The 115,343-nt window shown below is 36.9% G+C and carries 73 protein-coding genes and 1 pseudogene (2 of these 74 only partly in view); 54 read left to right on the forward strand and 20 right to left on the reverse strand.

Annotated features, from left to right (window positions below):
• Nucleotides 1-686 carry the 5' portion of a BT3233 family polysaccharide utilization protein gene (locus ABEB31_RS14810; RefSeq protein WP_347052408.1) on the reverse strand. It extends 484 nt beyond the left edge of the window, so only the first 686 of its 1,170 coding nucleotides appear in the window; its start codon is at nt 684-686; its stop codon lies beyond the left edge, outside the window.
• Nucleotides 687-852: 166 nt separating this feature from the next.
• On the opposite strand from ABEB31_RS14810, the gene ABEB31_RS14815 reads away from it, so the two are divergent.
• The 8 genes from ABEB31_RS14815 to ABEB31_RS14850 all read left to right on the forward strand — a co-directional run bounded on the left by ABEB31_RS14815 (nt 853) and on the right by ABEB31_RS14850 (nt 19,544).
• Nucleotides 853-1,317, forward strand: a complete 465-nt coding sequence (locus tag ABEB31_RS14815) for an NUDIX hydrolase (protein WP_347052409.1) — start codon at nt 853-855, stop codon at nt 1,315-1,317.
• Between the two features lie 88 nt (nt 1,318-1,405).
• A complete protein-coding gene (locus ABEB31_RS14820) occupies nt 1,406-2,041 on the forward strand; it encodes an HAD family hydrolase (RefSeq protein WP_347052410.1) in 636 nt (211 codons plus the stop codon).
• A 433-nt stretch (nt 2,042-2,474) separates the two neighbouring features.
• Complete coding sequence (locus tag ABEB31_RS14825) at nt 2,475-5,402, forward strand: triple tyrosine motif-containing protein (protein WP_347052411.1); 2,928 nt, start codon at nt 2,475-2,477, stop codon at nt 5,400-5,402.
• Between the two features lie 217 nt (nt 5,403-5,619).
• A complete protein-coding gene (locus ABEB31_RS14830) occupies nt 5,620-9,579 on the forward strand; it encodes a family 16 glycosylhydrolase (RefSeq protein WP_347052412.1) in 3,960 nt (1,319 codons plus the stop codon).
• A gap of 165 nt (nt 9,580-9,744) precedes the next feature.
• The gene (locus ABEB31_RS14835) at nt 9,745-12,399 is read left to right on the forward strand and encodes a beta-1,3-glucanase family protein (protein ID WP_347052413.1); all 2,655 of its coding nucleotides are present in this window, start codon (nt 9,745-9,747) and stop codon (nt 12,397-12,399) included.
• Between the two features lie 115 nt (nt 12,400-12,514).
• Nucleotides 12,515-14,137 carry a glycosyl hydrolase family 18 protein gene (locus tag ABEB31_RS14840; protein ID WP_347052414.1) on the forward strand — a complete coding sequence of 541 codons (1,623 nt, stop codon included), beginning with the start codon at nt 12,515-12,517 and terminating at the stop codon, nt 14,135-14,137.
• Nucleotides 14,138-14,387: 250 nt separating this feature from the next.
• Entirely contained in the window at nt 14,388-17,252 is a 2,865-nt protein-coding gene (locus ABEB31_RS14845; RefSeq protein ID WP_347052415.1) for an RICIN domain-containing protein, read from the forward strand.
• A 369-nt stretch (nt 17,253-17,621) separates the two neighbouring features.
• The gene (locus ABEB31_RS14850) at nt 17,622-19,544 is read left to right on the forward strand and encodes a metallophosphoesterase (RefSeq protein ID WP_347052416.1); all 1,923 of its coding nucleotides are present in this window, start codon (nt 17,622-17,624) and stop codon (nt 19,542-19,544) included.
• Between the two features lie 87 nt (nt 19,545-19,631).
• On the opposite strand, the gene ABEB31_RS14855 is transcribed toward ABEB31_RS14850, so the two are convergent.
• Nucleotides 19,632-20,693, reverse strand: coding sequence for a phosphatidylinositol-specific phospholipase C1-like protein (locus ABEB31_RS14855; protein WP_347052417.1), 1,062 nt, complete (start codon nt 20,691-20,693; stop codon nt 19,632-19,634).
• Nucleotides 20,694-20,905: 212 nt separating this feature from the next.
• Between ABEB31_RS14855 and ABEB31_RS14860 the strand changes: the two genes are divergently transcribed.
• From ABEB31_RS14860 to ABEB31_RS14880, 5 genes are all read left to right on the forward strand, one after another.
• The gene (locus tag ABEB31_RS14860; RefSeq protein WP_347052418.1) at nt 20,906-21,481 is read left to right on the forward strand and encodes an RNA polymerase sigma-70 factor; all 576 of its coding nucleotides are present in this window, start codon (nt 20,906-20,908) and stop codon (nt 21,479-21,481) included.
• Nucleotides 21,482-21,648: 167 nt separating this feature from the next.
• Nucleotides 21,649-22,572 (forward strand): FecR family protein, encoded by a 924-nt coding sequence (locus tag ABEB31_RS14865; RefSeq protein ID WP_347052419.1) that lies wholly within the window; start codon nt 21,649-21,651, stop codon nt 22,570-22,572.
• Nucleotides 22,573-22,644: 72 nt separating this feature from the next.
• On the forward strand, nt 22,645-25,929 hold the full coding sequence (locus ABEB31_RS14870) for a SusC/RagA family TonB-linked outer membrane protein (RefSeq protein WP_347052420.1): 3,285 nt from the start codon (nt 22,645-22,647) through the stop codon (nt 25,927-25,929).
• A gap of 5 nt (nt 25,930-25,934) precedes the next feature.
• Complete coding sequence (locus ABEB31_RS14875; protein WP_347052421.1) at nt 25,935-27,704, forward strand: RagB/SusD family nutrient uptake outer membrane protein; 1,770 nt, start codon at nt 25,935-25,937, stop codon at nt 27,702-27,704.
• A 359-nt stretch (nt 27,705-28,063) separates the two neighbouring features.
• Nucleotides 28,064-28,432: a SpoIIAA family protein gene (locus ABEB31_RS14880; protein WP_347052422.1), complete on the forward strand. Its 369-nt coding sequence runs from the start codon at nt 28,064-28,066 to the stop codon at nt 28,430-28,432.
• A 66-nt stretch (nt 28,433-28,498) separates the two neighbouring features.
• On the opposite strand, the gene ABEB31_RS14885 is transcribed toward ABEB31_RS14880, so the two are convergent.
• The 3 genes from ABEB31_RS14885 to ABEB31_RS14895 are packed head-to-tail and all read right to left on the reverse strand — an operon-like array spanning nt 28,499 to nt 29,712.
• A complete protein-coding gene (locus tag ABEB31_RS14885; protein WP_347052423.1) occupies nt 28,499-28,774 on the reverse strand; it encodes a PrgI family protein in 276 nt (91 codons plus the stop codon).
• A gap of 28 nt (nt 28,775-28,802) precedes the next feature.
• Complete coding sequence (locus ABEB31_RS14890; protein ID WP_347052424.1) at nt 28,803-29,201, reverse strand: hypothetical protein; 399 nt, start codon at nt 29,199-29,201, stop codon at nt 28,803-28,805.
• Nucleotides 29,202-29,229: 28 nt separating this feature from the next.
• Nucleotides 29,230-29,712, reverse strand: a complete 483-nt coding sequence (locus tag ABEB31_RS14895) for a hypothetical protein (protein ID WP_347052425.1) — start codon at nt 29,710-29,712, stop codon at nt 29,230-29,232.
• Between the two features lie 331 nt (nt 29,713-30,043).
• Here ABEB31_RS14895 and ABEB31_RS14900 point away from each other — a divergent pair, with 331 nt between their 5' ends.
• From ABEB31_RS14900 to ABEB31_RS14925, 6 genes are all read left to right on the forward strand, one after another.
• Nucleotides 30,044-30,526, forward strand: coding sequence for a CinA family protein (locus tag ABEB31_RS14900; RefSeq protein WP_347052426.1), 483 nt, complete (start codon nt 30,044-30,046; stop codon nt 30,524-30,526).
• Nucleotides 30,527-30,665: 139 nt separating this feature from the next.
• Nucleotides 30,666-31,385, forward strand: coding sequence for a DUF1963 domain-containing protein (locus ABEB31_RS14905; protein WP_347052427.1), 720 nt, complete (start codon nt 30,666-30,668; stop codon nt 31,383-31,385).
• Between the two features lie 9 nt (nt 31,386-31,394).
• Nucleotides 31,395-32,144: a DKNYY domain-containing protein gene (locus ABEB31_RS14910; RefSeq protein ID WP_347052428.1), complete on the forward strand. Its 750-nt coding sequence runs from the start codon at nt 31,395-31,397 to the stop codon at nt 32,142-32,144.
• 8 nt (nt 32,145-32,152) lie between these two features.
• Entirely contained in the window at nt 32,153-32,740 is a 588-nt protein-coding gene (locus ABEB31_RS14915) for a hypothetical protein (protein WP_347052429.1), read from the forward strand.
• 91 nt (nt 32,741-32,831) lie between these two features.
• The gene (locus tag ABEB31_RS14920) at nt 32,832-33,311 is read left to right on the forward strand and encodes a TlpA disulfide reductase family protein (RefSeq protein WP_347052430.1); all 480 of its coding nucleotides are present in this window, start codon (nt 32,832-32,834) and stop codon (nt 33,309-33,311) included.
• Nucleotides 33,312-33,320: 9 nt separating this feature from the next.
• A complete protein-coding gene (locus ABEB31_RS14925; RefSeq protein ID WP_347052431.1) occupies nt 33,321-33,932 on the forward strand; it encodes a thioredoxin family protein in 612 nt (203 codons plus the stop codon).
• A gap of 142 nt (nt 33,933-34,074) precedes the next feature.
• Here ABEB31_RS14925 and ABEB31_RS14930 read toward each other — a convergent pair whose 3' ends face one another.
• The 4 genes from ABEB31_RS14930 to ABEB31_RS14945 form a co-directional block, all read right to left on the reverse strand.
• A complete protein-coding gene (locus ABEB31_RS14930) occupies nt 34,075-35,301 on the reverse strand; it encodes a PQQ-dependent sugar dehydrogenase (protein ID WP_347052432.1) in 1,227 nt (408 codons plus the stop codon).
• 334 nt (nt 35,302-35,635) lie between these two features.
• Nucleotides 35,636-35,929 (reverse strand): DUF3861 domain-containing protein, encoded by a 294-nt coding sequence (locus ABEB31_RS14935; RefSeq protein ID WP_347052433.1) that lies wholly within the window; start codon nt 35,927-35,929, stop codon nt 35,636-35,638.
• Between the two features lie 15 nt (nt 35,930-35,944).
• Nucleotides 35,945-36,676, reverse strand: coding sequence for a LytR/AlgR family response regulator transcription factor (locus ABEB31_RS14940; RefSeq protein WP_347052434.1), 732 nt, complete (start codon nt 36,674-36,676; stop codon nt 35,945-35,947).
• On the reverse strand, nt 36,673-37,722 hold the full coding sequence (locus ABEB31_RS14945; RefSeq protein WP_347052435.1) for a sensor histidine kinase: 1,050 nt from the start codon (nt 37,720-37,722) through the stop codon (nt 36,673-36,675). The genes ABEB31_RS14940 and ABEB31_RS14945 overlap by 4 nt, the downstream gene beginning before the upstream one ends.
• Nucleotides 37,723-37,986: 264 nt before the next feature.
• Between ABEB31_RS14945 and ABEB31_RS14950 the strand changes: the two genes are divergently transcribed.
• The 4 genes from ABEB31_RS14950 (at nt 37,987) to ABEB31_RS14965 (ending at nt 44,411) form a co-directional block, all read left to right on the forward strand.
• A complete protein-coding gene (locus ABEB31_RS14950) occupies nt 37,987-39,147 on the forward strand; it encodes an efflux RND transporter periplasmic adaptor subunit (RefSeq protein WP_347052436.1) in 1,161 nt (386 codons plus the stop codon).
• 6 nt (nt 39,148-39,153) lie between these two features.
• Nucleotides 39,154-42,321, forward strand: a complete 3,168-nt coding sequence (locus ABEB31_RS14955) for an efflux RND transporter permease subunit (protein WP_347052437.1) — start codon at nt 39,154-39,156, stop codon at nt 42,319-42,321.
• A gap of 21 nt (nt 42,322-42,342) precedes the next feature.
• Nucleotides 42,343-43,749: an efflux transporter outer membrane subunit gene (locus ABEB31_RS14960; RefSeq protein WP_347052438.1), complete on the forward strand. Its 1,407-nt coding sequence runs from the start codon at nt 42,343-42,345 to the stop codon at nt 43,747-43,749.
• 182 nt (nt 43,750-43,931) lie between these two features.
• The gene (locus tag ABEB31_RS14965) at nt 43,932-44,411 is read left to right on the forward strand and encodes a hypothetical protein (protein ID WP_347052439.1); all 480 of its coding nucleotides are present in this window, start codon (nt 43,932-43,934) and stop codon (nt 44,409-44,411) included.
• Nucleotides 44,412-44,505: 94 nt separating this feature from the next.
• Here ABEB31_RS14965 and chrA read toward each other — a convergent pair.
• The 9 genes and pseudogenes from chrA to ABEB31_RS15010 form a co-directional block, all read right to left on the reverse strand.
• Nucleotides 44,506-45,638 (reverse strand): annotated as a pseudogene (chrA, locus tag ABEB31_RS14970) (chromate efflux transporter).
• Nucleotides 45,628-46,059, reverse strand: coding sequence for a DoxX family protein (locus ABEB31_RS14975; RefSeq protein WP_347052440.1), 432 nt, complete (start codon nt 46,057-46,059; stop codon nt 45,628-45,630). Before ABEB31_RS14975 ends, chrA begins: the two are co-directional and overlap by 11 nt.
• Before the next feature lie 456 nt (nt 46,060-46,515).
• A complete protein-coding gene (gene fucP / locus ABEB31_RS14980) occupies nt 46,516-47,820 on the reverse strand; it encodes an L-fucose:H+ symporter permease (RefSeq protein ID WP_347052441.1) in 1,305 nt (434 codons plus the stop codon).
• A 172-nt stretch (nt 47,821-47,992) separates the two neighbouring features.
• Nucleotides 47,993-48,436, reverse strand: coding sequence for a MaoC/PaaZ C-terminal domain-containing protein (locus ABEB31_RS14985; RefSeq protein WP_347052442.1), 444 nt, complete (start codon nt 48,434-48,436; stop codon nt 47,993-47,995).
• 110 nt (nt 48,437-48,546) lie between these two features.
• Entirely contained in the window at nt 48,547-49,620 is a 1,074-nt protein-coding gene (locus ABEB31_RS14990; RefSeq protein WP_347052443.1) for a Gfo/Idh/MocA family protein, read from the reverse strand.
• A 1-nt stretch (nt 49,621) separates the two neighbouring features.
• Entirely contained in the window at nt 49,622-50,845 is a 1,224-nt protein-coding gene (locus tag ABEB31_RS14995; RefSeq protein ID WP_347052444.1) for an ABC transporter substrate-binding protein, read from the reverse strand.
• Nucleotides 50,845-51,984 carry a CaiB/BaiF CoA transferase family protein gene (locus ABEB31_RS15000; RefSeq protein WP_347052445.1) on the reverse strand — a complete coding sequence of 380 codons (1,140 nt, stop codon included), beginning with the start codon at nt 51,982-51,984 and terminating at the stop codon, nt 50,845-50,847. The genes ABEB31_RS14995 and ABEB31_RS15000 overlap by 1 nt, the downstream gene beginning before the upstream one ends.
• Before the next feature lie 85 nt (nt 51,985-52,069).
• Nucleotides 52,070-53,212, reverse strand: a complete 1,143-nt coding sequence (locus tag ABEB31_RS15005; RefSeq protein ID WP_347052446.1) for a CaiB/BaiF CoA transferase family protein — start codon at nt 53,210-53,212, stop codon at nt 52,070-52,072.
• Entirely contained in the window at nt 53,209-54,357 is a 1,149-nt protein-coding gene (locus ABEB31_RS15010; RefSeq protein ID WP_347052447.1) for an ABC transporter substrate-binding protein, read from the reverse strand. Before ABEB31_RS15010 ends, ABEB31_RS15005 begins: the two co-directional genes overlap by 4 nt.
• 400 nt (nt 54,358-54,757) lie before the next feature.
• On the opposite strand from ABEB31_RS15010, the gene ABEB31_RS15015 reads away from it, so the two are divergent.
• From ABEB31_RS15015 to ABEB31_RS15030, 4 genes are all read left to right on the forward strand, one after another.
• Nucleotides 54,758-55,612: a fumarylacetoacetate hydrolase family protein gene (locus tag ABEB31_RS15015; RefSeq protein ID WP_347052448.1), complete on the forward strand. Its 855-nt coding sequence runs from the start codon at nt 54,758-54,760 to the stop codon at nt 55,610-55,612.
• Nucleotides 55,613-55,630: 18 nt separating this feature from the next.
• A complete protein-coding gene (locus ABEB31_RS15020) occupies nt 55,631-56,644 on the forward strand; it encodes a zinc-binding alcohol dehydrogenase family protein (protein WP_347052449.1) in 1,014 nt (337 codons plus the stop codon).
• A 215-nt stretch (nt 56,645-56,859) separates the two neighbouring features.
• Nucleotides 56,860-57,657, forward strand: a complete 798-nt coding sequence (locus ABEB31_RS15025; RefSeq protein WP_347052450.1) for an SDR family oxidoreductase — start codon at nt 56,860-56,862, stop codon at nt 57,655-57,657.
• A gap of 6 nt (nt 57,658-57,663) precedes the next feature.
• On the forward strand, nt 57,664-58,500 hold the full coding sequence (locus ABEB31_RS15030) for an amidohydrolase family protein (RefSeq protein WP_347052451.1): 837 nt from the start codon (nt 57,664-57,666) through the stop codon (nt 58,498-58,500).
• Between the two features lie 167 nt (nt 58,501-58,667).
• Here the strand turns inward: ABEB31_RS15030 and ABEB31_RS15035 are convergent, their stop codons facing one another.
• Entirely contained in the window at nt 58,668-60,353 is a 1,686-nt protein-coding gene (locus ABEB31_RS15035) for a glycoside hydrolase family 28 protein (RefSeq protein ID WP_347052452.1), read from the reverse strand.
• 396 nt (nt 60,354-60,749) lie between these two features.
• Between ABEB31_RS15035 and ABEB31_RS15040 the strand changes: the two genes are divergently transcribed.
• The 4 genes from ABEB31_RS15040 to ABEB31_RS15055 all read left to right on the forward strand — a co-directional run bounded on the left by ABEB31_RS15040 (nt 60,750) and on the right by ABEB31_RS15055 (nt 67,178).
• Nucleotides 60,750-63,260, forward strand: a complete 2,511-nt coding sequence (locus ABEB31_RS15040) for a right-handed parallel beta-helix repeat-containing protein (protein ID WP_347052453.1) — start codon at nt 60,750-60,752, stop codon at nt 63,258-63,260.
• 179 nt (nt 63,261-63,439) lie between these two features.
• On the forward strand, nt 63,440-64,504 hold the full coding sequence (locus ABEB31_RS15045; RefSeq protein ID WP_347052454.1) for a Gfo/Idh/MocA family protein: 1,065 nt from the start codon (nt 63,440-63,442) through the stop codon (nt 64,502-64,504).
• Nucleotides 64,501-66,081, forward strand: a complete 1,581-nt coding sequence (locus ABEB31_RS15050) for a sodium:solute symporter (protein ID WP_347052455.1) — start codon at nt 64,501-64,503, stop codon at nt 66,079-66,081. The genes ABEB31_RS15045 and ABEB31_RS15050 overlap by 4 nt, the downstream gene beginning before the upstream one ends.
• Nucleotides 66,082-66,263: 182 nt before the next feature.
• A complete protein-coding gene (locus ABEB31_RS15055) occupies nt 66,264-67,178 on the forward strand; it encodes a hypothetical protein (RefSeq protein WP_347052456.1) in 915 nt (304 codons plus the stop codon).
• A 234-nt stretch (nt 67,179-67,412) separates the two neighbouring features.
• Here ABEB31_RS15055 and ABEB31_RS15060 read toward each other — a convergent pair whose 3' ends face one another.
• Nucleotides 67,413-68,621 (reverse strand): MFS transporter, encoded by a 1,209-nt coding sequence (locus ABEB31_RS15060; protein WP_347052457.1) that lies wholly within the window; start codon nt 68,619-68,621, stop codon nt 67,413-67,415.
• A gap of 100 nt (nt 68,622-68,721) precedes the next feature.
• Here ABEB31_RS15060 and ABEB31_RS15065 point away from each other — a divergent pair, with 100 nt between their 5' ends.
• The 23 genes from ABEB31_RS15065 to ABEB31_RS15175 all read left to right on the forward strand — a co-directional run.
• Entirely contained in the window at nt 68,722-69,540 is an 819-nt protein-coding gene (locus tag ABEB31_RS15065) for a helix-turn-helix domain-containing protein (RefSeq protein ID WP_347052458.1), read from the forward strand.
• Between the two features lie 416 nt (nt 69,541-69,956).
• Nucleotides 69,957-72,143 (forward strand): alpha-L-rhamnosidase-related protein, encoded by a 2,187-nt coding sequence (locus ABEB31_RS15070; RefSeq protein ID WP_347052459.1) that lies wholly within the window; start codon nt 69,957-69,959, stop codon nt 72,141-72,143.
• A 184-nt stretch (nt 72,144-72,327) separates the two neighbouring features.
• Entirely contained in the window at nt 72,328-74,007 is a 1,680-nt protein-coding gene (locus ABEB31_RS15075; RefSeq protein WP_347052460.1) for a glycoside hydrolase family protein, read from the forward strand.
• 205 nt (nt 74,008-74,212) lie between these two features.
• A complete protein-coding gene (locus tag ABEB31_RS15080; protein WP_347052461.1) occupies nt 74,213-75,337 on the forward strand; it encodes a glycoside hydrolase family protein in 1,125 nt (374 codons plus the stop codon).
• A gap of 216 nt (nt 75,338-75,553) precedes the next feature.
• Entirely contained in the window at nt 75,554-78,883 is a 3,330-nt protein-coding gene (locus ABEB31_RS15085; RefSeq protein ID WP_347052462.1) for a glycoside hydrolase family 2 TIM barrel-domain containing protein, read from the forward strand.
• Between the two features lie 397 nt (nt 78,884-79,280).
• The gene (locus ABEB31_RS15090; RefSeq protein ID WP_347052463.1) at nt 79,281-82,679 is read left to right on the forward strand and encodes a glycosyl hydrolase; all 3,399 of its coding nucleotides are present in this window, start codon (nt 79,281-79,283) and stop codon (nt 82,677-82,679) included.
• A 168-nt stretch (nt 82,680-82,847) separates the two neighbouring features.
• Nucleotides 82,848-84,272: a sialate O-acetylesterase gene (locus tag ABEB31_RS15095; protein WP_347052464.1), complete on the forward strand. Its 1,425-nt coding sequence runs from the start codon at nt 82,848-82,850 to the stop codon at nt 84,270-84,272.
• A gap of 171 nt (nt 84,273-84,443) precedes the next feature.
• Nucleotides 84,444-86,771 (forward strand): DUF5703 domain-containing protein, encoded by a 2,328-nt coding sequence (locus ABEB31_RS15100; RefSeq protein WP_347052465.1) that lies wholly within the window; start codon nt 84,444-84,446, stop codon nt 86,769-86,771.
• Nucleotides 86,768-89,215 carry a pectate lyase family protein gene (locus tag ABEB31_RS15105; RefSeq protein WP_347052466.1) on the forward strand — a complete coding sequence of 816 codons (2,448 nt, stop codon included), beginning with the start codon at nt 86,768-86,770 and terminating at the stop codon, nt 89,213-89,215. Before ABEB31_RS15100 ends, ABEB31_RS15105 begins: the two co-directional genes overlap by 4 nt.
• An 89-nt stretch (nt 89,216-89,304) precedes the next feature.
• On the forward strand, nt 89,305-91,329 hold the full coding sequence (locus ABEB31_RS15110; protein ID WP_347052467.1) for an aceric acid hydrolase: 2,025 nt from the start codon (nt 89,305-89,307) through the stop codon (nt 91,327-91,329).
• Between the two features lie 225 nt (nt 91,330-91,554).
• Nucleotides 91,555-92,541 carry a pectinesterase family protein gene (locus ABEB31_RS15115; protein ID WP_347052468.1) on the forward strand — a complete coding sequence of 329 codons (987 nt, stop codon included), beginning with the start codon at nt 91,555-91,557 and terminating at the stop codon, nt 92,539-92,541.
• Nucleotides 92,542-92,552: 11 nt separating this feature from the next.
• On the forward strand, nt 92,553-93,335 hold the full coding sequence (locus ABEB31_RS15120) for a rhamnogalacturonan acetylesterase (protein WP_347052469.1): 783 nt from the start codon (nt 92,553-92,555) through the stop codon (nt 93,333-93,335).
• 689 nt (nt 93,336-94,024) lie between these two features.
• Nucleotides 94,025-97,423, forward strand: coding sequence for a SusC/RagA family TonB-linked outer membrane protein (locus ABEB31_RS15125; protein WP_347052470.1), 3,399 nt, complete (start codon nt 94,025-94,027; stop codon nt 97,421-97,423).
• 12 nt (nt 97,424-97,435) lie between these two features.
• The gene (locus ABEB31_RS15130) at nt 97,436-99,412 is read left to right on the forward strand and encodes a RagB/SusD family nutrient uptake outer membrane protein (RefSeq protein ID WP_347052471.1); all 1,977 of its coding nucleotides are present in this window, start codon (nt 97,436-97,438) and stop codon (nt 99,410-99,412) included.
• A gap of 101 nt (nt 99,413-99,513) precedes the next feature.
• Nucleotides 99,514-101,223, forward strand: a complete 1,710-nt coding sequence (locus ABEB31_RS15135) for a polysaccharide lyase (protein WP_347052472.1) — start codon at nt 99,514-99,516, stop codon at nt 101,221-101,223.
• A 66-nt stretch (nt 101,224-101,289) separates the two neighbouring features.
• A complete protein-coding gene (locus ABEB31_RS15140) occupies nt 101,290-101,958 on the forward strand; it encodes a DUF3826 domain-containing protein (RefSeq protein ID WP_347052473.1) in 669 nt (222 codons plus the stop codon).
• 108 nt (nt 101,959-102,066) lie between these two features.
• Entirely contained in the window at nt 102,067-103,773 is a 1,707-nt protein-coding gene (locus tag ABEB31_RS15145; protein WP_347052474.1) for a polysaccharide lyase, read from the forward strand.
• 306 nt (nt 103,774-104,079) lie between these two features.
• Nucleotides 104,080-107,160, forward strand: coding sequence for a DUF6298 domain-containing protein (locus ABEB31_RS15150; protein ID WP_347052475.1), 3,081 nt, complete (start codon nt 104,080-104,082; stop codon nt 107,158-107,160).
• Between the two features lie 267 nt (nt 107,161-107,427).
• Complete coding sequence (locus ABEB31_RS15155; RefSeq protein WP_347052476.1) at nt 107,428-108,825, forward strand: glycoside hydrolase family 140 protein; 1,398 nt, start codon at nt 107,428-107,430, stop codon at nt 108,823-108,825.
• A 287-nt stretch (nt 108,826-109,112) separates the two neighbouring features.
• The gene (locus ABEB31_RS15160; protein WP_347052477.1) at nt 109,113-110,681 is read left to right on the forward strand and encodes a glycoside hydrolase family 28 protein; all 1,569 of its coding nucleotides are present in this window, start codon (nt 109,113-109,115) and stop codon (nt 110,679-110,681) included.
• A 166-nt stretch (nt 110,682-110,847) separates the two neighbouring features.
• Nucleotides 110,848-111,765 carry a glycoside hydrolase family 43 protein gene (locus tag ABEB31_RS15165; RefSeq protein ID WP_347052478.1) on the forward strand — a complete coding sequence of 306 codons (918 nt, stop codon included), beginning with the start codon at nt 110,848-110,850 and terminating at the stop codon, nt 111,763-111,765.
• 249 nt (nt 111,766-112,014) lie between these two features.
• Entirely contained in the window at nt 112,015-113,880 is a 1,866-nt protein-coding gene (locus ABEB31_RS15170) for a six-hairpin glycosidase (protein WP_347052479.1), read from the forward strand.
• 179 nt (nt 113,881-114,059) lie between these two features.
• Nucleotides 114,060-115,343 carry the 5' portion of a glycoside hydrolase family 78 protein gene (locus tag ABEB31_RS15175; RefSeq protein ID WP_347052480.1) on the forward strand. The gene runs 1,491 nt beyond the window's last position, so the window shows 1,284 of its 2,775 coding nt (coding positions 1-1,284); the start codon lies at nt 114,060-114,062; the stop codon falls past the right edge of the window.

Below are 115,343 nucleotides of genomic sequence, written 5' to 3' on the forward strand. Positions count from 1 at the left end.
GTAGTAATAGTTTTCCAGCTAGTAAAATTTTTAGAAAAATAATATTTTCCGTCTCTGTTTACTGCAATTCCGCCCACGCCGCGGCTGTCACCTACATGAAAATTATCCAAACCTTCGCCTGTATCTTTGTGATAGGTTCCGGTACCGTTTGTGGCTTTTTCGTACCATTTGTTAATTATAGGATAATCTACTCTTTTAAGCCATGCATCTATTCCGCTGGTCAAAGTTCCGCCGGCAATTTTGTCTTCCACCATTTTTTGAGCGACAGGACCGTAAGTTCTAAAGGCTACTTTATTATTTTCCCAGGCATAATCGTCGGTCCGTTCAGGAACAAATCGGGAATAACAGGAAACAGCTTTGGCGGTAGAATGATTTTTTCCGGCTACAATTTCAAAATCTTTTTTAGAAGAAGCTTTTATTTTGGGCTGAAAAAGCAATACATCAGCAATTCCGTCGCCGTCATTGTCAACAGTTTGTATTTGGGGAAGTAAATTATTTCCAACCTCCTTTATATAATACTCTTCGAGTTTCACATTGTCCTTTAGGCCTAAAGCTTTTTTAGTGAGTTCGACGGTTTCAAATTCACGATCTACTTTTAAATTGTTTGTAACAGTAATAATTTTATTTTGAGACTGCGCTGTCAAACTACCGGAAAGAATTGCGAGGTATAGAATATGTTTTTTCAAAATGTACGATTTTAAATTTCGACTTTATTATTTTATAAAAATACAAATCGTTGTATACATGCGAATACATAAAAGGAGTAAAAATGTACAGCTTGTTGATATTGAGTTAGTTTTTATGGAAAGTGTTTTATTAATTTCTATCTTTAAGTATTAAAACCGTATAAACATGAAACAAAGTGCCGGAATATTAGCTTACAAATTCGTGGACAAAACTATTTTTTTTCTTTTGGTGCATCCTGGCGGACCATTTTGGAAAAACAAGGATTTAGAAAGCTGGTCGATTCCTAAAGGAGAATTTAATGAAGGTGAAGAACCTCTTGCCGCGGCTGTTCGCGAGTTTAAGGAGGAAACCGGTTTTGACGTCGATGGCGATTTTATAGAACTTGAATATGTCAAACTTAAATCAGGTAAAATTGTACATGCCTGGGCTGTAGAATTTGACTTTGATGCCTCTCAATTGGTCAGTAATAATTTTGAAATGGAATGGCCGCCGAAATCCGGAAAGCTGCAAAATTTTCCCGAAGTAGACCGCGCAGAATGGTTTCAGCCCGCCGAGGCGCTCAAAAAGATAAATCCTGCCCAGTCTGATTTTATTGTGCAAATGGTTTCTAAAATTTCATCTTCACTTTAAAATACTATGCTGTACGAGATATTTGTTGTATTTTACATTTGATTCTGATTTAAAATATATCAGACAATTAAAAAGAACAAATAGGATTATGGAAGTAAAGTGCATCATTTTCGATTGTGACGGAGTTTTGGTCGACACAGAAAAAATTGGCAACGGAATATTATTAGAAATGGCTCAGGAATATGGTTTTAAAATGGAACTGGAAGATGCATACCGTAATTTTAACGGCCGCAATTTGAAAGACTGTTTTAAACATATTGAAGAATCAATCGAGCAGAAGTTACCGGAAACTTTTGAAACCGAATACCGCGAAAAAAGTTTTGAAGCTTTTAAAACACAGGTAAAACCAATGGAAGGCGTTGTTGCCTTTATTAATGAGTTGAAAATTCCGTATTGTGTGGCTTCGAGCGGACCAATGGATAAGATTCGTCTGAATCTCGAAGTTGCTGGTTTGCTGGATAAATTTGAGGGCAGAATGTTTAGTTCGTATCAAATCAACAGCTGGAAACCGGAACCTGGAATATTTCTTCACGCTGCAAAAGAAATGGGATTTGAGGTGAAAGACTGCATTGTCGTCGAAGACAGCAAAGCCGGTGTAAAAGCCGGAATCAGCGGAGGCTTTAAAGTATACGGTTTTGCCAATGGCTTTAATAATGAAGATTTAAAAGCAGAAGGCGCAGAGCTTTTTACTTCTTACGAAGAATTGAGGGAATTGCTAAATTAGATTGTTAGATTTCTAGATCGTTTGATCATTAGAAAGTTAGATCATTAGAAAATTGGATAATTAGAAAAGTGGATTTCTAAATTCTCTAATTACTATATTATCGCATTATTAAATATCTAATTTCAGAATACCAAACTGCGAAATATCTCATTATCTAATTTTCTCATTATTTCATTATCACATTATCTCAATTCCCAACAACTAATTGTCATTTTGACTAATTCTTAAATTAAAATGTAATTTGTTGCATTAAAATTAAATTTCATATATTTGAGTTTATACATTCGTTTTTTTGATTGTGAATTGTTATTAATTCAGCAAGAGAAAAAAACAAATGAAAGAATGTTTTTTGCCCCTAAAATGATTTTTCCCAAAGGATTGTTTTTTGGTTGTGATTTCCCAAAGATCGCAAGTAACCTACATACAAAGACAAATGACGAAATTTATAATTAGAATTCTTATTCCGGTGATCTCTTTTTTTGCGCCCATTCTACAGGCCCAGATTAAAAAGATCGGTGTTCCTTTTATTACCAATTATAATCCGAAACTCTATAAAGCTGCATCTGAAAATTGGGATGTTTTGCAGGATTCAAAAGGAATGATGTTTTTTGCCAATCATTTCGGAATTATGCGTTTTGACGGTGTTCGCTGGGGAATTGTAACCCAGCCCGAAAACCGAAGCATGGTGCGTTCTATGGCAATTGATAAAAGCGATAAAATTTACGTAGGTGCACAAGGAGATTTCGGCTTTGTGGTTCAGCTTCCCAATGGACAATACCAATATACTTCATTAGTAAAACTGCTTCCAAAACCTGCTCGAAATTTTGGAGATGTGCTGCACACCATAATTCGCGGTAAAGAAGTACTTTTCTTTTCTTACGAAAGGATTTTTATATATAAGAACAATACAATCAAAGTATTAAATTCTAAAACCAGTTTTGATGATTGTTTTGAAGTTGGAAATGATATTTATGTTTCTGACAATGAAAAAGGACTTTTACAGCTTAAAAATGATGTGTTAACAAAAGTTGCAAATGGAGATAAGTTTGTGGGAATGCAGGTTAGAAAAATCTTTAAAACCCAGAACGGACTGTTATTACTCACTCAAAAAAACGGACTTTTTACTTTTAATGAAAAGCAGTTTGTGCCTTTTAAAACGGAAGTTGATCATTTGCTGAAACAAAATCAGATTTCGGCAGGAATTCAACTTTCAGATGGTTATATCGGAATCGGAACGCGGCAAACAGGACTGATAGTTATAGATAGTGCCGGTAATTTGATTCAGCATATTGACAAACAAATGGGACTTCAGAACGAATATGTCACCAATTTTAAAATCGATAAAGAAAGCAATTTATGGGTTACCTTAAAAGGCGGCATTTCGCAGCTTCAGATTTCTTCGCCTTTGTCCAGAATTGTTGACAGCTCCAATTCGGAAACCAAAATTTACTGTAGCAAGATTTATCAGAATAAATTATATATCGGAACGGATAACGGTTTGTTTGGACTCGATTGGAATGCTTATAAAAGTGGTAAAAGAGAAAATGTAAATTTTCAGCACATTCCCGGAATGTCTGAAAACGTTTGGAACGTTGCCGTTTTCGGAAATTCACTTTTGGCTTTTGAAAAAAACGGGATATTCGAAATCAGCGGCAATTCCGCGAAAGCGATAGCCAAAATCGACGGCGCGTGGAAAGGCGTTTTGGTTCCGAATCATCCCGATTTGTTGCTTGTGGGTGGTTATACAGGACTTTATCTTCTTAAAAAAATAAATAATTCCTGGGTTTTCCAGCATAAAATAAAAGGTTTTGAGGACAGCAGCAGAATTATAGAAACGGATAAAAACGGAAATATCTGGATTGCGCACGGTTACAAAGGGATATTCAAACTTAAATTCAACTCGACATTTGATGTTATTTCGGATATTCAATTTTATAATGACAAAAGCGGATTTCCATCGAGTTTGTTTTTAAATGTTTTCAAAATTCATGATGATATACTTTTTGGTACACCAAAAGGGGTTTATAAGCAGGATATATCTTCAAAAAAAATGATTCCTGATCTAATTTTTAAGAAATATCCTGGGCTGGAAAATCATATTCGACTTCTTAAAGCAGACAGTCAGGATAATATTTGGTATATTTCTGGTGAGAATACCGGAAAAATGATTCGAAAGAATAAAGGGAATTTTCACATAGAAGAATTGCCATTCAGGAAACTTCGCTATTTGTATGTTCCAGGTTTTGAGAACATAGAAACGACTCCGGACGGTGATGTATTTTTTGGAACTCAGGAGGGATTAATTCATTACAGCACAATTAAAACCAAGAAATATGAAACCAAATACCAAGCTGTAATTTCTGAAGTTAAAAGTATTTTTCCCAAAGATAGTCTGCTGTTTTCCAGCCGTTATGATGTACTTCCGAACAAAACGGGATCTCACGATCAATTACAAACCACGTTACCTCATTCTAATAATGCACTTCATTTTTCTTTTGCTTCACTTTCTTTTGATGCTGCCGACGCGACAGAATATCAGTATTGGCTCGAGGGTTTTGAACCAAAATGGTCCGATTACAGTCTTCAGACGGAGAAAGAATATACCAATCTTCCAGAAAACGACTATGTTTTTCATGTAAGGGCAAAAAATATTTATGGTGTAGTTAGTGAAGAAGCCGTTTTTAAATTTGAAGTTCTGCCGCCGTGGTACAGAACTATTTGGGCTTATATTCTGTATTTTGCTTTGTATAGTGTGGTCATTTATTTGATTATTAAATATCAGAAATCGGTGGCGTCGAGACAACGCCGCCAATTGATTGAAGATCAGGAAAAAGAATTACTTCGCAGTCGTGCCGAGTTAAACGAACAGAAACTCACCTTTGAGCAGGAAAACATGAACATAATGCGCGAAAATCTGGAATCGACGATTAATCTGAAAAATGCGAAAGTGGCCTCAAATACAGTCAATTTGATTCATTTAAATGAAATTTTACTTTCTATAAAAGAATTGATCGGACAGATGGATAAAAAAAATGATGCGAATGTGAATTTTGGTTTACTAACGAAGATCAATAAATTAATCGATCACGAATTGCAAGGCGACAAACATTGGAACGAATTTGAAGAAATATTCAATCAGTTACACGATAATTTCATGCAGCGTCTAAAATCCAGTTATCCCGAGCTGACTCCCAGGGACATGCGATTGTGTGCTTATTTGCGAATGAACTTTAATACCAAAGAAATTGCGCCACTTTTAGGTATTTCTGTTCGCGGCGTGGAAGATACACGTTATCGTATCCGCAAAAAATTACAGCTACCTTCAGACGCAAACATAACCGAATTTATTCTCAACTTCTAATTTTTATTATTCAGGGTTATCCTAAGTAGTTTTACGGTTTTTATGCGCTATTATTTACATTTTTTTACAAACACCGTAGTCAAACCGTACTCTTAAATGTAAGTCTTGCCTGATTTTTTTGGTAATATTGTGACTTCCATCTGGCAAATGATAAGCTATTATTTACAAACAGCTATTTGTATTGTCGAATGTACTTACTAACAAAAAAACTAAAAAAATGAACCAAAAAGACTCTTTTTTCGGCCGACCACCGAAAGACAATTTTTCTGTATTAAAAAAATTAGGTATTGCAGTGTTGTTTTTATTTCTGCCATTTCTAAAAGTTCAGGCGCAGTGTAACACGCTCGTTTGGGCAGATGAATTTAATAACAATACGGTAGATTTAAGCAAATGGCAAAGTATTTCCGGAAACGGATGCCCGTCACTTTGCGGATTCGGAAATGCGGAGGCACAACGCTACGATCCCAATCAGGCAACGATTGTTAAGGAAGGGACAAACAGTTACCTTAATATTGAGGCGAAATATCAGCCTAATGCTTCTTTTCCGGACCAGCCGTATAGCTCTGCAAAGTTAACCACAGATGGCAAATATTCTTTAAAATACGGAAGGGTAGAAGCCCGAATGAAATTATCAAACGGACAAGGGGCATGGCCTGCATTCTGGATGCTTCCGGCAAACGGGGTAGGAAACTGGCCGTTTACGGGAGAGATCGATATTATGGAAGCCAAACACAGAAACCCACAATCAGTAGATGGTACGATTCATTACGATGGCGGTGGTTATCATTTTACTGGCAGAAGTTATTCTTCGCCGGTAGATTTGTCTAGTGGTTTTCATGTTTACGCAGTAGAATGGGGTCCAAATATTATCAAATGGTTTGTAGACGATGTATTGTTTCATACCGCTACACCAAACACCACGGTAAACGGCGGATGGCCATTTAATGACAATAATTTTTATATTATCTTAAACCTGGCTGTGGGAAGTGCAGGAACACCTTATACAAGCGTAAATGGCGCTGGTGTTGCGCCTGTTCCGGGAGATTTTCCGGCGAAACTGCAGGTAGATTATGTACGTGTTTACGACGGTAGTTTTAAATATGCTGTAACCGGAGATAATAAAGTATATCAAAACGAAACCGGCAAAACCTATTCTGTCAATGCGATTGCGGGAGCAACTTACAACTGGACCGTTCCTGCCGGCGCAACAATTGTTTCCGGACAGGGAACAAATGCTGTTACGGTAAATTGGGGAACTTCAGGGGGAGATGTTTCGGTAGCTGCCACAGTTTCAGGATGTACTGTAAATACTTATAAATTGGCCGTTGCCACCGAAGCGGCATTACCGGTTGAGAAAATACACGAAGATTTTCAATCGAACAGAAATGTGCTTTATCCTGTAAAAACGGGAGTGCTGACAGAAGCTGTAGCAAATCCGTCAGCAACCGGAATCAATACTTCTGCTTTGGTCGGGAAATATGTTCGTAATGCTTCTGAATTGTATGATGTTTTGAACATCAGAAACGTTACTATCACAAACGCCAACGATTACGTATATGGAAGAAAAAGACTTTCTTTCGATATTTATACTTCTGCTCCGGTTGGAACGAAAATTTCGATGCAGCTCGAAAACAGCAATGTTACCACGGCAACCAATTATCCGTCCGGAAGACACAGCGGATTCAAAGCGAACACAACGGTTCAGAACAAATGGGAAACAATTGAGTTCGAATTCGAAAAAATAATTGACCCCAATACAAGTGCGTTAACTATCAATAATGTTGTTATTCTTTTTGAATCCAATTCCAATTCGGGAGCCACGTATTATTTTGATAATCTGCTCACTAAAGCCGCACCTGAAAAACCAATTATTGCAACAGATGTTTTGCAAAACTATGACGGAATCAATAAAATAATAAAAGGTACAACGACAGGAACTTATACTGTTGTTGCCAATCCTGGAACTAATTCGGTTAACGCTTCCGCGAATGTGGCGAAGTATGTTAGAAATGTTACAGAACAGTATGATGTATTGTTTTTCAACACACAAAGTACGATCGAGGATGCCGGTTTATTAAAAAATCAGACCAATAAAATTTTGATTGATTTGTACACGTCTGCACCGATCGGAACTGTGGTGAGTCTGAATCTGGAAAACAGTGCAACATCGCTTCCGGCTAATTTCCCGACAGGAAGAAACAGTAATTACGTAGCGATTACGACCAAACAAAACCAATGGGAAACGCTTACTTTTTATTACAATTCAAGTCCTGATCCGGGAACTTCAAACTTAGCAATAAACCAAATGGTTTTATTGTTCAATTCGGGTTCTTACACCAGTGACACTTATTATTTTGATAACATCAGAATTGGTTCTACTAAACTGCCGGATACTTTTACACCCGGAGTTGTTTATGAAGATTATCAAAATACGCACAATATTACGTTTAGAGATGCTATCGGAACCTATACGCCAAACGTGGCAAATCCAAGCGCGAGCGGAATTAACACTTCTTCAAACGTGGGAAAATATGTCCGCAAGTCAACAGAAATGTATGATAATTTTTCATTCAATACTACCTTAACCAATATCGGAGATTTCAAAAGCGGAACCAAAAAATTCGAAATGGACGTATATACTTCTGCACCGGTTGGCTCGATTATTTCTTGGCAGGCAGAAAGCAGTGCATCCATTCCGTCCAATTATCCGGCGGGAAGACACAGTATTTATCAGGGAGTGGTAAAACAGACAAACGCCTGGCATACTGTTACTTTTACATATGCAAGTTCGCCTGATGCCTCAACTTTAGACAGCGAAGTTAACCGTTTTGTTTTCTTGTTTGAGCCGGGAACGAATTCCGGAAATACCTACTATTTTGATAATATCAGAGCTGTAAATTTGGTTTCAACAGAAAACCCGCCAACAGGACTGCCTTCACCTTGGATTAGTACAGACTTAGGGGCAGTAACGCCGGCGGGAGAAGCCACACATTCTAGCGGAACGTATACCATTAAAGGTTCCGGAGCGGATATTTGGGAATCAAGCGATCAGTTTCAATATGTATATCAGCCTGTGACAGGCGATGCAGAAATTATTGCAAAAGTTACTTCGCTGACCAATACAAATACGTATGCAAAAGCCGGAGTAATGTTTCGCGAGACCTTAACACCGACTTCTAAACACGCTATGACTACGATTACGGCAGCAGCGGGAGTAGAGTTTTTATCGAGAGACGCCGTTGCTGTGCCAACCATTCAGCAGGGAGCAGCGGGAACATTCCCGAAATGGCTTCGTACCGTTCGATCAGGAAATACATTTACTTCGTATACATCAGACAATGGTACAACGTGGACTCAGATTGGTACAGCGCGAACTATTGCTATGGCCAATACGATTTATGTAGGAATGGCGGTTACCTCACACAATAACGGAACGTTGACAACCGGAGTTTTCAGCGATGTTGTGGTTCGCAATATTACTTCAAATCCGAATGTAAATTTAGCTTTGGCTAAAACTGCTACAGCTTCCACAGAAGAAAACACAACGCTTTCCGCCTCCAAAGCAACAGATGGAGACGGAACAACGACAAGATGGGCGAGTTCTTTTGCCAATGCAACAGATTGGATTTATGTGGACTTAGGAAGTAATTATACTTTAAATCGTGTTGTCTTAAAATGGGAAGCCGCTTTTGCCACACAATATAAAATTCAGCTTTCTGCAGATAATGTTTTTACAGAAAATGAAACCATCAATACACAAACTGCTTCTGATGGTGGCACCGATGATTTGGCGGTGACCGGAACAGGAAGATATCTTCGAATTTTATGTACCGCAAAAGCTTTGGCACCCTACGGATATTCATTGTATGAAATTGAAGCATACGGATCCTCTTCAACTGCTAAAATGGCTTTGAATGTTGAAGATGTACCAGTTGAAGAATTAAACATTTTTACGATGTATCCAAATCCGGCCGGTAATTATATTCAGGTTTCTGTTCCCGAAAATCTGGACAATAAAGTGGTTTCAATTTATGATAATTCCCGAACACTGGTTCTTCAGCATAAATCTCACGATAAAGAAAGCGTAATTGATATTAGCAGATTAAGAAAAGGAATTTACATTCTAAACTTCAAATCAGATCAAAAAAGCTGGACAAAAAAGCTGATTAAGAAATAATTAAAAATCCGTCGGGTGTCATTTTTTTAAAATAGCCCCCATCAAAATAAGCTGGAATTAAATTTAAAGGATAGCACCAAATTTCACCCGACGGTTCTTTAAGTCATTTATCAGGAAATGACTTTGTTTTATGCTCTATTTAAGTAACCCCAAAATGATTTAGATATGAAAAAAATTAGACTTCAAAAATTTTCTGTTTTGACTACACTTTTTCTGGTGTTTTCAAACCTAATGTACGGGCAGGGAGCAATTCCTTTTACTATTAGTAATACATCGCCATTTAACGATAATGAGTTATATGTCGCCATTGTCGGGATAGATTACACCACTGGTAATCATGTTTGGGTAAATGCCAAAACGAGTCAGGTTTTACCAATGAATGCCTCTTATAATACGGTTACAGGACCTACTTATGGAGGTAATACAGGTCCGGGACAAAACTCTAAATATGCGGCCTGTTTTACGAAGTTAAGTGAAATTCCGAATAAGACTTTCACTTTGCCTTTAATTGCAGGATGCCGTGTTTTTATTTCAAAAGGCTCACAATTGTATTTTTATTTCTTTGGTGCAAATGGCGCTCCGTCGGGTTATGCTTCTCCAAACCCGCAAAATGCGACAGATCCCAATCAGGGGATTTTATACGAAATGATCGAATTGACGAATAATCAATACGGTTTCTTTGGAAATCCAACACGTGTAGATTCATACAAATATCCAATGGGATTAGAATTATTCGGAGCAAACGGTTACCAAAAGAAAGTGGGAGATTTAAAGAAACACGCGGATATTGTGGCCGCTTTTAAAGCCAATGTTCCGGCAGAATTTCAAGGTTGTGTGAATGATGCAACAGGAGAAATTACAGCGCCTTCTAAAACGGCTGCTTACGCTCCGGGAACGGGACAATACGCCAACTACTTAAAATCGTATATCGATGCGATCTGGAACAAATACAAAAATGAAGATTTAATCTTTTACGCCGGAGATGCCGGAGTTTTTAAAGGAAGAGTTATTGGTGAACAACTGGAAATGGTGGGTCAGTCCGGAGGTTTTGTGGGAAGAACGGGACGCGTACAAAATCGCCCAACGACTCAGGAAGCTCTGGAAGGAAAAGGTGTTCTGGACAGAAGATTAGTTGACGGAGATCTGGATCTTGTAATTCAGGCGCAATTGACTGCTGCGATAAACAGACATGTGGTAAATACGACAACGGCAAATCCGGGTCAGCAAAACTGGTACGATGCCTCGAAATTTTATCAGGTAAATCCAACCAATCATTATTCTAAATTCTGGCATTTACCCGGAATTAATATCGATAATCTGGCTTACGGATTTGCTTATGATGATGTTGCCGACCAGTCACCATCACTTCATTCGCCTCAGCCGACAAAAGTTATTGCTGTTTTTGGAGGATATGCAGGAACAGTTCCTTCGGTTCCGGCTTCTACAGATGTAATCACGGTTTATAAAGACTGCAATTACACTGGATTCTCCGGCGGATTAACAATTGGAGATTACAATCTGGCGCGTTTAAACTCTCTGGGCGTTCTTAATGATGATATTTCTTCGCTGAAAATTACACAGGGTTACAAGGCAATTTTGTATCAGGATGATAATTTTACTGGAGCTTCAACCGTAATTACTTCTGATAATTCCTGTCTGAATAGCACCTGGAATGACAAAGTAACTTCTATAAAAATTCTTGCGAACGGAACAACCACGTTAGGAAATCAGACTTTCTTTCTTCAAAACAGAAATAGTAATTTGTATATGGATGTTTGGAATGCCAGTTTGTCCAACGGAGCAGGAATTAATCAGGGTGCTTTGACTTCAGGAAACAATCAGAAATTTACTTTGACGCATTTGGGTGACGGAATGTATAAAATTATTGCCAATCACAGCAGTATGTCAATGGATGTGAATAATTTTAGTAAAGCTAATGGTGCACGTGTGGAGCAATATCCATACAATGCCACAACCAATCAGCAGTTTATTTTGGTAGATGCAGGAAGCGGATTCTATAAAATTGTTGCCCGTCACAGCGGAAGAATTGTTGAGGTTGCCGGGGCAAGTACTGCTGCCGGAGCTATTGTGCAGCAATGGGATAATAATAACCAGACTTGTGGACAATGGAAACTGGTTCCCGCAACAAGTTCTCAGACTTCTGTTTTAATTCAGGCAGAAGATTACTCGGCAATGAACGGAATTCAGGTGGAAGCGACAACAGATACAGGCGGAGGTTCGAATGTTGGTTATACCGAAACAGGAGATTGGTTAGCTTACAACAGTATTAATTTCCCAACAACTGGTTCTTATTTAATCGAATACAGAGTAGCAAGCGGCGTAACTGGCGGCAGATTATCTGCGGATTTAAATGCAGGAACCATTCAGTTAGGAAATGTCGATGTACCCAACACAGGCGGCTGGCAAAACTGGCAGACTGTTTCGCAAACGGTAAATGTAAATGCAGGCACTTACAATTTTGGAGTGTATATTCAGAATACAGGAATGAATATAAACTGGATAAAAATTACAAAAGTTAGTGCGGGAGCAAGTGCGAAAATGGCATCGGTAGAAACTTTAGAAGAAGAACCTGAAACAGCAGAATTCAACATTTATCCAAGTCCGGCAGAAAGTACACTTTTTCTAACCACAAAAGTTAGTGGAGAGAAAGTAAGTATTCTGGATCAGATGGGAACGCAGGTTTCTCAACAAAAAATCAACAACAACAGCCTTGATGTTTCGCGATTAAGAACCGGAATTTACTTCGTCGTTTTTGATCAGAATGGTAAAAAAGTAATCAAACGTTTCATAAAAAAATAATTTAAGAATGCAGATTTTAGATTGAAGACTTAGAATTCAATCTAAAATCTAAAATCTAAAATCTGCAATCTAAAATCTAAATCCCCCTTTCTATTAATCATTAAAACAAATCATTATGAAAAACAATTACCAGAGAATACCGCTAAAATGGATGCTTATTTTGGTTTTGGGAGTTTTCAATTTGTCAATTGCCCAAAAAAAAGTCATCGCTTATATCCCCAACTGGGTTGATTTAAATGCTTTTTCAGGAACTATTCAATACAGTAAACTGACTCACATTAATATAGCATTTGAAAATCCCGATGCCAACGGTTATCTGAGTTTCAATTCAGGAAGCAACACCATTATCAATGCGGCACACGCCCAAAATGTCAAAGTGTTTGTTTCGCTTGGCGGAGGATCCGTTTCAGAAGGCGGTGCTATTCGTGATAACTATTTTAATTTGATAACGCCTGCCAACAGAACGGCATTCGTACAAAAAATTTATGATTATGTAGTAGCACACAATTTTGACGGTGTCGATGTAGATTTGGAAGGCCCGGCGATAAATGCCGATTATGGCGGTTTTGTAATTGCTTTGGCGAATAAACTGCATGCCAACGGAAAATTAATTTCGGCAGCACTTTCAGAAGGATATGGCGGTGCCAATGTACCGGCTTCTACATTCGCAGCTTACGACTGGATCAATATTATGGCATACGATGCCACTGGTCCATGGGCGCCAAATAATCCTGGACAGCATTCTCCTTACAGTATGGCGGTTAATCAGTTTAATTACTGGACAGGAAGAGGATTACCGGCAAGTAAAGCGGTCATCGGACTTCCGTTTTACGGTTACGGATTTGGAGCTTCTGCCAATCAGGGAATTTCTTTTGCCAATATCGTTGCACAATATCCGGGTGCCGAAAATGTGGATCAGGTTGGAAATACAATTTATTATAACGGAATTCCAACCATCAAGCAAAAAACAACTTTTGCGATTCAGAACGCAGCCGGAGTTATGATCTGGGAATTATCTCAGGATGCTACCGGAGCAAAATCCTTACTTACAGCTGTAGATCAGGTGGTAAAAGGAAGTAATCCGCCAGTGACAGGAACTTTAATTCAGGCAGAAAATTACAATACCATGAGCGGTGTTCAGACAGAAGCGACAACCGATACCGGTGGCGGTCTGAATGTTGGTTACGCAGATACTGGCGACTGGATGGCGTACTACAACATCAATTTCCCAACTTCCGGAAATTATGTAATTGAATACCGTGTTGCAAGTGCCGTTAACGGAGCCAGATTGTCATCTGATTTAAGTGCAGGAACCATTCAGCTTGGAGCGGTAAACGTTCCCAATACCGGAGGATGGCAAAACTGGCAAACCATTTCACAAACCGTAAACGTAAATGCAGGAACATACAATTTCGGCATCTATATTCAGGCTTCCGGTGTTAATTTAAACTGGTTCAGAATTACGAAAGCAGGTTCAGCTTTGACAGCAAAATCGGCTCCGGCTGATACCATCGAAAGTCTCAGTGTTTATCCAAATCCGACGGAAAGTGAACTTTTCTTTACCGCTGAGGTTTCCGGTGGAAGCGTAAAGATTATCGATACAGCAGGCGGTGCAACAGTTTCTTCTCAGACCGTAAACAATAATAGTATAGATGTTTCGACTTTAAAAAGCGGCATTTACCTGATTTCTGTAGAAAAGAACGGAATCAAAACGGTAAGACGTTTTATTAAGAAATAGTTTTTTTTAACCGCAAAGAGCGCAATCCCGATAGCTATCGGGAACGCAAAGTTCGCAAAGAGTTTTTCTATAGGAGAATCAGTAAATTGAAAAAGTTCACAAAGCTGGATTTACACACAGCTTTGCGAACTTAATATTTAGATATCGCTTGCGCTTCAAATTGAAAAAAAAACTTAGCGTGCTTTGCGTTAAAAAAACTCAGCGTTAAAATTTAGCAAATAGTATTTCAATCTTATAAACCCCAAATTATATGAAAAACAATTACAAATTAAGGTTAAGTATACTCATATTTATTGCCTTTACAAGTTTTGCCTTCGCTCAGACCTCATTAGGCTCAAGCACTTCCTTTATGAACAGTTTAAAGAAAGAAATTGCCACATCTGCAACAGCGAAGAGTACTGAAAGAATAGTTTTGCTTCCGGCGGAAAAAGCGACTTTTAACGGAAAAATAAATTACAAAGAATCTGGTGGGTCGAGTGAGTTTTTAATTGGAGAAATCAAGAACATAGCCGAATCCTCGTTTTACATTAAAGTTAAAGACAATAAGCTCGAAGGCCATATTCTTTTAAAGAAAACCAGGGAAGCCTATAAATATTTTTCTGATGCTAAAGGAAACGCATTTGTAGAAAAAGTCGACATTAATACTGTGGTGTGTATCGATTATAAAAATCTTCCCAATAATACCAATACAGCAAAAACAGCCGAGGCAGCAGCAATAGCACCTGCTTTATTAAACTTACAGAGTCTGCCGGGCGCTGCAGGTTGCGTTTTGTTAGATTTTGATGGCTATTATATGCCGGCAGGAAATCTCTGGAATAACGGAAACGCGATAAATGCAGCAGCATCTGGAATGAGTGATGCAGCTGTTCAACAACACTGGGAAGTGGTTTCAGAAGATTACCGTCCGTTTAATGTCAATATTACAACCAGTGAAGCCGTTTTTAACTCTTATCCGAGAAACAGAAGAATGCGAGTTGTGGTAACGCCAACCAATACTGCAGCGCCGGGAGCGGGTGGTGTTGCGTACATCGGTTCTTTTAACTGGGATAATGATGTGCCATGCTGGGTTTTTATCACTTCTGGTAAATCGGGTGGAGATGCTTCTTCGCACGAAATCGGTCATACTTTTGATCTTGGTCATGACGGAAGAACAAATCCCGCTGAAGATTATTTTGTAGGTCTCGACGGAACAGCCTGGGCGCCGATTATGGGAGCTGGATATTACAGACCAGTGGTGCAATGGAGTAAAGGCCAGTATAATTTTGCTAATAATCTTCAGGATGATGTTGCTATAATTGCCAGTGCAAAATTTGGTGTTGGGTACCGCGGAGACGATTATGGAAATACTACCGGTTCTGCTTCCACTTTAGATTACAACGCAAGCGGTCAGATTAATCAGAAAAACGGAATTATTTCAAGTGAGGCCGATTACGATTTCTTTACGTTTACAACAGGCGGCGGAAATGTCTCTATAAATGCCAATACGGTTTCGAGAGATGGAAACCTGCATCTTTTAATGCGATTGTATAATGCGTCTGGCGCAGAAATGGGAACGTATTGGAATTCTGATCCTTTTGCTTTAAATGCCTCTATGAATGTCAATCTTCCGGCTGGAAAATATTTCGTTGGTGTTGACGGAAGCGGAGCAGGCAACGCAGGTTCAGGCGGATATTCTGCTTACGGTTCCATTGGAAGTTATTCTATTACAGGAACAATTCCGCCAGGAGGAAATATTGCCGCTTCTACCGATGTAATTACGGTTTATAAAGATTGTAATTATACGGGATTCTCAGGCGGATTAACTATAGGAGATTACAATCTGGCACGTTTAAACTCTTTAGGCATTTTGAATGACGACATTTCCTCGCTTAGGATTACGCAGGGATTTCAGGCGATCTTGTATCAGGACGATAATTTTGCAGGGACTTCGACCACTATTAATTCTGATAATTCCTGTCTGAACACGACCTGGAACGATAAGGTAAGTTCCATTCGAATTATCGCCAATGGTGTTACGACCTTAGGAAATCAGACTTTCTTTCTGCAAAACCGAAACAGCGGTTTAAATATGGACGTTTGGAATGCCAGTACCTCAAATGGGGCAAATATTGCACAGGGCACGGCAAATAATGCTAACAATCAGAAATTTACGTTTACACACTTAGGCGACGGACTGTACAAGATTATTGCCAATCATAGCGGTCAGTCTATGGATGTCAATAATTTTAATAAAGCCAATGGCGCCAATGTGGAGCAATATCCGTATAACGGAACAACCAATCAACAGTTTATTCTGGTAGATGCAGGAAGCGGATTCTATAAAATTGTTGCCCGTCACAGCGGAAGAATTGTCGAGGTTTCCGGTGCAAGCACGGCCGTTGGCGGAAATGTACAGCAATGGGATGATAACGGCCAAACGTGCGGACAATGGAAACTGATTGCAACAACGACATCACAAACTTCTGCTTTAATTCAGGCAGAAGATTATTCTGCGATGAACGGAATTCAGACCGAAGCCACGACAGATACTGGCGGAGGATCTAATGTAGGATATGCCGAAACCGGGGACTGGCTGGCTTATAATAGCGTTAATTTTCCAACCACAGGTTCTTACTTAATAGAATACAGAGTCGCAAGCGGTGTAACGGGAGGCAGATTGTCATCTGATTTAAATGGCGGAACGATAATTTTAGGGAACGTTGATATCCCGAACACGGGAGGCTGGCAAAACTGGCAGACAGTAACCCAAACCGTAAACGTAAATGCGGGAACATACAATTTCGGGGTCTATATTCAGAATACGGGAATGAACATCAACTGGATCAGAATTACGAAGGTTGGGAATGCTGCGCCAATCGCTGCAGTTTCAGAAGATGAGAAAGAATCTGAAAATGTTACTTTAATTGTATATCCAAATCCTGTTTCAGAACTGCTGTCTTTTACAACCGATGTTACAGGTGGAAAAACCACTATTGTTGATAGTCAGGGTGCCATAGTTGCTTCCCAGCAAATAAATGAAAACAGTCTGAATGTCGCACATTTAAAACAAGGTATTTATTTCCTGATTCTCGAAAAAGAGGGAAAACAAACTATTAAACGCTTTATAAAAAAATAAAAATTAACCCATTTGCCATAATGGTTTTAATACATTAAATTTTAGGTTTTTAATGTGATGAAAAGGCTGTCAGAGACAGCCTTTTTTGTTTTTTTATTGATTCTATCGTAAAAGATCGCAAAGCCGCATTGTCTTCCTGAGCGAAGTCGAAGGATATACGCAAAATTATTTTCACGCAGATTTTACCAGATTAATAATGATTAAATCTAAATAATTTTCCAAAATCCATTTAATCTGCGGGAAAACAAAACATTATCATTCCATAACAATAGCATAAAATGCCTTCGGTATAAAATCAATAAAATTGCTGCTAATTAAAATATGAACTTCTAATAAGTTGCGTCCTCAATTTTATTAAAGTTAAAATTTATGAAATCAAAATTTACCTCATTATATCTGTTTTTATTTTTCGTTTTTCTGCACAATTTCGTTTCTGCCCAAAAGACCAGAAATTTAAACGGAACACAAATCGCGTTTTTATCAGATGTGCATTTACAGGATTTATTCGGAACGTTTTCTGACAATGAGTACAAAGGCGTTTTAAATCCGAAAACAGGTAAATATGTTTTGGTTAGAACCATGTCATCACAATTACATTCGACCCGGATATTCAACGAAAATTATTTTGCTTTTTTAGCGGCTTTAGACGATATCGTCAGTCGAAAGATAAAATACGTGGCGCTTCCTGGAGACTACACCGATGACGGACAGCCAATTCACGTTCGCGGATTAGCCCGAATTTTAGAAGAATATAATCAAAAATATGGAATAGAATTTTTTATTACCACAGGAAATCACGATCCGGTCGGACCTTTTGCACAGGAATCCGGTAAGGAAGATTTTCTGGGAAAAGATGGTAAAAGTCAGCCCATTTATAGCAAAGAAGGTCTTTATATGCCTAATTTAAAAACTGAACAGCCAGTAGTTGTCACCGCCGATATTGCTAAAATGGGTTATTTAGGCATCACTGATAATCTTAAAGATTTTGGTTTTCATCCGAATCAAAAATACAAATTCTGGGCAACGCCATTTTCAACGTATACAAGTGAAAATTATACTTTCGCTAAAGCGGAAGAAAGTGCCAAACTGCAAAATCGGGTTTATGAAGTGGCTTCGGGTTATGAAGTTCCCGATGTAAGTTACGTTGCAGAACCCATCGAAGGACTTTGGTTAATGGCGATTGACGGAAATGTTTACATTCCGAAGAAAAATGCTTCAACGGAAAAGGATTCTAAGAATTATGGCGAAGCTAGTACAGGTTATAACAATGTGCTTTCCAACAAAAAACATCTTATTAAATGGGTCGAAAATATTTCGGCAGAAGCCAAAAGGAAAGGGAAAACTTTGGTTGCTTTCAGTCATTTCCCGATGATTGATTTTAATGACGACGCTTCCGAGGAAATAAAAGAACTTTTAGGTCCAAATAAATGGCAGCTGAACCGCGTTCCTGTCGAAGAAGTGGCGCAGGTTTTTGCAGATGCAGGACTGAGGATTCATTTTGGAGGGCACATGCACATCAATGATACCGGCATCCGTAAAACGGCAAAAGGAAATACACTGGTCAACATTCAGACACCCTCTTTGGCTGCTTATATTCCGGCTTATAAATTGTTGACTTTAAAAAAAGATAATGTTGTAGATATTCAAACCATTATCATAGATGAGGTGCCGCGTTATAATGAACTTTTTGATTTGTATCAGACAGAATATCAGTTTTTAGAAAGTCAGAACACAAAGGATATCTGGAATAGTGCTATTTTAAAAACTAAAAATTACCATGATTTTACCGATTTTCATCTTAAAGAGCTGGTTCGTCTTCGTTTCTTAAAAGACGATTGGCCAGCTGATTTTGCTTCTTTTTTATTGAATATTTCTGCTGAAGATTTATTTCTTCTGGCGAATATAAATTCGGATAAAGATTTTAATGAAATGCTTAAAGATAAAAATAAGTATAAAAAAGAATGGTCGGATGCCGCTGCAAAACTGGAAAAGATTTTGAAAAAAAATGAAATCAAAATAGAAAGTCTAAACTGGAAAGGCCAGGATTTATTAATTGATTTTTATCGTTTTAGAAGTGCAGATGAACTTGCTTTGCAAGATGTAGGAACGGAGAGGGCAAAGGAATATAAAGTATTATCTCAGTTGTTTTTATCAAAATCTTCTCCGGAGACGGTTTTAGATAAACAGGTGAAATTATTTCTGACTATTCTGGGAAAGTTTATGCATGAAGTTCCCGCAGATCATTTTACAGTTGATTTGAAAACCGGAAAAATTAACCGCAAAGAGCACTAAGACACCGATAATTGTTTCAAGTTTCAGGTTTTGTTGGAACTTGAAACCTGAAACCTGAAACTTGAAACCTGAAACAAAAAAAATCAACTATTTCCCATTAACAGGATTAATTCTCTCATAACTTCCATCATCAAACTTAATCTGATAAGGAGAATTAAAGAAAGTACTTGGCAGATAATAATCGGTTGTGATGATTTGCGCACCAGAAGCTTTTGCCTCATTGAAATGAGTATAGTCATTTTTTCTGGCTTCTTTGGTATCGGCATCGGCTCTCGTTCTTATTAAATACCCTTTTTTAACTAAGACAGCTATTGAAGCGTCTTCGGGATTGTTTCGGAATAAAGCAGCTGCTTCCGGTTTTCCTGGTTCGGCGTTAATGAAAATAACACGTCCTTTGAGCGAAGGATGATTTAAAGCGTATAAATCTTTTTTGGCTCCGTTATTATCCAGCATAAATAAAAATTTGCCTCTCGCTTTTTTAAGTGTGGGCCAGTTACCGTTTAAAACTGCTTCTTCCAGCGTTTTGTATTTTCCGCGAATATTATCCGGAGTAATAATTTTATTTCCTAAACCTTTTCGGAGTTCGTTGTCTAAAGCTTCAAAAACTTCAGCCGTAAATTCTTCGGGTTTTGTTCCAAAGAAATTGCCTTCTCCGTCTTTTGGTTCCAAAGTAATAAATACCGGAACGTGATTAGGGTTGGCGTCAGACCACTTTTTCAATTCTGCCAGACAAAGCTGCAGCGTGTAGCAGGAAGTTCTAAAATCGATATCGGGCATGTGTAGCACTTTAAAACCTGGTTTTTTCATTTCGCCTTTCGGGTCGTACGCTGCTTCAGATTTTGCAATATCCAATCCTTTCGGATGCGCATATTTACCGCCTTTGACATCGGCCAGAACATCGATTTCCAGATTGCGAAGCCCTTTGTTTAATTGTTCGGTGAGACCAATATGGGTGTATTGAAGACCTTTGAGTGAGCGTGCAGTATCTTTTGCCTGAATGATGTTATACAATTCCGGCTCAATTGCCTGGCGATAACTGTTGTGAGAACCAATAACCTGAAGCTGATTGATTTTGATATTTTCGTCTTTTACCTGAGCGTTTAGATTTACTGCGCCGGCAAGAAATAAAGTAAACAGAATTTGTCTCATATTCTAAAAATGTAATTGTTACAATTGGATGTGGACGCATCAAAAGAAAATTCCATTTTGAGAACTGCTAATTTAAAAGCTGTCCCTGATTTGTATGTTAGTTAAAGAAAAAGAAATCGCAAAATGATTGTTTTTTCTTCTTCAAAATAGTAGTATTTATACAGCAAAAAAAATCATTTATTAATTCAAAAATAACATTTGCGCAAAAAGTTTTGGCTTTTGATTTTATTATTTTACGATACGAAACCGTCTGTAATAACCTTATGAATAATCCGGAAATTTTTGAGAAAACGTATAATGACTATTGGAAAAAACTCAACGCCTTTTCTTATACGATGACTCAGGATAAAGACCTGGCACAGAATATTGTTCAGGATGTTTTTGTTGATTTGTGGGAACGCAAGGAAGAACTTCATATTAATGCCATTGAACCCTATTTATTCCGTGCAGTAAAAAATCAGGTATTTAAACATTACCAGAACAACCGTTTTGATAAGACTGTTTTAGAAGAAAAATTTGAAGACTATATTATTGATAATTTTTCTGCTATAGATACTGAAGTTATGGATCTGCTTTATTCTTTATTAGACAAACTGCCGGAGAAAAGAAAAGAGGTTTTACTCATGTATAAATTTCAGGATATGACAATCGATCAGATTGCAGATGAACTTGGAATTTCAAAACAAACTGTAAAAAATCAAATTTCTTCTGCTGTCAAACAACTACGTGAAGGCTTGAAAGACTTGGCCTGGCTGGCTCCTTTTATCATTTGCAGTCAAAAATTTTAAGATAACTTTTGCTTGATGTTTTCATAATATCCGGCGATAGTACGATTTTACTTTTTAAGTACTTATTAGTATAAAACAGCAAACTGTGATTGCAATTTCTGTTTTGACATTTAGAATCAGAGCATTTTTTTAAAACTGATTCAAACGCTAAGAGTATAATAAGTATTATGATAAGAAGAATTAAACATAGTTTAGAATATTTACTGGATAAAAGTTCACGCAGCAAAACTTCTGCCGCAGAAGAAAATCTTTTGAATGATTTTGCTTTCGGCGAATATCAAAATGCAAAATGGAATGATGCTTTGATGGGAAATCCGGAGAAAGTGTCTCAAAATATATACGACGGAATTCAGCTTCGCATCGTGAAGAAGAAAACTTTTAGTCCGTTTTTAAAATATATGGCAGCTGCCAGTATTCTTTTTCTTGTTGGTTTAATGTTTCTGTACAAACCAAATGTTTTAAATGAAAAGCAATTGACATTTAGAACGTCATCGATTCCCAAATCTATCCAATTAAATGACGGCTCGAAAATTTATCTGGCAGCAAACTCATTATTTCAGTATCCTGAAAAATTTGAAGACGGCGAAAGAAAAGTTTCCTTATTAAAAGGAAATGCATTTTTTGAAATAACCAAAGACAAAGAACATCCTTTTGTTATTAGTTCTGGTGAAATTAAAACTAGGGTTGTAGGTACTTCATTTCACATTCAGCTTTCCAGACAAAACTGCAAAGTAATCGTGGTAACAGGAAAAGTGAATGTTACCGGAAAAGGGCAGAGCGTAGACCTTCTTCCAAATGAAGAAGCCTTATTCGAATCTCAAAAATTAAGTAAACAACTGGCTGATAAATCATTTTTAGTCAATTGGTATTCTACAGATGTCACACTCAACGAAACCACTTTAAAACAAGTAATCAGCATTTTACAATATAAATACGGAGTTTCATTTCAATATAAAAATGAAAAAGTATTAGCAACACCGTTAACGGTATTCATTAAGAAGGACGCAACATTAGAAAATGTTTTGGAGCAAATAAATTATATCACCAACCTAAAATTTAAAGTTTATGGCGAAATAGTAAAAGTAGATTAAACAGAAAAGCAGCTGCTGAGAACAACTGCCTTTAAATAAATTAAGTATCGTAAAAAACCAATAACTTAAATCATGTATTTTAAAATTTCCAATCTAAATCTAACGAGAATACTCTTTTTAGTTTCACTAACGCTGTGCTTTCAAAGCGGTTACAGTAAAACAGTTGATCTAAAAAAATCAAAAGTAGAAAATAAAACAGAAAAAGCAACTCTTGTTACTATTTTTTCGAAACTAAGCAAAGAAACAGATTATAAATTTAGTTACGGTCAGGCAATTATTGCTGATAACACTGTATATACAGTTAATTTTGACAGTAAATCAATCGCTGTTATCTTGAGCGATCTGTCTAAAAAAGCAGCTTTCAATTATAATATTAGTGGGAAACTGGTTTTAATTCAGAAATCGGACATTATTAAGACAGGTTCTGTAAAAGCGGCAGACAAAGTAAAGGTAAAAGGTAAAATTGTTGACGAAAACAATGTACCAATTCCGGGTGCTTCCATTGTTGAAACCGGAACTTCAAATTCTACCATATCTGATTTTGATGGTGTATTTGAACTTACCATTGGAGACGGAAAAACGATTAATGTTTCGTATGTGGGTTATAAAACCAAAACGGTTACAGTTCAGGCAGGGTCAATGACGATTCAGCTAGAGCCAAACACGGCAGAACTAAATGAAGTTTTGGTTGTGGGTTACGGGAAACAGGCTAAAAAAGATGTAACCGGAGCAGTTACGCAACTTCAGGCAGCGAACTTTAAACAAGGGGTAAATATTTCTGTAGATAATTTAATTCAGGGAAAAGTAGCGGGTGTGCGTGTTGTGAATACGAGCGGTGAGCCCGGAGCAGGAGTAAATGTTACGATTCGCGGAGTCGGATCTATCAGAAGCGGAAGTACGCCTTTGTTTGTTGTAGACGGTGTGCCATTGTCTAATGACGATGTAAGTCCGTCGGGAACCAATGTTGGTTTTGGGGCTTCGTCTGCAAAAAATCCTTTAAACTTTTTAAATACAAGTGATATCGAATCGATTACAGTATTAAAAGATGCTTCTGCAGCTGCGATTTACGGAGCAAGAGGTTCTAATGGTGTTGTTTTGGTTACGACAAAAAAAGGATCAAAAGGGGAGGGAACCTTAACTTTTGATTCGTATATGGGAGTTTCCACAGTGGCAAACAAACTAGATGTTTTGAGCGCTTCAGAATATAGAAAAGCCATTAAAGATCCTGCTTTTGATCACGGCGGAAATACAGACTGGCAGGATGTGATTTACAGATCGGCAATTACGACAAACAATTCGCTTTCTTTTTCGAAACAAACAGAAACCGGAAATTATTTTGCGTCTTTGGCTCAAATGAATCAGGAAGGTGTGGTGCGTAACAGTAACTTCAAACGTATTTCTGGTAGAATCAACGCTGCTGAATCATTTTTGGACAATAAACGTCTGAAGGTAAAGATGAACCTTACAGCAAGTGAAACAAAAGACAACGCTGTTCCTACAAGTGATGACGGAGGTTCTAACGGTCAGCTTATTGTGCATACCTTAATGGCAAATCCAACAAGATCGGTTTTTGACTCTAACGGAAAGTACACCAATTTTAATATGAATGCTCATTATAATCCTGCTTATTTATTAAGTATTTATGATGATGAAACGCGCACTTTAAGAGTGCTTGGAAACTTAGAAGCTTCATTAAGAATTATCGACGGATTAGAATATAAACTGAACATTGGTATCGATCGTTCTATGGCAGAAAGAAATACCACAATTTTTCCAAACCTGACCGATTTAAATCCGAAAGGAAAATATGTACAGAATAATTTAGAATCTAAAAATTCATTGGTTGAGCATTATCTGACTTATAATGTTTCTTTAGACAAAAATAAAATTGAAGCGCTGGGTGGATTTTCATATCAAAAATTTGAAAGATCGGGTACTGCTTTTAGTATCGACGGAATTTCAAATCAGGGGGTTGGTGTACCGCCATCTATAAATCCTGGTTTTGCAGGAACACAATCCGGAACTACTGGTTATGCTCAGGAAAATGAATTACAGTCGTATTTCGGAAGATTGAATTACAGTTTTGACAATAGATATTTATTTACAGCGTCTATGAGAGCAGACGGATCTACACGATTCGGAAAAAATAACAAATACGGTTATTTCCCATCATTTGCTTTAGGATGGAATATTGCTAACGAAAGTTTCTTAAAAGATACTAATGGTCTTGATAATTTAAAATTAAGAGCAAGTTGGGGACAGACAGGAAATCAGGAAGTTGAAAATAAAATTACACAGGCAAGTTATTCATTATCGGGTGCTGACGGTTATTATTTAAATAATGATTTAACTCTGGTAAACGGAATTACGGTAAACAGAACCCCAAATCCCGATTTAAAATGGGAAGTTGTGACACAATACAACGTAGGTTTAGATTTCAATTTATGGAATGATAAATTCTACGGAACGGTAGATTATTTCAACAAAACAACAACCGATGCCATTTTAAATGTACCGTCTCAGGCTTTAAGTCCTACCACGACGATCTGGACCAACATCGACGGGAAAATTGTAAACAAAGGTGTTGAGATTATGTTAGGATCTAAAATTGTGGACACTAAAAATTTCTCATGGAATATTGACGCCAACGGTGCGACTTTAAATAATAAAATCGAAAATCTTCCGGTTTCAGAAATCCTGACGGGAACTATTTCGGGACCGGGACAATCTGGTGTAAATGCTAATATTTATAAAAGTGGTTATGCTGCGGGATCTTTCTATTTGTTGGAACACACTGGTTTTGATGCCAACGGAGCTAATATTTTTAAAGATCAGAACGGCGATGGAAAAATTGATAACGGCGACAGAATTATTATCGAAGGCGCTTTACCAACTTTTTATTACGGATTTAATAGTGATATGAGATACAAAAACTTCTCTTTCTCCTTCTCAATCATCGGGCAGACTGGAGGTTACCTTTTGAATAACACAGGCTTAAATGCTTTGAATATTAATAACCTGGCATCAGACAGAAACGTTGCTACAGGATATTATGAGTCGGGAGCAAACGCTGCAAACTCTCCAATTTTATCTACTTTATTCTTAGAAAAATCAGATTTCATTAGATTAAATACAGCGCGTATTGGTTATAATTTTGATTTGAAAGGATTGAACTGGATCAACGGTTTAACGCTTTATGTAACGGGAAATAACCTGATTACGATTACCAATTATACCGGTTATGATCCGTTAATAAACAGTCCGAAATCAAACGGAGGAAACCAGTCAATAGGTATTGATTACGCAAGTTACCCAACATCCAGAACGTTCAGTTTTGGAGCAACTTTAAAACTATAATTATTATGAAGACAAATACAATTTTCAATATAAAAGCACTGACAATTTTTTCTTTCATCTGGCTTTTTGCAAGCTGTACCAATCTTGATGAGGTTGTTTTAGATGAGGTTTTAGGAGAAAATGCATCTAATCCTGCCGGCGCACTTGCGGCAGCTTACGACAGATTAGGAGATGGAACTTTTGTAGATCATGGCGGTGTTTTTTCTTTACAGGAATACACGACAGACGAAGCCATTTTGCCAACGCGTGGAAGCGACTGGGGAGATGGTGGAAAATGGAGAGACATGCACGAGTTTACCTGGAAATCTGATAATGCCATTGTGGTGGACAACTGGAACAAACTGACTAACGGAATTACACGTTCGTTAACTGCAATTCAGTCGGTGGAAGAAAGTTCGATTCCGGAAAAGAAATTATATTTAGCTGAAGCTAAAGGACTTTTGGCTTACTATTTATATACAACTTTAGATTTGTACGGACAAGCGCCTTTTCGTGATCCGATGAATCCGAATGCGCCTTTACAGATTTTAAAAGCAGATACGCAGATCGATCAGTTAATTAAAGATGTAGAAGCTTTAATTCCCGATCTGGCCAGTATGGGCGAGCAGTCTACACACCACGGAAGATTTACAAAAGAAGCAGCTTACGGTTTCCTGAGTACGATGTATTTAAATCGTGCTGTATTTAAAGATCGCTACAACGCCTCTTCGAATTTTAACTTTAACGAAGCTGCCGTTACTGGAGGAGGAACAGATATGGACCGTGTGATTTATTATACGTCATTACTGATCAATTCGGGGAAATATAGTTTGGAAAGCGATTATTTTAAAAACTTCGCAAGAGATAATGAAAAAGGAAAAGAACTAATTTTCGCTATTTCACAAAAAATCGATTACATCAGAAACGGTTCAAACAGTTTTGCTTATGTGTGTATGGAGCGTAACCAGAGAACTTCTGCTGCTAACAGAGGAACAAATGCGGCTTGCACAACGCCGGAGTTTTTTGCAACCTGGGACGGTAATCATGACGATCCAAGATTTCAGCAAAAATACCAATATGCCGACGGAACATGGTTTAAAAATGATGGAACAGATGTAAGTGTTCCTGCAACCGACATTATACCTAAAAGTGCCAATTTGCCGTGGTTTCATTTTAACAGAGGAATTGAATTTGGACCTCAATACGGACCAGTTTTATTAGCTTCGGGATCTTTGGAAATGGTAAACGGACGTATTAAAGTATCTCCGTTGGTTATGGAAAAAAGCACTACTACAAGAATGGATTTTACGCCTTCGTTAACTTTCAAAAATCCTGCACAAGCAGTTTTTGCACAGAATGAAATTAATCAGGGAGCCCGTATTTTTAAATATGAATTTGATCCTGAAGGCGGAAACGGTAACAGTAATGTTGATATTCCGTTATATCGTCTGGGCGGAATTTATACGATGAGAGCCGAGGCTTATTTCAGAAAAGGAAGTACAGGTCTTGCTCTTGAAGATTTAAACAAATTAAGAACAAGCAGAAAAAGAGAAGCCTTATTTGGAGGTGTTGCGGGAAAAGCTTTAACGTCAATAGATCAGACGATTTTATACAATGAAATTGGTTTCGAATTATATTGGGAACTGTACAGAAGACCACAAATGATCCGTTTCGGAAAATTTGATCTGCCGGGAACTGCAAAGTCTGCTTCTCAGCCTTTTAGAAGAATATTTCCAATTCCACAGTCTACAATTGATGTAACTAAAGAATTTATTCAGAATCAAGGATACAATTAAGTGTTTGTGTTAGTTTATTTTTATTTGTTTTCAAAAGCCTGTTTCGAAAGAAATGGGCTTTTTTTTACTAAGTTACTAAGTTACTAAGTTACTGAGTTACTGAGTTACTGAGTTACTGAGTTACTGAGTTACTGAGTTACTGAGTTACTGAGTTACTGAGTTACTGAGGTGCTGAGGTGCTGAGGTTATCGTAGTGTTTTGTAGAATCATACTGTCTGTGTGATGTTCAAAAAATATAAAAAACGGCTTCTAAAATATAAGAGATTACGCTCATTAAATGAGTATATTTGAGATAAGATATTGTGACTTAGTTTATTATGCTAAGTCATTTTGTATAAAATAATTTCAAAAAAAATACCATGATACATCAAATTGACACAACCGATAATATCGTAGCTTTTAGAGCATTGGCAGAAGTGACCAAAGATGATTTTTTAACTGCAGTTATCCCTGCCGTAGAGCATTTAGTAAAACAGACAAATGAGATTAATTTTCTTTTGGTTTTAGATACCGATATTAAAAATTTTACTGCAGGCGCGTGGCTTCAGGATGCGCTGTTAGGTCTTAAGCATTTAGGAAAGTGGAACCGTGCTGCAATTGTAACCGATACAGAAGAAATAATTTCTTTTACAAACGGATTTAGCTATGTCGTTCCGGGAGAATTCAGAGGTTATAAAAAACAGGAATTTAATAAAGCTTTAAATTGGGTTGAGGGAAATATAAATTAATTTTAAAAACTCATTCAAAAAAAAACAGCGCTCAAAAAGCGCTGTTTTTTTATTTGAAACTAAAGTTTAGTGGTTATATTCAATTCCACTGCTTGCCTGAGCATCATTTTTTTCTTTTGAAATCTCACAATATTTTTTATATCCTGCAGATGCCAGAATAGGAAGAGCCAATCCTCCAACTATTGCACCAGCTTTAGGATGACCTGCTTTTTTTAACACAGCAGAAGCGATTAGTGCACCCACTCCGGCGCAAACCATTTGTTTAACAGATAAATTTTTATTTTGCAAGGTTTCAGGAGTTATTCCGTGTAATAGAGGATCTATGAAATTTAAATTTTCCATGATGTAATTTATTTAATTATAGTTATTTTTAATTTTTATTGCTTTCACTTTCAGTTTCGCTCGTAATTTTTTCAATTTCGACCTTTTCTTTTTTAATTGCCTGACGCAGCAGCGCAAAGAGACTCATGTAAACATTTGCTGCAAAGACCAGCGAAAAGCCTGCCAAAATATAGCCTCGCCAGTCCATTAACAAAAGTTTATAATCACAGAGGATCAAAAATCCGATTGTGACATAATGGCTAAAACAGTATTCACACGTAAGAAGATAAAAGAACTTTCTGGACAAAAGGTATTTGCCGTTTTGGGAGCGTTTGACGCACCATTCATGTGGTTCTCTAAAAATTTCTTCGTGTGTCACAGTCCAGCTTATGCAAGCAATCGGAATTGCAAGTACAAAAAGCCAGACAATTTGAACTGCTATAGTCATATTTAAAATTTTAAACCCGTTTTAATTCTTATTCTCTGGTATGGGTATCAGGATAATGCTCTGCGTCGAAGTCGTCTAAATTCTCAGGTGCATCATTGTCTTTTTCAATGCTTCTTTCCTGATCAGATTCGGCATCAGATTCGTCGCTCAGATCATTTTCTGTATCGTCGTTGGTAATGGCATCATCTTCATTAACAACTCTTTCCTCATTCGGAATGTTTTCAGATCGAATATTGGTATTCGGTTCAAAATCGCCGAGAGGATGTTTCGGATCTTCAATAAACTCTTCCTGATATTGATACGGATCTTCATCTCTTGCATAATTGTCATTGTCTACAAGAGTATTTTGTTCGTAGTAATCGGGATCGCTTTCTCCAAATTCCGGATTTTCATGTTTCTTAGCATCTTGTTTATACTGGTCCTCATTAGAACGTGTACCATCTACAAGAGTATTTTGATCGATATAATCAGGGTCAAATTGACCATAATCATGGTTGTTTTGATTTTCCATAATACTTTATTTTTTAGATTACTATTTACCAAAGAATTGTTTACGTCTGTTGTAGAAACATCAAATTGTAAATCAGTTTTTCTACGGTTAGATTGTTATTTAAACTTTTACTTATGCCCCGTTATTACAGTAAATTATTTCTATGGCTTATATATTGAGAGCTTTTTCAAAGTTGCTTTTTACAAATTTATCGACTTGACATTCGTTACTCCTTACAGGAAAATAAATTTTAGTTGCATAATTAACAGTTACTTATAATATAAGCATTGTAGGAAATTATATAAGATTTCGTTTTAGTAACTTTTTACATTTGATAAAAAAATTAAATAATATGGCATCAGATAAAGTCACCAAATGTTGTAAAGTCTTAATTGAAAAAAACCTGACTATTTCATTTGCAGAAAGTGCTTCTGCAGGAAAATTGTCTTATGAATTTTCTACTGTAATTAATTCCGGACGAATTTTAATCGGCGGAATTGTTTGTTATCATATTTCCATGAAGGAGGATTTATTGCATATTCCCTGGGGTACGATCGAACAATATACAGCAGAATCTGCAGAAGTTACCAAATTAATGGCACAGAACTTTCATCGTTACATTAATTCTGATATATGTGTTGCCCTTACAGGATTAACTACGCCAGGCGGAAGTGAAAGTGAATCTAAACCCGTAGGCACCATCTTTCTACATATCGTTTTTGCAGATAAGGAAATTTCAAAACGTTTTGAATTTAAAGGTTCGCCCGAAAGTATCATTGATCAGGCAATTGATAAAGTGGCAGATTTGATTTTGGAGGAAGTTACTGCTTCATAATTATTTGTAGCATCTTACAGCACTCCTTTTAGTCCCAATATGATCTTTATAAAATAACCCTTTGAAGTAAAGTAGTTTCAATCTTACAATAATTACGTATTTTCACGTTGATAAATTAAACGCCTTTTAAAATAAATATATGAACGAAACTTTCGATATAATAGAACTTCGTCCCGGAACCAAACATTATTACGGAGATAGTTTAGAAATGCCCGATATTCTTTTGCAGGACGGACTCCTGGTAAAAGCCGGCACATTAGATATTCCGTTGGGGCATTCCCGTTATGGCGGCCCCATTGCCGATCTCCCAAAGGATTTTGAATATCCTGAAGAGCTTCGGTTTGCAGCACAATTAGATCTGAAACAAATTGCAGTTCACGACACTTCCGGACTATTACCGAAAACCGGTCATTTATTCTTTTTTGCAGATCTTATAGAAGAAAGAGGTTTGGTTGTTTATAAAGATATTGATAAGAGCGAATTAGTGCGAATTGTCAAAGACCACGAAGACCACTTTTTTGAAGGTGTTTTGATAAAAGAAGCTTTTAAAGCAAAAGAAAAACTTTCCAGCCGTTATCGTATTCCTCAGGATGATTATGAAGAAAAAGAGGCCAATGAAGAAGGTGTTCTATGGGACTATTTTGAAGGAGGTGAAACATCCAAAATCTTCGGAATCTTTACACATTGTCAGGCACACGAAGAAGAAATACTCGAAGTCGTACATTCTAATAAAGTTGTGCTGCTGCAAATTGGCGAAAATGGCTTTAACGACGAAGGTGTTTTTAGTGTTTTAATTGACAGGGATGATTTGAAAAATTTGAATTTTGATAATTGCAGTTTCTTTTGGGGACAGTCTTAAAATAAAAGAATGATAAATGAATTAGGTTACGGCTACAAAATCATTGATAATAGTTTTATTCTATTTTATGAAAGCGAGGTTTTCAAGAAATTCTACAAAACTATAGACTTTGAAACTTTCAAAATTGCAGCGACAAATGCAGAAACAGGGGAGGATTATGCTTCGACAATTTATTTCGAGGATAAAAATTATGTTTATCTTCAAAGTGCATTTTGTAATTTTTGTATTGTAGAAGATGCCCGTCCAAAGGATTTTAAGGTAATTGACATTCAGAAAGGCTATGCGTTCTCTAATGGAAATTATTACCGCCACAATGATAAAATGCCTTTTGATTTTAGTAAAGCAAAATATCTGAATGAGTATTACGCTGTCGCGGATGATAGACTGTATTTTGGCGACTCCGTTCTTATTGAAAATGTCGATATTGCATCATATAGAATTCCAAATCCGGACTTAATTGGAAATCTCGGAATGGATAAAAAGCATGTTTTTTTTAAAGGTAAAATAATTCCAAACGCTAATCCTGAGACATTTAAATTTTTAGAAAGCTGTCTTGACGGAACTTATTATCTCGAATGTGACAATGCTTTTTATGCCAAAGATGATACACAGGCTTACTTTGTGAGAACGATAAGCCAGGATGTAAAAATTATTAAAACCAAAAGCCTCAGTGATTTTCATTTTAAAGTCATAGACGAAAGAGGATATGCTTTTGATAAAGAATACAGTTATTATATGGGCAAGCGAACCAAATTATAAAAGAATTCATGGCAGTATATAAGTTTGAAGAAGTATTAAACGACCTGATGGATTATTTCATTTTGGGAGATGTTGATTATTTGATGCAGTATAAAATAGAAAATGATTTGCCAGATGATCTGCTCACAGAATTCACCACCAAAGAAACAGGCGATCAGGTAGTAGAAGAAGGTGTAATGATACCGATGATCGGAATTGAAAATTATCCTTATGCCGTTTATTTTAATCTTTCAGATGATATTCCTGAGTTACTAAAACCGGGAAACGATTTGCAGCATCAAAGGGATGGATATTGCCTGAAGGTTATGAACGGTAGAATTTATTTGTATACCATTCCGTATCTGAGAAACTTCACATTGGAAACGATTGGCGCATTAAAGAAATTTAAACAGGCAACAATTGAACTTCCAAACGGCTTTTACAGTGTCTCTGTTTTGGCTGGCTTAACCAGACAGGAAATTGAAATAAAAACGGAATCCGGAGAAATGACTTCGATAGAAGAAATGGAACCAACTTTTGAATTCCTGATTAAATCCGCTGTTGAAAAACCGGATTTCACGGCCGATTTTAATTATCAGTTTCAGGTACAAATTTAAGAACTGGCAAAACTCATTAAATTTTCATTAACAAAAATATATTTTACATTCGTTTATATTTGTAAGAAACAATTTAGACGTAAGAAACTATATGAAAAATATATTTTTAAAAACTACTTTTCTGCTTCTGCTGCTTTCTTCACTAAGCGGATTTAGTCAGAATGTGAAATTACTCAACATCAATCAGCTTCAGGAAAGAATCAAAAACGGAAAAGACAGTACCTATGTGGTCAATTTTTGGGCTACCTGGTGTGCGCCGTGCATCAAAGAATTACCTCATTTCGAAAAATTAGCCGCAGAACATAAGTTTGAAAAACTGGCTGTTTTACTAATAAGCCTTGATTTTAAATCAAAACTGGAATCGAATGTCATTCCTTTTGTTAAAAGAAAAAACTTAAAGAATGAGGTTTTTCTGCTGAACGAAAGCAATCCCCAGGAATTTATTGACCGCATAGATCCAAACTGGTCGGGCAGCATACCGGCAACACTTTTTATCAAAAACGAAAAAAGAAAATTTATAGAAACTGAATTTACTTACGAACAATTATTAACTGAATATAAAAAACTGTAAACCATTATTATGAAGAAAATAATCTTATTACTAGCATTGGCATTTTCTGCTTTTCTATCTCACGCACAAAATGCAACACTAAAAGCGGGTGACACGGCGCCGGATTTCAAACTAAAAAATATCGACAATAAAGAAGTTTCCTTTGGCACTTTTAAAGAGGCAAAAGGGTATATCGTCGTTTTTACCTGTAATACCTGTCCGTACGCAATTGGTTATGAGCAAAGAATTATTGATCTGGACAAAAAATTCAGACCACAAGGTTATCCGGTAATCGCTATTAATCCGAATGATCCGGAAGCTTCTACAGCTGATACTTTTAGCAAAATGCAGGATTTGGCTAAAGAAAAGAAATATCCTTTTCCCTATTTATTTGATGCAGGTCAAAAAACTACAGATGCTTACGGAGCAAAACGTACACCTCATATTTTTATCGTTTCTAAAACAGCAAAAGGAAATGTGGTAGAATATGTAGGAGCGATTGACAATGATCCGGAAGGAAATAATCCACAAAAAATAAAATATGCAGAAGATGTAATCGCATCTTTAAAAAGCGGACAAAAACCAGCTATTACACAGACCAAAGAAATTGGCTGTACGGTAAAAAGAAAAGCAAAAGCGTAAAGGTGTTTTTTTTGGTTTCAGGTTTCAAGTTTCAGGTCTATACTGTACGTCAAACTTGAAACCTGAAACCTGAAACCAAAAACTCTTAGAAATACGAAACGCCCCATATTGGGGCGTTTTTGGCTGATATAAGTGAACAAGTTTACTTTTTGTCTATTCGATAAAGTCTTCCTTGATCGGTAACGGCGTATAATGCTTCATCTTTTCCCTGAGTGATATCTCTAAATCTTTGTCCTTCTCCGGCTAATAATCTTTCTTCTCCGGCAACTTTATTATCTTTAAATGCTAAACGCACAATATGCGTGGCGCTTAACGAACCAATAAATAGATTGTTTTCCCATTCCGGGATGCGTTTTCCTTTATAGAATGTCATACCACTTGGCGAAACAACAGGATCCCAATAATACACAGGTTGTTCTAAACCTTCTTTTTGGGTAATTCCTTCTCCAATTTTCGGCCCGTCGTATTCAATGCCGTATGTAATGGTTGGCCAGCCATAATTTTTTCCCGGACTAAGTCTGTTAATTTCGTCTCCACCTCTTGGACCATGTTCACTTTGCCAGATTTCTCCCGTAGAAGGGTGAATTGCCAAGCCCTGCGGATTTCTGTGTCCAATTGAATAAAGTTCCGGTAGCGCGCCTGCACCTGTAAAAGTCGGATTTCCGGTAGCGGCCTGCCCATTTGTAGTAATGCGAACCACTTTTCCTAAACTGCTGTTTACGGCTTGTGCCAATGGACGCGTTTCTAAAACAGAGCGCTCTCCAATACTTACAATTAAGTTTCCTGATTTGTCAAACAAAACTCTTCCTCCATAGTGAAGAGTACTTGCGTTAGGCGTGTTAGAACGATAAATTACGGTTGCATTTTCTATAGCCGCGTCGTTACTTGCCAGTTTTCCTTTCGCTACAGCGGTAATATTTCCGCCAGAAACCGCTTCAGAAAATACCCAGTAAATCATTCGGTTGGTTTCAAAAGCAGGATCGAGGCAAAGACCTAATAATCCGCCCTGGTTTGCAGGATTTACGGCCGGGATTCCTGTAATAGCATTTCCGACAACTCCGGCCTGAGTGACAATTTTCATTGCGCCCCCTTTTTCAGTTACTAACAAACGTCCGTCAGGAAGATACGCCACTCCCCAGGGAGCGCTTAAACCGTTGGTGATAATTTTAGATTCGTATTCTGTGGTAGTCTGAATACTTCCTGCACGTGTTTGTCCGCTAAATGCCGGTGCATAAGTGGTGTTTGCCGGTTTGGTTTCTACAGGCGGTCCTGTAGGTCCGACATTGGTGTCGCCGTCTGAATCGTTATTAGAACAGCTGCTTAGAGCGATGATTCCGGCGAGTAAAAAAATACTTTTTTTGATGATCATAATGCCTTCATTTTTAATAGTTAGAAAATAGATTTGCATTATCGAAAGACCGAACCGAATATCTGGAGAAATAGTAAATGAAAGTTTAATGAAATTCTCCGTCTAATATTCAATGAAGATCGCCTAAGTGAATATCCGGATTACCTGAAAACAGAGAAAAACTCCTGTAGGTTAAATCGTTTTTGAAATGCACTTAGTGGGACATGCATTGTTTTGAACGGAAAATTGTTGTAAAATATTGCGGGTAAGAATTATATTATTATTTTATTAATAAAATTTTAACTTTTATACATTTTCTGCAACCCTGCGGGAAGTCCCGTTTTTAAAGCACTTCTTAAAGATTTTTTAGTTTTTTCATAAAAACAGGAAAAACTTCATTCAATTCATCAAAAAGTGGATTTTTACGATGTTTTAGTTTAATCTCACTGAACAATTTTAATCCTAAAGCAAACTGAACAGCTTCTGACGGATCATCAAAAATGTTCTTTTCTCTGATTCGCTCAATGATTCCAAAAATTTCATCATGATTATCGAATTCAATTCCCAGTTCTTTTGCCGGGTGTGTTTCTCCGTTTGCATATTCCTTAAGACTTAAAGTAAGGTAATATTTGTTTGATTTTTTTTGCATAATAATGGTTTTATTTTATCGCAGCCATTTATCAACCATGACTTTAAAAGCCTCTTTGTATTGTTCTCCAACAGTAATCTCTATTTTATCAATAAAAATGGAGTTCTTACTTATGGCACTAATTTTATCCAGTGAAACAATAAAAGAACGATGTACACGCATAAATTTTGACGAAGGCAGTTTTTCTTCCAGCGCTTTAAGCGAAATCAGCGAAAGCAGTGCTTTTTGGGAGTTCTCAAGATGTACTTTTACATAATCTTTCAAACTTTCGATATAGCAGATCTCCTTTAGTGAAATTCTGACCCACTGATATTCTACTTTCAAAAAGATAAACTCATCATCTGCCGCTACTGTCTGAAAAGAATTGGAAGCTTCTTCATATAATTGTAAAACTTTGTTAGAAGCCCTGAGGAATTCTTCGTAGCTAAAAGGTTTCAGAAGATAATCTACCGCGTTTACCCGATAACCTTCAATAGCATAATGATTGTAAGCTGTAGTAAATACGATTTTAGGAATTGGTCCCGGCTGATCCTGTAAAAGTCTTGCCAGTTCCATTCCGGTTAAATTCGGCATATTAATATCCAGAAAAACCACATCGGGCTGTTTTTCGCGAATAATGCTCATGGCATCAACTGCATTGTCGCAGGTACATGCCAACTCTAAAAATGGTGTTTGCTGTATAAAGGTTTCGACCAGTTTTAAGGCTAAAGGCTCATCATCGACTGCTATGCATTTTAATACGGTCATTTTTCGAGAGTTATTTTTAATTTAATTTTATATTTTCCGTCTTTAGTTACACCAAACTTCATAAAATGCCGATTAGGATAAATTAAATGAAGTCTTCGTTTGGTGTTTGTTAATCCGATTCCGCCTTCCTCTGAAACTGTTGTTTTTTCGAAAAAAGTATTTTCAACTTCAAACTCCAGATTCGTATCCTGCTGAGAAAGTTTAATAAAAATTTCACTTTTATCTGTAGCATGAACACCATGTTTAAAAGCATTTTCTACTAAAGGTAACAATAACATCGGCACAATGGGATGATTGTCTAATTTTTCCGGGATTTCTGTTATAATACTCAGTTTACTATTAGCACGAAGTTTCATTAAAGCAATAAAATCTCTTAGAAATTCGACCTCCTTTAATAATGTAGTTCGTTCGCCTTCTGTACTATACAAAAGATATCGCATCATGCGGCTCAAAGTATGCAGGGCATTTCTGGAATCTTCGATATTCGTATAAGTTAAGGAATAAATGCTGTTTAATGAATTAAAGAAAAAATGCGGATTGATCTGCGCTTTTAACATTGCCAGTTCGGCCATGGTTTTGTCCTGTTCCAGTTTCTGCTTGTGCTGTGCTGCCTTCTGCCAATGAGTTAACATGGCCCAGCTGGTACTTATTCCCAAAACCAGAAGGTTTAGTGTAAATACATAATTGTCAAAATACGGATTTCGGTATTTTGTAAAGCCAATTGCAATACTAATCTGATTGTGAAGATCGGTCTGAGAGGTATAAAAATAGGCGATCAGCTGCATCGTAAAAATCGTCAGGAAAGCCCAGAGGAGAAAAGGAGAGGTATTATCTTTAATGATTGTTTTGGGAACTATAATTTTTGCTGTGGAATAAAAAATGATAATAAGTAAAAACAGGATGATGCTTTGCCAAAGCCAAAAGGCCGGCGGAAGCACAACGTTCCAGGTTAAAGGAATGTAAAACAACATAATATAACCTAAAAGAAGCCACCCCAGAATATGTAATCCGGTAAATAAATAAGGTCTGAGGAAGTTGATAGTCATAATAATTTGAGTTATTCCGGACAATATTACATTTTATTTACATACAAAATTTGTGCAATCGCCAAAACCGAATTTAGAATCTCTAAACAGCATTTTACAGCCGACGAGGAAAAATTAAACACTTGTTTAATATTTTAAAAAATTCCATCGGTTCTCACCCCACCTTTATCGATTGTCTTTTGCTGTTCGTCTATTTGAAATTTTTCGTATCTTATATTTTATTTCTTTTGTTAGTATATAATCGATAATTACACATTTTTCACAATGAATAAGCCATCATTTTTAAGTATTCTCGCAGCATCAATTCTTATCGCTTCTTGCGGTAAAAAAGATGACAAAGCCGCTCAGGCCGGAGGAGCGCCACAAGTTAAAGAATATAAAACCCTGATTCTGCAGCCGGAATCTGCTACTTTATATACCGACTTTCCCGCTAGTATCCAGGGACAGCAAAATATTGAAATCCGACCAAGAGTAGAAGGATATATCGACAAAATATTTGTAGATGAAGGTGCTGTTGTAAAAGCCGGACAGCCTTTGTTTAAAATTAGCGCGCCAGAATATGAGCAGCAGGTTCGTACTGCGGCAGCGAGTATAAAAAGTGCACAAGCCGAAGTGAGTGCTGCAAAACTGGCTGTTAATAAGGTAAAACCATTGGTAGATAAAGGAATTATAAGTAGATACGATCTAGAATCTGCACAATATACTTATGAGTCAGCCGCTGCAAATTTAGCGCAGGCCAATGCAGCTTTGGTCAATGCAAAAGTAAATTTAGGTTATACAACTGTTACAAGTCCGGTTAACGGGGTTGTAGGTTCTATACCTTTCCGTTTAGGAAGTTTGGTAAGTTCTGCTACAGCAGAGCCGCTTACAACGGTTTCCAGTATCGGAAATGTATATGCTTATTTTGCATTGAATGAAAAAATGCTTTTAAACTTCACTCAGGAAAATGAGGGATCATCATTAGCACAAAAAATCAAAAAAATGCCGGAAGTTTCTCTGGTTCTTTCAGATGGAACAACGTATGGAGAAAAAGGAAGGATTGAAACCGTAAACGGACTAATTAATACAGAAACCGGTACTGTTAATATCAGAGCCCGTTTTCCAAATCCGAAAGGAATTATCAGAAGCGGAAGCAGCACTACAGTTCGAATTCCACAGCACGTAAATCAGGGATTGATTGTACCGCAAAGTGCAACCTTTGAACTTCAGGATAAGATTTTTGCCGTGACTGTCGGAAAGGATGGAAAAACTAAAAATGTTAATATTACAAAGCTCGAAAATACAGCAGGTAATTATTATGTTGTAACAAACGGTTTAAAAGCAGGAGATCAGATTGTGTTAGAAGGAGTAGCTTCTCTGAAGGATGGTTCTCAGATTAAAACAAATAATGTAAGTGCAGAAACTGTTTACGCCGATTTAAAATAAAAAGAAATGTTTAAAATATTCATACAAAGACCTGTACTTTCGACAGTAATATCTGTTATTATTGTCATTTTAGGAGTCTTAGGCCTTGTGGAGCTGCCTATTTCTCAATATCCGGATATCGCTCCTCCAACAGTAAACGTATCCGCAAGTTATACAGGGGCAAATGCTGATGTGGTACTAAAAAGTATTGTAATTCCGCTGGAAGAACAAATTAACGGTGTAGAAAACATGACCTACATGACTTCTACAGCAACTAATGACGGAAATGCCTCTATCAAAATTTTCTTTAAAGTTGGTACAAACCCGGATTTAGCAGCGGTAAACGTTCAGAACAGGGTTTCCAGAGCAACCAGTTTATTACCTGTAGAGGTAACTCAGGCAGGGGTAACGGTAACCAAGAGTCAGAGTAGTAACTTATTGATTTTCTCTTTATATAGTGACGATAAAACCTACGATCAGACTTTCCTTCAGAATTATGCCAAGATTAATCTTGTGCCTCAGATTCAGCGTGTTGTCGGAGTTGGAGATGTAACCGTTTTTGGTGCAAAAGATTACTCCATGAGAATCTGGTTAAAACCGGACATCATGCAACAATACAAATTAATGCCAAGCGACATTTCTGCTGCTTTGGCAGAACAAAATATTGAAGCAGCACCAGGTAAATTTGGTGAAAATGGTGATCAGGCTTTCCAATACGTAATTAAATACAAAGGCCGTTTAACAAGCGATAAAGAATTTGGTGAGATTATCATTAAATCGGTTGGTAACGGACAAATGCTTCGTCTAAAAGATGTTGCAAAAGTAGAATTAGGTTCTTTAAGTTATGCTTCGACCATTAAAACTAACGGTGTAGAATCTGCTGCGATGGCTATTAGTCAGACTCCCGGATCTAACGCACGTGACGTAATCATCAATTCTAAAAAATTAATTGAAGAAGCAGCAAAAAACTTTCCAAAAGGAGTTAAGTACACTGTACTTGTTGATGTTAATGAGAACTTAGATGCTTCTATCGAAAAAGTAATTCATACCTTAATAGAAGCTTTTATTCTTGTTTTTATTGTTGTATTTATATTTCTTCAGGATTTCAGATCTACTTTAATTCCGGCAATCGCGGTTCCGGTTGCTATTGTAGGAACGTTTTTCTTCCTGAATCTATTCGGATTTACGATCAATTTATTGACGCTTTTTGCAATGGTTTTGGCCATTGGTATTGTGGTCGATGATGCTATTGTCGTCGTCGAGGCCGTACACGCCAAATTGGACCATGGCTATAAATCGGCTAAAAAAGCAACGATTGATGCCATGGACGAAATTTCAGGTGCTATTATTTCGATCACACTGGTAATGGCTGCGGTATTTATTCCGGTAACTTTTATTACAGGTTCAACAGGGGTTTTTTACAAACAATTCGGTATCACATTAGCGGTAGCAATTATCCTTTCGGCAGTAAATGCGTTGACATTAAGTCCGGCTTTATGTGCTTTATTATTAAAACCTCACGCAGACGATCATAAGCACAAAAGCTTTCTACAGCGATTTTATACGTCTTTTAACGTTGCATTTGATAATGTAACGGGTAGATACAAACGTTCGGTTCAATTTCTTTCTGTAAAAAAATGGATTGTTTTAGCATCGATACTTATTGCTGGTTTAGGTTTGTTTTACATGATGAAAACTACTCCGTCAGCTTTCGTTCCGGCAGAAGATCAGGGAACTGTTTTTGCCAATATCAGTTTACCGCCGTCAGCTTCTATGGAACGTTCGGATGTAATCGCCAAGAAAGTTGACAGCATTGCCAAAACGATTCCCGGTGTCAAAAACACACTTCGAATTGTGGGGCAAAACTTTACGGCCGGTGCCGGTAGTGCTTATAGTATGGTAATTGTCAAACTGGAAACATGGGACAAACGTGATTTAAGTGTAAATGACGTAATTGGACAATTGTTTGCTAAAACAAGCGGTATCAGAGAAGCCAGTATTTTCTTTATTTCGCCTCCGACTATTCAGGGTTTTGGTCAGAGTGGCGGTTTCGAATTTCAGCTTCAGGATAAAGGAGGTCATACAACAGCCGACTTTTTCAAAGTTAACACCGACTTTTTGGATAAATTATCTAAACGTCCTGAAATTCAATATGCGACAACACCTTTTAATCCTGGTTTCCCACAATATATGATGGAAGTCAATTTAGCGAAAGCTAAAGATGCAGGTGTTACGGTAAATACCATATTATCTACCATGCAGGGGTATTATGGTGGTTTGTATGCCTCTAATTTTAATAAATTCGGTAAGCAGTACCGTGTTATGGTTCAGGCTTCTCCGGAGTTTAGAACAAATACACAAGGATTAAATAAAATTTTCGTTCGTAATAGCTCCGGAAACATGGCCCCAATTACAGAATTTGTAAAAATGACCCGTGTTTTTGGTCCGGAATCTATTTCGAGATTTAATTTATTTACGTCAATTTCTATAACAGGTGCACCAAATCCGGGTTACAGTTCAGGAGATGCAATTAAGGCAATTCAGGAAGTAGCGGCAGAAAATCTTCCGGCAGGTTATGGTTATGAGTTTTCTGGTTTAACGCGTGAAGAATTAGCTTCAGGAAGCGAGACCATCTTTATTTTTATACTTTGTCTGGTGTTCGTTTACTTCTTGCTAAGTGCACAATACGAAAGTTATATTTTGCCGTTTGCGGTATTATTCTCGATTCCGTTCGGATTGGCAGGAGCTTATTTGTTCTCCATAATTTTCAAACTGAACAGTAATATCTATCTGCAGATCTCGCTGATTATGTTGATCGGACTTTTGGCGAAGAATGGTATTTTGATTGTAGAATTTGCTTTAGACAGAAGAAGAAAAGGGCTTCCTATTGTTCAGGCAGCTGTCGAAGGAGCTGTAGCACGTTTACGACCTATTTTGATGACATCATTCGCCTTTATTTTAGGATTAGTGCCCTTAATGTTTGCATCCGGAGCAGGAGCAGTTGGAAATAAGTCGATCGGAACAGGAGCAGTAGGAGGTATGTTGATTGGTACTATTTTAGGGGTTTTTGTAATTCCTGTATTGTTTATCATCTTCCAGACCTTACAAGAGAAAGTGAGTGGTCCGGCAAAAGACGGTTACGATGATGAAGATGACGAAGAAGAAACACCATTATTAGAAGCTCATAAAGAGTAATAATTTAATTAAGAAAAAAAGATGACTCATAGTTCAAATAAATATATTTTAATGGTAATTGCGGCCGCGCTCCTAAGTGCGTGTTCGGTTACCAAAAAATACGAACGTCCCACAACTTTAAAAACAGATCAATTGTATCGCGATAAGAATTCCACAGATTCTACTACGATCGCAGATATGCCTTGGAATACAGTTTTTAAAGATGAAAAGCTCAATGCTTTAATTCAGAAAGGATTAGATCAGAATCTGAATCTTAAAAATGCGATTGAAAATATTGTACAGTCAAGAGCCTCTTTACATCAGAGTAAATTAGCTTATTATCCTAATTTACAGTTAGATGCCAACGCGACGCGCAATAAACAATCGGAAGCAGGCTTAAACTTTCCACCGGGAATTAACATTAATACCTTAACGACAACTTACAAGTTAGGCATAAGCACGGCTTGGGAAATTGATGTGTGGGGAAAACTGAGCAGTTCCAAAAGAGCAGCTTTGGCAAGTTACCTTGCATCTGATGCAGCCAAACAAGCGGTTCAGACGCAGTTGATCGCCGACATTGCAAATAACTATTTTTTATTGTTGTCGTATGATAAACAGTTAGAAATTACACAGAAAACGTTACAAAGCCGTATTGAAAATGTTGAAACCATCAAAGCGTTAAAAGAAGGAGCAATCGTTACCGGTGCAGCTGTAGTTCAGAGTGAAGCGAATCAGCATGCGGCAGAAGTATTGATTCCGGATTTAAAACAAAGCATCAGGGAAACAGAAAATGCGTTGAATATTTTATTGGGGCAGGCTCCCGGACCAATCGACAGAGGCGTTTTGGGTACACAGATTATTCCTGAAAAAATTTCAATAGGAATGCCTTCTCAATTACTTGAAAATCGTCCGGATGTCCGTCAGGCGGAATTTAATTTAAGAGTTGCTTTTGAAACAACTAATCTGGCTAAAACTTATTTCTACCCAAGTCTGACTCTTACAGCAAGTACAGGATTTTCAAACCTGGAACTGAATGATTTTTTTAGTCACTCGATTTTTTATTCGATAATCGGCGGATTAACGCAGCCATTATTCAATCAGGGACTTAATAAAATGAGATTGACAACAGCTCAGTCGCAACAATTACAAGCTTATAATAATTTTCAGCAAAGTCTTTTAGTGGCAGGTCAGGAAGTTTCTAATGCATTGTATGCGTATGAAATGGCAGTTGAAAAAGAAGATTCAAGAGCCAAACAAATTGCTGCTTTAGAAAAAGCAGTAGATTTTACACAGGAACTTTTAGAATACAGTTCGGCAACCAATTATACAGATGTTTTGACATCGCAACAAAATCTTTTGGCAGCACAGCTAAACGGAATAAATGATAATCTGCAAAAACTGCAGGCTGTTATCAATTTGTACAGAGCGTTAGGTGGTGGTTGGAAATAAAAATTGTTAATATTGATAAAACGTCTCAGATTCTGAGACGTTTTTTTTTGAATTGTTTGTCGGTTACGAGATACTATTCGTCGATTATTTTATTGATTTTGTATAATGAATAAGAGATTATTCATTATTTGGCATTACTTTAGATTAGTATTTAATGAAATTAATATTAAATAAAAAAAAACATGAAAAAGATATTATTTGCCTCCGTACTTTTTATGAGTGTATTTTTCGCTCAGGCCCAGGTTTCTGTGAATGTAAATATTGGAACTCCTCCAAATTGGGGACCACAAGGTTTTGATAACAGCCGTTACTATTATTTACCGGATATTGACGTGTATTACGATGTAAATCAAAGTGTATTTCTTTACGATAACAGCGGACAATGGATACGCGAGAGAAGGCTTCCGTCGAGATATAGAAATTATGATTTGTACAGTGGTTACAAAGTTGTTTTAAATGATTACAGAGGTGATGCACCTTATAAATATCATGCCAAGCACAGAAAAGCGTATCCAAAAGGGTATGTCGGAAAACCTCAAAAAAACAGAGGTGAAAAGCCAGGAAAAGGTAATAAATCCAATGGGCCTTCTAAATCCGGGAACAATGGAAACGGCAAAGATAAACATAATGGACACGACAATGGTAAGGGTAAACACCATTAATTAAAACATTAAACAACGAAAACGCCTCCATTTTGGAGGCGTTTTTTGATTTTGTACATATGTATACAAAGATAGTTAATACTTAATTATAAGATTATAATTGATATAAGAGATAGCCCAGGAGTGCGCCACCCAACACAATCAGTGCACTGTTGATTTTTTGGAATTTAAAAACGATAATTACACTAATAAGTGCTATACAGATTGTCTTCCAATCGGTAATGGTTTCTTTACCCATTGTAAAACAAACAGCCATAATAATGGCGACAGAGGCTATATTTACAGCATCCAGCGAAGCGGACAGTTCTTTAGAGTTTCGCATTTTTTTCATTAGTGGATTAAGTAATGCGACTAATACAAATGATGGGAGAAAAATAGCAATCGTTGAAATAACAGCTCCAGATAGTCCATTAATTTGATAACCAATAAATGTAACGGATGAAAAGACAGGCCCTGGCGTAAATTGGCCAACTGCTATAGCATCCATCAATTGCTGGCGGGTAAGTAAGCCGTTTGCTACCAATTCTGTATCTAAAAAGGCGAACAATAAGTAACCGCTCCCGTAAAGAATTGCGCCAATTTTTAAAAATATCCAAAACAATCTGATGTTTGTTTCTGATAGAAATTGATTGTTCGCAATTTGGAAAAAAAGAACTGGAATAAAACTTTGCAGCGAACTGTTTTTTTGATTTTGAATATAAAACATCCCCAATGCGACCAAGCCAGCGCCAAACAGTAAATAGATCTCACTGATTCCCATTAAAGACAAAACTAACACTGCGATGCCTATAAATAATAAAAAGAGTGACTTAGTCGCTTTTTGGGCTAATGGAAAAACTGCACCCATAATAATAGATATAATGGCAGGTTTAATACCATAAATAAAGGGCTGCATATGGGGTAAAGCTCCGTACTGCTTATACAGCCAGCCAAAAATACCGGTGATGAAAACTGCAGGTAAAATAAAGCACAAACCTGCAGCAAGTAAACCTTTCCAGCCACCTTTGTCGTATCCGATGTGTATCGCCATTTCAGTACTATTGGGTCCGGGAATAAGATTGACAGAGCACCCAATAAATCTAAGAAATGCTGTTCGCTCATCCACTTTCTTTTTACGACAACTTCCTGCTGCATCATTGCAATATGTGCTGCCGGACCTCCGAAACCGATAAATCCAAGTTTGAGAAAGAGTGTGGCAATTTCTTTGGTAGGAATATCACGCTCCATTTCTCATTAAAGTTTTATCAATAGACCAATTTCCACCTCCTGTAATTAAAAGAAATATGCTTCCTAAAAGCATTGCCCAATCTGTTCTGCTGCCATGAAGAAGTTCCCAGAAACCCTCATTTGCCAATACGTCGGCTTTGGTTGTAGCGAAAGCAACAAACATTATTATAATTAATGGGATACTGGCTAAGCGGGTTAACAGTCCCGTTAAAATTAGAATTCCGCCAAGGACTTCGAAAGAACCAACAAAACTTCCCCAAAACTCAGGTGATGTAAATCCGATTTTTTCAAAACGGCCAGCACCACGAATAGCTGGAAATAAAAATTTTTGAACCCCTTCAGACAAGAAAATTGCACCAACAATCAGGCGGATTATTATTGTAGTTTTTGAATTGTCGGTACTAATGATCTTTTTGAGCATTTGCTGTATATGGTTTTTATTATAAATGGGATTTTAAACTTACAATCAGTTCCAAGTGAAGCAATAGAAACACTGCATTTCTCATAAAACTATTAAAAAAAAATAAGATGGAAACTTTTTTTGTATAACTTTTTTCTAAACCAAAACACGAAGTTCAATGGAACTTGTTATTTAAAAAAAGACAGAAAGAATCTGTAGTATCACACAAAATCTTTTCGTGGGATTTATCCTCTTTACACTATTTATTCGACAATTAAAATTAGCGTAATTAATAATTCATATAAAAACTTAAGATAAGACGGCAAAGTGCGAATCTTAATTTATAAAAAAACCTCCGGCGAAAAGCGGAGGCAATTGATATTTTTAGATAGCATTAGTTGAGATAATTTGCGAAAATTAGTGTAATTGGCAGCAAAAAAATCTTCAATAATCTTTATATAATCTGCGTCAAAAAAACTACTCTGTAACATTTTTTACTTTGTGTCCAAATGTTCCAAACGAAAGAATAATCAGGAAGCAAACCAACGGGATAATATATCCGGACTGAATATCATCGTGGTTCATATCGATTAAAGTTCCCATTCCGTATGGAATAATAGCTCCTCCCACAATTGACATTACCAACCAGGATGAACCCGTTTCGGTATTTGATTTCAGATCTTTAATTCCCAAAGAAAAGATAGTTGGGAACATAATCGACATAAAAAATCCGATTCCGCCAAGTGCATAAATTACTACGATTCCAGATCCGTAGATCGCAACCAGACATAATAGAGCACTCATTACGCAATAGATAGAAAGTAAAACATAATCTTTTACAAAACGTAAAAAGAAGGTACCAATAAAGCGTCCTGCCATAAATAAGAAACCATAAATTCCTAAATAATATCCGGCAGTCTTTTCGTCTAATCCTCCTCCTTGCTGTGCTATACGAATAAAAAAACTGGTAATACAAACCTGTGCACCTACATAAAAGAACTGTGCTACAACGCCCCAGCTTAAATGTCTGAACTTTAAAACAGAGAAGAAACCAGGTTTGATTTCAGCTTCTGAATGCGTCGCTTTCATCGAAGGCAATTGTACAAAGTAAAATATTACAGCAACAAGTACCAAAATACTTCCAAGTACGATATAAGGCATTTTAACAGATGCGGCTTCTCCCAGTAAATAAGCCGATCTCTCAGCATCTGGCATTGCCGCCATTTGCTCCGGCGTATGATTGGTTCCTGAAAGTATAAACAAAGATCCAACGATAGGAGCTACCATGGCTGCTAATCCGTTGAAAGAAGCAGCTAAATTCAGTCTTTTAGAAGAAGATTCTGCCGGACCTAAAATCGCAGCGTATGGGTTTGCACTGGTTTCGAGAATTGTTAATCCGCAACCAATTACGAATAAGGCGAATAAAAATAATTCATAAGTTCTCGTGTTAGCCGCCGGAACGAACAAAAAAGCGCCCACTGCAAAAACTAATAAACCGGTGATTATACTGTTTTTGTATCCAAATCTCTTAATAAGCATTCCGGCAGGAATCGCCATGATAAAGTAAGCGAAAAATACCGAAGTATCGATTAAAGTAGATTGACGGTTGTTAAGTTCGCAAGCTTTTTTTAAGTGTGGAATTAAAACAGAATCCAGATTGTGGGCCATTCCCCAAAGGAAAAACAGGCATGTAACTAAAATAAACGGTAAAAGATATTGTTTTCCGTTTCCGCCTTCTGTTGGCACTTCGTGCTGATCGCCAGTTTGGTTTGTAATTTGCATTCTTTAGATAGTTTTTTTAGGTTGTTTTTGTTTTTAATGTTGTTTCTCGCAAAGTCGCAGAGTCGCAAAGTTTTTTAAAAATATTTTAATTTAAACTTTGCGCCTTCGCGACTTTGCGAGATTATTTTATTAAAGAAGCTAAAAAAACTTAGCATCTTAGCAGCTTAGAATCTCAGGATCTTTTGTTTACAAAAAGCAAATGATCACACACAAGCACGACCTCACCGCGTTGATTGATAATTTCAACGTGTTCAGTAACAGCGCCCATTTCTGGCTTTTTTGCATCTCCTTTTTCAGAGATTGTAATTTCAGAGTGAATAGTATCACCAATATGTACGGGTTTTACAAAGCGCATTTTATCATAGCCTCTTGAAAAAGCTTCCGGATTAATCTCAGAAGCAGTGAGTCCGATACCGATGCTGAAAACCATTGTACCGTGCGCTATTCTTTGTCCGAACGGCTGTGTTTTGCACCATTCTTCGTCCATATGATGCGGGAAAAAATCTCCGGTATGTCCGGCGTGAACCACAAAATCAGTCTCTGTGATGGTTCTGCCTATAGTTACTCGTTTATCGTTGATGGTATAATCTTCGAAAAAAGTCGATTTAAAATACATAGTTTAAGTACGTTTTGTTTAGGATCTTCTTTTAAATAAATGTCATAAATACGCTTGCTTAAAAGAAAGACTTAAAATTTGTTTTTTGTTGTTGAAATATAGTCTTTTAATTATAATTCTTCAAAAGAAATTCCGCCCTTTTTATTACTGATATAGCAGGCTTCAACAACCTTCATTGTTCCCAGAACATCTTGCACGCTGGCTAGTAATTTTTCGTCAGAACCCTCTTTAAAACGCATCAGATTCGACATCGCACCAATGAATGCTTCAGGAAACCATGAACCTTCGAGTTTAACTTCGGTCCATTCATATTCATTTTCGTTGTCTTTTTTAGGAAGTGCATATTCAAAAACGTCCGGAAGACCATCAGGATAATTCATCAACAAGCCCATTTTAGCTTTAACAGCGCCTTTTGTCCCTTCCCATTTAATATTACTTTCTTCATGTTTCGGACCAAAATGATGATCGTGATTTGTATTAATCACCACATGTTTGTCTTCTCCATAATCCAGGATAATTGTAGAGCGGCTCGAAGATAATTTTTTTAGCGGATGTTTGGCTGTTTTCGCATAGACGCCTTTTGGATTTCCTAAGAAAGACCGAATACAATCAATATAATGCACAGAGTGAAAAAGAATTTCCAATCTGGGATGTTCTTTAATTAAAGGAAACAATTCCCAGGGCGTATTTACCGTAACTTTAAATTCAAAATCGTATAAATCGCCAATAATTCCTTCTGTAATTAAATAACGTGCGGCACTTACAAATGAAGAAAAACGAAGCTGAAAGTTTATTGCGGCAACCAGATTTTTTCTTTCGCAAACAGCTACAATTTCACGTGCCTGCGCAAGATCATTTCCCATGGGTTTCTGAATCAAAACTGCTGCACCATCTGGCAATTGCTCTAAAATTTCAATGTATTGATCAGGCAAAACAGTGATATCATAAACAGCGTTTGTTGGTGCATTTTTTACAGCTTCGGCAACATTTTCAAAAACATGATCGATTTTGAATTGTTTTTGTAAATCGTGTGCTTTAGAAATAGTTCTGTTGGTAATACCAAAAACCTTAAAACCAGCCATTTCATAAGCCGGAAGATGCGCATCTTTCACAATACCGCTTGCTCCTATAATGATAATGGGCTGCTCTGTTTCAGGTAATAAAGGTTTATAGGGAATATTCATATTATTCTATTTTTTGAATATTGATTTGTGTTTCTTTTAATAATTGTTCGGATGGAATATCACTGTTGATTGCTTTCAACACCATGTGGTCTATAAATTCGCAAACCTTTGGCCAAATTGGTGTCTGTGGTAATGTCAGTGCATTTTCGTGCAACATTTCCAGTTTATGATAAAATGGAATTAATGTATTGATTTCCTTGTCTTTCCAGGTCGATTTTCTGCATCCGATTCCGCCTTCTGTCGTTAATAATTTATCACTTTCTGCAGTAGTTGCAAATCGTAAAAAATCATAAGCCAGTTTTTTATGTTTACTTCCCGAACCTATTGTGTAGAGCCAGTACACATTCAAAGAAGCAGTTTTATGGCCAGGATCGGAGGGAAGAGAAGTGATATCAATTTTTCCTTTTACTTTTGATTCTTCAATCACTTCAGCCATTGATGCAAATCCAAACCAGTTGATGGCCATTGCCGCCTGTCCTTCGGCGAAAGCCAAACCCGCTTCAACCGATCCAAATTCTTTTGATTTTGGATGTACTGCATCTTTATCATTGACAATTTTGCGATAAAAATCCAAAGCTTCAATTGCGGCTTTACTATTGATGGAAATTTGGTTTTTATTATTGATTAAAGAACCGCCGCGTGTCCATAATTGAAGGCAAAAATCAAAAACCATATTATGTCCGTCGGGATAATTGGCAAAGATGCAGCCGTACAAATTTTCTTCTGGACGATTAAAAAATGTCGCAATTTCTTCAAATTCTTTCCATGTTTTTGGCGTCGAAAGTTCGTAACCAAATTGCTTTTTGAAATTCGCTTTTTCTGCTTCGTTATCAAATAAATCTTTTCTGTAAATCAAACATTCCGGACCATCATGAAACGGAAGTCCGTAAGTTCCATTATCGATTTTCTGCAAATGCAAAAGCGATTTATGCCATCCGTTGGGATAATTTTCAGGCGGATTTTCTGCAATAAAAGAGTATAAATCCAAAACTGCTTTTTCATGTACCGCATCATAAATCCAATCGGTATTGAGGTGCGCAATATCCCATTTTCCTTTTTTTAATCCCTTTTTGGTAATTGTGGTTTCGTACAACTCATGAAGTTCCATGGGAATCATTTCGGCTTCAATTTCTATGTTGTTTTGAAGACAAAAGGAATCCCAAAGCTTTTGCAGTGTACTTTCGAAAGGATCGAATTTTCGGACAGCGATTCTAATTTTTTCCATCAGCAGTCTATAAATTCTTTAATAATTCGTTCGTTGTCCTGACCTAATTTTGGCGAACCTTTTCCGGAAGTCAGGTATTCTCCGTCGATTTTTATTGGGCAGCGAGTTGTTTTGTAACTATAACCATCCAGCATTTCAACTTGCTGAGTGAAATTCAGGACTTTAAAACCATCTTCTTCAAATAGCTGCTGATAGTTTAAAACTCCGGCACACCAAATATCTGCCGGTTCTAAAATATCAAGCCAAAATTGTGTTTCCTGTGTCTGCAAATGTTCCGCAAGGATATTTTTGATTTCGTCTCTAAGTGTAAATTTATTTTCGGGAAAAGCCAGTAAAGCATCACATTTTAAAAGAGAGGCCAAAACCGGAATAGATCCCATCGCCAACGCTAAATAATCGTTTCTGGTTTTGTAAATTCCGTAAGGGGCACCCAAATAAGCATGTGCATTATTGGTTTTGGTACGAACGGGAAGTTCTCCTCCGTCATTAAAAAATGTCGTAATCGTTTCAAACTGAAAATCAAAAGCAGATTCCAGCATACTAACCTGAACTTGTGCTCCAATATTGTGAGTTGCTTTTCGATATAAAGCCGCCAAAATCCCCTGCGCCAAATGAGCACCAGCAAGCATATCAACAATTGATAATCCCATTGGCACGGGACCATCTTCCTGATTACCGCTGAGCCATGTCAATGCTGTTAAGGATTGTAAAAGCAAATCCTGACCCGGTAAATCCTTCAAATCCGGATGTTCTCCAAAACCTGAAATGGAGGCATAAATAACCTTTGGATTTATTGTTTTTACATCCTCATAACTTAAACCAATTCGCTCCATAACACCCGGCCTGAAATTGTGCATCACAACATCGGCTTTGGCTAGTAATTTTTTTAGTTTTTGAAGTTCTTCCGGTTGTTTAAAATCAATTGCAAAAGACTCTTTGTTTCTGTTGATGGTATGAAAAACAGATGATTCTCCGTTCATTATCAAATCAGAAGTATATAAGGTTCTGCAGATATCACCTGTTCCCGGTTTTTCAATTTTTATCACGCGGGCACCCAAATCTGCCAGGCGCAAACTCGCTGACGGTCCCGAAAGAAACTGACTGAAATCGACAATTAAATAATCTTCTAATGGTTTCATTTTTTCTGTTTAACCGTTAATTGGTTTAATCGTGTAATCGTTTAATTGTTTAACCGTTTTGAATGCAATTAAACAATTAAACGATTTACCGAATAAACTTTTTATGTATCGCTAAATTATCCTGACCTACTTTTGGCGCTGCTTTTTCACTTAATAAAATTTCACCGTCAAGCTGAATCGGACTTCTGGTTGTAACCAAAGTTTCGCCGTCTGCATTTTTTACGGTTTGTTTTAATTGTAGTTCCTTTACAAAAGACTGCTTATGTAATTCCTGATAATTAAAAACCTTTCCACACCAAATGCCTTCTTTCTGCAGTTTTTCTATCCAGTAATCTGAAGTTTGGGTCTGAATTTTTTCGCTCAGAATCGTTCTGATTTCATCTCGTTTTTCAAACCACAAATGCTTGTCTGTGAATGTACTAAGATCTAATCCAAGCGTTTTTCCTATAAAGATTAAATCACCCATTGCCAGGGATAAATAGCCGTCCTGAGTTTGATATACACCATAAGGAGCACTCAAAAATGCATGTGCACTTCCTTTTACATCTCCGCGTTGAGGCAATTGTCCACCATCATTTAAGAAAGAAGTAATCGCTTCAAACTGGACATCTAAAATAGATTCCAGCAAACTTACTTCTACCAGAACTCCTTTTTTGTTTTTAGCTCTTTTAAGAAGCGCGGCCAGAATTCCCTGTACAAAATGGTTTCCGCACATCAAATCGGCAACTGCCAATCCGAAAGGAACTGGTCCCTGACTTTTGCGTCCGCTTAACCAGCTTAATCCCGAAAGGGATTGTAATAATAAATCCTGTCCCGGTTTTTTTGCCCACGGACCTTCATTTCCGTAACCTGTAATGGTTCCGTATATAATTTGCGGATTAATGGCTAAAGAATTTTCAAAATCCAGACCGATTTTTTCCATCACGCCGGGTCTGAAATTATGCGTCATTATATCTGCCTTTTCGATTAGCTTTTTAATTAAAACCAAATCGTCCGGATTTTTTAAGTCGGCAGCAAAAGATTCCTTATTTCTGTTTATCGTATGAAAAAGAAGGCTGCTGTCGTCGACAAATAAATCTTTGATGCTCAACTGTCTGCAAGCTTCTCCTTTTACCGGACGCTCAATTTTAATGACGCGTGCGCCCAAATCGGCCAGCTTTAAACCTGCCGAAGGTCCGGCCAGAAACTGACAGAATTCCAGGACAATTAACCCTTCTAAAGGTCTCATACGGTCTGAATTTTTAAAGATTCCGCGTAAAGCGAATTCATTTCTTCCAAAACTTTATCTTCTTCACCTCCATACATTAAATAGTTGCGTACCACATCTCCCGCATGATCCTGAAAATACATGTGTCCGTAATATCTCGGACGTAAAAAAGCTCTTTGTAGAGTAGGGAAAGTGTTTTTAAAATAATCATGCGTCAAGGCATTCAGTCTCTCACTTTTCCACGCTTCCAAATGACCGGGCTGACCGCCATTGTCGGTGTAAAGATTTTGCTGAACTTCAGAAGAACCAGTAAAATCAGCATAACGAATGGCTTCTGCAATATGTGTGCTAAAAGAAGAAACAGCTAAACCGGTTCCGCCCAGTGAAGAAATCATTGGTTCATCGTTCAAAGTTACCAAATCGAAAAAATGCAGAAGATTTTTACTGTATCCCACTCTCGAATAGTTCGAATATCCGTAGGCAAAAGGACAATAAGCAATTTCATCAGAATTAACCATCGCTTCATAAACCTGAATCGGGTTACGGTTAAAGTTCTTAGGATCAATTAACTTCGCTAATTCTCTAAACATTTGCAATGCTTTTTTTCCTGTAGTTTCAGAAATTACTTTCTCTTCAGAAAGAAAAGGAGCTTCTCCCAGACTGCAGCAAAACATATAAAAACTCATTAAAACATCAACCGGAATTCCGGCGAAAGCCACTAATCCTTTTTTGGCCAGCGCCAATAAATCTTCGTACGTTTTGGGAACTTCTAAATTATTTTTTTCTAAAATATCCAATCTTGCAGATGCCACCGGAGTTGCAGCATCTATAGGCAGTGCCCATAATTTACTATGAAAAACATAGCTTCCGTAAGATTTCCCTACGGTGTTACGTTCCTGATCTTTAATATATTCTGCTGATAAGTAATCTGATAAAGGTAAAATTGCTTTGGTCTGCGCTCCAAAACCAGTCCATGGATGATCAATTACCAACAAATCAAATCTTTTGGCAAGGTCTTCAATAGAAGCATCAGCAAATTCCTGTAAACTTCTTTTTTCCCATGTAATTTCAATTTCCGGATTGAGTTCTGTAAAACGTTGTGATGTGGCCACCATCGGAAGCAAACCTCTTGTATGGTTCCATGTTATGCCTTTTAATTTTATCATTATAATAGGATTTTGGGTAGTATTTGTTGGTCGGAAAATAATAAATGTAAAAAATACAATTACAAAAGTAGAAATAAGATTGAAATGCGCAAGAAATCCCGTATTTATTAACATTGCTTTTTTGCAGAAATCAATGTTTAGTCTAAATATTTTTACAAACCAAATAAAAAATGTTATAAATTTTTAAAGTTTGGACATTTTAATAACAGGAAAACAAAATATATCCTGAATATTAATTTAGAAAAAGTATTTTTGTAATTGTATTTTTTACATTTATTATTTATGTTTTTAACTTAAGACTATAAATAGCTATTTTATAATCTTTAAAATAATTATAAGGTAATAGAAATACTGTAATCCCTTAACCGACAAATAAACTAACAATTAAAAATATACGATTATGAAATTAATACGATTTGGAGAAATCGGAAAAGAGAAACCGGGCGTTATTATCGAAGGAAAAAGATATGATGTTTCTTCGCTTGTAAACGATTTTAACGAAAGCTTCTTCGAGGAAAACGGGTTGGAAAAGTTAGAAAAAGCTTTAGCATCAAATCCCGTTTTACCAGAAGTTGATGCTGCTGTGCGATTAGGATCGCCGGTTGGAAGGCCTTCAAAAATTATTTGCATTGGATTAAATTATGTAGATCATTGTAAAGAAACCAATGCACCGATTCCCACAGAACCCATTATCTTTTTTAAATCGACAACATCATTATGCGGTCCGGATGATGATTTGATTATTCCTAAAAACAGCGAAAAAACAGATTGGGAAGTAGAATTGGCTTTTGTTGTAGGTAAAAAAGCAAGTTATGTTGAAGAAGCTGATGCTTTAGACTATGTTGCCGGATATGCTTTACTGAATGATTACAGCGAAAGAGCGTTTCAATTGGAGCGTGGCGGGCAGTGGGCAAAAGGAAAAGGAAGTGATACTTTTGCGCCTCTTGGACCATTTTTGGCAACAAAAGATGAAGTTGCCGATGTAGATAATTTAAAAATGTGGCTTACTGTTAATGGCAAAAAATATCAGGACAGCAATACTTTAAATTTAGTTTTCAAAATTCCGTACCTGGTGCATTACCTGAGTCAGTTTATGACCTTGCTTCCGGGCGATATTATAAGTACAGGAACGCCTCCCGGAGTTGGGTTAGGAATAAAACCGGATCCGATTTATATTAAGGCCGGAGATGTTATAGAGCTGGGCATTGAAGGTTTGGGAGCCAGTAAACAAAAAGCGGTAGCGTATCAAAAATAAAAATAAAGAAAGTATAAAATGAAATATATTGTTTGCGAAAAACCGCAGGAATTTTTAATAAAAGAAACCAGTATTCCGGAACCAAAAGACGGAGAAGTATTGTTGAAAATTAAAAGAATCGGAATTTGTGGAACTGATATTCACGCTTTTGGCGGAACTCAGCCCTATTTTGAATATCCGAGAATATTAGGCCATGAGTTGGCAGCAGAATATGTAAAGGGAAATGCTGCAGGATTTAAACCCGGAGATAAAGTAACTTTTATTCCGTATTTTAACTGTGGAAAATGTGTTGCCTGCAGAAACGGATTGACAAATTGTTGTGTAAATATTAAGGTTTTTGGAGTTCATATTGACGGAGGAATGGCAGAATATGTTTCCATTCCCGAACAATATCTACTGCACGGACAAGGTTTAGATTATGATGAACTGGCGTTGGTTGAACCATTGGCAATTGCAGCACACGGTGTAAGAAGAGCGGCAGTAAAACCTACCGACACTGTTTTGGTAATGGGTGCAGGACCAATCGGAATAGGTTTGATTCAGTTTGCTAAAATTGCTGGTGCAAAAGTGATTGTTATGGACATTAACGATTACAGACTTAATTTTTGTAAAACAGAATTAAATGCAGATGAAACGATAAATCCGCTAAATGATGATGTCGCTGCAAAACTGGCAGAACTGACAAATGGCGATATGGCCAATGTAGTAATTGATGCCACAGGAAATCAAAAAGTAATGAACAGTGCTTTCAATTATATTTCGCATGGCGGAAGATTTGTTTTGGTTGGACTTCAAAAAGGCGAATTGAGTTTCAGTCATCCTGATTTTCACAAAAGAGAATCCACTTTGATGAGCAGCCGAAATGCAACCATCGAAGATTTTGAATATGTAATGACATGTCTGAAAGAAGGCAAAATTGATCCGAAAAAATACATTACGCACAGAACCAATTTTGAAGAAATGATTACAAATTTTAAAGAGCTGACTGATCCTAAAAATAATGTGATTAAGGCTTTGATTGAAATAGAATAAGAGTATATTAATTAAAAGATTTGAGCCACTAGTTTGTCATCCTGACGAAGGAAGGATCTCCGCAAGTGGCTCCGCAAAGTTTTACGCAGCAATCTTTGTCAAAGTTTAAAACTTTGACAAAGATTTGATTTAACTTGTCGAGTTTCTTGTGGAGATCCTTCCTTCGTCAGGATGACAAAAATGAAGATAAGTATAACTTTAAATAACCACAAAAAATGGATTTAAACTTAAAAAATAAAATAGTTGTCGTTTCCGGATCTGCCGGAAAAGAGGGCAGCATTGGGGAAACGATTATCACCCGTTTGGCAGATGAAGGTTCAATTCCAGTTTTGGTGGACAGAAATGCAAGAGGTTTTGAATATGTAGAAAGACTTCAGAACAGAGGTGTTAACTCTCTATTTGTGCAGACAGATGTAACTGATCCGGTTGCAATAGAAAATGCCGTAAAAGTAATTGTGGCCAAATATGGGAGAATTGATGCCATCATTAATAACGTGGGAGTTAATGACGGCGCTGGTCTGGATTCAAGTTACGAGGATTTTATGAATTCTCTGAAACTGAATGTAGTAAGTTATTTTTTGCTAGCTAAATATTCGCTTCCGTATTTAAAAGAATCAAAAGGAAATATCCTAAATATCGGTTCAAAAGTGGCTTTGACAGGGCAGGGTGGTACTTCGGGTTACGCTGCTGCGAAAGGCGGAGTTTTGGGTTTAACCAGAGAATGGGCGGTAGATTTGATTCAGTTTGGTATTCGTTCCAACGCAATTATTATTGCCGAAAGTTATACTCCGGCATACGAAGACTGGATAAAAACCATGGAAGATGGAGAAAGTGTTTTAAAGAAAATCAACAAAAGTATTCCTTTAGAAAGCCGCATGACGAAAACCGAAGAAATTGCCGATACGGCTTTATTTATAATCTCAGACCGATCTTCTCACACCACTGGGCAATTTGTTTTTGTGGATGGAGGTTATGTACATTTAGACCGTGCATTAATCAGCGACGTAAACTAAGAAAACATGAGCAAAAGAATAGATTCTCATCAGCATTTTTGGATTTTTGATCCCGTAAGAGACAGTTGGATTGATGATACCATGTCTGCAATTCAAAGAGATTTTCTGTCGAATGATCTTTTGACCGAGCTTCAAAATAATCATTTTGAAGGTTGTGTGGCGGTTCAGGCAAGTCAGTCAGAAGAAGAAACGAACTTTTTATTGGACTTAGCTTCTAAAAATGACTTTATAAAAGGCGTTGTCGGATGGATTGATTTGCGGGCAGAAAATGTAGCCGAGCGTTTGCGTTTTTATTCCAATTATAAAAGATTAAAAGGCTTCAGGCATGTTGTGCAAGGCGAGCCTGATGATTTTATGTATGGTGCAGCATTTAGACGCGGTATTGCAGCGTTAAAAGAATTCGATTATACTTATGATATATTAATTTTTCACCGCCAATTACCAGCAGCAATAAGTTTGGTTCAGGATTTTCCGGAACAGCGTTTTGTAATCGATCATATTGCCAAACCGGATATTAAATCGGGAGATATCGAATCGTGGAAGAAAGGAATTGAAGAAATCTCAAAATACGAAAACGTTTGGTGTAAAATCTCCGGAATGGTAACCGAAGCCGACTGGAAAAACTGGAAACCGGAAGATTTAAAACCTTATCTGGATGTTGTTTTTGAAAATTTCTCACCACATAAATTAATGTTCGGATCGGATTGGCCGGTTCTTAATGTGGCTTCTGATTACACAGAAGTTGTAAAAACTTTAGAAAATTATATTTCAAATTATTCTCAGGAAGATAAAAATAAAATTTGGTTTGAGAATGCTAAAGCGTTTTATAAACTAAACAGCTAATTTTTTATTAACCATATAAGTTATATAAGTTCATTCAATTGGAAAGCGAATAAAAATCTCGCAAAGACGCCAAGTCGCAAAGCTTATATTACTTTGCGACTTGGCGTCTTTGCGAGAAAATAGTTTAGTTAAGTTTGGCTAAAATGAACTTATATAACTTATATGGTTTAAAATTTAACCGCACCTTTAGCAACCGTTTTCCCAACAGTAGTATTCTTAGAAAAATCTGCAGTTTTAGAACCGCTCAAATCAATATTTGCAGAAGCTTCACCATCAATAGTAACCGCTTTTGATGAACTTGCATTAAACTCGATATTTTTAAAAGACATGTTTTTTACATTGTAAATTTCGAATGCATTCTTGTCTTCAATATCCAAACTAGCATTCGTAATTTTGATTTTATTCGCATCAATAATAGAGAAGCCTTTTTGCGCTTTTGCAATTAAATTCGTGATTTCGATATTCTCTAAATTCATCTCCGGAAGACCTTGCAAAAATACCGCTTGCTGCGCACCTTTTATGGTAATATTTTTGATTGAAATATTTTTAAACTGAGGGGTTTCTTCATTAACCGAAACCAATTTTGTACTTACTGTGTTACCACCTTCCGCAAGAGTTTCTGCGATCGATTTTCCTCCGTAATACAAATCAAAAGAAATCGCCTGAGACGGAATATCGGTCATAAATATATCAGAGATAAAGATGTTTTCTACCACACCGCCACGTCCGCGTGTGCTTTTAAAACGAAGACCAACATCAGTTCCCATAAAAGTACAATTGGAGACATGCAGGTTTTTTACACCGCCAGACATTTCGCTGCCTACAGTAACACCGCCGTGACCGTGGTAGACAATATTGTTTTTTACAATAATATTTTCGCAGGCAACACCTCTGTCCCGGCCGTCTTTGTCTTTTCCTGATTTAATACAGATCGCATCATCACCAACATCAAAACTGGAATTTTCAATAATCACATTCTTGCAGGATTCTACATCCAAACCGTCGCCATTTTGTGAAAACCACGGATTACGAACGGTTATGTTTCGAATGATCAGATCTTCAATTAGTAAAGGATGGATGTTCCATGCCGGTGAATTCTGAAAAACCGGCCCATCAAAAAGTACTCTTTTACTATTCTGAATGCTCACTAAAACCGGACGAAGAAAATCATGAATCGCCTCAAAATCTTCTTTTGTTTTTAAATCATGTCTAATGTTCTGATCGGCCCCTTTCGCACCTTTTAAATATTGTTCAGACGGATACCAACTGTCTTTTTTTTCATTTAAAACTCCACCCGAAGACACAAATTTTTTCCATTGTTCGTCTGTCAGTTTACTTTTTTTAACCTGTCTCCAAGCTTCACCGGAACCATCCCAAACGCCATTTCCGGTAAAAGCAACATTTTCTAAATTTTTCCCATAAATAGGAGAGATACAGCGCCAGGTATTTAAACCTTCAAAACTGGTTTCAATAATTGGATATAAAGTTTTATCAGTAGAAAATTTAATCAAAGCACCAGTTTGGGCATGCAGCTCAATATTGCTTTTTAAAATAATCGGACCCGTGAGCCAGATTCCGGGAGGAATAATAACTTTTCCACCGCCTTTTTTGGAAACAGCATCAATAGCATCTGCGAAAGCTTTTGTATTCAAAACATCCCCACCGTTTACCGCGCCAAAATCTTTGATGTTCACGCTATAATTGGGAATGACAGGTTCGTTGACTTTTGCCATTTTAAATTCAATACCTTTATAAGTATCATAAGAATCCGAATTTTGAGCAATTAGACTTGAACAACTTGCGAGCAAAAAAGATGCGGCAAGAAAAAGTTGATGAAGCGGTTTAGTTTTCATGTTAGTAGTTTTTTGTTGATTTTTTTATTGATGCAGAAATTAATATTCAACATTAATAAGAAAATTCAATTGTAATCGATTACACAAATCTATTAAAAAAGTTTAAAAGATAGCCACGAATTCACGAATTTTCTTTTTGATACTTTATCTAAAAATATTATTCAAATTTAATTCGGATATATAATTGCAAAGATTTTAAAAATAAAATTCGTGAATTCGTGGCGAAAAGAAAACAAGTCAAACAGGAGGGTACAGGATGCCCATAATTTTATATTCTTTTAAATTGTCCCAATTATTTGGTAAAAGTGTTAAAAATACATTTATTTGTAAAGTTAATACCATTTAAATTAAATGCCTGATAATTTTAGTCCAAGAAAAAAATCAAAAACCTAAATAATGCGCCTGAATACTTTTACAAAAATACTAATCGTCTTTTTCATCGTATGTACTTCATTTGCTGTAAATGCGGCTGAAATTTGGGTTTCCCCGAAAGGGAATGATAAAAATTCCGGAACCAAAGAAAGTCCGCTGGCGACGGTACACATGGCAATGCGAAAAGCCAGGGAATTACGCCGGTTAAAAGACGCTTCTGTAAAAGATGGTATCCGTATTATTGTAATGGACGGAACGTATCATTTAAACGAACCTTTGTTTGTAAGACCGGAAGATTCAGGAACAGCTGAAAGTCCGACAACAATTGTAGCTGATGTCAATGCAAAACCAATCATCAGCGGCGGAATCGAAATCAAAAACTGGATAAAATCTACAACCATAATAAACGGATTGAAAAAAGGTGCTGTCTGGGTTGCCGATGCTCCAAAAAAGGCAGGAACTCTAATTGATTACAGACAATTATGGGTAAATGGAAAAAAGGCCGTTCGTGCCAAAAATACTGCCGGAACTACAATGGAACGTATTTTATCGTGGGATCATGAGGGGGAAACCTGCTGGATTCCGTTTAAAGATAAATCGGTTAAGTTTGAACCGGGAATGGAAATGTTTATCGTGCAATGGTGGTCGAATGCGAATCTTCGAATTAAAAATATTGAAATTGTTAAAGACAGCGCCAGACTTTCTTTTGAACAGCCTGAAAGCCGTATTCAGAGCGAACATCCGTGGCCGGCACCGTGGATTTCTAAAAATAACGGAAATTCGGCTTACTTCTTAAATAATGCTTTTTCGCTTTTAAACGAACCTGGAGAATGGTATTTAGACAAGAAAAATGCTAAAATCTACTACATTCCGAGGGCCGGAGAAGAAATCAATTCAGTAAAAGTTACAGCTCCGGTTTTAGAAAGTCTGGTTGAAGTAAAAGGAACGATCGATTCTCCTGTTCATCATATTAATTTTAAAGGGATTTCGTTTCAGTACAGCAACTGGCTCCGTCCTTCGCAACAAGGGCACGTGCCTTTGCAGGCGGGATTATATCTTTTGGATGCTTACAAATTGAAACAGCCGGGAACGCCAAATCAGGCGAATTTAGAAAATCAGGGTTGGGTGGGAAGACCTCGCTCTGCGGTTGAGATCAATTATTCGAACAATATTCAGTTTGAATCCTGCCGCTTTGAGCATTTGTCTTCGACTGGTTTAGATTTAAATAAGGGAACGAATCACAATACGATAAAAGGAAATTTATTCAAAGATATTGGCGGAAGTGCCATCAATGTTGGGATTTTTTCTGAAGAACCTTTTGAAGCGCATTTGCCTTTAATTATAAAAGATGAAAGAGAAATGTGTTCGGATGAAGTGATTTCGAACAATTTGATTACCAACGTAACCAATGAAGATTGGGGGACTCTTGGAATTGCTGCCGGTTTTGTTCGAAACATTACAATTGAACACAATGAGATTTCTGATGTGTCGTATTCCGGAATTTCGATGGGCTGGGGCTGGACGCATACGCCAAACGTAATGCAGAATAATAAAATCCTGGCGAATAAAATTCATCATTATGCCAAACATCTTCATGATGTAGCGGGAATCTACACGCTTTCGGCTCAGCCAAACAGCCGAATTGAAGAAAATTATATTGACAAAGTTTACAATAGTCCGTATGCACACGATCCGTTTTTATGGTTGTATTTGTATACCGATGAAGGTTCAGAAGGTTTTACGATTAAAAATAACTGGATTGCCGAAAAGAAAATCCTGAAAAACCATAACGGCCCAAAAGGAAATATCTGGGAACATAACGATCCTTACGTAAGCTCGAAAATTAAAGAGAATGCAGGAATCAGAGCGCCGTACAAAGATTTGGAAAAAGAAGTAGTTATCGACGAAAAATGGGGATTGCAGGAAATGCCAAAACCGTATGCGATTGAATTAATTGGAAATGATTTTGACATCGAAAAAATCAAATCGACTTTAGTCGGATTCAGAATTGTAGGTCAGGAATTGTACCAATGGAAAAATCATCTGGTGATTTACGGAAAAATGAATCAGCCGGAAAGAACAAAACGAAAACTGGCAGGCGCTTTTCCGTCTTTACAAATAAAAATCTATGAAGATCTGGTGTATGATTTCCAAAACTTCGAAAGATGTAAAGATTCAAAACCGGCATCGGACTGGGAAAATATTGTACTGACAGCGAATCTTCCTGCGGATGAAAAACTTCAGAAAGAATATATAGATCATCATAAAACGCAATTCGAGAAATGGCCGGAAGTAGCCAAAGGTTTCTGTAATGCCGATTTCCAACAGTTACAAGTCTTTAAAAACGACAGGCAATTGATTTTGGTAATCAGTATTCCGAAAGGCGAAAATTTGGATAAACTAAATCCGAAAACAACACAAAACAATCCACGTGTAGACGACTGGAACGCTCTGATGAAAAAATACCAATCCGGAATCGAAGGTACTAAAGCAGACGAAACCTGGATTTTCTTAAACAAAGTAGAAACGAAATAAGAGAGAGATAGCCACGACCCGAGCGATAGCGAACAGGCGAAGCAATTCACGAATTTTCTTTTAAAATCTTTGCGATTATTTTTTCGAATTAATTCGAATAATATTAGATAAAGTATTTCAAAAAAATAATTCGTGAATTCGTGGCGAAAAAAACTATCAAAAAACCTAAAATAAAACCAATGTTAAAAATAGCCATTCTGGGACTTGGAGAAGGACGAAGCACAATGTCGGCCGCTTTGGAAAGTTCAAAATTAGAACTTGTAAAAGTATGCGACCGAAACGAAGAAATCTGCAGGCAGAGAGCAAAAGAATTTGATTTTCATTCCTATACGACAAATTACGATGATTTATTAAAAGATGAATCTATCGATATTATCGCGATTTATACGCCCGATCATTTGCATGCACAACACGTAAAACAAGCTTTATTGCACGGAAAACATGTGGTTTGTACAAAACCATTTATTGATGATCTTTCGGATGCTAAGGAATTATTAGAACTAAGTAAATCAACAGGCAAAAAAGTTTTTATTGGTCAAAGTTCACGATTCTTCGAACCAGCCAAAAGACAAAGAGCCGATTACGAGGCAGGATTAATTGGTGATTTAATTACAATCGAAGCCCAATACCACGCCGATCATAGATGGTTTTTAAAGAAAGAATGGTCTTTGTTACAGTCTTTCAAATGGTTATACGGCGGATTAAGTCATCCTGTAGATTTTATCAGATGGTATTTGCCGAACATTCAGGAAGTAATGGGTTACGGAATGATTAGCGCTAACGGACAATCAGCCGGATTGAAAAATGAAGATACGATGCACTTTATTTTCAAAGCAACCGACGGCAGAATTGCACGTGTGAGTGGTGTATATACTTCGCCAACTCAACCTGCACAACGAGACAGCGGAATGAGTACGATTTTGAGAGCTACAGAAGGCGCAAGTCAGGCCGATTATCACGAATTGCGTTATGCGGTTACCGATAAAACGGGCGAAGAAAAAGTAATTACATGGGGTGACAGCACTTTAAAATATTATTTCCGTTTTGAAGGGCAAAGCCATCACGGCGGAGAATATCAAAACTATTTGGAATATTTCGCAGATAGTATTGAGCAAGGTTTTGAAGCCTATCCAAACATGGAAGAAGGAATTGGAACTGTGGCTTTATTACAAGCAATGGACAAATCACTGCAAACTGGAATGCCGGTTAAAATTGCCGATATTCTTAACGAATACGGACTATGAACAGTATCTACAATAAATTAACGACGCTCGATTTTGTAATCGTTGCCGTGTATCTGGTGGCTTTATTGGTCATTGGTTATGTGGTAAGTATGAAGCAGAGAAAGAAAAACGAAACGCTTTTTCTGGCCGGAAATTCCTTAAACTGGTACAGTATCGGGTTTAATATGTGGGGAACCAATGTTGGACCGTCTTCGCTTCTGGCTTTTGCGAGTATTGGTTATGCAACCGGAATTGTAGCCGGAAATTTCGAATGGTACGCTTTTGTGTTTTTACTGCTTTTGGCGATGGTTTTTGCACCGCGTTATATTGCGAGTAAAGTCAGTACGATGCCCGAATATATGGGAAAACGCTACGGCGACAGCACGCAGAATATTCTGGCATGGTACGCTTTGGTCAAAATTCTCGTAAGTTGGCTTTCTTTAGGATTATTCAGCGGAGGGGTTTTAGTACGTCAGATTCTTGGAATTCCGATGTGGCAGAGCGTTACTGTTTTAGTGATTTTCTCTGGAATTTTCACTTTTGCCGGAGGATTAAAAGCGATTGCCAAAGTCAACGTTTTTCAGATGATTTTATTGATTGTCGTTTCCTTAACGCTTTCCTATTTAGGATTGCAGAAAGTGGGCGGAATCGAAGCTTTGGTTTCAAAAACGCCTTCTAATTTTTGGAATTTAGTCCGTCCGTCAGACGATGCACATTATCCGTGGCCAGCAATTTTGTTAGGATATCCCGTGGCCGCAGTGGCTTTTTTCTGTACCGATCAATCGATGGTGCAGAGTGTTTTGGGAGCTAAAAATTTAGAACAGGGGCAATTGGGTGTAAACTTCATTGGATGGCTGAAAGTGATGGCGCTTCCGTTGTTTATTTTACCCGGAATTTTGTGTTACGCTTTATATCCTGAATTGGGCGAAAACTCCGATTTGGCTTATATGACGATGGTTACCAATCTTTTTCCAAGCGGAATGAACGGTTTGGTAATCTGCGTTATGATTGCCGTTTTGGTGGGAACAATTGGTTCTTCGCTAAATGCTTTGAGCACCGTTTTTACGAATGATATTTATGTAAAGAAAATCAACCCGACGGCGACGATTAAAGACCAGATTAGAATTGGTCGTTTAACGATTGCAGTTGGTTGTCTATTTGCGATTTTGATTGCCATTGCGATTGACAATATCAAAGGACAAAATTTATTCAACATCTTTCAGGCGGTTTTAGGATTTCTGGCGCCTTCGTTATCTGTTGTTTTCCTGCTGAGTGTTTTCTGGAAACGCACCACCAAAAAAGCCGTAAACTTTACCTTATCTTGGGGTTCTGCTTTTAGTCTTTTTGTTGGGGTTTTGTATCTATGGATTTTCCCTGCCGATAAATATCCGGTTTGGCCTCACTTTTTATTGATTTCGTTTTACATTTTTGCTATTTTAACCATTACAGCGATTCTTATTTCGTTAACCGATAAAAATCCTGAAACCAATTTTTCTGATGAAACTGATATTCCGAAAACAAGTAAGAAAGTGAAGTTGTTGTTTGGTTTGTTGGGAGTGGTGATTTTGGTTTTGTATTTGGTTTTTAATGGGAATTAGTACATTTATTATATATATTACGACGCTTTCTTCTACGAAAGCATTTTTTTATGGTCTCAACAGCAATAGAATAATTCGTTATCAATAGATGAGTAAAAATATGTCTAAAAGTTAAATACACATCAAGACATATTAATTGTAGCTTTTTTATTACATTTGTGCTTTAATTAATAATAAATGTAATGATGTATAAAAGTTTTTTAACAGCCTTGCTGTTGTTTTTAGTTAGTAATTTAATAAATGCGCAGAACCAGAAAATATATATTACGCGCGTCACGAATCCTGATAATAGTGTAGAATTTAGATATCTCAAAACCGTATCAGGAAATTATTTTATTGAGTTTGATCTGGAAAGTGTAGTGAATGTTGCGGATATAGGTGCGTTCAAGAAGGCTTATAACTTAGATCTGAGTTCTGATTCCGGAACATTATTTACACTTAATCCAATTGATACTAAAAAGGAAATTTTGTGTTCCTTTACGTACAGTTATCAAAGAGGCCTTATAAGACCACAAGTGGATAATTCAATTGTTTATGCGCTTCCGTTTAAAGAAAATAAAAAAATTACGATTTTTCAATCCCGACGTTTTAATGTTGACCCAGAAATTTGGAAAAATTATGTCGTATACTCCAAAATGAAAGATACTATTTGTGGAATGCGTAAAGGTATAGTGACCGAAATTAAAAAAATTACGGTAACAGATCGAAAAAACACAGTCTTAAGAACAGAAGTGGTGGTGGATCATGCAGATGGAACCACGGCTTCCTATATTGGACTTGACGAAAAATCATTGCAGGTAAAATTAAACGATCCGATTTATCCCGGTACCGTTATCGGGACGGTAGATGATGTCTTAGATAACGATGAAAATCACAATTTTAAATTTAATATTTACTATTTTTCTAATGAAGAGGTAGAAGATATGGAGGGAAAAAAAATTAAGATTATAGAAAGATCTGTTGCGCCTCAGTTTCTAACATCTGATGGTATAAAAAAAATAGAAAGTGATGAAAATTATACGGTTAAGTACAACGAAGATGTCCTATTTAAAGAAATGACTCCAGAAGAGAAATCGAAAAATAAAATAATTTTATAAAACTTTTCGAAAATTATTTTTGATGAAAATGATTGGCTATAAACATTTTATGACTTGTCTCCAGTTTTAACTGGCGAATTTAGCAAAATAGAAAAAAGGCTTTAGCCGAATTGTAATAAATTCGGCTAAAGCCTTTAGTTTTGTGAGTATTTCTCATGCAGCAAAAGCTGACGCAATTTAAACTTAAATAATAAAAAAAATTGTGTCTTAGCGCCTTCGTTGTAAACCAAAAAATTAAGCCTTTTTTCGACCTTCAATATTCGGTAAAAAACCAGTAATTATCCCAATCAAAGGCAGAAACGCACAAATTTTAAATACATATTCGATACTCGTTGCATCGGCGATTTTTCCTAAAACAGCAGAACCCAATCCGCCCATTCCGAAAGCAAATCCGAAGAAAAGACCGGCTACTAAACCCACTTTTCCGGGCATTAATTCAGTTGCGTAAACTAAGATTGCAGAGAAGGCAGAAGAAAGAATCAATCCGATGATTACAGATAAAGTCCCTACCCAGAATAAAGAAACGTACGGCAACATCAACGTAAACGGCGCAACACCCAGAATAGAAGCCCAGATTACATATTTTCTTCCGTAACGATCGCCAATTGGTCCGCCGATCAAAGTTCCGGCTGCAACAGCACCCGAAAATAAGAATAAATACACCTGAGACTCCTGAATTGAAATATGGAATTTATCAATCAAAAAGAAAGTATAGTAACTTGTAATACTACTCATGTAGAAGTATTTAGAGAAAATTAAAACCAATAAAATAATTAGCGAAAAGATTACTCTGTTTTTAGATAAATGATGTGTTTCGATTTGTTGGGTTGATTTATTGGCCATTCTCTCAGATAAATGTGCTGTGTACCAAACCGCAATTTTATACAAGGCAAAAATTCCAACTAAAGCAATAATACAAAACCAGGCCACGTAAGATTGTCCGTGCGGAATCACAATAAAAGCGGCCAATAAAGGTCCGATCGCACTTCCGGCATTTCCGCCCAATTGAAAAATAGACTGCGCTAAACCTTTCTTTCCGCCAGAAGCCAAATGCGCCACACGCGAAGATTCAGGATGGAAAATGGAAGATCCAATTCCGATTAAACTTACCGATAATAATAAGTAGATAAAACTCGAAGCGATTGAAACAAGAAATAAGCCAACCATTGTAAAACACATTCCAATAATCAGAGAATACGGTTTCGATTTTTTGTCAGTATACATTCCCACAAAAGGCTGTAGGATAGAAGCAACGATTTGATAAGTAAAAGTGATGATTCCGATTTGGGAGAAAGTCAGTCCGAAGTTCTCTTTAATTAAAGGATAAATGGAAGGAACTACAGCTTGTAAAAGATCATTTATTAAATGAGAAAAACTGATTATAAAAAGTATCGAGTAGGTTGTTTTCTTGACTATTTCTGGATTTGCTTTGACGGTTTCCATGATTTTGTATTTGAGTTAATTTTAGTTTTAAAAATAACAGCTGTTTTATTTTTTACAAAATTGGAGAAAATATGAATGTCAAAATTACTACATTTGGACAATGAATAATCAAATTCGGACATATCGAATAGCACAGGAACATGGATTTGTAATAAATCCGCTGATTCCTGTTATGGGTTATACAGAAATGGTAACCAACGAAATGTGTATCTCACATTCGCATCCAAGAGCACAGCTCATTTATGCCACACGGGGCGTAATGAATGTTGTGGTAGGAAATAACATTTGGGTTGTGAATCCGTTGCAGGGTTTGTGGCTTCCCGGTGGTGTAGAACATCAGGTAACTTTTCAGAAAGATGTGAATTATTACAGCGTTTTTATTGATCCGTCTTTTACGGGTGGATTGCCTTCAAATAGTTTTTCTTTTGATATTCCGGTTTTTCTAAAACAGCTGGTTTTTAAAATTATCACTTTTGGGATTGAAGGCAATATTTCGCCGTCACAACGAAGAATTATAGATGTATTTTTAGATGAACTGGCATTAATTACGCCAAGTGCTACGTTTCTTCCTACCACAAATAACGAAAGACTTCAAAAAGTCGTTGAACTTTTAATGGACGACGTAGCAAGCAAAAATACGATTGATCATTATGCTGAAATTTCTTTTATGAGTACCAGAACGTTATCACGTTTGTTTATCAAAGAATTAGGTATGAATTTCAGCGACTGGCGCACACGTTTGAAATTGCTCGAAGCCATTAAACGTTTAGGCGAAAAACAATCCATAAAAGAAATCGCACTCAATTTAGGCTACGAAACTCCAAGTGCCTTTATTTATATGTTTAAAAAACATTTAGGAAAAACACCTTCTAATTATATTTTGGAAGATGAGAATGAGTCAGAAAAGATGATTGCTTAATCATGAACATAAATTAGCACGCTGATAAAACTGATTCGCTTTCGCGAAGACGCGGATTTATACGGATCTTTTTATTTAAACACATAGAAACATATATATTTTATTCGTTTGAACGAAATTGAGAATATTAAAAAATGACTCATCATTTATACCTAACTATGTTACTTTTAAACAATTGATGCGCCGTTTCGCACATAGCTAAGCGTATGATTCGGTGTGTTAAAATAATGAGTTCAGTTTTATCCACGTTCCATAAAAATCCCAACATCATTTTTTTTAATACTAAAAAAGTGATAACTCATAATTTTTCCCTTAAAAAATTAGCAATGATTCGTATTTTTTGCGAAATTACAGGATAGTGCAGGTTGTGAAATGTAAAAATAACACTTATCTTTAGCTCCAAAATAAAACTAACTATGCCAAACCGCTTATCCATTTTTAAGATTTTAGTCGTTTTTATTTCTTTATTTTCTTGTACTGAGGTATTGGCGCAGGAAAAATCAAAAGAAGCAACATGGATCTGGTATCCGGGTGATTTCGAAATTTGGTTAAGCAATAAAATGCAGGTAAGACGTACAGAACGCGAAGCAGTATTTCCTCCGCTTTGGCAATATTACAGTCCCTATGCGCTGGTAACTTTTCAAACCCAAGTAGAGCTTCCAAAACCAGACGAAGTTAAAATCTACTCAGAAGGACCTTTTCAATTACTTTTAGATGGCGGTCAGGTATACGGACAGCCAAAGTCAATAACAATTCCTGCCGGAAAACATAAAATTTCCTTTAAAGTTTACAATCAGGAAGTGTTGCCGGCTATTTATATAAAGGGTAATTATGTCAAATCGGATTCATCCTGGAAGGTAACGAACGAAGATAAACTTTGGATTGACGAAGCCGGAAAAGCACAACAATCGGGTACACCCTGGGTTCCTGTGGGTTCCTGGAATTTTGACTCACCGGAAAATAAACCTTCCGGATTTAAACTGACAACCAAACCTTTGAGTGCCAAAAAAACAGAAAAAGTTGGAGCAGGCGAGCTGATAGATTTTGGAAAAGAAACTTTTGGTTATATTAAAATTCATGGTTTAAAAGGAAAAGGTAAAGTTGCGCTTTATTATGGAGAATCCCGCGAAGAAGCTTTAGATTCAGCCAAATGCGAAACCTTAGATCATTTATCTTTTGATGGAAAACAGCCTGAAACTTATACACACAACGGATCAAAAGCATTTCGCTACGTTCAGTTGCAAGCAGATGCAGGGGTAAAATATGATTCTATTTCGATGCTTTACGAATATTTGCCATTAGATTATCGTGGTGCATTCAAATCTTCAGACGAATTATTGAATAAAATTTGGGATGTGTCGGCTTACACCATGCATTTAACGTCCCGCGAATTTTTTATTGACGGAATCAAACGCGACCGCTGGGTTTGGTCTGGCGATGCTTATCAAAGTTACTTAATGAATTATTATTTATTCTTTGATTCGCCTTCTGTAGAACGAACGATGTCAGCCCTTCGAGGAAAAGATCCTGTAACGGCTCACGTTAATATCATTATGGATTATTCGCTATATTGGTTTGTGGGCGTTTACGATTATTACTTACACACAGGCGATACAAAATTCATCAAAACTTTTTATCCAAGAATGAAATCTCTTATGGATTTCTGTTTAGAAAGAAGAAACAAAAACGGATTCCTCGAACCTTTAGAAGGCGACTGGGTTTTTATTGATTGGGCAGACGGATTGCCAAAAACGGGCGAAGTTAGTTTTGAGCAGATGCTTTTGGCGAGAAGTTTAGAAGCCATGTCAGTAAGTGCTGAAATTGCAGGTAAAAGTGAAGACCAAAAACAATATCAAAAATTAGCTTCTGATTTAAAAGCAAAATTATTCGATGTGTTTTGGGATAAAAAAGAAAACGTCATGAAGCACCAGCGTATTGATGGGAAAATGCAAAATATCGTCACTCGATACGCGAATATGTTCGGCATTTTCTTTAATTATTTTACGGAAGAACAAAAACAAAGTGTAAAAAATAAAATATTACTCAATAAAGATGTTCTTCAAATCACAACGCCGTATATGCGTTTTTACGAGTTGGAAGCATTGTGCGCAATGGATGAGCAAAAATTGGTTCTAAATGAGATCCGCGATTATTGGGGCGGAATGTTAAATAATGGAGCTACATCATTTTGGGAAAAATACGATCCCAAACAAAGCGGAAAAGAACATTTAGAAATGTACGGGCGCCCTTACGGGAAAAGCCTTTGCCACGCCTGGGGTGCAAGTCCGATTTACTTATTAGGAAAATATTATTTAGGTGTAAAACCAACCGCTCCGGGATATTCAGAATATGAAATCAAACCAAATCTGGGCGGTTTAAAATGGATGGAAGGAAAAGTGCCAACACCAAACGGAGAAGTTTCCGTGTATTGCAGTACGAAAGAAATAAAAGTAAAAGCAGGAGAAGGTGAAGGAAAATTGATTTTTAAAAGTGCAGGCAAACCCAAAACAAACTCTGGAACAATTACAGAATTAGCGAAGAATAAATATCAGTTGATTGTAAAACCGAATGTGGAGTATGTTGTGAGTTATAAGGCTATTTAGTTAATTAGTTCTTAGTCGTTAGTAATTAGTCCTAAGTTTATAAACGTCCAGTTTGTCATTTCGACCGAAGGGAGAAATCACACTCGTAACCACAAAGATTGTCAACCATTGTTGCGGAATTTCTAGTGTGATTTCTCCCTTCGGTCGAAATGACAAATAAGAGCCAATAAAAAAATAAAACCAAATGTTGTCAAAAAATAACAAATACAATTTCAAATTAAAAGCAACTTTTCTAGTGCTGTTTTCAATCTGCATGCAATTCTCAGCAATAGCACAAAATGCATGGAAACCAGCTTCTTTCGAAATTGTAAAATCAAACTACAAAACATTCAAAACTACACAATACGCTCATGTATTTTCAGGAAGCAAACATAACATTATTCGTGTCGCTCCCGAATTACAAAAATTGACAGGAATCGAACTTCCTTCAGATAAATATAAAAATGGAACCAATGCTCCATTGCAGTTAAAGTTTAAAGAAGCTGTAACGGTTTTAGTGGGTGTTTTTCAGGAGAAAGATACAGAATATCTTCAAGCAGATAAACTTCAAAATTCTAAGTTAATTTTAGAAAATGGAGTAACCGTTACCGGACTTGCTCCTGTAAATGTTTATGCTGTTTCTTATCCAAAAGGAATACAAAACATCAATTTTGGAAAAGGATTATTTGCGATTTTAGGAATTGTAAAAGCTTCCGAAAAACTGTTACCGCGAGACGCTAAATTCCCAGATGGAAAATTATGGAACCCGACATTTATTGTGGATGGATTTTCAGATAAAAAACCACTTTTCGAAATTATCGGCGGAGACAACAAAGCGGTTATCGACGAAGGAATGTCTGGAACAGAAGGAATTCAGGGTGGTTTTGAAGGTGGACGCGTCGTAAAAGTCGGCGATACCTATCACATGTTTCCAACCGAAAGAGCAGGAGAAAAAGGTGTTGATTATTATTATGACCGCGTAAAAACCAAAATCGGACACTGGACCAGTAAAGATGCGATTCACTGGAAAAGGGAATCCACCATTTATCAGGCAAGCGGGGTTTATGCGTTAACCGAAGATGATAATCCGATGAACGATCGTCGCGCAGCCATTTGGTCTTATATGCCAGTTTTTAATGAAAAAACAAACAAATGGTACGGCTATTATTTAGCATATACCGTAAGTAAAGAAATAGAACCGAATCATTCCTTTGGAAGAATTTGGCGTTGTGAATCGACTGTAGAAGGCATCAACGGAATCGGTGGTCCTTATAAAGATATGGGAATCATCATGGAACCAGGATTAGATTCTCAACCTTGGGAAGGGCGTCAGGGTGTAGCTTCTTTTTTTCCGTATCAGGTTGGCGATAAATTTTTCGGATTTTACAGCGGAGCTTATCCATTTAGTTCCTGGGCCGATTATCCGAAGAAATCAGGAAAAGGCTGGTTTGTAGCTTTAGCAGAATCCAAAAGTTTAGAAGGACCTTGGTTAAGAGTGAATAAAGGTTTGGAACCGATAAAATCAATTCATCCCTTATTTATTGAAAATCCAATCGTAAGTCAGTTACCAAACGGATTATATATTGCAATTTTCGACGGAGGTCCAGACGGCTGGGGACATCATTTACCAAACATGATCGGATATTCATTATCTGCAGATGGCGTAAATTGGCATGAAGCGCATTATTTGCCCATCGAAACCAAAGTAGATAAATGGTGGGATATTATGAGAACACCATTATGCCTAATCCCCGAAGGAAATGATGTTTACACCATAGTGTACAACGCAATAGATTTAAAAAAGCGATTTCATCCAACAGGAATGGTTAAGGTAAAATTAAACAAAGATGTAATGGATTCTCGTTTAAAAGAATTGAAGAAGTAGAAGGACGGGTAGAAGCAAGAAGCAAGATTTTTGAGATTGTAAATAAAGAATATAAAAGATAAAAACTTTGCTCCTTAGCTACTTTGCGAGAGCTAAAAGCTAAGCTTAGAATTAATCTCGCAAAGACGCAGAGTCGCAAAGAAAAGCATAAAATTTAGTGCCTTAGTCCCGATAGCTATCGGGATCGTAGCCAAAACCAAAAACAATGAAAATTAAATACCTATTTATAGCCATTTCAGCACTGTTTATAAGCAGTTGCGCCACCAAATACAAGAAGCGTGAAATTACCGAAAACGTAATGCAGGAAATTTACAACGAAGTAAAAACACCCTACAAATACGGATTGGTAATGGTGCCAACAGACAACTCTTATAAAATGGATTGTCCAAGCGTTTTCAGAAAAGACGGAAAATGGTTCATGACGTATTTAATTTACGACGGTAGAGGTTACGAAACGTGGCTGGCAGAAAGCGATAACCTTTTAGATTGGAAACATTTAGGGAAAGTAATGTCCTTCTCAGAAAATGAAAAACACTGGGACGTCAACCAAAAAGCGGGCTATATTTCATTGCAAGACATGACGTGGGGCGGAAGCTACGAATGGGAAAAATACGACGACAAATACTGGATGAGTTATTTTGGCGGAGACAGTAAAGGTTACGAAGCAGGCGTTTTGTCTATCGGAATGGCATTTACAATGGAAGTACCGACAAAACCACACGAATTTCAAAGATTAGAAAATCCGGTTTTGACGCCAAAAGACAAAGACGCCAGATGGTGGGATAATAGCACGATGTACAAAAACAGTGTAATTCGTGATGAAGACAAAGTAACGGGACACAATTTTATCATGTATTACAATGCCCGCGGAGATAGTATAAATCCTGCTAAAGGTGCTGAGCGTATTGCGATGGCAGTATCCAACGATATGAAAAATTGGAAACGTTATGGCGATAAACCTTTAATCAATCATCATAAAGGAATCTCGGGAGATGCTTATATTCAGCGCATTAATGATACCTGGGTGATGTTCTATTTTGGAGCTTTTTGGACAGGTTGGAATCAGGGTGCTTTTAACCGATTTGCCGTTTCGAATGATTTAGTAAACTGGAAAGATTGGGAAGGAGAAGATTTAATTAAATCATCTGAGCTGTATGACGATATGTTTGCCCATAAATCATTTGTTGTAAAACACGATGGTGTTGTCTATCATTTTTACTGTGCCGTTAATAAAGCAGAACAACGCGGAATTGCAATTGCAACTTCTAAAGATTTAGGGAAAAGCAAATTGAATTTTGTGGCTCCGCCGGAGAAGAAGGCTAAAAAGTAGTAATGAGCTATAAGTTATGAGTTTTAAACCTGACAGGTTTTAAAAAACACAAAAATAAATAAAGACAAAGTTTTGTCATTTTGAGGAACGAGAAATCACACTAGAGTTCCACACAGTATGTAAATAATGTTTGTCGATATACGAGTGTGATTTCTCCCTTCGGTCGAAATGACAAAAAATACGGTCAATACAAAGCGAATAAAAAATATAGAATTAATGTCCAAACCAATTCAAAATAATCACTTTTCAAGGTTTCGATTTTCGATACTAAAATCAGTATTCACATTTTACATTTTACTTTTAACATCTTACGGAACACTGGCACAATCTGTAACCGGAGAACCTGCTGGAGTTCCGGAATTGCATAAAAAATACGAATTTGCACCTTGGGAAGATCCGACGATTACAAGTATTAACAGACAACCGTCAAGAGCTACTTCTTATTCGTATACAAGTGTTGAAGATGCATTAAAGGGAGACCGCACCAAAAGCCGAATCCAGATGCTGACTGGCGATTGGGATTTTAAATACGCTGTAAACTTAAAAGAAGCATCCAAAGATTTTTATCAAAATAAAGTTTCCGGGTGGGATAAAATCGAAGTGCCTTCCAACTGGGAAATGAAAGGATACGATAATCCAATTTATAAAAGTGCCGTTTATCCATTTCGACCTATAAATCCGCCTTATATTCCTAAAGATTATAACGGAGTTGGTTCTTACCAAAGAAGTTTTACTGTTCCTGAAAACTGGAAAGATATGACCGTAACTTTACATTTTGGAGCCGTAAGTTCAGGTTTTGAAGTTTGGTTAAATGGAGAATTTTTAGGTTATGGCGAAGATAGTTTTCTGCCATCAGAATTTGATATATCACCTTATTTAAAGGCAGGAGAAAATGTGGTTTCTGTTCGTGTAATCCGCTGGACGGATGGTTCTTATTTAGAGGATCAGGATCATTGGAGAATGAGCGGAATCCAGCGTGAAGTTTTCATTATGGCCGAGCCAAAATTGCGCATTCAGGATTTCTTTGTTCAAACCAAATTGGACAAGGAATACAAAGACGCAATTTTCAAATTGAGACCCAAAGTAGAAAATCTTACCGGAGAAAGAGTGAAGGATTATACAATGAACGTTCAGTTGTATGATGCACATAATAGGGCTATGTTCAAAGAACCGCTGCAGAGACCGGTGATTGATCTCATCAACGAAAGTTATCCTCGTCTGGATAATGTCCGTTTTGGATTCTTTCAGGAAAAAATCACAAATCCGAAAAAATGGAGTTCAGAAGAGCCAAATTTATACACAATGGTCATTTCTATAAAAGACAAAAACGGAAATGTTACCGATGCAAAAAGTTGCAAAGTAGGATTCCGTTCTATTGAATTCTCCAAGGAAAACGGAAAAATGCTCATCAACGGGAAAGAGACCTATGTCTATGGTGTAAACCGTCACGATCATCATCCGACAAGAGGAAAAGCGGTTACGAGAGAAGATATAAAACAGGATATTACAACCATTAAAAAGTTTAATTTCAACTTTATACGAACAAGTCATTATCCAAATGATCCCTATTTTTACGAATTATGCGACCAATACGGAATCATGGTAATGGACGAAGCCAATCAGGAAACACACGGAATTGGCGGTAAATTAAGCAATGATCCGCTTTGGACAAATGCATATATGGAACGTATGATCAGAATGGTGGAACGCGATAAAAACCATCCCTCTGTGGTGATGTGGAGTTTGGGTAACGAAGGCGGAAAAGGGCCGAACCATTCTGCCATGTCGGGCTGGGTTCACGATTTCGACATCACGCGTCCCGTGCATTATGAGCCGGCGCAGGGAAATGCAAAGTTAGACGGTTATATCGATCCGCTTGATCCGGGCTATCCAAAAACAATCGACCACGCTTACCGATTTGAAAATCCACAGGATGACTCTTATGTCGATATGGTCAGCCGTTTTTATCCGGGTGTTTTTACACCTAAATTTTTGGTCGATCAAAAGAAAGATACAAGACCGATTATTTTCGTTGAATATTCTCATGCTATGGGAAATTCAGTTGGAAATTTAAAAGAATTATGGGATGAATTCCGTTCGCTTCCAAGAGTTATCGGCGGTTGTATCTGGGAATTCAAAGATCAGGGAATCGTGAAATTTGATTCCAGATCCGGTCAGAATTATTTTGCCCACGGAGGAGATTTTGGTGAAAAATACCATGATGGAAATTTCAATACAAAAGGAATTGTAGATTCTTACGGAAAACCTAAAGGCTCGATTTTTGAGAACAAATGGGTGTATCAGCCCGCGATTTCGACTTTAAAAGGCAATCAGTTAGAGATCAAAAATCGACAGGCGGTTAAATCTTTAGAAAGTTATATACCGGTCTTAAAAATGTTAGAAAACGGAAACGTAATTAAAACGCACATTTTAAAGCCATTAAAAGTAGAAGCAGGGCAATCGACAACTTTAGATATCAGTCAATACCTTCCAAAAATGAAAAACGATGCTGAATATCTTTTAAATATTGAATTCCAGCTTTCAGCAGATGAGTTGTGGGCTTCAAAAGGTTACGCTGTCGCGGAAGATCAGTTTGTGTTGAAAAAGAAAGATATTCTTTCACCTGAATTAAAAAAAGAAAATATAAACGTTTCTGAGTCTGATTCTGAGTTTAAAATCAAAGGAAAAGCTTTTGATATTACAATTGGAAAAACAAACGGAGCTTTGAGTTCGTACATTTTCAACGGAGAAGAACAGGTTGTTGCGCCCCTGCTTCCTAATTTCGTTAGACCGCTTACAGATAACGATAAGCGCGGATGGAAATCGCAGAAGTTGTTGAAACAATGGTACAAAGCAAAACCAAAATTGGTTAACGTAAAAATTGACAAATCGACTTCTGAAATTAAAATTATCAGCGATTACGAAATTATAAAAGACAGCGCTAGTGTAAATGTAGTGTACAATATCAGTCCAGACGGTGTGATAAAAGTAGATTACAGTTTAAAAGCTTCAGACAAACTGCCAAACATCCCGAAAATCGGAATGCAGATGGGAGTTCAGAGAAAATTTGACCAAATTTCATGGTACGGAAAAGGAGAACTGGAAAATTACAACGACAGAAGTTTTGGTTCGTTTGTTGGAAAATATTCATTGCCAATTAATGATTTTATCGAACATTATCCTAAACCACAGGAAAACGGAAACCGATGTGATGTAAGATGGATGGCACTGACCACTCCGCAGAAAAATAAGGGTTTTGTTGTAGTAAATGATAGCAAAGTTTTGAGTATGAGTGCATGGCCATATACACAGGAAAACCTAAGCGCATCAGGTCATACATACGATTTAAAAGATCCTGGATTTTTGACGTTAAACATTGATTTATTTCAAATGGGAGTTGGAGGAAATGACAGCTGGACGATTGTGGCTCAGCCATTAGAACAATATCAGATTAAATCTGGTAATTATGAATATAGTTTTTATATGATGCCTTTTATTGGTTCGAAAAATCAATTGGAAAGCAGTTTGAAGAAGTTTAAATATTAATAAATTGATAATTAATAATTGAGATATAGTTTTTGTCATTTCTGCCGAAGGAGAAATCACACTAGAAATTCGACAACGATTATCAAACATAGCCCAAGGTTTTAACCTTGGGAACGCAATGTAAATCACGTTACGTTACATTACGTCTATTTTAGATCAAATACGTTAAGTCCCAATGGTTAAAACCATTAGCTATATTTTGAAAGATAGTTTTGTCATTTCGACCGAAGGGAGAAATCTCCACAAGTAACTCCGCAAAGAAAAGCCAATCTTTGTAGCGCTTCTCGCGAAGATTTCTCCTTCGTCGAAATGACAAAACGCATGGGGAAAGCAGTAAGTATCAAACCCGACAGGTTTTAAAAACCTGTCGGGTTTACAAACGAAATAAAACAATAAAATGTTTCAAAAAAAATACCTCTTTTTTACCTTACTTTTTGCGGGATTCGCTTCTGCACAGGAAACCTATAAAAAAGAAAATGGATTTTTTCAGCCCACTATAGAATCCTCAAAACCTTGGGTATATTGGTATTGGATGCAAAGCGCTTATTCTAAAGAAGGAATTACCGCCGACTTAGAAGCCATGAAACAAGCGGGAATTGGAGGCGCCTATTTGATGACCATAAAAGGTCCGGCAAATCCGCCATTGATGAATCCGCCGGTTTTGCAGTTGAGCAAGGAATTTTGGAATTTGGTGCGTTGGGCATTGACAGAAGCAGACCGATTGGGCGTAAAAATCGCGTTTCATCCCGCAGATGGTTTTGCCGTTGCTGGTGGACCCTGGATTACGCCGGAAATTTCGATGCAAAAAGTGGTTTGGTCAGATGTCTCGGTAAACGGAAATAACTTCAAAAACGTTCAATTACCCGTTCCAAATCATTACAAAGACTATTATAAAGATATTGCCGTTTTTGCGATTCCGCAGAAAGAAGCGATTGTTACCTCTTACCAAAAACAGCCAAAAGTTACATCAACTTTAGCTGATTTTGATGCTTCATTTTTGACTAATTCTGCCAAAGAAGATCAATTTAGATTAAAAGAAAAAGGCTGGGTTCAGTACGAATTTGATCAGCCGTTTTTGTGCAAATCCATCCAGATAGAAACCAAAGGAAATAATTATCAGGCACATCGTTTAATTATTGAAGTTAGTGATGATGGTAAAAACTTCAAAAGTCTGGGAAGATTAACAACGCCGAGACAAGGATGGCAGGATACAGACGCGTTTTATACACACAGTTTAATTCCAACAAAAGCAAAATATTTCAGATTTGTTTACGATCCGAAAGGAACAGAACCCGGCGCAGAAGATCTTGATCCCGCAAAATGGAATCAGGGTTTAAAAGTGGCCAAAATCATTTTATCAAACGAAGCGTTAATCGATAATTATCAGGGAAAATCGGGCGCAATCTGGAGATTAAGTCCGCAGACAACCGAACAGCAAATTGGAAAATCAGATTGCATCGATCCTTCAAAAATGATCAATATTTCGAAGTTTGTTGATGCAAATGGAGTTTTGAATTGGAAATCTCCTTCAAAAGCAAACTGGAAAATTATTCGTTTTGGATATACTTCGACCGGACATGAAAATGCAACGGCAGGTGCAGGAAGAGGTTTAGAAGTAGATAAATTTAATACCGAAGCCATTCGTTTTCAATTGGATCATTGGTTTGGCGAAATGTTACGAACTGCCGGGCCAGAACTGGCTTCAAAAGTCGTTAAAATCCTTCACATGGACAGCTGGGAATGCGGAAGTCAAAACTGGTCGCCTGTTTTTAGAGATGAATTTAAAAAGCGAAGAGGTTACGATATTGTTGATTTTCTTCCGGTTATGGCTGGAATTCCGGTGAAAGATATTCAGACTTCAGAAAAAATATTATACGATGTTCGAAAAACAATTTCAGAATTAGTTGCTGAAAATTTCTTCGGAACATTAAAAGATATTGCAAAGGAATCCAATGTAAAATTAAGTTCTGAAAATGTGGCGCCAACGATGATGAGCGACGGACTTTTGCATTTTAAATATGTTGATTATCCGAGTGGTGAATTTTGGCTGAAAAGCCCGACGCACGACAAACCAAACGATATGCTCGATGCGATTTCGGGCGGACACATTTACGGAAAAGATATTATTCAGGCAGAAGCGTTTACCGAATTAAAAATGGACTGGGATGAACATCCGGGAAATCTTAAAACGCTGGCAGACAGAAATTACACTTTAGGAATCAACCGATTTTTCTATCACGTTTTTGTTCATAATCCGTGGACAGACAGAAAACCGGGAATGACTTTAGACGGCGTAGGATCTTATTTTCAAAGAGATCAAACCTGGTGGAAACCCGGAAAAGCCTGGGTAGATTATTGCCAGAGAGTGCAGTTTCAATTGCAAAAAGGAAAACCTGTTATTGATTTAGCTGTTTTTATTGGTGAAGATTTGCCGTCGCGTGCCATGCTTCCGGATCGTTTAGTGCCTTTTATTCCGAATGTTTTTGGAAAAGAGCGAATTGAAAGTGAAAAAATCAGATTGGAAAATGAAGGTCAGCCGAGTTTGAGAGCGCCAAAAGAAGTGACTTCTTCTAAAAATTCAACCGATTTATCGCAATGGACAAATGCGATGAACGGCTATCAATATGATTCTTTTAATTCTGATGTTTTGATTAGAAATGCAAAAGTAGAAAACGGGAAAATAACCTTTGGCGGTGGAATTTCATACGGCGCTTTATTGTTTCCGGGAAGTCATAAAATGGCGCCGAATAAAATGATTACTCTGGCTTCCGCCGAAAAAATATTGGAGTTGATAAAAGCTGGCGGAACAATTTTTGTGGATGAAAAACCAAATCTGCAACCCGGAATTCAGTCTGAAGCTGATCAAAAGAAATGGCAGAATGTAGTGGATGAAATCTGGAATAATGAGGATGCATCTTCATGGAAAATCGGAAAAGGAACAATCATTAAATTGCCTTATTTAGGAAATGATTTTGCATCAATCGGAATTACGCAGGATGTTTATTTTCCGAATTTAAACAGAGCCGATTCCGAAACGATTGCCTGGACACACCGAAAATCAGAAACTGAGGATATTTATTTTCTTTCAAATCAAAAAGAACAAAAAAGAACTTTCGAAGCTTCGTTTAGAATTTCAGGAAAAATTCCAGTTTGGTACAATCCTGTAACCGATAAAACGGCTGTTTTAGAAAATTGGAAAATCGAAAACGAGCGTACCATTGTTTCTTTATCATTAAATGAAAATGAATCTGGTTTTGTGATTTTTAAAGAAGAAACCAAAGAAGTTTTAGCTCAGGGAAAAGTTGCTGAATTTGAAAAAGTTCAGGTTTTGGATGAGAATTGGGAATTGCATTTTGATCCCGAATTCAAAGGTCCGAGAGAAGTCGTAAAAACCAATAAACTTTTTGACTGGAGTACCTCAGAAAATGATCAGATAAAATACTATTCAGGAACTGTAATTTATAAAAAAGAGTTTGTCTGGAAGGCAAAAGATTCGAATAAAATCTGGTTGGATTTAGGTGAAATTGCCAACATCGCTGAGATTTCAATCAACGGAAAAGACTGCGGGACGCTTTGGACATTTCCTTATAAAACAGCTATTTCGCACGCATTACAAAAAGGAAAAAATACGATTATAATAAAAATAACAAATACCTGGGCAAACCGATTAATGGGTGACGAAAAATTGCCAAAAGAAGAAAGATTAACGTGGACGACGGCGCCGTATCGTTTGGAAGGAAGTCCGTTATTGAAAGCGGGATTATTAGGGCCGGTAACGATTTTGAAAGAGAAATAATATTAGTCACAGATTAAAAGAATTATTGATTTATGAATTGAATTGTCACCCTGAGCGAAGTCGAAGGGCGTTCCAATTGGAATCGGGCTTCGACTTCGCTCAGCCTGACATAACTAGATTAACAATCTTTTTAATTCTTTTAATCTTTAGCAAAAAAATAAGACAAAAATGAAAAAATTAATTATTGCATTTGTAATGATTTTGGCAAGCTTTCAAATCAATGCAAAAATCAAACTGCCAGCATTGTTTAGCGACAATATGATGTTGCAGCAAAAATCAAATGCACCAATTTGGGGCTGGGCCGAAAAGAACGCAAATCTTACCATAAAAACCTCGTGGAATTCTAAAATATACAAAGCAAAAGCAGATGCTTCAGGAAAATGGAAAGCAGAATTGCAAACGCCAACTGCAGGCGGACCTTTTACAATTGAAGTTGCGGAAAGAAACGAAAAAATAACCATCAAAAACATTCTAATTGGTGAAGTCTGGCTTTGCTCCGGACAATCGAATATGGAAATGCCATTAAAAGGTTTTCCAGGGCAACCCGTAAGAAACGGAAACGAAATTATCGTAAGATCTACCAATAAAAACATACATTTTATAACCGTTCCAAGAGCGACAGTTTTAGAACCAAAAGATGATTTTGAAGGAAAATGGGAAGTGGCTTCGCCAAAATCGACTGCTAATTTTAGTGCAACGGCCTGGTATTTTGGATCTCTTTTACATGAAGTTTTAGATGTTCCGGTTGGGTTGATTCATGTTTCGTACGGCGGTTCAAGCATGGAAGCATGGATGAATCAGGAGATGCTTAAAGATTTTGCGAGCGCTAAAATTCCGACCACAAAAGAAGAATTAGCAAAAGATCCAAATCGTGTTCCGACCACTTTATTTAACGGAATGCTTTCGCCTGTAATTGGGTACCGAATTAAAGGCTGTATTTGGTATCAGGGCGAATCGAATTATGAAAGAGCTTCTGAATACAAAGAGCTAATGAAAAAAATGGTAAGCAGTTGGAGAGCCTTATGGAAACAAGGAGATTTTCCGTTTTATTACGCTCAGATTGCACCGTTTAATTATGCTTCTTTTCATCCAAAAGATTATTTAGAAAAATACAATTCGGCTTATTTAAGAGAGGCACAATTGAAAGCTTCAGCAGAAATTCCGAATTCGGGAATGGCCGTTTTAATGGATGTTGGTGAAGAAAATAATATTCACCCGATGGACAAAGAAAAAGGAGGAAATCGACTTGCTTTTCAGGCTTTGGCGAGAACGTACGGAATTGAAGGTTTCGAATTTGAAAGTCCAAAATATAAATCAATGGAAATAAAAGATGGTGCTGTAACCGTTTCATTTGATGATGTTCCAAACGGAATTACAGCTTATGATAAGGAAGTTTTAGGTTTTGAAATTGCCGGCGAAGACAAAGTTTTTTATCCGGCGAAAACCGTAGTAAGAAGAAAATCAGTGGTTTTAACTTCTGATAAAGTAGCGAAACCAGTTGCTGTCAGATATTTGTGGAAAGATTTCGCGAAAGCAGAATTATTTAGCGCCGGAGGTTTGCCGGTTTCTTCCTTTAGAACGGATGAATGGTGATTTTGAGTTATAAGTTATGAATTATAAGTTATGAGTTGCGCCTAGTTTGTCATTTCGACTGAAAGGAGAAATCACACTAGTAACCACAAAGATCGTCGATAATTGTTGCGGAATTTCTAGTGCGATTTCTCCTCCGTCGAAATGACAAACAAGACTAAAAAATAAATGGATTTGAAATATATAAAATACATAGTTTTTTTCACCACGCTTTGCATCAAAGCACAAATTCCTGTGCTTGATAATTACAACCAAATCTGGACAACACAAAGCAAGAATTCATCAGAATCGATGCCTTTGGGTGGCGGAGATATTGGTGCGAATGTCTGGGTAGAAAAAGGAGATTTGTATTTCTATTTTTCTAGAAGCGGGACTTTTGACGAGCATAATACGTTATTAAAATTAGGCCGTGTAAAAGTGAGTTTAAGTCCAAATCCTTTTGAAGGGGCAGCAGGTTTTCATCAGGAATTAAAACTGAAAGACGGCTATATTTTAGTGAAGCAAAATGATACTAAAGTTAAACTTTGGGTGGATGTTTTTAAACCCATTATTCATGTTGATTTAGAAAGTAAAAATCAGTTGAAAATGACGGCTTCTTATGAAAGCTGGCGTTATCAGAATCATCATTCAAAAGGAAAAGAAAATAATGCCAATTCTTATAAATGGGCTCCACAGGGAGACATCATCATTTTTAAAGATTCTATTGCTTTTGAGAATAACGGCGTAAAATTCTATCACAGAAACCGCGAACAGACTGTTTTTGATGTTGCTGTACAACAACAAAAAATGGAATCGGTAAAAGACCAAATGCTGAATCCTTTGGCAAATCTCACTTTTGGAGGATTTATGAAAGGGGACAATCTAAAACCTGACGGAACTTATGTAGGGAAATATCAGAATACCGATTTTAAAGGTTATAATTTAACGAGTGTAAAAGCATCCAAAAAACATGCTTTAGAAATTTATTTGAATACAATTCAGTCAGATTTTGAAATTTGGAATAATGGTTTAAAAAAACAAATTTCTTCAAATAAAAACACAGCAAAACAAGCTGAAAAAAACACTATAAAATGGTGGAATAATTTCTGGGAACGCAGTTTTATTTTTACACAAAAAAATCAATCGATTGAGAAGGATTCGGTTTATCAAATTGGACAGAATTATCAATTGTTCCGATACATGTTGGGATGCAATGCCTATGGAAAATATCCAACAAAATTCAACGGTGGACTTTTTACAGTTGATCCCGTTTTTACGAATAAAGACCTGAATTTTACTCCGGATTTCAGGAATTGGGGCGGAGGAACAATGACGGCTCAAAACCAGCGATTGGTTTATTTTCCGATGGTAAAAAGCGGTGATTTTGATATGATGAAATCTCAATTGGATTATTATGTAAGCCTTCAAAAAAATGCTGAATTACGTAGTCAGGTGTATTGGAAGCATAATGGCGCATCTTTTACGGAACAATTAGAAAATTTCGGATTACCAAATCCAGCAGAATACGAATGGAAACGTCCTTCAGATTATGATCCGGGAATGGAATACAATGCGTGGCTGGAATACGAATGGGATACGGTTTTGGAGTTCTGCCAAATGATGTTGCAACAGAAAGAATATGCAGGAGAAGACATTCAGAAATACAATTCTTTTATGGTAAGCTGTCTTCGTTTTTTTGATGAACATTATCAATATTTGGCCAAACAAAGAGGCAGAAAAGCATTAGACGGAAATGGTAAATTAATCCTTTTTCCGGGTTCCGGAGCAGAGACATATAAAATGACGAACAATTCAAATAGTACGATTTCCGCTTTGCAGGTTATTACAGAACAGCTTTTAAACCTTTCAGAAAAAGAATTGTCAAAAGAAGAGATTGAATATGTAAAAGCATTTCAAACCAGAATTCCGCCTTTGAATTTTGGTCAGATTGAAAATCATAAAGTTTTGGTTCCGGCGAAAACATGGGAGAGAGTAAATAATTCGGAAGTTCCGCAATTGTATTCTGTTTATCCGTGGGGAATTTATGGTGTTGGAAAACCTGATTTGGAAACGGCTGTAAATACTTGGAAATATGATGGGGATGCCTTAAAATTCAGAAGCCATATTGGCTGGAAACAGGATAATATTTTCTCGGCCAGATTAGGCTTAACCGAAGAGGCAAAAAAATACAATCTGATGAAAATGGCGAATTCAGATAGAAGGTTTCCGGCATTTTGGGGACCCGGATTTGACTGGGTTCCGGATCATAATTGGGGAGGTTCTGGAATGATCGGAATGCAGGAAATGCTGATGCAGGAAGCTGATGGAAGAATTTATCTTTTTCCGGCCTGGCCAAAAGATTGGAATGTCCATTTTAAATTGCATGCCAAACAAAATACCACGATTGAAGCCGAACTTTTAAACGGCGAATTAAGAATAATAAGAGTTAGTCCGGAAGGAAGAAAAAAAGATATTATCAACCTGATTGGAAAATCAGAAACCGAAAAAAATAAACTAAAATGATTAAGAAATTAGTAAGTTCTTTTGCTTTGGCAATGCTTTTGGCGGCAAATGGACACGCACAAAATGCAGATAAACAAATTGTAAAAGTCGATTTTGACTTTTTTCAAAGAAGATTAGAGGAAGTTCACGATCCGGGTTATGATTCCTGGTTGATCAATGAGGGCAAAGAAGATCACAAGACTTTTAATAATGTGACGTTTCAATTAAAAGGAAATTTTTCTTCTAAATGGTACAAGGTGGGTATGAGTGCTCCGTATTACAACAGATTAGGAAGTGATGGTTTAATTACTTCTGAAAATTTAGAATTAAAGATCAGCGGATTAACAGCGGGAAAACATACACTTCTCACCTTTCATAATGCATTTGATGTTATTACGGGCAAGACTTTTTCGCCAATTAAAATTTATGTCGACGGAAAATTAGCAGAGACTGTAAATGCAAGTCAGAGGGCCAATGCAAAAATTGATGCCGCTATGGCTTACATCAATTTTACAGCAGTGAAAGGAAAAGAGGTATTGATTCGTTTTGAAATTGATGCTAAATCAAATCCTGATGTGGCAAAACAAATTGTGATCAATGGCTTTGAAATTGATACACCAAATTTGATGAATCAGGCGCGTACGCCACAGCCTGCCAACAGAGACGAACATGTTGCAGATAAGAATATTATTCTGAAATGGGATGCTTCAAAAACTGCCGTTTCGCATCACTTGTATTTTGGTGAAGAGCAAAATGCAGTTACCAATGCAAATGAATCTTCCAAAGAATTTAAAGGGAAACTAACCGAAAACTCCTTTCCGCTTTCTAATTTATACAGCATGTCAACTTATTATTGGAGAGTGGATGAAGTGGACGCCAAAGGAAATGTAACTCTAGGAAATGTCTGGTCGTTTAAGCCTGCACAATTAGCTTTTCCGGATGCTGAAGGTTACGGACGTTTTGCTGTAGGAGGAAGAGGAGGAAAAGTAATTGAAGTTACAAATCTAAACGACGATGGTCCGGGAAGTTTGCGTGATGCTGTAAACCAAAAAATAGGACCACGAACAATTGTTTTTAATGTTTCTGGAAATATTAAGCTGGAATCAAGATTAGTTGTAAATCAGCCCTATATTACCATTGCGGGACAAAGCGCTCCGGGAGAAGGAATTACAATCACTCGTGCGCCAATCGGACTTACCGGAGATGACGGAGTTATTCGATTTTTGAAAGTGCGTATCGGCGGCGGAAGAACATATGACGGAATGGGACTTACGGGTGCCAATCACAGTATTATCGACCATTGCTCAATCAGCTGGACGATTGATGAATCATTCAGTTCAAGAAGCGCGCATCATATTACACTGCAGCGAACTTTAATTGCTGAAGCTTTGAATGTTGCAGGACATGGCAAATACGAAGCCGGAAAAATGCACGGTTATGCAGCAACAATTGGAGGTGATATTGGTAGTTTCCATCACAATTTATTAGCACATAATTATGGAAGAAACTGGAGTATTGGCGGTGGTTTAAGCGGAGACGGATTTTACACCGGAAGATTAGATATCAGAAATAATGTGGTTTATAATTGGGGAAAACGTGCTACAGATGGTGGTGCAAACGAAGTTAATTTTGTCAATAACTATTACAAGCCGGGAGCTTCAACAGGAATTTTTGTCGCACTAAATGCGCAGCACGAAGGAGTTGGAAAAGGAATGCAGCGCTATTTCTTTAACGGAAATGTGATGCCGGGTTATTTCGACGAAAAATCTCAGGAAAAAGGAAGAAAAATGACCGTTACCAATAAGGAAATAGTCGAATATGAAACTTTTGTAAACAAGCCTTTTTTTGAATCGTACGTTGAAACACAATCAGCGAAAGCTGCCTATAAAAATGTGCTTTCGGATGTTGGGGCAGCTCAGCCGTTTTTTGATAAACACGATCAGCGTATTATTGATGAAACTTTAAAAGGAACTTTTACTTATAAAGGAAGCAAAAGCGGTCTTGGCGGAATGATCGATAATGAAGCGGATGCGGGAGGATGGCCTGACTTTGCTTCAGAAACACGTCCTGCAGATTGGGATACCGATCATGACGGATTGCCCAACTGGTGGGAAAAAGCTTTTGGTTTAAATGAAAATTCTAAAACCGGAGATTTTTCAGATGCTAATTCAGATGCAGATAAAGATGGTTATACCCAATTGGATAATTATCTGGAATGGCTGGCAAAACCGCATTTCTTTATTAAATCCGGAGAAAAATTGAGTTTGAATGCTTCTGATTATTTTAAAGGTTATGAGACAAAACCAGTTTATACTTTCGAGAATCTTAAAAACGGAAAAATAAACCTGAAAGGAAAAGAAATTCAGTTTACTGCTATAGAACCTGGATTTGCATCTTTTGTATTAACCGTAAAAGATGCAGACGGAGATACCATGAGCAGAGCAATTAATTTGTTTGTAAAGTAGTGAAAAATAAAACTATATAAGTGATATAAGAAATTATAAGTTTAGTTTAAATGAACTTATATTACTTATATGGTTCAAAATTATAAAAGATGAAAAGTTTATTAAATGTTTCCCTTAGCTTGTTTTTTGTTGGTGCTGGAGTAATGGCGCAAAACAAAGGATTAGTTGCCAATTCAGAAAGTCCTTATTCGAAATTACAAAGCGTTGGTCTGCAAGATGTAAAATGGACAAATGGATTCTGGAAAGAACAGTTTGATGTCGAAACCAAAAATACATTACCGTATATGTGGGATCTTTATCATAACGATGAAATTTCGCATGCCTACAAAAACTTCCAAATTGCCGCAGGAGAAAGTAAAGGAACTTTTAAAGGCCCTTCTTTTCATGACGGTGATTTTTATAAAATTTTTGAAGGAATGGCCGCTACTTATGCCATTACAAAAGACAAAAAACTGGATGCAGAGATGGATAAAGCGATTGCGCTTTTCGCGAAAGTACAGCGCAAAGACGGTTACATTCATACGCCGGTTTTAATAGATGAACGCTGGGGAACTTTAGGTCCGGAAGAAGTAAAGAAACAATTGGGTTTTGAGAAATACAATATGGGACATTTAATGACTGCGGCCTGCATTCATTATCGTGCTACGGGAAAAACAAATTTTCTGGATATTGCAAAAGGTGTTGCCGATTATTTATATGATTTCTATAAAAAAGCGTCACGTGAACTGGCTCGAAATGCCATTTGTCCTTCTCATTATATGGGAATTGTCGAAATGTACAGAACCGTAAAAGATCCAAAATATCTGGAATTGGCCAATAATTTAATAGACATCCGCGGAACCACAAATGACGGCACAGATGACAATCAGGACAGAATTCCGTTTAGACAACAGACCACTGCCATGGGGCATGCGGTAAGAGCCAATTATCTTTATGCAGGTGTAGCCGATTTGTATGCCGAAACAGGAGAAAAGAAATTATTAGACAATCTGGAATCGATTTGGGATGACGTTGCTTACCGTAAAATGTACATTACGGGCGCTTGTGGTTCTTTGTATGATGGTGTTTCTCCGGACGGGACTTCTTATGATCCTACTGTAGTTCAGAAAATTCATCAGGCATACGGGCGACCATTTCAATTGCCAAATGCAACCGCTCACACCGAAACCTGTGCGAATATTGGGAATGTATTGTGGAACTGGAGAATGCTGCAAATTACAGGAGATGCCAAATATGCAGATATTGTAGAGTTAGCACTTTACAATAGTGTCCTTTCAGGAATGGATTTGGAAGGAGAAAAATTTCTTTATAACAATCCGCTGAATGTTTCTAATGATCTGCCATTTCACCAACGTTGGGGAAATGAGCGTGAAGGCTATATTGCTCTCTCAAACTGTTGTGCGCCTAACGTAACAAGAACCGTTGCCGAAGTTGGAAATTACGCTTACAGTCTTTCTAAAGAAGGTTTGTATGTAAATTTATACGGAAGTAATGCATTAAATACAAAAACTGTAAAGGGAGAAGCGTTAGAAATTGAACAGCAGACGAATTATCCGTGGGACGGAAAAATAACTTTAAAAATAGTGAAAGCGCCAAAAGATTTACAAGCTTTCTTTTTAAGAATTCCCGGATGGAGCCAAAATGCTGAAGTTTCGGTTAATAACTCTAAAATCATACAAAAAATTATTTCAGGTACGTATTTGAAATTAAATCAAAAATGGAAAAAAGGAGATGTTATCGAATTAAATCTCCCGATGCCTGTGGAGTTAATGCAGGCCAATCCATTGGTGGAGGAAATTAAAAATCAGGTTGCGATAAAAAGAGGTCCGATTGTTTATTGTTTAGAATCAGATCAGCTTCCTGCAAAAACGAGTGTTAATGATATTGCTTTGAATGTGACTTCGAAATTTACAACTAATTCTTTTACTTTAAATAACAGAAGTTTAATGAGTATTGAGGCTGAAGCTATTATTTCTGCTGATAATTCGTGGAGTAAAACATTGTACAAACCACTTTCATCGAAAGATGTTACGGCGATTCCTGTAAAATTAATTCCGTATTTTGCCTGGGGAAATAAAGGTAAAGGCGAAATGACAGTTTGGATGTCGCACTAGGTTTTTGAACGCGGATAAAACGGAATTTTTTACGTTTAAAATTTTTTCTAAATGGTAAATCTTTGTCAAAGTTTAAAACTTTGACAAAGATTTACCCTCGAAGATTGTCACCCTGAGCGAAGTCGAAGGACTCGCAAAGATAATCGTCAATCTTCGTAGATCAACTTATGTGTCCTTCAACTTCGCTCAGGATGAAAAAAATGAGATCAATTAATATTAAAAAATATGAAATACATTCTGGCTTTATTTCTACTAACAACAATTTCTTTATCAGCGCAAACGCTTGATAATAAATTAGCTTTAACTGTTGCCCAAGACGGTTCCGGAGATTTCAAAACTATTCAGGAAGCGGTAAATAATGTCAAAGATAATTCAGAAAAACGAGTGGTTATTACCATAAAACCTGGATTCTATAAAGAGAAATTGATTATCCCTGCTTCTAAAACATTTGTTACTTTAAAAGGAACAGACAGAAATAAAAGTATAATTTCGTTTGATGATTATTCGGGAAAACCGCTTCGTGAACCAGATTCATCGGGAAAGACCGCTTTTGGAACAGGCACTTCCCATTCCTTTTTAATTCTGGCCAACGACTGTAAGCTTGAAAACCTAACGGTCGAAAATACGGCAGGACGAGTGGGTCAGGCAGTTGCACTTCACATAAAAAGCGATAGAGTGGCATTGAAAAATTGTAACCTTTTAGGAAATCAGGATACACTTTATTTATCAGAAGGAAATTCCAGAACTTATTTTGAAAACTGTTTCATCAACGGAACAACCGATTTTATTTTTGGTGCCGCTACCGCATATTTTTATAAATGTACTATTGAAAGTCTAATAAACTCTTATATCACCGCTGCTTCAACTCCGCAAGGTCAGGCGTATGGTTATGTCTTTAAAGACTGTAAACTGACAGCCAAAGACAAAACGGTTGATAAAGTATTTTTAGGAAGGCCCTGGAGACCGTATGCACAAACGGTTTTTATTCATACAGATTTGGGTTCGCATATTATTCCGGAAGGTTGGAATGCGTGGACAGACACCAGATTTCCTGATAAAGATAAAACGGCGTATTATGCAGAGTATGGAAGTAAAGGTGCAAGTGCAAAATATTTGTCTCAAAGAGTTTCATGGTCAAATCAATTAGCGAAAAGCGAGATTAAAAAATACGATCGCGATTTAGTATTATGGGGATGGAATCCAAACAAATAAAATATTGGTATATGAAAAATTTCAGAATTCTAATTGCAGCTGTTTTTTCGATTTTGGTATTAAGTGCTTTTAAGTATAAATCAAAAGTGACAACGATTTATTTAATTGGCGATTCTACTGTTGCTGATTACTCATTAGAAGAAAATTATCAGACCAAAAAATTTCCGCAGGTTGGCTGGGGGCAGGTTTTTCAGCCTTTTTTTGCTAAAGACAGTTTAAAATTGGTGAAAAATATTCTAGGAAATGCCAAAGAAGTTAAAATTGATGACAGGGCCAAAGGCGGCAGAAGCACCAGAACATTTTTTCAGGAAGGACGATGGGCAGCTGTTTACAACTCTCTTAAAAAAGGAGATGTTGTAATGATGCAGTTTGGACACAACGACGCTGCAGTAGATAAAACAGAACGTTATGTAACGATTGAAGGTTATAAAGAATTCCTGAGGCTTTTTATAAATCAGACCAAAGAAAAGGGTGCAACTCCAATTGTTCTTACACCGGTTGCAAGAAATTATCCGTGGAAAGATGAAAAATTAGCCAACGTTCACGGTGAGTATCCGCAGGCTGCAATTGATGTTGCCAAAGAATTAAACGTAAAATTTATAGATTTAAATCTATTATCGATGCAATTTTTTACAGCCAAAGGTCAGGATTACGTGACTGCTAATTATTTTATGAATCTTGAAGCCGGAAAATATCCGGGCTATCCTGAGGGACAAAAAGATAATACGCATTTTAAAGTAGAAGGAGGAGTCGAAGTGGCTCGTTTGGTCTTTAACGCTTTGAAGAATTTGTAGCTCAACAAAACATACAATTTTTTTAACACATTCCCGCTAACCGTAGAGTTTATCTTATGTCAGCGGTTTTTTTGTTTTCTTAACCGCATATAAAATGGCTGAAAATGGTCTGTCTATTTTTATTGGTCAGAAATTACTTTTAAAAATATTTTTTTTTTCATTAAAATAATTTAATGTTTTAGAAACCTGCCTGCCACTTCCTGTTCCTTATATTTGTAGGTTTTTTATCGCAGTAGTTACTAAAATCTAATCTTTATCTCTATCGTTTTCGTTAAAAACGCCTTTTTATAACAGCTTATTTATCAGATAGGAGGGTGCAAGGTTTTGCAGAATAAATAACAGATGTTTATTTTTGATAAAAATCTTATTGTTTTTGTGTTGAAATAGGATTGTAAATTCTTTATTAAGCAAACTTTTGTCTTAAATATTCTATTTCATCTACTTTTTTCTTTTGTTTTTTATTAATATTGTTTTTTTTCTGTCTTTTTTTTTGAAATTATGTTATTAAAACAGGATAGAGCAGGACGGTTGTAATATGTCATCGTTATATTTTTGGGATACTAAAATAAATGTATTTTAAACATTTAATAAAATTTATAATTTTCCTTCCACGGAAATTTTGTTATCTTATTAAGATGCGTTTAAACATGACTAACTAACATTTAATAACCTAACCAAAAAAAACATTTATGAAACAAGCACTTATAAAAAGATGTAGTTTTCTTTTGTTTACATTGATGAGCGTAATGAGCTACGCTCAAACTTCAAGTACACAAGTTACGGTAACAGGAACTGTTACGGATAATTTAGGAGGACTATTACCAGGTGTTAACGTTACTGAAAAATCTACTAAAAATTCGGTAACAACAGATTACAATGGAAAGTATCAGATTAAAGTTAAGAGCGGAGGGACTTTAGTTTTTTCTTTCATCGGGATGAAGAAAATAGAAATTCCTTTAAACAATCGTTCCATCGTTAATGCAAAAATGGAAGACGATTTTAATCAATTAGAAAATATTGTAGTAGTTGGTTACGGTAGTCAGAAGAAAAAAGAACTTACCGGAGCTATTGCGACTATCAAGGCAGATGACTTAATGGATTTGCCTGTTACCAATTTATCTGATGCATTAAAAGGATTAGTTCCGGGTGTTAGTGTGACCAGTGGAACGGGACGTCCAGGTGAGGCAGGAAGCGTTCAAATTCGGCAAACTTTCAGTTTATCTAAAGATGGAGGTTTTAATATTCCTCTGATCATTATTGATGATATGATTCAGGTTGATCCTAGTAATGGTAAGCCAACATTAGAACAATTTAACAGATTAGATCCTTCTGAAATTGAGAGTATTACAGTATTGAAAGACGGTTCTGCTGCAATTTATGGTTCACGAGCTTCACAAGGAGCAATTGTGGTAAAGACTAAACGTGGTAAAGCGGGTAAAGCAAAATTCTCGTATAATAGTCAATTTGCTATTAATGACGCTGTTAGCCATAGCAAAGTATTAAATGCTTATGAATTTGGAGTTTTTAGTAACAGGTTTTTTAAATCAAGAATAGCTGCGCCAGCTGTAATTGATCCTGCTACAATTTATTCGGATTCAGAATTGGAGCAAATGAAAAGCTTAGATTATAATTGGCTGGATGAAGCCTGGAAACCTGCTATTCAGCAAAAACACTCTTTCAATGTAAGTGGTGGTAGCGAGGATATTACCTATTTTGCGGGTGCAACTTATCTTACTCAGGATGCTAACTTAGGATATCAAAAATATGATAAATGGAATTTCCGAACTGGTATCAATGCGAAAATTGCTAAGAATTTAGATTTTTCTGCTTCTATTTCCGGAAATGTAGGCTCTATTGATAAAACTTTTACTAAAGCATCGTCAAATATTAGTGACGGTAGTTATGCTTCTGCTGCTGGTGGAGAACAGGCAGATTACGGATTCTTGCTTCACATGCCTCAACATGTGCCGTGGGAAACTGTTGTAGATGGTAAACAATACTACGTATCTCCATTTCCTAATTCAAACAAAAACTTTGGAAGTGCAAATGCGAACAATAATATCGCAGGGTGGAATTACTTTGCGAACTTAAATAATGGTTCACACCAAATTACCGATGATAACACATTCAATGTAAATGCTTCGTTAAATTATAAAGTAGCTGCAGTTAAAGGATTATCTTTCAAGGTAACATATTCCAGAAATCAGACTTCATCTTACACAGAGCAAATTCAATTACCCTACGATTTAGTTAGAATTAGAGATTATCAATTGCAGGATAGACACTTAGCAAGCGCTGCTAATAATAGTTTCTATAATGCAACTACAAATCCGACGGGAAGCTATGTTTTAGAGACAAACGTAAGAAACTCAAGAGTTTATTATAATAATACAGACGGAAAAAGTACTCAGGGAGATTTCCTGATTAATTATGACAGAACTTTTGGAGATCACCAGGTGGGTGCTATGGTAGGTGGAGAGGCCTCAGAGATCTACAATACCTTTACACGTTTAGCTTATGAAAATACAGGTAAAGATTATTTAGGAGATTATCGTACAGCGGGAACTTTAAGTACATCTAATAGCCAGGCTACAAAAGTAGAAGGAGGAACTTTATCTTATTTTGGACGTTTGAATTATAGCTTTAAACAAAAATATTTGTTCCAGTTTATTTTGCGTAGTGATGCTTCGACAAAATTTGCACCAGAGAACTATTGGGGAACTTTCCCATCTGTTCAGGTGGGTTGGGTAATGTCTAAAGAGCAATGGTTTGAAAAAAGTGTTCCATGGGTTGACTTTTTTAAACTTCGTTACTCAATTGGTAAAACAGGTAAAGATAATATTCAGCCTTGGAGATGGGAACAATATTATGATCTTATTGTGGATAAAGGTTTTCAATTCGGTCCCGGTACTGCTACTAGTGGAGGCGGATATAACGGTAATGGTTTAACACCTAGAGTAAATCCTAACAGAAATGTAACATGGGATACTACCATAAAAAACAACTTTGGTGTTGATATTAATTTGTTAAAAAACAGATTAAGTATCACTTATGATTACTACTACGATAAGAATAAAAATATGTTGACAGACATGAGTAGTGCAGTTGGCGTTCCAATTTCTGTAGGGGGAGCATATGCTGAGCAAAACTATGGTCAGATTGATGCCTGGGGACATGAATTTAGCATTAACTGGAGTGATAAAATCAAAAGCAATTTGAGTTACAATGTTGGAATTAACTTTAGTTATAATGACAATGAAGTTAAAAAATATCCTGATCAGGGAAATTTAGTTCCTTCTAATAATACTACCAGAGTTGGATATTCATCATTTAACCCTGTTTGGGGATTTTCAGTGTGGAAAGGAACATCAACAGGAGACGGTATTTTACGTACAGATGAAGATATTGCAAACTACTGGGCATACTTAACAGAACGTGCTACTGCAGTTGGAGGAGTGCCAAGATATTTAGATATCAATTCTGTTGCCGGAATGAGAAAAGGATCTTTGGCTTATCAGGATGTTGCCGGAAATCTTAATCCAGATGGAACTTTGGCACCAGCAGATGGGCAAATCATGAAAGACAACGATTACGTGAAATTAGCTAACAGCAGCAGAACTTATGGTTTTACAACAAATCTAGGTTTTAAATATGACAATTTTTCTTTAAGAACTCAAATCTCAACTTCTTGGGGAGGGGCTAATTTCGTAGATCTGGTAAATCAGGGTACATCATCCGCACACAATATGTGGTCTCGTGAAAGTTTCTGGAGCGATATGTATGGTGAGGATAATCCAAATGGAAAATATCCAAACGTAGCACAATGGAGTTATATGTCCAGTCCATCAGATTTCTGGCAACTAAATACTTTCCGTTGTTTTGTTAGAAACTTAAGTCTTAATTATGATCTTCCTAAGAAAATTTTTGCAGACACAAAAATCGCTGCTATAACATTGGGAATAACGGGTAATAACCTTTGGGATCTATATAATCCATATCCGGATCATTACAGAAATATGTATGATAGTTCTTCGGTAAATTATCCTACACTTAGAACGTGGTCACTTAATTTTAATGTATCATTCTAATCAAAATTAACTATGAAAACACCATTTAAATATATAACGTTATCACTACTTCTTGCTGTAGGTGCTGCCTCATGTAGTGATGATTTTCTAAGAGACAAGAAAGGGTATGGCTTGTACGATGACACTTTCTACCAGACACAGGAACGTGCACAGGCTTATGTAGACAATCAATATTACGATTTTTATAATGCGTATAAATCACCAACTTCTACTGTAATTGGACTTTATACAGATGCCAACTCAAGATTGACAGAGGAGCTTGGAGGTACTCAGGATTTTATCAATCCTAATAAAACTATTATAAACGCAGCTGATGCCAGCAGTTACTACGGAGCAAAATTAGCCACCAGTATCAATAACCATCCTTATAATAGAATTAGAGAATGTAATGCCTTTTTAGAAGATATTGATGTAAAGGGTTCCAATCTGGACAAAACGTTTCGTGATCAGGCAAAAGGACAAATTTATTACATGCGTGCTATGCAGTATTTTGATTTGATGCGCGTTTATGGAGGAGTTCCTATTGTTACCACTGTTCAAAATGCCTCCGCAAATGATCCGTCAATCCAGCTTCCGAGAGCAAAACCTTCAGAAGTAGTAGATCAAATTGTTAAGGACTTAGATATGGCAGCATCATTATTACCAGGTAACTGGGCCTCTGGTGCATATGGCCGTTTTACAAGAGGTGCAGCGTTAGCTCAAAAATCAAGAGTGCTTTTAACCTTTGCAAGTCCTTTATTCAACAAAAATTGGGATGGTTCAAACGAACGTTGGGAAGCTGCGCTAAAAGCAGGTCTTGAAGCAGAAGCTCAGTTGACAGCTGATGGTTACGGACTTTACGGAAGCAATGCAAAACAATGGGAACAAATGTTTTTAATTGATAATGCATTTTGTTCTGAAGCAATTGCAGTACAGCTTTGCGGAACTGGTAATCTTTCTCAGGCAATTAATAATTCATGGGAAAAAGGAATTCGTTTATTAAGTTTAGGAGGAACTGGCGGAGGTGTAGCAGCTCCAAAAGAAATGATCGATTTATTTCCAATGGCAGATGGTAAAAGACCAACTACTGCAAATGGTTACAACGATTTCACTTTTTTCCTTAACAGAGATCCGAGATTCTACAGAACATTTGCTTTCTCAGGTGTTAAATGGGGATCAAAGGAAACTCCAAATTCCGTTCTATGGGCATATAGATGGGTAGATGCCAGTAATAAAGCTGGTTTTTCTGATGGGAACACTGCTATTTCAAGTCCTGCATTTATTAGAAAAATGAGTAATACTGCAGCTAGTAAAGAAACAAACTTCCAATACTCCGGAACAGACATTTTTGAATATCGTTATGCTGAATTATTATTGAATATTGCTGAATGTTATGCCGCATTAGGACAAACAAATAATACATTGGCTTATTTAGGAAGAATTAGAAATCGTGTTGGAATTCCTGCTACCAATAATTACGGGATTGGGACACTTTCAGACAAATATCAGGCGATCGAAGCCGTATTATACGAGCGTAGAGTTGAGTTAGCCTATGAAGGAAAACGTTTTTGGGATGTTCAGAGATGGATGCTTTACGATAATGAAACTCTTCCTGGTGTTACTGGTGGTACTGTTAGTAAATTAGGTTTAACGCCAATTAACGGAACAAAACGTACTGGAAATTTTTTACAATACAGAGTGTCAACAACTTCTGCAACAACAGATCCATTGGCTGCTGCCCGTGCAAGCATAGTTGCTGATCCGGATGCGGCAAATTTCCAAACTCAGTTAACAACATTGGCTACGTTTTATACTACCAATTTCATTCGTACCAATTTAGTTACACCAATGGATAATTTTAACGGTGCAGCTGTTAATATCAAATTCAATCCAAATTATTATATCAATGGTCTTAATACAACTGCATTAACTTCAAATCCTTGGTTATTACAAACTATTGGGTGGAATGATAATTTTGGAGGACAAGGAACTTTCAATTACCAGGAATAAATTTATTTAGATTAAAAAGAATTATATATAACTTTTCACCTGTATTCGTCAAAAGATACAGGTGATTTGTTTAAAAAGAATTACCATAATAAAAAATTAACATGAAAAATTCTGCATTATTTATCGCAACGCTGCTTTTTTTGGGAAGTGCAAAATGTTTTGCTCAATATCCGAAGATAAGTCCAGAAGTTCAGGCTCAGGAAAAAGCAATTAAAGAAGAAGCCCAAAGACTTTCTGATGAAGCATGGACAAAAGCTTTAGTGGTTATTGAAGAAGAAGCTAAACATGGTAAACCGTATATTCCCTGGGCATCTCGTCCAACTGATTTACCGCAAGCTGAGATTCCTGCTTTTCCTGGTGCAGAAGGCGGAGGAATGTACACTTTTGGAGGAAGAGGCGGTAAAGTTTACACTGTAACCAGTCTTGAAGATCGTGGGCCGGGAACTTTACGTGAAGCTTGTGAACAAGGTGGAGCAAGAATAATAGTGTTTAATGTTGCCGGAATTATCAGACTTAAAAGTCCGTTAATTATTCGTGCGCCGTATATTACAATTGCAGGTCAGACTGCACCTGGAGACGGAATTTGTATTGCAGGTGAATCAACCTGGATTGATACCCATGATGTCATTATTAGACACGTACGTTTTCGTCGTGGAGAAACTTTTGTAGGACGCCGTGACGATGCAATTGGAGGAAATCCTGTTGGAAATATTATGATCGACCACGTTTCAGCAACCTGGGGATTAGACGAAAACATGTCCATCTACAGACACATGTACAATCCTGGAGCAGGTTATCCGGATATTAAAGTGGGAACTGTAAATATTACAATTCAGAATAGTTTGTTCGGAGAAGCTCTTGATACTTACAATCATGCTTTCGGAAGTACTTTGGGAGGAGAAAATTGTTCTTTCATGAGAAATATGTGGGCAAATAATGCAGGAAGAAATCCTTCCATTGGATGGAACGGAATTTTCAATTTCGTAAACAACGTAGTTTTCAACTGGTACAACAGATCTACAGATGGTGGAGATTATACTGCAAATTATAACATTATCAATAATTTCTACAAACCAGGTCCTGTAACTGATCTAACACAGCCAATCAGTTACAGAATTTTAAAACCGGAATCAGGAAGAAGCAAATTACCTTATATGGTTTTTGGTAGAGCTTATGTTAATGGAAACGTTGTAAACAATAATCCTAAAGTGACTAAAGACAACTGGGATGGCGGAATTCAGCTTGAAAATAAAAAAGGCGAATTAATGTCTTATGATGAAGCTAAAGAATACTTTGCTAAAATGAAGACCGACAAGCCTTTCCCAATGCCTTGGTTCAATAAATTCATGACAGCAGAGGAATCGTATGAATTTGTTCTTAAAAATGTTGGGGCAACTTTACCAATCAGAGATAAAGTAGACGAAAGAATCGTAAGAACAGTAAAAACTGGAGTTCCGGAATATGCAAAAGGATTAGAGAAAAAAGAATTCTATCAGTTCGAACACAGACGTCTACCAATGGATTCATACAAAAAAGGAATTATTACAGATATTTCTCAGGTTGGAGGATATCCGGAATATAAAGGAAAGCCTTACGTTGATACAGACAAAGACGGTTTGCCGGATGCATGGGAGAAAAAATACGGTTTAAATCCAAATGATCCTTCAGATGCACAGGGAGATTTAAACGGAGACGGATATTCTAATATTGAAGATTATATCAACGGAGTTAATCCAGCAATTAAAGTAAACTGGAAAGATCTGGCGAATAACAAGGAAACTTTGGTAAGACCTTTATTAGATTTAAAATAAGGAACAATTTTTGAAAACATTCTTGTTGTTTAATGAGAATGTTTTCAAATACTTAAAAGAAATATTATGGTACTTGATAAAATACATGCAATCTTATTATCACTGGTTTTTGCCTTTTCAACTTTAAGCGCACAACAGCATTTAGATCCTGAATACGTAAAAGTTACCAACGAAAGAGCGGCTAAAATTGTAGTAAAATTAGATTTGAAAAACGAAGCCAAAGAAAAGGCAGTTTCAAATATAATTGCACAGCAGTTTAGGGACTTAACTGAAATTCAGGACGGAAGAGATGCTGAAATTAAAAAAGTAAAAGAAGATACCAGTTTAGCCAAAGAAAAGCAAAACGAAAAGATTGACAAACTGAAATCAAAAGCAGACGAATCAATCGCAAAACTGCATAAATCTTACCTTAAAAAATTAGGTAAAGAATTGTCAGAAGACAAAATCACTGAGGTAAAAGACGGAATGACATATGGAGTGCTTCCCATCACGGTTGCAGGTTACAACGATATGCTTCCAAATTTAACAGCAGAGCAAAAAGATTATATTTATAAAGCTTTAGTTGAAGCCAGAGAACACGCAATGGATGGCGGATCTTCTAAAGAGAAACACGGCTGGTTTGGAAAATACAAAGGAAGAATCAACAATTATTTATCAAAACAAGGCTACGATTTAAATAAAGAAAGTGCTGACTGGCACAAACGTGTTGAAGAAAGAGAGAAAGAGAAAAAGTAGTCCTTAGTTCTTAGATTTTTAGTCCATAGTCAATTCACTAACTAAAAAGCTAAGAACTAATTACTAAAAAAACTAAGGACTAACCAACTAACTACTAAGGACTATAAAATGAATAATATTTCTCCAAACCGTACTTTAAAAAGAACATTAATGGCCTTTTCATTTTGTTCGCTTGTTTCTTCGGCGTATGCGCAATATCCCGTAATTCCGAAACCGGTACAGGAAAAAGCAGATGCCATTTTAGCTGATGAAGAAAAAAGGCTAAATGAAATTTGGACAGCCAATTATCATATTATTAAAGAAGAAGCAAAACAGGGAAAACCTTATTTGCCGTGGGCTTCTTACCCAAAAGATTTTGTTCAGGCTGATATTCCGGCATTCCCGGGTGCAGAAGGAGGAGGAGCATATACGCAAGGTGGAAGAGGCGGCAAAATCTTTGTAGTCACTAGTTTAGCAGACAGCGGAAAAGGAACTTTTCGTGAAGCATGTGAAGCAGTTGGCGCAAGAACCATTGTATTTAATGTTTCTGGAATAATCAAACTTGAAAAAAGAATCAGCATGCGTGCGCCTTACGTAACCATTGCGGGACAAACTGCACCGGGCGACGGAATTTGTATTGCAGGCGAAACTTTAGAAATAGACACGCACGATGTAATTATCAGACACATGCGTTTCAGACGCGGTGCAACAGAAGTTACCAGAAGAGACGATGCTCTTGGCGGAAACCCAATGGGAAATATCATCATAGATCATTGCTCGGTAAGCTGGGGATTAGACGAAAACATTTCGCTTTACAGACATCAGTTTGCAGCAAATGAGAAATCGAAACTGGAGAAGTTACCAGCTTGTAATATTACTATACAAAACACCATTTCGGCAGAAGGTCTAGACACTTACAATCACGCTTTCGGAAGTACAATTGGTGGATTAAACAGTACTTTTATGCGTAATTTATGGGCAGATAACATTTCCAGAAATGCTTCTATCGGAATGTATGGCGACTTTAATTTTGTGAATAATGTAGTTTTTAATTGGTGGAATCGTACTTTAGACGGAGGAGATTATCGTTCGATGTTAAACATCATCAATAATTATTTTAAACCCGGACCAATTACACCGGCAGATCAGCCAATTCGTTACAGGATTGTAAAACCGGAGTCAGGTTATATTCAGCCCAAACAGTATGGAAGAGCATATGTTTCAGGAAATTTCATGGCAGGCTCTCCGGAAGTTACAGCCGATAACTGGAATGGCGGAGTGCAGTTGGAAGATCAAAACTCAGAAGCAACTAAAGAATTTTTAGCAGCAATCAAACAGCCAAAACCATTCTCAATGCCTTCATTTAAAATTATGAAAGCAGAAGAAGCGTATGAATTTGTTTTGACGAATGTTGGAGCGACCATCCCCAAAAGAGACGCAGTTGATGAAAGAGTGATCAAGCAAGTCCGAACCGGTAAGATTGAAGTGAAAGACGGTTTAGAAAATGCAATTGGAAAAGAATTCATTAAAAGAAGACTTCCTGCAGATTCATACAAGAAAGGAATTATTACGCATCCTGATCAAGTTGGCGGTTATCCAACTTATAAAGGAAAAGCTTATAAAGATTCTGATAACGACGGAATTCCGGATGCCTGGGAGAAGAAATACGGTTTAAATCCTAATGACGCAGCAGATGCGAACAAAGATTCAAACGGAGACGGTTATACCAATATTGAAAAATATTTCAACAATATTGATCCAAACCAAAAAGTAGACTGGACGAAATTGGATAATAATGTTGATACTTTGGCTAAAGTAAAATCTTTGGTGCAATAGTTTCAAACTTTGTAAACCTGACAGGTTTTTAAAACCTGTCAGGTTTAATTGGCGTAAAGTATACTCGTTAAGTTTGTCATTTCTACGAAGGAGAAATCACACTAGAAACTCGACAACAGTGGGTGAATCCCGAGTGCGATTTCTCCTTCGTCGAAATGACAAGATTGAGGAAATACTTAACTTTAGAAAATCTAAAATCTATCCCGAGGCTTCGGGACTGAAATCTAAAATATACTAAAAGTGAATTTCACTAAACAAAATATAATCCATTACATTAAAAACACATTAGTAATAATGTGTTTTGCCATGTCTATAAATATCAAAGGCCAAACCACTTTCCCGGACATTGTAAAAACCAAAGAAGGTAAACTTACTTTCACAGCAGACAATCAGGGAAACAAAATCCCAGATTTTTCTTTTGCCGGATATATGGCATCAGAAAAAGCCATTCCGAATGTGGAAAATAAAATTTTTGTCCCAAAACAAGAACAAGACGCAACACAAAAAATACAAACTGCAATTGATCATGTAAGTAATTTAAAACCAGATAAAACTGGTTTTCGCGGAGCGGTACTTTTAGACAAAGGAACATTCAAAGTAAGTGGCACTTTATACATCAGAAAATCGGGAGTTATTCTTCGCGGAAGCGGCAATACAGAAAACGGAACCATTCTTTTAGGAACCGGATTAGAAAGAGAAGCGTTAATCAGAGTTCTCGGAATTGACGATAGAAAATACAACGAAACCTACGAATTAGCAACTGCTTTTTCTCCGCTGGGAAAACAAAAAATCCAACTTAAAAATGCCTCAAAATTAAAAGTTTCAGACGAAATTATCATCAGCAGACCGTTGACCGATACTTGGATCAAAGAAATGAAAATGCAGGATTTTGGTGGAGAAACTTCATGGATCGGCTGGAAAAAAGGCGATTGGGATGTTAACTGGAATCGGGTTGTAACCAATATCAGCGGAAGCGAAATCACTTTAAACGCTCCGTTAACCATGGCTTTAGAAGAAGTGTACGGACAAGCAAAAGTAATGTCGTATTCATGGAGTGGAAGAATAGAACAAAACGGGATCGAAAATATTTTAATAAAATCAACCTTCAACGCATCAAATCCAAAAGACGAAGAGCACAGATGGCAGGCAATCAGTATTGAAAATGCCAGAAATGCGTGGGTAAAACAAGTTAATTTTAAACACTTTGCAGGCGGTGCGGTTACGCTGTTAAAAACTACACAGCAAATTACAGTTGAAGATTGTATTGCAACAGAACCTGTTTCTGAAATCGCTGCCTTTAGGCGCCATACTTTTTATACAGAAGGTCAGCAGACTTTGTTTCAGCGTTGTTATTCAGAATTCGGATATCATGATTTTGCGGTTGGAGGGTTTGGAACCGCGGGACCAAATGCGTTCGTGCAATGCGAATCTCACATGCCGTTTGAAAACAGCGGCGCAATCGGAAGCTGGGCAACCGGAGTTTTATTCGATATCGTAAACATCGACGGAAAAGAATTAAGTTACAACAACAGAGAGCAAGACGGAAGAGGAGCCGGATGGACAGCCGGAAACAGCGTTTTCTGGGAATCATCGGCATCAAAAATAGAATGTTACAGTCCGCCGACAGCTTTAAACTGGGCTTTTGGAGTTTGGGGGCAATTTGCAGGAAACGGAATCTGGAAAGATGTAAACGGACATGTTAGTCCGCGTAGTTTGTTTTACGCACAATTAGAAAACCGTTTAGGAAAACTTCCTACGCCATCTTATATCTACGATTTAGGTTCAGAGCCTTCGTCGAGTCCGACAAAAGAAGTAGCGAAAGAATTAACCAACAACTCGGTTACAATTGCAAAAACGTTATCAGAATGGATTAATGAAGTTGCAAAACAAAATCCGATTGATATTAATAATGCAAAACTTAAAAATGCGAATGATTTAAAAATTGTTGCCGATAAATCACCAGCTTCAACTTCAAAAATAAAAATCGAAAATGGTTTATTGACTTTCGAAGGGAAATTAATTGCCGGAAAAGAAACCAATGTAGCATGGTGGAGAGGAAGTTTGATTGACGATGATGTAAAAAAATCAACACCGCACATAACTCGTTTTGTACCAGGAAGAACCGGAGTCGGATTGACAGATCAGGTTGAAGAAACCGTAAATTACCTGACTAAAAATAATATTGTAGCTTTAGAACACAATTATGGTTTATGGTACGACCGCAGAATGGACGATCACGAACGCGTTCGCCGTATTGATGCCGATGTCTGGCCTCCGTTTTACGAACAGCCATTCGCGAGAAGCGGTCAGGATTTGGCATGGGATCATTTAAGCAAATACGATTTGACAAAATTTAATGATTGGTATTGGAATCGTCTTGCAGCTTTCGCAGCTTTGGCAGAACCAAACGGGCAGTTGTTAATCAATCAGCAATATTTTCAGCACAATATACTAGAAGCCGGTGCGCACTGGTCAAGTTCTCCGTGGCGTTCGGCAAATAATATCAACAGCACAGGTTTTCCGGAACCACCGCCGTATGCAGGAGACAAGCGTATTTTTATGGCGGAACAGTTTTATGATATTACAAATCCGCAGAGAAGAAAGTTACATCAGGGATTCATTCGTAAATCTTTAGAAAACTTTCAGGAAAACAGCAATGTAATTCAATTAACAAGTGCCGAATATACTGGTCCGTTGCATTTTATGGAATTCTGGCTGGACGAAGTTCAAAAATGGAAAGACGAAACCGGTAAAAAAGGTTTAATCGGTTTAAGCGCTACAAAAGATGTTCAGGATGCTATTTTGAATGATGCCAAAAGAAACAAAACGGTGGATGTAATCGACATTCGTTATTGGTATTACAAAGAAGACGGATCAGCATACGCACCGGAAGGCGGTGTAAATTTAGCGCCACGCCAGCACGCCAGAAAACTAAAAACCGGAAAAGAAACAGACAATCAGGTTTATCGCGCGATTAGCGAATACCGCCAAAAATATCCTGAAAAAGTAGTTTTATATTCTACAGACGGATCTTCAAGATTTGGATGGCCGGTTTTAATGGCCGGAGCGTCATTGCCTAACCTTCCAAAAATTGAATTGCCGCAATTTTATTCCGCTTTAAGCGAAATGAAACCAGCAGGCGGCAACAAATACAGTGACAATCTTTGGACATTAGAAAACAAAGGAAAAAGTTATTTGTTCTATATAAAAAATGATCAGGAGATTTCAATCGACTTATCCAATCAAAAAGGAACTTTTGAAGTATACGAAATTAACACATCAACAGGAAAAATAACAAAAAAAGCAAACATAAACGGAGGAAAACAAGTAACGATTCCGCAAACCGAAATAAAAGAAAAAGCGCTATTTGTAATGAAGAAGAATTAGTCCGCAGATTCCACAGATTAAACGGATTTACACGAATCATTTAAAATCAGCTTAATCTGCAAAATCTGCGACAGTAAAAAAAAATTTCACGCAGATTTAAAAAGATCAAAGCAGATTCAACAGATTTTTAAAATTAAATCTGCGGAAATCAGCTAAAATCAGCAAAATCTGCGTGAAATAATTATAAGACAAAGCTTGGATAAAATCCATTAAATCAGTATAATCTGTGCCAAAAAACAAAAATATAATTCCAAAATAACCCAAAAAATGAATCTGAAACTAAAATCTTTATACGCCCTAAGTATTCCCTTTTTGTTTGCAGTACAAAGCGGATTTTCGCAAGCAAAAACAAAAAAATTACCACAACTAAAAGTTTCTCAAAATCAGCATTATTTTGTGACTGATAATGAAAAACCATTTTTCTGGTTGGGCGATACAGGCTGGCTGACATTTGGAAAACTGGACAGAGCAGGAATAGATAAGTATTTTAAGGACCGAAAAGACAAAGGTTTCAATGTTGTTCAGGTAATGGTTTTGCATAATATTAATGCAGTAAATGTCTATGGTGATGCCGCTTTGATCAACGAAGATGTTTCTAAACCCTTTATAACTTCTGGGAATAATTTCAAAAGTGCAGCAGAATATGATTATTGGGACCATGTAGATTACACTTTGGATGTGGCTCAGAAAAACGGAATTTATATGGCAATGGTTCCGGTTTGGGGAACAAATGTTTCTAAAGGAAATAAAGTAAGCAAAGAACAAGCGGCAGTTTACGCTAAATTTTTGGCTGACCGATATAAAAACAGAACCAACGTAATCTGGTTAAACGGCGGAGACACACACGGAAACGAGTTTCAGGATATCTGGAACGAAATCGGAAATACTTTAAAAATCAACAATCCGGATCAGTTAGTGTCTTTTCACCCTTTTGGAAGAACCGATTCTTCAGAGAATTTTCATAATGCAAAATGGCTGGATTTTAATATGTTTCAATCAGGCCACAGAAGATACGATCAGGATTCAATCAAAACAAATTTCAAAGAAGACAATTACAAATTTGTTCTAAGAGATTTCGAATTAACACCAACAAAACCAACATTGGACGGAGAACCATCGTACGAAGCAATTCCACACGGACTGCACGATACTTTGCAACCCAAATGGACGGCAAATGATGTTCGCCGTTACGGATATTGGTCCGTCCTTTCTGGCGCTGCAGGTTATACTTACGGACATAATGCCGTAATGCAAATGTTTAGAAAAGGCGACAAACCCGCGTATGGAAATAAAGAATTATGGACAAGCGCCATCAATGCACCGGGAGCAAAACAAATGGTTTATATTAAGAAGCTAATGGAAGAATTTCCGTTTTTAGAAGGAACTCCGGATGTTTCATTGGTTGTTAATCAGGGAGAAAAATACGATTATATTCCGGCACTAAGAGGGCAAAATTATGCCTTGCTATATACCTACAATGGAAGAATAATAGAAGTAAAACTAGGAAAAATTTCCGGTGATAAATTTGAAGCCATCTGGTATAATCCAAGAAATGGCAAAAAAACAAAAATCGGAACCTATGAAAATAAAGGAACTCAAAATTTTCAGCCAGAAGGCAAAAAAGAAGACGGTAATGACTGGGTTTTGATTTTGAAATCGAAGTAAAAATTAATGATTCAGAGACCTGAGAGGTTTTTAAAACCTGTCAGGTCTAATCACAGTAACCATAATCTTGTCATCCCGAGGAACGAGGGATCTCCGCAAGAAACTCTACAAAGTTGCTCAAGCATGACGAGCTACTCGCAGAGATTTCTCCTTCGTCGAAATGACAAAAAATGAGAATAAAATTTTTCACGCAGATTTAAAAAGATCAAAGCAGATTTAACAGATTTTAATAATAATAATCCGCTAAAATCTAAAAAAATCTGCGTGAAACCAAAAACAACACAACTATGAAAAACATACTAATCATACTCTTCTTCATAACTGGATTTAACACCGCTTTCGCGAATGACGGCTGGCTGAATATCCTGAACGAAGGAGGAAACAACAAAGGAATAAAATGCACCGGAGCTATTCAAAATGCCATTGAAAAAGCATCAAAAAATGGCGGAGGAACCATTTTCTTTCCTGCCGGTGAATATTTAACCGGAGCTTTAAAACTAAAAAGCAACATTACGATTCACTTAGATTCGGGTGCGCTTTTAAAATTTTCAGAGAATTTTGATGATTATTTACCTTTTGTAGAAATGCGTTACGAAGGATTAATGATGAAAACTTTCTCGCCATTATTCTACGCAAAAGATGCCGAAAACATCACCATAAAAGGAAGAGGAGTAATCGACGGACAAGGAAAAGCATGGTGGAATGAAGTGTACCGAATCGAATCTGCAAAGGGCCCGATTCCGGAAACGAAATACCAAAAAATGTGGGGTGAGCAAAATCCCGGAATGGTTTACGAGCCTTACTATAAAAGAACAATGGACAAAAAGTTTTTCAGACCTGCTTTCTTTCAGGTTTTAAATTGCAAAAATATTTTGATTGAAGGCGTTACGTTTCAAAATTCGCCTTTTTGGACAATCAATCCGGAGTTTTGTGATAATGTCACGATCACGGGAATTACAATTTTTAATCCACATTCGCCAAATACCGACGGGATAAATCCTTCTTCCTGTAAAAACGTTCATATTTCAAACTGCCACATCAGTGTGGGAGATGACTGTATTACAATTAAATCTGGAAGAGACGCCGACGGACGTAAATACGGAATTGCAACAGAAAATGTTACGATCACAAACTGTACCATGTTAAGCGGTCACGGCGGTGTTGTTATTGGAAGCGAAATGTCGGGTGGAATCAAAAAAATCACGATTTCAAATTGTGTTTTCGACGGAACAGATCGCGGTATCCGTATCAAATCGGCTCGCGGAAGAGGCGGAGTTGTAGAAGACATTCGTGTAGATAATATCGTGATGAAAAACATCAAAGAAGAAGCTTTTGTATTGAGTCTTTTCTATGATAAAGACACCAAACAAGAACCTGTAACAGAGAAAACGCCAATTTTTAGAAACATTCACATGAGTAACATCACGGGAACGAATGTCAATAAAGCCGGAGCGATTTTAGGAATTGCAGAAATGCCGGTTCAGAACATTTCGTTTTCAAATATAAACATCGAAGGAAAAGAAGGTTTTGAAGTAAATACCGCAACAGATGTTGAATTTCACGATGTAAAAGTAAATGCGTCAGTTGGTTCTTCATTCAAAATTTCAGATTCTAAAAACCTGATTCTGGATAATGTTGGATCGTCAACACCAATAAAAGCAGTTCCGGTTATTAAACTGAATAATGTTTCTAATTTGATGATCAATAATAATTTCCCTTTTAATGCAACCGATATTTTTATCGAAGCCGACGGGAAAGAAACGAAAAATGTATTCGTAAAAAATAATGTTTTTAATAATGTTTCGACTCCAATAAAAAAAGGAAAAGATTTAGATAAAAAAGCAATTACAGAATAAAAGCAACGATAGAAATCTTTGTCAAAGTTTAAAACTTGGACAAAGATTTCAGCTGTTTTGCACTCCTGCAATCCCGAAGCTTCGGGATGAAACCTTGTAGGTGTAATTACGAGAACTTAAAAATACCTACAAGGTTTTGGAAACATTGCAGGAAAATAAAATAGATATGAAAAAAATATTCATCATAATAACCCTTTCAATTTTTGCGATCAGTTATTCGCAGAAAAAGAAAGATTTATATCTTTTTACATCGTTTAGAGAACCCGCAACAGAAGGCTTATATTTAGCCTACAGCGAAGACGGTTACAACTGGAAAGGTCTTGAAGGATCATTTTTAAAACCGGAAATTGGAGCAAGTAAAATCATGCGTGATCCGTCCATTACAAAAGGTGCTGACGGAACGTATCATATGGTTTGGACAACCGACTGGAAAGGCGGAAACGGTTTTGGATATGCCAGTTCTAAAGATTTAATACATTGGTCAGAACAGCAATATATTCCCGTAATGAAAAATGAACCGGAAGTGGTAAACGTTTGGGCGCCCGAAATTTTTTATGATGATGTGAAAAACGAATACATTATTATCTGGGCATCAACAATTCCGTTTCGATTTGAAAAAGGAGTGGAAGAAGAGAAAAACAACCACAGAATGTATTATGTAACGACGAAGGATTTCAAAACGTTTTCAGATACCAAATTATATTACAATCCGGGTTTCAGCGTGATTGACTGTGTAATTGTAAAGAAAAGCAAAAAAGAATACGTTTTGGTTTTGAAAGACAATACAAGACCGATGCGAAATATAAAAGTAGCTTTCGGAAAATCACCTCTAGGTCCATTCGAAAAAAGTTCGGCACCATTAACGGAATATTTATCAGAAGGCCCAACGGTGGTAAAAGTCAGTAAAAAATGGCTGTTGTATTACGACAATTACGGGTCCAAAAATTATAAAGCTTTAAGCACATCAGATTTTGTTCATTTTGAAGATGTTTCTTCAAAAATAAAACTTCCGGAAGGACACAAACACGGAACAATTACAACAGTTTCTGAAGAAGTTTTAAAAGGATTAATTGAAAAGAAATAAAAAATAGTTTTACGCAGATTTAAAAAGATTTAAGCAGATATGGCAGATTTTTTATTTTAATCTGCATGAATCAAAACAGTTTTAAATAGATTTAATAATATCTGCTCAAATCAGCTCAAATCTGTAAAATCTGCGTGAAACAATTTTCTCGCTGATCTGGCAGATTAAGCAGATTTATTTAAAAGTTACAGTCGCAAACCTGACAGGTTTTTAAACCTGTCAGGTTTAATAACGATAAAAATAATACCAATGAATACTTTCAAAAATATTAAAACCAACATCGCCATTACAGCCACAATTCTTTTGGCTTGTACAACTGTAAACGCCCAAAACGACACAGTACGTTATGTTGGAAAAACACTTTCAAACATCGATTATCATCACGGGCAGTTAAGTCCGGCGGTTGGAGTTCACGCCACACAAATCATGCGTGCCAGCCGTGAACACCCAGAAAAAGCAGATGGTTTTGGATGGACATACAATCATCAGCCGATGATGGCGTATTGGAACAATACCTTTTATCTGCATTATTTAAGTGATCCTTCGGGTGAACATATTCCGCCGAGCCAGACTTTATTAATGACTTCTAAAGATGGCACAACATGGTCAAAACCAACCGTAATTTTTCCAATTTATCATATTCCTGACGGATGGAAAAAAGAAGGTGTAGAAGGTGTTGCCAAAAATCTGGATGCCATTATGCACCAGAGAATGGGATTTTATACTTCAAAAGACAAACGATTTTTTGTCTTAGGTTATTACGGAATCGCAATGGATGAAAAAGACGATCCAAACGACGGAAAAGGAATTGGACGTGTAATTCGCGAAATCAAAAAAGACGGAAGTTTTGGCGAAATTTATTTTATCAGATACAATAAAACCTGGGACAAGTCAAAATCTGCTTTTCCATTTTATACCAAAGCAAAAGACAAAGGTTTGATCAAAGCCTGCGAAGAAATACTGTCAGAACCCTTAGTTTTACAGCAATGGGTTGAAGAAGCAGATCGTGATGACGAATTAATTCCATTACAAAAACCTTATAAAGCGTTTAGTTATTATCATTTACCAAACGGAAATGTGGTTGGTTTATGGAAACACGCTTTAACATCAATCAGTAAAGATGGCGGAAAATCATGGGATTATATGCCGTTGCGCGCGCCGGGATTTGTAAACAGCAACGCCAAAATCTGGGGACAAAAAACGTCTGACAATCGTTATGCAACATTATACAATCCGTCAGAATACCGCTGGCCTCTGGCGATTTCGACCAGTGATGATGGATTAAATTATAAAGATTTATTGCTAGTTCACGGCGAAGTAAGTCCGATGCGTTATGGCGGAAACTATAAATCTGCCGGTCCTCAATACGTACGCGGAATTACAGAAAAAAATGGAACTCCGCCAGACGGAAAAATCTGGGTGGGTTACAGCGTAAATAAAGAAGATATTTGGGTGGCATCCATTCCGGTTCCGGTGACTTCTGTTGTAACAGAAGATGTGAATGATGATTTTAATACTCTTCCTAACGGAGAGGAATTAAAACTTTGGAATACCTATGATCTTTCGTGGGCATCTACAAAAATCGAAAAGAAGGCCGACGGTAAAAAATGGCTGACTTTAAGAGATCAGGATTATTTTGATTATTCAAGAGCAGAAAGGGTGATTCCGTTTGCGTCAAAAATGGAAGCTGTTTTTACTATTAAACCAGAACAAAATAATCATGGTTTATTACAAATTGAATTTCAAAACAAACAAGGTCTGCCTTCGGTAAGATTGACTTTTGATTCTGATGGTGAACTGAAAGTAAAAAATGGAGCGCGTTACAGCACAATTGCAAAATACGAAGCAAACAAAACGTATAAAATAACAGTTAAACTGGATGCAAAAAACCGCACCTATACTGTAAAAGTAAATAACGAAAAAGAATCAACAAAGATATTTTACGCGCCAACAGACGGGTTTGAAAGAATTATGTTTAGAACAGGAGAACAAAGATATTCACCAAATCCGGACACAGCGCCAGACACAGACGATTACGTCGACCTGCCTCAAACCGGAAAATTAATTCCGGAAGCGGTATTTAATATTGAATCTTTTGTTACTAGAAAATTATAAAAGTTTAAATAGCCACGAATTCACGAATTATTTTTATCATTAGAAAGTAATTTATTTCCCAAAATTGAAATGATTTCACTTATTAATCAGATTAATATTTTAGGTATAAATTAGAGAAATAAAACACAAAGAAAAATTAGAGTTAATTCGTGAATTCGTGGCGAAAAAAAAATCATATAGTGAAGTTTTTTAAAAACATATTATTAGCAATTAGCTTATTAGTCACTTTCATTTCGAATGGACAAATTCTGCCTGTGAATTTGACGGCAGAAATGGCGGAAAATCCATTAACAGTTGTTCAGAATCAGCCGAGATTAAGCTGGCAGTTGGTTTCAAAAGAATCTAATTCGTCGCAAATTGGCTATCAAATTTTGGTTGGTTCTTCTGAGGAAAAACTAAAAGAAGACTTTGGCGATATTTGGGACAGCGGAAGAATAAATTCGAACAAAAACCTTCAGATTTCTTATGGCGGAAGTCCATTAAAAAATGAAACCAAATATTTCTGGAAAGTGAAAGTTTGGAATCAGGAAGGCGAAATGTCAAAATGGAGTAAAAATGCTTTTTTTAGAACCGCTCCTTTAGAATCAGAATTAAACCCCATTTGGATTGGCGCGATTACAAAAGCGGACAGTCATTTGCCGGAAGGAAGAAACTTTCACAGTGCCACTTACAAAAGAGAAAAGAAAGATGCGATTATCAATGCATCCGATTCCCTTTCGCGCAGAAGTATTATGTTGCGTAAACCTTTCGAACTAAAAAAAGAAATTAAAGAAGCCGTTGTTTATATTTCAGGATTAGGACATTATGAATTGACGATCAACGGAAAAAAAGTTGGAAACAGCCAATTTGCACCTTTGTGGACAGATTACGATAAAACAGTTAATTACAATACATACGAGTTAACTGCGAAAGAACTTCAAAAAGGAGATAACGTAATTGGCGTACTTTTAGGAAACGGAATGTACAATACGCTTGCTGAAAGATATACCAAATTCTTCGTGAGTTTTGGTCCGCCGACTTTATTTTTTAAAATGAAAGTCGTTTACAAAGACGGTTCACAAGAAATTATAAAATCAGATGGAAGCTGGAAATACAGCAAAAGTCCAATTACATATAACAGTATTTTTGGCGGAGAAGATTACAATGCCAATCTAGAGAAAAAAAACTGGAACAGAAAAGGTTTCAAAGATTCAGGCTGGAATAAAGTAGTGATTCAGGAAGCACCAAAAGGAACTTTAAGACCTCAGACGGCAACACCAATTACGATTCAGAAACAATATGAAGTGAAGACTTCGAAAGAGCTGAAACCGAATTTTTTTGTGTTTGATATGGGACAGAATCTTTCTGGATTTCCAACGATAAAAGTTGAAGGAAAAAAAGGACAGACGGTTCGTGTCTGGGTTGGAGAAAGTTTAAATGAAGACGGAACTGTCGGACAGGGAAAATCGGGTAAGCCTCATTAT

The organism is Flavobacterium olei (genome assembly GCF_039749035.1).
GTDB classification, from domain to species: domain Bacteria; phylum Bacteroidota; class Bacteroidia; order Flavobacteriales; family Flavobacteriaceae; genus Flavobacterium; species Flavobacterium olei.

What these genes read in the sequence shown, in the direction of transcription:
- ABEB31_RS14815 (WP_347052409.1), top strand. Translation starts at nt 853, where the DNA reads ATGAAACAAAGTGCCGGAATATTAGCTTACAAATTCGTGGACAAAACT.
- ABEB31_RS14820 (WP_347052410.1), top strand. Translation starts at nt 1,406, where the DNA reads ATGGAAGTAAAGTGCATCATTTTCGATTGTGACGGAGTTTTGGTCGAC.
- ABEB31_RS14825 (WP_347052411.1), top strand. Translation starts at nt 2,475, where the DNA reads ATGACGAAATTTATAATTAGAATTCTTATTCCGGTGATCTCTTTTTTT.
- ABEB31_RS14830 (WP_347052412.1), top strand. Translation starts at nt 5,620, where the DNA reads ATGAACCAAAAAGACTCTTTTTTCGGCCGACCACCGAAAGACAATTTT.
- ABEB31_RS14835 (WP_347052413.1), top strand. Translation starts at nt 9,745, where the DNA reads ATGAAAAAAATTAGACTTCAAAAATTTTCTGTTTTGACTACACTTTTT.
- ABEB31_RS14840 (WP_347052414.1), top strand. Translation starts at nt 12,515, where the DNA reads ATGAAAAACAATTACCAGAGAATACCGCTAAAATGGATGCTTATTTTG.
- ABEB31_RS14845 (WP_347052415.1), top strand. Translation starts at nt 14,388, where the DNA reads ATGAAAAACAATTACAAATTAAGGTTAAGTATACTCATATTTATTGCC.
- ABEB31_RS14850 (WP_347052416.1), top strand. Translation starts at nt 17,622, where the DNA reads ATGAAATCAAAATTTACCTCATTATATCTGTTTTTATTTTTCGTTTTT.
- ABEB31_RS14855 (WP_347052417.1), bottom strand. Translation starts at nt 20,693, where the DNA reads ATGAGACAAATTCTGTTTACTTTATTTCTTGCCGGCGCAGTAAATCTA.
- ABEB31_RS14865 (WP_347052419.1), top strand. Translation starts at nt 21,649, where the DNA reads ATGATAAGAAGAATTAAACATAGTTTAGAATATTTACTGGATAAAAGT.
- ABEB31_RS14870 (WP_347052420.1), top strand. Translation starts at nt 22,645, where the DNA reads ATGTATTTTAAAATTTCCAATCTAAATCTAACGAGAATACTCTTTTTA.
- ABEB31_RS14875 (WP_347052421.1), top strand. Translation starts at nt 25,935, where the DNA reads ATGAAGACAAATACAATTTTCAATATAAAAGCACTGACAATTTTTTCT.
- ABEB31_RS14880 (WP_347052422.1), top strand. Translation starts at nt 28,064, where the DNA reads ATGATACATCAAATTGACACAACCGATAATATCGTAGCTTTTAGAGCA.
- ABEB31_RS14885 (WP_347052423.1), bottom strand. Translation starts at nt 28,774, where the DNA reads ATGGAAAATTTAAATTTCATAGATCCTCTATTACACGGAATAACTCCT.
- ABEB31_RS14890 (WP_347052424.1), bottom strand. Translation starts at nt 29,201, where the DNA reads ATGACTATAGCAGTTCAAATTGTCTGGCTTTTTGTACTTGCAATTCCG.
- ABEB31_RS14895 (WP_347052425.1), bottom strand. Translation starts at nt 29,712, where the DNA reads ATGGAAAATCAAAACAACCATGATTATGGTCAATTTGACCCTGATTAT.
- ABEB31_RS14900 (WP_347052426.1), top strand. Translation starts at nt 30,044, where the DNA reads ATGGCATCAGATAAAGTCACCAAATGTTGTAAAGTCTTAATTGAAAAA.
- ABEB31_RS14905 (WP_347052427.1), top strand. Translation starts at nt 30,666, where the DNA reads ATGAACGAAACTTTCGATATAATAGAACTTCGTCCCGGAACCAAACAT.
- ABEB31_RS14910 (WP_347052428.1), top strand. Translation starts at nt 31,395, where the DNA reads ATGATAAATGAATTAGGTTACGGCTACAAAATCATTGATAATAGTTTT.
- ABEB31_RS14915 (WP_347052429.1), top strand. Translation starts at nt 32,153, where the DNA reads ATGGCAGTATATAAGTTTGAAGAAGTATTAAACGACCTGATGGATTAT.
- ABEB31_RS14920 (WP_347052430.1), top strand. Translation starts at nt 32,832, where the DNA reads ATGAAAAATATATTTTTAAAAACTACTTTTCTGCTTCTGCTGCTTTCT.
- ABEB31_RS14925 (WP_347052431.1), top strand. Translation starts at nt 33,321, where the DNA reads ATGAAGAAAATAATCTTATTACTAGCATTGGCATTTTCTGCTTTTCTA.
- ABEB31_RS14930 (WP_347052432.1), bottom strand. Translation starts at nt 35,301, where the DNA reads ATGATCATCAAAAAAAGTATTTTTTTACTCGCCGGAATCATCGCTCTA.
- ABEB31_RS14935 (WP_347052433.1), bottom strand. Translation starts at nt 35,929, where the DNA reads ATGCAAAAAAAATCAAACAAATATTACCTTACTTTAAGTCTTAAGGAA.
- ABEB31_RS14940 (WP_347052434.1), bottom strand. Translation starts at nt 36,676, where the DNA reads ATGACCGTATTAAAATGCATAGCAGTCGATGATGAGCCTTTAGCCTTA.
- ABEB31_RS14945 (WP_347052435.1), bottom strand. Translation starts at nt 37,722, where the DNA reads ATGACTATCAACTTCCTCAGACCTTATTTATTTACCGGATTACATATT.
- ABEB31_RS14950 (WP_347052436.1), top strand. Translation starts at nt 37,987, where the DNA reads ATGAATAAGCCATCATTTTTAAGTATTCTCGCAGCATCAATTCTTATC.
- ABEB31_RS14955 (WP_347052437.1), top strand. Translation starts at nt 39,154, where the DNA reads ATGTTTAAAATATTCATACAAAGACCTGTACTTTCGACAGTAATATCT.
- ABEB31_RS14960 (WP_347052438.1), top strand. Translation starts at nt 42,343, where the DNA reads ATGACTCATAGTTCAAATAAATATATTTTAATGGTAATTGCGGCCGCG.
- ABEB31_RS14965 (WP_347052439.1), top strand. Translation starts at nt 43,932, where the DNA reads ATGAAAAAGATATTATTTGCCTCCGTACTTTTTATGAGTGTATTTTTC.
- ABEB31_RS14975 (WP_347052440.1), bottom strand. Translation starts at nt 46,059, where the DNA reads ATGCTCAAAAAGATCATTAGTACCGACAATTCAAAAACTACAATAATA.
- fucP (WP_347052441.1), bottom strand. Translation starts at nt 47,820, where the DNA reads ATGCAAATTACAAACCAAACTGGCGATCAGCACGAAGTGCCAACAGAA.
- ABEB31_RS14985 (WP_347052442.1), bottom strand. Translation starts at nt 48,436, where the DNA reads ATGTATTTTAAATCGACTTTTTTCGAAGATTATACCATCAACGATAAA.
- ABEB31_RS14990 (WP_347052443.1), bottom strand. Translation starts at nt 49,620, where the DNA reads ATGAATATTCCCTATAAACCTTTATTACCTGAAACAGAGCAGCCCATT.
- ABEB31_RS14995 (WP_347052444.1), bottom strand. Translation starts at nt 50,845, where the DNA reads ATGGAAAAAATTAGAATCGCTGTCCGAAAATTCGATCCTTTCGAAAGT.
- ABEB31_RS15000 (WP_347052445.1), bottom strand. Translation starts at nt 51,984, where the DNA reads ATGAAACCATTAGAAGATTATTTAATTGTCGATTTCAGTCAGTTTCTT.
- ABEB31_RS15005 (WP_347052446.1), bottom strand. Translation starts at nt 53,212, where the DNA reads ATGAGACCTTTAGAAGGGTTAATTGTCCTGGAATTCTGTCAGTTTCTG.
- ABEB31_RS15010 (WP_347052447.1), bottom strand. Translation starts at nt 54,357, where the DNA reads ATGATAAAATTAAAAGGCATAACATGGAACCATACAAGAGGTTTGCTT.
- ABEB31_RS15015 (WP_347052448.1), top strand. Translation starts at nt 54,758, where the DNA reads ATGAAATTAATACGATTTGGAGAAATCGGAAAAGAGAAACCGGGCGTT.
- ABEB31_RS15020 (WP_347052449.1), top strand. Translation starts at nt 55,631, where the DNA reads ATGAAATATATTGTTTGCGAAAAACCGCAGGAATTTTTAATAAAAGAA.
- ABEB31_RS15025 (WP_347052450.1), top strand. Translation starts at nt 56,860, where the DNA reads ATGGATTTAAACTTAAAAAATAAAATAGTTGTCGTTTCCGGATCTGCC.
- ABEB31_RS15030 (WP_347052451.1), top strand. Translation starts at nt 57,664, where the DNA reads ATGAGCAAAAGAATAGATTCTCATCAGCATTTTTGGATTTTTGATCCC.
- ABEB31_RS15035 (WP_347052452.1), bottom strand. Translation starts at nt 60,353, where the DNA reads ATGAAAACTAAACCGCTTCATCAACTTTTTCTTGCCGCATCTTTTTTG.
- ABEB31_RS15040 (WP_347052453.1), top strand. Translation starts at nt 60,750, where the DNA reads ATGCGCCTGAATACTTTTACAAAAATACTAATCGTCTTTTTCATCGTA.
- ABEB31_RS15045 (WP_347052454.1), top strand. Translation starts at nt 63,440, where the DNA reads ATGTTAAAAATAGCCATTCTGGGACTTGGAGAAGGACGAAGCACAATG.
- ABEB31_RS15050 (WP_347052455.1), top strand. Translation starts at nt 64,501, where the DNA reads ATGAACAGTATCTACAATAAATTAACGACGCTCGATTTTGTAATCGTT.
- ABEB31_RS15055 (WP_347052456.1), top strand. Translation starts at nt 66,264, where the DNA reads ATGATGTATAAAAGTTTTTTAACAGCCTTGCTGTTGTTTTTAGTTAGT.
- ABEB31_RS15060 (WP_347052457.1), bottom strand. Translation starts at nt 68,621, where the DNA reads ATGGAAACCGTCAAAGCAAATCCAGAAATAGTCAAGAAAACAACCTAC.
- ABEB31_RS15065 (WP_347052458.1), top strand. Translation starts at nt 68,722, where the DNA reads ATGAATAATCAAATTCGGACATATCGAATAGCACAGGAACATGGATTT.
- ABEB31_RS15070 (WP_347052459.1), top strand. Translation starts at nt 69,957, where the DNA reads ATGCCAAACCGCTTATCCATTTTTAAGATTTTAGTCGTTTTTATTTCT.
- ABEB31_RS15075 (WP_347052460.1), top strand. Translation starts at nt 72,328, where the DNA reads ATGTTGTCAAAAAATAACAAATACAATTTCAAATTAAAAGCAACTTTT.
- ABEB31_RS15080 (WP_347052461.1), top strand. Translation starts at nt 74,213, where the DNA reads ATGAAAATTAAATACCTATTTATAGCCATTTCAGCACTGTTTATAAGC.
- ABEB31_RS15085 (WP_347052462.1), top strand. Translation starts at nt 75,554, where the DNA reads ATGTCCAAACCAATTCAAAATAATCACTTTTCAAGGTTTCGATTTTCG.
- ABEB31_RS15090 (WP_347052463.1), top strand. Translation starts at nt 79,281, where the DNA reads ATGTTTCAAAAAAAATACCTCTTTTTTACCTTACTTTTTGCGGGATTC.
- ABEB31_RS15095 (WP_347052464.1), top strand. Translation starts at nt 82,848, where the DNA reads ATGAAAAAATTAATTATTGCATTTGTAATGATTTTGGCAAGCTTTCAA.
- ABEB31_RS15105 (WP_347052466.1), top strand. Translation starts at nt 86,768, where the DNA reads ATGATTAAGAAATTAGTAAGTTCTTTTGCTTTGGCAATGCTTTTGGCG.
- ABEB31_RS15110 (WP_347052467.1), top strand. Translation starts at nt 89,305, where the DNA reads ATGAAAAGTTTATTAAATGTTTCCCTTAGCTTGTTTTTTGTTGGTGCT.
- ABEB31_RS15115 (WP_347052468.1), top strand. Translation starts at nt 91,555, where the DNA reads ATGAAATACATTCTGGCTTTATTTCTACTAACAACAATTTCTTTATCA.
- ABEB31_RS15120 (WP_347052469.1), top strand. Translation starts at nt 92,553, where the DNA reads ATGAAAAATTTCAGAATTCTAATTGCAGCTGTTTTTTCGATTTTGGTA.
- ABEB31_RS15125 (WP_347052470.1), top strand. Translation starts at nt 94,025, where the DNA reads ATGAAACAAGCACTTATAAAAAGATGTAGTTTTCTTTTGTTTACATTG.
- ABEB31_RS15130 (WP_347052471.1), top strand. Translation starts at nt 97,436, where the DNA reads ATGAAAACACCATTTAAATATATAACGTTATCACTACTTCTTGCTGTA.
- ABEB31_RS15135 (WP_347052472.1), top strand. Translation starts at nt 99,514, where the DNA reads ATGAAAAATTCTGCATTATTTATCGCAACGCTGCTTTTTTTGGGAAGT.
- ABEB31_RS15140 (WP_347052473.1), top strand. Translation starts at nt 101,290, where the DNA reads ATGGTACTTGATAAAATACATGCAATCTTATTATCACTGGTTTTTGCC.
- ABEB31_RS15145 (WP_347052474.1), top strand. Translation starts at nt 102,067, where the DNA reads ATGAATAATATTTCTCCAAACCGTACTTTAAAAAGAACATTAATGGCC.
- ABEB31_RS15150 (WP_347052475.1), top strand. Translation starts at nt 104,080, where the DNA reads ATGTCTATAAATATCAAAGGCCAAACCACTTTCCCGGACATTGTAAAA.
- ABEB31_RS15155 (WP_347052476.1), top strand. Translation starts at nt 107,428, where the DNA reads ATGAATCTGAAACTAAAATCTTTATACGCCCTAAGTATTCCCTTTTTG.
- ABEB31_RS15160 (WP_347052477.1), top strand. Translation starts at nt 109,113, where the DNA reads ATGAAAAACATACTAATCATACTCTTCTTCATAACTGGATTTAACACC.
- ABEB31_RS15165 (WP_347052478.1), top strand. Translation starts at nt 110,848, where the DNA reads ATGAAAAAAATATTCATCATAATAACCCTTTCAATTTTTGCGATCAGT.
- ABEB31_RS15170 (WP_347052479.1), top strand. Translation starts at nt 112,015, where the DNA reads ATGAATACTTTCAAAAATATTAAAACCAACATCGCCATTACAGCCACA.